Annotated in this window: 111 protein-coding genes, 1 rRNA gene, 2 pseudogenes and 1 other annotated feature (1 of these 115 running past the window's edge); of the genes and pseudogenes, 80 read left to right on the forward strand and 34 right to left on the reverse strand. The window is 36.7% G+C overall.

From position 1 onward, the window contains the following. Nucleotides 1–91, forward strand: a 5S ribosomal RNA gene (rrf, locus tag BM260_RS15195); the annotation flags it as partial. Between the two features lie 60 nt (nt 92–151). Here the strand turns inward: rrf and BM260_RS15200 are convergent. After that, on the reverse strand, nt 152–505 hold the full coding sequence (locus tag BM260_RS15200; protein WP_093538208.1) for a VOC family protein: 354 nt from the start codon (nt 503–505) through the stop codon (nt 152–154). A 173-nt stretch (nt 506–678) separates the two neighbouring features. On the opposite strand from BM260_RS15200, the gene BM260_RS15205 reads away from it, so the two are divergent. The 4 genes from BM260_RS15205 to BM260_RS15220 are packed head-to-tail and all read left to right on the forward strand — an operon-like array spanning nt 679 to nt 3,338. After that, on the forward strand, nt 679–1,053 hold the full coding sequence (locus BM260_RS15205; protein WP_093538209.1) for a GntR family transcriptional regulator: 375 nt from the start codon (nt 679–681) through the stop codon (nt 1,051–1,053). Further along, the gene (locus BM260_RS15210; RefSeq protein WP_093538210.1) at nt 1,050–1,937 is read left to right on the forward strand and encodes an ATP-binding cassette domain-containing protein; all 888 of its coding nucleotides are present in this window, start codon (nt 1,050–1,052) and stop codon (nt 1,935–1,937) included. Before BM260_RS15205 ends, BM260_RS15210 begins: the two co-directional genes overlap by 4 nt. Beyond that, complete coding sequence (locus tag BM260_RS15215; RefSeq protein ID WP_093538211.1) at nt 1,924–2,652, forward strand: hypothetical protein; 729 nt, start codon at nt 1,924–1,926, stop codon at nt 2,650–2,652. Before BM260_RS15210 ends, BM260_RS15215 begins: the two co-directional genes overlap by 14 nt. Next, complete coding sequence (locus tag BM260_RS15220; RefSeq protein WP_093538212.1) at nt 2,649–3,338, forward strand: hypothetical protein; 690 nt, start codon at nt 2,649–2,651, stop codon at nt 3,336–3,338. Before BM260_RS15215 ends, BM260_RS15220 begins: the two co-directional genes overlap by 4 nt. A gap of 31 nt (nt 3,339–3,369) precedes the next feature. Here the strand turns inward: BM260_RS15220 and BM260_RS15225 are convergent, their stop codons facing one another. After that, nucleotides 3,370–4,512: an FAD-dependent monooxygenase gene (locus BM260_RS15225; RefSeq protein ID WP_093538213.1), complete on the reverse strand. Its 1,143-nt coding sequence runs from the start codon at nt 4,510–4,512 to the stop codon at nt 3,370–3,372. A gap of 48 nt (nt 4,513–4,560) precedes the next feature. Between BM260_RS15225 and BM260_RS15230 the strand changes: the two genes are divergently transcribed. Beyond that, nucleotides 4,561–5,055, forward strand: a complete 495-nt coding sequence (locus BM260_RS15230) for a GNAT family N-acetyltransferase (RefSeq protein WP_093538214.1) — start codon at nt 4,561–4,563, stop codon at nt 5,053–5,055. Nucleotides 5,056–5,156: 101 nt separating this feature from the next. Here the strand turns inward: BM260_RS15230 and BM260_RS15235 are convergent, their stop codons facing one another. Further along, nucleotides 5,157–6,158, reverse strand: a complete 1,002-nt coding sequence (locus BM260_RS15235) for a PQQ-dependent sugar dehydrogenase (protein ID WP_093538215.1) — start codon at nt 6,156–6,158, stop codon at nt 5,157–5,159. A 163-nt stretch (nt 6,159–6,321) separates the two neighbouring features. Here BM260_RS15235 and BM260_RS15240 point away from each other — a divergent pair, with 163 nt between their 5' ends. Together BM260_RS15240 and BM260_RS15245 are read left to right on the forward strand one after the other, a co-directional pair. Next, a complete protein-coding gene (locus tag BM260_RS15240) occupies nt 6,322–7,056 on the forward strand; it encodes a sulfite exporter TauE/SafE family protein (RefSeq protein WP_093538216.1) in 735 nt (244 codons plus the stop codon). 12 nt (nt 7,057–7,068) lie between these two features. Next, on the forward strand, nt 7,069–8,031 hold the full coding sequence (locus BM260_RS15245; RefSeq protein ID WP_093538217.1) for a D-2-hydroxyacid dehydrogenase family protein: 963 nt from the start codon (nt 7,069–7,071) through the stop codon (nt 8,029–8,031). Between the two features lie 62 nt (nt 8,032–8,093). Here the strand turns inward: BM260_RS15245 and BM260_RS15250 are convergent, their stop codons facing one another. Next, a complete protein-coding gene (locus tag BM260_RS15250; protein ID WP_093538218.1) occupies nt 8,094–10,247 on the reverse strand; it encodes a M28 family peptidase in 2,154 nt (717 codons plus the stop codon). Between the two features lie 193 nt (nt 10,248–10,440). Between BM260_RS15250 and BM260_RS15255 the strand changes: the two genes are divergently transcribed. From BM260_RS15255 to BM260_RS15265, 3 genes are all read left to right on the forward strand, one after another. Beyond that, entirely contained in the window at nt 10,441–10,896 is a 456-nt protein-coding gene (locus BM260_RS15255) for a helix-turn-helix transcriptional regulator (protein ID WP_093538219.1), read from the forward strand. Nucleotides 10,897–10,912: 16 nt separating this feature from the next. Then, nucleotides 10,913–12,076 (forward strand): PstS family phosphate ABC transporter substrate-binding protein, encoded by a 1,164-nt coding sequence (locus BM260_RS15260; protein ID WP_093538220.1) that lies wholly within the window; start codon nt 10,913–10,915, stop codon nt 12,074–12,076. Nucleotides 12,077–12,359: 283 nt separating this feature from the next. After that, on the forward strand, nt 12,360–13,886 hold the full coding sequence (locus BM260_RS15265) for a sensor domain-containing diguanylate cyclase (protein ID WP_175496316.1): 1,527 nt from the start codon (nt 12,360–12,362) through the stop codon (nt 13,884–13,886). 48 nt (nt 13,887–13,934) lie between these two features. Here the strand turns inward: BM260_RS15265 and BM260_RS15270 are convergent, their stop codons facing one another. After that, a complete protein-coding gene (locus BM260_RS15270) occupies nt 13,935–14,378 on the reverse strand; it encodes a small multi-drug export protein (RefSeq protein WP_093538222.1) in 444 nt (147 codons plus the stop codon). A 327-nt stretch (nt 14,379–14,705) separates the two neighbouring features. Here BM260_RS15270 and BM260_RS15275 point away from each other — a divergent pair, with 327 nt between their 5' ends. The 12 genes from BM260_RS15275 to BM260_RS15330 all read left to right on the forward strand — a co-directional run bounded on the left by BM260_RS15275 (nt 14,706) and on the right by BM260_RS15330 (nt 25,464). Continuing rightward, a complete protein-coding gene (locus tag BM260_RS15275) occupies nt 14,706–14,906 on the forward strand; it encodes a cold-shock protein (RefSeq protein ID WP_090568691.1) in 201 nt (66 codons plus the stop codon). Nucleotides 14,907–15,112: 206 nt separating this feature from the next. Then, nucleotides 15,113–15,712 carry a pyroglutamyl-peptidase I gene (gene pcp / locus BM260_RS15280; RefSeq protein WP_093538223.1) on the forward strand — a complete coding sequence of 200 codons (600 nt, stop codon included), beginning with the start codon at nt 15,113–15,115 and terminating at the stop codon, nt 15,710–15,712. A gap of 95 nt (nt 15,713–15,807) precedes the next feature. Next, on the forward strand, nt 15,808–16,758 hold the full coding sequence (locus tag BM260_RS15285; protein WP_093538224.1) for a hypothetical protein: 951 nt from the start codon (nt 15,808–15,810) through the stop codon (nt 16,756–16,758). A 228-nt stretch (nt 16,759–16,986) separates the two neighbouring features. Beyond that, nucleotides 16,987–17,502, forward strand: a complete 516-nt coding sequence (locus BM260_RS15290; protein ID WP_093538225.1) for a hypothetical protein — start codon at nt 16,987–16,989, stop codon at nt 17,500–17,502. Nucleotides 17,503–17,670: 168 nt separating this feature from the next. Beyond that, nucleotides 17,671–17,871: a cold-shock protein gene (locus BM260_RS15295; RefSeq protein WP_090568691.1), complete on the forward strand. Its 201-nt coding sequence runs from the start codon at nt 17,671–17,673 to the stop codon at nt 17,869–17,871. 269 nt (nt 17,872–18,140) lie between these two features. Continuing rightward, nucleotides 18,141–18,779 (forward strand): PAQR family membrane homeostasis protein TrhA, encoded by a 639-nt coding sequence (gene trhA / locus BM260_RS15300; protein ID WP_093538226.1) that lies wholly within the window; start codon nt 18,141–18,143, stop codon nt 18,777–18,779. Nucleotides 18,780–18,830: 51 nt separating this feature from the next. Further along, complete coding sequence (locus BM260_RS15305; protein ID WP_093538227.1) at nt 18,831–20,210, forward strand: plasmid pRiA4b ORF-3 family protein; 1,380 nt, start codon at nt 18,831–18,833, stop codon at nt 20,208–20,210. Between the two features lie 270 nt (nt 20,211–20,480). Further along, nucleotides 20,481–20,888, forward strand: a complete 408-nt coding sequence (locus BM260_RS15310; RefSeq protein WP_093538228.1) for a DUF2177 family protein — start codon at nt 20,481–20,483, stop codon at nt 20,886–20,888. Further along, entirely contained in the window at nt 20,885–22,672 is a 1,788-nt protein-coding gene (locus BM260_RS15315; protein ID WP_175496317.1) for a DAK2 domain-containing protein, read from the forward strand. Before BM260_RS15310 ends, BM260_RS15315 begins: the two co-directional genes overlap by 4 nt. 15 nt (nt 22,673–22,687) lie before the next feature. After that, nucleotides 22,688–23,464 (forward strand): DUF1295 domain-containing protein, encoded by a 777-nt coding sequence (locus BM260_RS15320; protein WP_093538230.1) that lies wholly within the window; start codon nt 22,688–22,690, stop codon nt 23,462–23,464. A 109-nt stretch (nt 23,465–23,573) separates the two neighbouring features. After that, nucleotides 23,574–24,641, forward strand: a complete 1,068-nt coding sequence (gene rlmN, locus BM260_RS15325) for a 23S rRNA (adenine(2503)-C(2))-methyltransferase RlmN (RefSeq protein WP_093538231.1) — start codon at nt 23,574–23,576, stop codon at nt 24,639–24,641. A gap of 208 nt (nt 24,642–24,849) precedes the next feature. Further along, on the forward strand, nt 24,850–25,464 hold the full coding sequence (locus BM260_RS15330) for an NUDIX hydrolase (RefSeq protein WP_093538232.1): 615 nt from the start codon (nt 24,850–24,852) through the stop codon (nt 25,462–25,464). Nucleotides 25,465–25,559: 95 nt separating this feature from the next. On the opposite strand, the gene BM260_RS15335 is transcribed toward BM260_RS15330, so the two are convergent. From BM260_RS15335 to BM260_RS15345, 3 genes are read right to left on the reverse strand one after another with little or no spacing between them, the layout of a single operon-like run. Continuing rightward, nucleotides 25,560–26,453 carry a glycine betaine ABC transporter substrate-binding protein gene (locus tag BM260_RS15335; RefSeq protein WP_093538233.1) on the reverse strand — a complete coding sequence of 298 codons (894 nt, stop codon included), beginning with the start codon at nt 26,451–26,453 and terminating at the stop codon, nt 25,560–25,562. A gap of 9 nt (nt 26,454–26,462) precedes the next feature. Further along, nucleotides 26,463–27,116, reverse strand: coding sequence for an ABC transporter permease (locus BM260_RS15340; protein WP_093538234.1), 654 nt, complete (start codon nt 27,114–27,116; stop codon nt 26,463–26,465). Beyond that, on the reverse strand, nt 27,109–28,245 hold the full coding sequence (locus BM260_RS15345; protein ID WP_093538235.1) for a betaine/proline/choline family ABC transporter ATP-binding protein: 1,137 nt from the start codon (nt 28,243–28,245) through the stop codon (nt 27,109–27,111). The genes BM260_RS15340 and BM260_RS15345 overlap by 8 nt, the downstream gene beginning before the upstream one ends. A gap of 511 nt (nt 28,246–28,756) precedes the next feature. On the opposite strand from BM260_RS15345, the gene BM260_RS15350 reads away from it, so the two are divergent. Continuing rightward, nucleotides 28,757–28,963: a hypothetical protein gene (locus BM260_RS15350; RefSeq protein WP_093538236.1), complete on the forward strand. Its 207-nt coding sequence runs from the start codon at nt 28,757–28,759 to the stop codon at nt 28,961–28,963. 183 nt (nt 28,964–29,146) lie between these two features. Here the strand turns inward: BM260_RS15350 and BM260_RS15355 are convergent, their stop codons facing one another. After that, complete coding sequence (locus BM260_RS15355; RefSeq protein WP_093538237.1) at nt 29,147–30,115, reverse strand: sugar phosphate isomerase/epimerase family protein; 969 nt, start codon at nt 30,113–30,115, stop codon at nt 29,147–29,149. A 201-nt stretch (nt 30,116–30,316) separates the two neighbouring features. On the opposite strand from BM260_RS15355, the gene BM260_RS15360 reads away from it, so the two are divergent. From BM260_RS15360 to BM260_RS15380, 5 genes are all read left to right on the forward strand, one after another. Beyond that, a complete protein-coding gene (locus tag BM260_RS15360) occupies nt 30,317–31,300 on the forward strand; it encodes a LacI family DNA-binding transcriptional regulator (protein WP_093538238.1) in 984 nt (327 codons plus the stop codon). 119 nt (nt 31,301–31,419) lie between these two features. Further along, nucleotides 31,420–32,391, forward strand: coding sequence for a substrate-binding domain-containing protein (locus tag BM260_RS15365; protein WP_245762753.1), 972 nt, complete (start codon nt 31,420–31,422; stop codon nt 32,389–32,391). A gap of 78 nt (nt 32,392–32,469) precedes the next feature. Further along, entirely contained in the window at nt 32,470–33,984 is a 1,515-nt protein-coding gene (locus BM260_RS15370) for a sugar ABC transporter ATP-binding protein (RefSeq protein WP_093538240.1), read from the forward strand. Continuing rightward, on the forward strand, nt 33,977–34,951 hold the full coding sequence (locus BM260_RS15375; RefSeq protein ID WP_093538241.1) for an ABC transporter permease: 975 nt from the start codon (nt 33,977–33,979) through the stop codon (nt 34,949–34,951). Before BM260_RS15370 ends, BM260_RS15375 begins: the two co-directional genes overlap by 8 nt. Nucleotides 34,952–34,961: 10 nt before the next feature. Beyond that, on the forward strand, nt 34,962–35,996 hold the full coding sequence (locus BM260_RS15380) for a Gfo/Idh/MocA family protein (RefSeq protein ID WP_093538242.1): 1,035 nt from the start codon (nt 34,962–34,964) through the stop codon (nt 35,994–35,996). Nucleotides 35,997–36,179: 183 nt separating this feature from the next. Here BM260_RS15380 and BM260_RS15385 read toward each other — a convergent pair whose 3' ends face one another. After that, nucleotides 36,180–36,623 carry a MarR family winged helix-turn-helix transcriptional regulator gene (locus BM260_RS15385; protein WP_093538243.1) on the reverse strand — a complete coding sequence of 148 codons (444 nt, stop codon included), beginning with the start codon at nt 36,621–36,623 and terminating at the stop codon, nt 36,180–36,182. A gap of 117 nt (nt 36,624–36,740) precedes the next feature. Between BM260_RS15385 and BM260_RS15390 the strand changes: the two genes are divergently transcribed. Together BM260_RS15390 and BM260_RS15395 are read left to right on the forward strand one after the other, a co-directional pair. Beyond that, entirely contained in the window at nt 36,741–37,328 is a 588-nt protein-coding gene (locus tag BM260_RS15390) for an NAD(P)H-dependent oxidoreductase (protein ID WP_093538244.1), read from the forward strand. 507 nt (nt 37,329–37,835) lie between these two features. Continuing rightward, nucleotides 37,836–38,078, forward strand: a complete 243-nt coding sequence (locus BM260_RS15395; RefSeq protein ID WP_093538349.1) for a hypothetical protein — start codon at nt 37,836–37,838, stop codon at nt 38,076–38,078. A 63-nt stretch (nt 38,079–38,141) separates the two neighbouring features. Here BM260_RS15395 and brnQ read toward each other — a convergent pair whose 3' ends face one another. Next, entirely contained in the window at nt 38,142–39,464 is a 1,323-nt protein-coding gene (gene brnQ / locus BM260_RS15400) for a branched-chain amino acid transport system II carrier protein (protein ID WP_093538245.1), read from the reverse strand. 70 nt (nt 39,465–39,534) lie between these two features. Then, nucleotides 39,535–39,787, reverse strand: a binding site (T-box leader). A gap of 425 nt (nt 39,788–40,212) precedes the next feature. Here brnQ and BM260_RS15405 point away from each other — a divergent pair. Then, the gene (locus BM260_RS15405) at nt 40,213–41,628 is read left to right on the forward strand and encodes a tetratricopeptide repeat-containing diguanylate cyclase (RefSeq protein WP_093538246.1); all 1,416 of its coding nucleotides are present in this window, start codon (nt 40,213–40,215) and stop codon (nt 41,626–41,628) included. Between the two features lie 56 nt (nt 41,629–41,684). Here the strand turns inward: BM260_RS15405 and BM260_RS15410 are convergent, their stop codons facing one another. After that, nucleotides 41,685–42,218, reverse strand: coding sequence for a dihydrofolate reductase family protein (locus BM260_RS15410; protein ID WP_093538247.1), 534 nt, complete (start codon nt 42,216–42,218; stop codon nt 41,685–41,687). A 366-nt stretch (nt 42,219–42,584) separates the two neighbouring features. Then, a complete protein-coding gene (locus BM260_RS15415) occupies nt 42,585–43,040 on the reverse strand; it encodes a staygreen family protein (protein ID WP_093538248.1) in 456 nt (151 codons plus the stop codon). Nucleotides 43,041–43,317: 277 nt separating this feature from the next. Between BM260_RS15415 and BM260_RS15420 the strand changes: the two genes are divergently transcribed. The 3 genes from BM260_RS15420 to BM260_RS15430 all read left to right on the forward strand — a co-directional run bounded on the left by BM260_RS15420 (nt 43,318) and on the right by BM260_RS15430 (nt 46,052). Next, nucleotides 43,318–44,475 carry a TerD family protein gene (locus BM260_RS15420; protein WP_093538249.1) on the forward strand — a complete coding sequence of 386 codons (1,158 nt, stop codon included), beginning with the start codon at nt 43,318–43,320 and terminating at the stop codon, nt 44,473–44,475. A gap of 86 nt (nt 44,476–44,561) precedes the next feature. Continuing rightward, nucleotides 44,562–45,215 (forward strand): ankyrin repeat domain-containing protein, encoded by a 654-nt coding sequence (locus BM260_RS15425; protein ID WP_407691720.1) that lies wholly within the window; start codon nt 44,562–44,564, stop codon nt 45,213–45,215. A 105-nt stretch (nt 45,216–45,320) separates the two neighbouring features. After that, nucleotides 45,321–46,052, forward strand: a complete 732-nt coding sequence (locus BM260_RS15430; protein WP_093538251.1) for an MBL fold metallo-hydrolase — start codon at nt 45,321–45,323, stop codon at nt 46,050–46,052. Between the two features lie 860 nt (nt 46,053–46,912). Here the strand turns inward: BM260_RS15430 and BM260_RS18695 are convergent. Further along, the gene (locus BM260_RS18695) at nt 46,913–47,020 is read right to left on the reverse strand and encodes a putative holin-like toxin (RefSeq protein ID WP_245762754.1); all 108 of its coding nucleotides are present in this window, start codon (nt 47,018–47,020) and stop codon (nt 46,913–46,915) included. Nucleotides 47,021–47,325: 305 nt separating this feature from the next. On the opposite strand from BM260_RS18695, the gene splB reads away from it, so the two are divergent. After that, entirely contained in the window at nt 47,326–48,354 is a 1,029-nt protein-coding gene (gene splB, locus BM260_RS15435) for a spore photoproduct lyase (RefSeq protein WP_093538252.1), read from the forward strand. A gap of 261 nt (nt 48,355–48,615) precedes the next feature. On the opposite strand, the gene BM260_RS15440 is transcribed toward splB, so the two are convergent. Then, entirely contained in the window at nt 48,616–49,011 is a 396-nt protein-coding gene (locus BM260_RS15440; protein ID WP_093538253.1) for a pyrimidine dimer DNA glycosylase/endonuclease V, read from the reverse strand. A 189-nt stretch (nt 49,012–49,200) separates the two neighbouring features. On the opposite strand from BM260_RS15440, the gene BM260_RS15445 reads away from it, so the two are divergent. Then, the gene (locus tag BM260_RS15445; RefSeq protein ID WP_093538350.1) at nt 49,201–49,845 is read left to right on the forward strand and encodes a DUF4386 domain-containing protein; all 645 of its coding nucleotides are present in this window, start codon (nt 49,201–49,203) and stop codon (nt 49,843–49,845) included. Nucleotides 49,846–49,852: 7 nt separating this feature from the next. Here the strand turns inward: BM260_RS15445 and BM260_RS15450 are convergent, their stop codons facing one another. Further along, a complete protein-coding gene (locus BM260_RS15450; RefSeq protein ID WP_093538254.1) occupies nt 49,853–50,437 on the reverse strand; it encodes a Crp/Fnr family transcriptional regulator in 585 nt (194 codons plus the stop codon). 154 nt (nt 50,438–50,591) lie between these two features. Here BM260_RS15450 and BM260_RS15455 point away from each other — a divergent pair, with 154 nt between their 5' ends. Next, nucleotides 50,592–51,296 carry a DUF421 domain-containing protein gene (locus tag BM260_RS15455; RefSeq protein ID WP_093538255.1) on the forward strand — a complete coding sequence of 235 codons (705 nt, stop codon included), beginning with the start codon at nt 50,592–50,594 and terminating at the stop codon, nt 51,294–51,296. Nucleotides 51,297–51,381: 85 nt separating this feature from the next. On the opposite strand, the gene BM260_RS15460 is transcribed toward BM260_RS15455, so the two are convergent. Beyond that, complete coding sequence (locus BM260_RS15460; RefSeq protein ID WP_175496319.1) at nt 51,382–52,260, reverse strand: LysR family transcriptional regulator; 879 nt, start codon at nt 52,258–52,260, stop codon at nt 51,382–51,384. 118 nt (nt 52,261–52,378) lie between these two features. Here BM260_RS15460 and hutG point away from each other — a divergent pair, with 118 nt between their 5' ends. Beyond that, nucleotides 52,379–53,308, forward strand: a complete 930-nt coding sequence (hutG, locus tag BM260_RS15465) for a formimidoylglutamase (RefSeq protein ID WP_245762755.1) — start codon at nt 52,379–52,381, stop codon at nt 53,306–53,308. Nucleotides 53,309–53,318: 10 nt separating this feature from the next. Then, on the forward strand, nt 53,319–54,503 hold the full coding sequence (gene gltS / locus BM260_RS15470; RefSeq protein ID WP_093538258.1) for a sodium/glutamate symporter: 1,185 nt from the start codon (nt 53,319–53,321) through the stop codon (nt 54,501–54,503). A 173-nt stretch (nt 54,504–54,676) separates the two neighbouring features. Here the strand turns inward: gltS and BM260_RS15475 are convergent, their stop codons facing one another. The 4 genes from BM260_RS15475 to BM260_RS15490 all read right to left on the reverse strand — a co-directional run bounded on the left by BM260_RS15475 (nt 54,677) and on the right by BM260_RS15490 (nt 58,837). Then, a complete protein-coding gene (locus BM260_RS15475) occupies nt 54,677–55,219 on the reverse strand; it encodes an NADPH-dependent FMN reductase (RefSeq protein ID WP_093538259.1) in 543 nt (180 codons plus the stop codon). A gap of 340 nt (nt 55,220–55,559) precedes the next feature. Further along, the gene (locus BM260_RS15480; protein ID WP_093538260.1) at nt 55,560–55,997 is read right to left on the reverse strand and encodes a GNAT family N-acetyltransferase; all 438 of its coding nucleotides are present in this window, start codon (nt 55,995–55,997) and stop codon (nt 55,560–55,562) included. A 232-nt stretch (nt 55,998–56,229) separates the two neighbouring features. After that, nucleotides 56,230–58,038, reverse strand: coding sequence for a cache domain-containing sensor histidine kinase (locus BM260_RS15485; protein WP_093538261.1), 1,809 nt, complete (start codon nt 58,036–58,038; stop codon nt 56,230–56,232). Nucleotides 58,039–58,042: 4 nt separating this feature from the next. Further along, the gene (locus BM260_RS15490; RefSeq protein WP_175496320.1) at nt 58,043–58,837 is read right to left on the reverse strand and encodes a response regulator transcription factor; all 795 of its coding nucleotides are present in this window, start codon (nt 58,835–58,837) and stop codon (nt 58,043–58,045) included. A gap of 278 nt (nt 58,838–59,115) precedes the next feature. Here BM260_RS15490 and BM260_RS15495 point away from each other — a divergent pair, with 278 nt between their 5' ends. The 9 genes from BM260_RS15495 (at nt 59,116) to BM260_RS18835 (ending at nt 68,219) form a co-directional block, all read left to right on the forward strand. Continuing rightward, complete coding sequence (locus BM260_RS15495; RefSeq protein WP_093538263.1) at nt 59,116–60,486, forward strand: ABC transporter substrate-binding protein; 1,371 nt, start codon at nt 59,116–59,118, stop codon at nt 60,484–60,486. A 277-nt stretch (nt 60,487–60,763) separates the two neighbouring features. Continuing rightward, nucleotides 60,764–61,660, forward strand: a complete 897-nt coding sequence (locus tag BM260_RS15500; protein WP_434092747.1) for a carbohydrate ABC transporter permease — start codon at nt 60,764–60,766, stop codon at nt 61,658–61,660. A 14-nt stretch (nt 61,661–61,674) separates the two neighbouring features. Further along, nucleotides 61,675–62,556 carry a carbohydrate ABC transporter permease gene (locus BM260_RS15505; protein ID WP_245762756.1) on the forward strand — a complete coding sequence of 294 codons (882 nt, stop codon included), beginning with the start codon at nt 61,675–61,677 and terminating at the stop codon, nt 62,554–62,556. 13 nt (nt 62,557–62,569) lie between these two features. Continuing rightward, nucleotides 62,570–63,484, forward strand: coding sequence for a dihydrodipicolinate synthase family protein (locus BM260_RS15510; protein ID WP_407691722.1), 915 nt, complete (start codon nt 62,570–62,572; stop codon nt 63,482–63,484). Nucleotides 63,485–63,502: 18 nt separating this feature from the next. Then, nucleotides 63,503–64,207 carry an N-acetylmannosamine-6-phosphate 2-epimerase gene (locus BM260_RS15515; RefSeq protein ID WP_093538264.1) on the forward strand — a complete coding sequence of 235 codons (705 nt, stop codon included), beginning with the start codon at nt 63,503–63,505 and terminating at the stop codon, nt 64,205–64,207. A 5-nt stretch (nt 64,208–64,212) separates the two neighbouring features. Then, the gene (locus tag BM260_RS15520) at nt 64,213–65,091 is read left to right on the forward strand and encodes an ROK family protein (protein WP_093538265.1); all 879 of its coding nucleotides are present in this window, start codon (nt 64,213–64,215) and stop codon (nt 65,089–65,091) included. Between the two features lie 290 nt (nt 65,092–65,381). Next, complete coding sequence (locus tag BM260_RS15525) at nt 65,382–66,332, forward strand: sensor domain-containing diguanylate cyclase (RefSeq protein WP_093538266.1); 951 nt, start codon at nt 65,382–65,384, stop codon at nt 66,330–66,332. A gap of 332 nt (nt 66,333–66,664) precedes the next feature. After that, on the forward strand, nt 66,665–67,291 hold the full coding sequence (locus BM260_RS18830) for a 3D domain-containing protein (protein ID WP_093538267.1): 627 nt from the start codon (nt 66,665–66,667) through the stop codon (nt 67,289–67,291). Between the two features lie 169 nt (nt 67,292–67,460). Continuing rightward, entirely contained in the window at nt 67,461–68,219 is a 759-nt protein-coding gene (locus BM260_RS18835; RefSeq protein WP_281249763.1) for a 3D domain-containing protein, read from the forward strand. A gap of 55 nt (nt 68,220–68,274) precedes the next feature. On the opposite strand, the gene BM260_RS15540 is transcribed toward BM260_RS18835, so the two are convergent. Together BM260_RS15540 and BM260_RS15545 are read right to left on the reverse strand one after the other, a co-directional pair. Then, a complete protein-coding gene (locus tag BM260_RS15540) occupies nt 68,275–69,303 on the reverse strand; it encodes a FecCD family ABC transporter permease (RefSeq protein WP_407691721.1) in 1,029 nt (342 codons plus the stop codon). Further along, on the reverse strand, nt 69,300–70,334 hold the full coding sequence (locus BM260_RS15545) for a FecCD family ABC transporter permease (RefSeq protein ID WP_407691723.1): 1,035 nt from the start codon (nt 70,332–70,334) through the stop codon (nt 69,300–69,302). The genes BM260_RS15540 and BM260_RS15545 overlap by 4 nt, the downstream gene beginning before the upstream one ends. A 113-nt stretch (nt 70,335–70,447) precedes the next feature. Here BM260_RS15545 and BM260_RS15550 point away from each other — a divergent pair, with 113 nt between their 5' ends. Beyond that, nucleotides 70,448–71,440 carry an ABC transporter substrate-binding protein gene (locus BM260_RS15550; protein ID WP_093538269.1) on the forward strand — a complete coding sequence of 331 codons (993 nt, stop codon included), beginning with the start codon at nt 70,448–70,450 and terminating at the stop codon, nt 71,438–71,440. A 25-nt stretch (nt 71,441–71,465) separates the two neighbouring features. Here the strand turns inward: BM260_RS15550 and BM260_RS15555 are convergent, their stop codons facing one another. Further along, nucleotides 71,466–71,984, reverse strand: a complete 519-nt coding sequence (locus BM260_RS15555; protein WP_093538270.1) for a hypothetical protein — start codon at nt 71,982–71,984, stop codon at nt 71,466–71,468. Between the two features lie 142 nt (nt 71,985–72,126). On the opposite strand from BM260_RS15555, the gene purU reads away from it, so the two are divergent. Then, entirely contained in the window at nt 72,127–73,035 is a 909-nt protein-coding gene (gene purU, locus BM260_RS15560; protein ID WP_245762758.1) for a formyltetrahydrofolate deformylase, read from the forward strand. 54 nt (nt 73,036–73,089) lie between these two features. After that, nucleotides 73,090–73,389, forward strand: a complete 300-nt coding sequence (locus BM260_RS15565; protein ID WP_093538271.1) for a hypothetical protein — start codon at nt 73,090–73,092, stop codon at nt 73,387–73,389. A 146-nt stretch (nt 73,390–73,535) separates the two neighbouring features. Here the strand turns inward: BM260_RS15565 and BM260_RS15570 are convergent, their stop codons facing one another. Further along, nucleotides 73,536–74,582, reverse strand: coding sequence for an acyltransferase family protein (locus tag BM260_RS15570; RefSeq protein WP_093538272.1), 1,047 nt, complete (start codon nt 74,580–74,582; stop codon nt 73,536–73,538). Nucleotides 74,583–74,692: 110 nt separating this feature from the next. Between BM260_RS15570 and BM260_RS15575 the strand changes: the two genes are divergently transcribed. From BM260_RS15575 to tsaD, 6 genes are all read left to right on the forward strand, one after another. After that, entirely contained in the window at nt 74,693–75,304 is a 612-nt protein-coding gene (locus tag BM260_RS15575) for a GDSL-type esterase/lipase family protein (protein WP_093538273.1), read from the forward strand. Nucleotides 75,305–75,365: 61 nt separating this feature from the next. Beyond that, on the forward strand, nt 75,366–75,776 hold the full coding sequence (locus BM260_RS15580; RefSeq protein ID WP_093538274.1) for a YugN family protein: 411 nt from the start codon (nt 75,366–75,368) through the stop codon (nt 75,774–75,776). Between the two features lie 363 nt (nt 75,777–76,139). Next, on the forward strand, nt 76,140–76,592 hold the full coding sequence (tsaE, locus tag BM260_RS15585; protein WP_093538275.1) for a tRNA (adenosine(37)-N6)-threonylcarbamoyltransferase complex ATPase subunit type 1 TsaE: 453 nt from the start codon (nt 76,140–76,142) through the stop codon (nt 76,590–76,592). After that, entirely contained in the window at nt 76,589–77,275 is a 687-nt protein-coding gene (tsaB, locus tag BM260_RS15590; RefSeq protein ID WP_093538276.1) for a tRNA (adenosine(37)-N6)-threonylcarbamoyltransferase complex dimerization subunit type 1 TsaB, read from the forward strand. The genes tsaE and tsaB overlap by 4 nt, the downstream gene beginning before the upstream one ends. Next, a complete protein-coding gene (gene rimI, locus BM260_RS15595; RefSeq protein WP_093538277.1) occupies nt 77,265–77,720 on the forward strand; it encodes a ribosomal protein S18-alanine N-acetyltransferase in 456 nt (151 codons plus the stop codon). Before tsaB ends, rimI begins: the two co-directional genes overlap by 11 nt. Then, complete coding sequence (tsaD, locus tag BM260_RS15600; protein WP_093538278.1) at nt 77,717–78,736, forward strand: tRNA (adenosine(37)-N6)-threonylcarbamoyltransferase complex transferase subunit TsaD; 1,020 nt, start codon at nt 77,717–77,719, stop codon at nt 78,734–78,736. Before rimI ends, tsaD begins: the two co-directional genes overlap by 4 nt. Before the next feature lie 570 nt (nt 78,737–79,306). Here the strand turns inward: tsaD and BM260_RS15605 are convergent. Continuing rightward, nucleotides 79,307–81,238 (reverse strand): ABC-F family ATP-binding cassette domain-containing protein, encoded by a 1,932-nt coding sequence (locus BM260_RS15605; protein ID WP_093538279.1) that lies wholly within the window; start codon nt 81,236–81,238, stop codon nt 79,307–79,309. Between the two features lie 129 nt (nt 81,239–81,367). On the opposite strand from BM260_RS15605, the gene BM260_RS15610 reads away from it, so the two are divergent. Next, nucleotides 81,368–82,009, forward strand: a complete 642-nt coding sequence (locus BM260_RS15610) for a redox-sensing transcriptional repressor Rex (RefSeq protein ID WP_093538280.1) — start codon at nt 81,368–81,370, stop codon at nt 82,007–82,009. A gap of 73 nt (nt 82,010–82,082) precedes the next feature. Here BM260_RS15610 and BM260_RS15615 read toward each other — a convergent pair whose 3' ends face one another. Next, nucleotides 82,083–82,811: a CPBP family intramembrane glutamic endopeptidase gene (locus BM260_RS15615; RefSeq protein WP_093538281.1), complete on the reverse strand. Its 729-nt coding sequence runs from the start codon at nt 82,809–82,811 to the stop codon at nt 82,083–82,085. A 187-nt stretch (nt 82,812–82,998) separates the two neighbouring features. On the opposite strand from BM260_RS15615, the gene groES reads away from it, so the two are divergent. Both groES and groL read left to right on the forward strand, forming a co-directional pair. Beyond that, nucleotides 82,999–83,283 (forward strand): co-chaperone GroES, encoded by a 285-nt coding sequence (groES, locus tag BM260_RS15620; protein WP_093538282.1) that lies wholly within the window; start codon nt 82,999–83,001, stop codon nt 83,281–83,283. Nucleotides 83,284–83,325: 42 nt separating this feature from the next. Further along, nucleotides 83,326–84,957, forward strand: coding sequence for a chaperonin GroEL (gene groL / locus BM260_RS15625; RefSeq protein WP_093538283.1), 1,632 nt, complete (start codon nt 83,326–83,328; stop codon nt 84,955–84,957). Nucleotides 84,958–85,024: 67 nt separating this feature from the next. On the opposite strand, the pseudogene BM260_RS18945 reads toward groL, so the two are convergent. Further along, nucleotides 85,025–85,226: pseudogene (locus BM260_RS18945) on the reverse strand (tyrosine-type recombinase/integrase); the annotation flags it as partial. 474 nt (nt 85,227–85,700) lie between these two features. Between BM260_RS18945 and BM260_RS15635 the strand changes: the two are divergent. The 5 genes from BM260_RS15635 (at nt 85,701) to BM260_RS15655 (ending at nt 93,077) form a co-directional block, all read left to right on the forward strand. After that, nucleotides 85,701–86,876 (forward strand): AAA family ATPase, encoded by a 1,176-nt coding sequence (locus tag BM260_RS15635; RefSeq protein ID WP_093538284.1) that lies wholly within the window; start codon nt 85,701–85,703, stop codon nt 86,874–86,876. 6 nt (nt 86,877–86,882) lie between these two features. Further along, entirely contained in the window at nt 86,883–88,334 is a 1,452-nt protein-coding gene (locus BM260_RS15640) for a vWA domain-containing protein (protein ID WP_093538285.1), read from the forward strand. Nucleotides 88,335–88,644: 310 nt separating this feature from the next. Beyond that, nucleotides 88,645–89,214, forward strand: coding sequence for an SF0329 family protein (locus tag BM260_RS15645; RefSeq protein WP_093538286.1), 570 nt, complete (start codon nt 88,645–88,647; stop codon nt 89,212–89,214). 208 nt (nt 89,215–89,422) lie between these two features. Next, a complete protein-coding gene (locus tag BM260_RS15650) occupies nt 89,423–92,209 on the forward strand; it encodes a CHASE3 domain-containing protein (protein WP_093538287.1) in 2,787 nt (928 codons plus the stop codon). 13 nt (nt 92,210–92,222) lie between these two features. Then, entirely contained in the window at nt 92,223–93,077 is an 855-nt protein-coding gene (locus BM260_RS15655) for a CheR family methyltransferase (protein ID WP_093538288.1), read from the forward strand. A gap of 168 nt (nt 93,078–93,245) precedes the next feature. Here the strand turns inward: BM260_RS15655 and BM260_RS15660 are convergent, their stop codons facing one another. Beyond that, entirely contained in the window at nt 93,246–94,385 is a 1,140-nt protein-coding gene (locus BM260_RS15660) for a SpoIIE family protein phosphatase (protein WP_093538289.1), read from the reverse strand. Nucleotides 94,386–94,562: 177 nt separating this feature from the next. Between BM260_RS15660 and BM260_RS15665 the strand changes: the two are divergent. Beyond that, a pseudogene (locus tag BM260_RS15665) lies at nt 94,563–95,154 on the forward strand (DNA glycosylase). Between the two features lie 94 nt (nt 95,155–95,248). On the opposite strand, the gene BM260_RS15670 reads toward BM260_RS15665, so the two are convergent. Then, nucleotides 95,249–95,767, reverse strand: a complete 519-nt coding sequence (locus tag BM260_RS15670) for a CarD family transcriptional regulator (protein ID WP_093538290.1) — start codon at nt 95,765–95,767, stop codon at nt 95,249–95,251. Between the two features lie 197 nt (nt 95,768–95,964). Between BM260_RS15670 and BM260_RS15675 the strand changes: the two genes are divergently transcribed. Together BM260_RS15675 and rpoN are read left to right on the forward strand one after the other, a co-directional pair. Further along, complete coding sequence (locus BM260_RS15675) at nt 95,965–96,336, forward strand: MarR family winged helix-turn-helix transcriptional regulator (protein ID WP_093538357.1); 372 nt, start codon at nt 95,965–95,967, stop codon at nt 96,334–96,336. 338 nt (nt 96,337–96,674) lie between these two features. After that, the gene (rpoN, locus tag BM260_RS15680) at nt 96,675–98,003 is read left to right on the forward strand and encodes an RNA polymerase factor sigma-54 (RefSeq protein ID WP_093538291.1); all 1,329 of its coding nucleotides are present in this window, start codon (nt 96,675–96,677) and stop codon (nt 98,001–98,003) included. A gap of 29 nt (nt 98,004–98,032) precedes the next feature. Here the strand turns inward: rpoN and BM260_RS15685 are convergent, their stop codons facing one another. From BM260_RS15685 to BM260_RS15700, 4 genes are all read right to left on the reverse strand, one after another. Continuing rightward, complete coding sequence (locus BM260_RS15685) at nt 98,033–99,391, reverse strand: sigma-54 interaction domain-containing protein (protein ID WP_245762759.1); 1,359 nt, start codon at nt 99,389–99,391, stop codon at nt 98,033–98,035. A gap of 261 nt (nt 99,392–99,652) precedes the next feature. Further along, on the reverse strand, nt 99,653–100,135 hold the full coding sequence (locus BM260_RS15690; protein WP_093538292.1) for an acyl-CoA thioesterase: 483 nt from the start codon (nt 100,133–100,135) through the stop codon (nt 99,653–99,655). Further along, nucleotides 100,132–101,052 carry an alpha/beta hydrolase gene (locus tag BM260_RS15695; protein ID WP_093538293.1) on the reverse strand — a complete coding sequence of 307 codons (921 nt, stop codon included), beginning with the start codon at nt 101,050–101,052 and terminating at the stop codon, nt 100,132–100,134. The genes BM260_RS15690 and BM260_RS15695 overlap by 4 nt, the downstream gene beginning before the upstream one ends. A gap of 12 nt (nt 101,053–101,064) precedes the next feature. After that, on the reverse strand, nt 101,065–101,388 hold the full coding sequence (locus BM260_RS15700; RefSeq protein WP_093538294.1) for a muconolactone Delta-isomerase family protein: 324 nt from the start codon (nt 101,386–101,388) through the stop codon (nt 101,065–101,067). 263 nt (nt 101,389–101,651) lie between these two features. On the opposite strand from BM260_RS15700, the gene BM260_RS15705 reads away from it, so the two are divergent. The 11 genes from BM260_RS15705 to BM260_RS15755 all read left to right on the forward strand — a co-directional run. Further along, nucleotides 101,652–102,656: an NAD(P)H-dependent flavin oxidoreductase gene (locus BM260_RS15705; RefSeq protein WP_093538295.1), complete on the forward strand. Its 1,005-nt coding sequence runs from the start codon at nt 101,652–101,654 to the stop codon at nt 102,654–102,656. Beyond that, nucleotides 102,653–104,083, forward strand: coding sequence for a carotenoid oxygenase family protein (locus tag BM260_RS15710; RefSeq protein ID WP_175496321.1), 1,431 nt, complete (start codon nt 102,653–102,655; stop codon nt 104,081–104,083). Before BM260_RS15705 ends, BM260_RS15710 begins: the two co-directional genes overlap by 4 nt. Before the next feature lie 67 nt (nt 104,084–104,150). Beyond that, on the forward strand, nt 104,151–105,887 hold the full coding sequence (locus BM260_RS15715) for a class I adenylate-forming enzyme family protein (protein WP_175496322.1): 1,737 nt from the start codon (nt 104,151–104,153) through the stop codon (nt 105,885–105,887). Further along, nucleotides 105,887–107,101 (forward strand): acetyl-CoA C-acyltransferase, encoded by a 1,215-nt coding sequence (locus BM260_RS15720; RefSeq protein WP_217646106.1) that lies wholly within the window; start codon nt 105,887–105,889, stop codon nt 107,099–107,101. The genes BM260_RS15715 and BM260_RS15720 overlap by 1 nt, the downstream gene beginning before the upstream one ends. A 218-nt stretch (nt 107,102–107,319) precedes the next feature. After that, nucleotides 107,320–108,132, forward strand: a complete 813-nt coding sequence (locus BM260_RS15725; protein WP_093538298.1) for a class I SAM-dependent methyltransferase — start codon at nt 107,320–107,322, stop codon at nt 108,130–108,132. A gap of 176 nt (nt 108,133–108,308) precedes the next feature. After that, nucleotides 108,309–108,668, forward strand: coding sequence for a helix-turn-helix domain-containing protein (locus BM260_RS15730; RefSeq protein WP_093538299.1), 360 nt, complete (start codon nt 108,309–108,311; stop codon nt 108,666–108,668). Between the two features lie 294 nt (nt 108,669–108,962). After that, nucleotides 108,963–110,066: a sugar ABC transporter substrate-binding protein gene (locus tag BM260_RS15735; protein WP_093538300.1), complete on the forward strand. Its 1,104-nt coding sequence runs from the start codon at nt 108,963–108,965 to the stop codon at nt 110,064–110,066. Between the two features lie 234 nt (nt 110,067–110,300). Then, a complete protein-coding gene (locus BM260_RS15740; RefSeq protein ID WP_093538301.1) occupies nt 110,301–111,821 on the forward strand; it encodes a sugar ABC transporter ATP-binding protein in 1,521 nt (506 codons plus the stop codon). A 13-nt stretch (nt 111,822–111,834) separates the two neighbouring features. After that, nucleotides 111,835–113,010: a sugar ABC transporter permease gene (locus BM260_RS15745; protein ID WP_093538302.1), complete on the forward strand. Its 1,176-nt coding sequence runs from the start codon at nt 111,835–111,837 to the stop codon at nt 113,008–113,010. Between the two features lie 238 nt (nt 113,011–113,248). Further along, a complete protein-coding gene (locus tag BM260_RS15750; RefSeq protein WP_093538303.1) occupies nt 113,249–114,229 on the forward strand; it encodes a sugar ABC transporter substrate-binding protein in 981 nt (326 codons plus the stop codon). Next, nucleotides 114,226–115,343: the 5' portion of a sensor histidine kinase gene (locus BM260_RS15755; protein WP_093538304.1), read on the forward strand. The gene runs 346 nt beyond the window's last position; the window shows 1,118 of its 1,464 coding nt (coding positions 1–1,118); it begins with the start codon at nt 114,226–114,228; its stop codon lies off the right edge, out of view. The genes BM260_RS15750 and BM260_RS15755 overlap by 4 nt, the downstream gene beginning before the upstream one ends.

The following is a 115,343-nucleotide window of genomic DNA, read 5'->3' on the forward strand; positions in this document are numbered from 1 at the left end:
CACCCGTTCCCATACCGAACACGGAAGTTAAGCTCTTCAGCGCCGATGGTAGTTGGGGGTTTCCCCCTGTGAGAGTAGGACGTCGCTGGGCACCAAAAAGAAGTCGTTACCGAGTTATATCGGTGACGACTTCTTTTTTGTTTTTGAAAAATTAACGTTCGTTCATTAATGCAAGTGTATTTCCTTCTGTATCTTTAAAGAATGCCATCCAGGTTTCTGTATCCTCTACCTTTGCTACCATATGTGGTTCATCGATGAAAGTAGCTCCCGCCTCCTTCATTCTCAAAACCTCGCTATTTAAATCCTCCACTTGGAAATATAACACTGAGCTGGGGTGATTGAATTCTTCTTTTTCAGCTCGACTTAACAGAAGTCGTGTATCTCCACATTGAAAAAAAGCTAGACCATCCATTTCAAATAACAGAGATAAATTAATAACATCCTTATAAAATGTAACCGCTCTTTCCACATTTTCCACATTTACCGCTACTTGTCCTAATTTCATAAATAATTTCCCTCATTTCTTATATATATCTATTCTCTATTTCATTGCAAATTCCTTTAAAATACTTGCCTATGCATAGGACCCAAATATAACTAGACAATTGACAGTTAATATTATATACTACATTACAACACTAATGCACTGATTTTTAGGAGAGAGGAGATTAACCTCAGGTGATATTAAGTAACGACAGCAGTAAGCCAATATATGTGCAAATTGCAGAATGGTTGGAGAATGAAATTATTGCAGAGCGTTTTACTGCTAACGAAAAAGTATACTCTCAGTATCAGTTGGCAGAGCTTTTCAATATAAATCCAGCTACAGCTGCTAAGGGACTAACGATACTTGTAGAGGAAATGACATTATATAAGAAGAGGGGACTTGGGATGTTCGTAGCACCAGAGGCCAAAATGATGATTCTGGAAAAACGGAGAAATGAAACACTTACGAAAATGGTAACAGACATTGTTTTAGAAGCGAAAAGGTTATCAGTAACAAAAGCGGAATTAATACAACTCATCCATAAATGTGAGGAGGAGATCCAGTGAATGTGATAGATTGTCAAAAGGTAAACAAGGGTTATCGAAGAACTAATGCTTTAGAAGATATTACTTTTCAACTGACAGATCAAAAAATTACAGGACTTATTGGTCGTAATGGTGCGGGGAAGACAACTTTGCTCAAAATATTGGCAGGCTTAACTAAGCATAAATCTGGTGAAGTAAATGTATTTGGAAAAAACCCTTATAATAATTTACTGGTTTCTGCAAACAGTATTTTAGTGGATGATCAAATGACTTTTCCAGACTCACTTACCTTAGAAGAGATATTGCGAAGTGCGCCTGCTTTTTATAAAAAGTGGGATACACAACTTGCAGTTAGGTTATTTCAATACTTTAAACTGGATTCCAAGCAACAGCATTCTAAGTTATCCAAAGGTTCAAGAGCTACGTTTAATATGATTTTCGGATTGTCTACACATTGTGAGTTAACGATGTTTGATGAGCCAACAAACGGAATGGATGAAGCGGTCCGGACAGACTTTTATAGAGCTTTACTAAAGGATTATATTGCACATCCTCGCTCTATTCTAATATCTAGTCACCATTTATCAGAAATAGAGCATTTACTAGAGGATATATTATTGATTCATAAAGGGAAAGTTGTTCTTCATGCAGACTTAGATGAAGTGAAGGAATATGCGGTAGCTATTCAGGGACCAGTTGCAGATGTGGAAAAATGGACAGCAGGGGAAGAAGTTCTTCATTCAAAAAGAGTTGATGAGCAAAAGCAATATGCAGTGTTTAAAAAAAATTCGAAGCTGGAAAGAGCTCGCTTAGAAGGTGCCAACATTCAGATGTTAACTGCCAGTGAGGTATGCATGTACATGACGAGTGAGAGCAAAGGGGGAATCGATGATGTTTTTAAGTAACATTAGCCTAACGAGTGTAGTACTATCTCAGGTAAAGTTTAAGCTAAGTGCTTATAGCGGATTGATCTACTCACTAATTATTTTACAGGTGTTAGGGATACTTTTTGCTACTGGGTGGTCAAGTAGTGGAACTTCCATTAATAATATATCTATTAATTTGAATATATCATCAATCGATTCAGGATTCATTTTTGTCTCATTATTAGCTATTTCAGTTGGTAATCTAATTACAACGAGAGCATACCGCTATGATGACTTTTCGTTTGTAGCTACTCGTCTAAGTAGCAATATAGCTAATTGTATCGTTTTATTGATTTTTAGTTGTTATGCAGGGGTGACTACTTACTTTACAGTTTATCTAATGCGTATCTTTTTAACGTTTAATAGTACTAATGAGTTTGTAGAAGGTCCTACTATTCTAGATGATCCTATGAATTCTTTATTAACTATTCTAGCGATGATTATTTTCTTATGGATGTTCAGCTCGTTAGGATATATAGCTGGCACTCTGTTTCAAAACCATAAGCTACTGTTCTTTGGGGCATTAGTAATTATTATTATGTTGTTGCTGACAGGTACTTGGATAAGGATATCAGAAATCATTTTTGTAGAGAACAGTTCATTGCTAATATTGGTTGCGAAAACTTTTGGTATAGCAATACTGATCTTTGCGACATCCACTGCAATTTCTAACCGTTTGGGGGTTAGAGTATGAGTAATACTTGGATGATATTCTTTATTGGATTAATACCTGTAGTCATTGGAATACTTATAGTTCTTTATATAACGAAGAAAGTAAAATATAAAGGGAGTCTACGTCTAAATAAAATTGTGATAATGATCTACTTCAGTTTATTAATCGGTGTTGGAATTGTATATGAAATAATACCAAAGGAACCGATAGTAGAACAATTATCCGAAGAACAATTACAGCAATTACAAACAGAAAACGAAGTATTTGAAGAAAAGTTACTAAAACAAGAAGAGAACAAATTGAGTCAGAAGTTTCTTAAAGAAGAATGGACTCATGAACTAAGTGGGAATACATTAACTCTTGGATATATAGGAAATGACTCATATTCTACAAAAGTGGTAGTGGAATGGATAGACTCTACTGCTCAAAAGATTGAAGGAAAGGTATACCGGTCTCATATAAATTTATATGGATTAAAAATAGAAGATAAGATTCCCCTTCATGTAGCAGAATGGACGGGGAATGAGTTAGTTATACATGAGCCTGTGGAGCAAGAGTTTACATTCGAACAGTTTTCTAATGAGTTAAACGTATTTCAGCAAACGGATACGATGGAGATTAGGATGGTAAGAGGTTTCACGTATATTCACTTAAAAGTCCCGAAGCATATAGAGATCGTGGATCCATTGGGGCTTCAAATGTATTAACTAAAGATAAAGTGCTTGCTACTCGAGCACTTTATTTTAGTTTTACATCAAATAAGAATTTCAATTGTCTCATTAAAAGTTTAGAAGGGATAAAAGGGAATAAAAAGTCTCGAACACTGGCAATTAGGCGAGATTGGATTTGAGCGATTTCTCCAATTTGACGAGAAAGCCTAATTACTTTGGCAGTTCGTGCAACTCGCTTTTCTTCATAAAATGCTAACACCTTATCCACATGTTCAAATTGTTTGAAGCCGTTACCTAAAACGATGGCATCCTCAATAGCCTGTCCTGCTCCTTGTCCCATATTGGGTGTAGTGGCATGAGCAGCATCTCCAAGAAGAGCTACTCTTCCAAAAACAAATTGCCGCAGTGGTTTAATATCAGATAAGTCATGGTGAAGAATTCTCTCGAGAGATGTAGTTGTAATTATGTTGTGTACAACTTTTGGAAGATGGTCAAATATATCTCCGATTTCCGGAGCAGTGAGCTTTTGAAATTGTGGATTTCTAGCCGTTGTATTAATACAGGCGAACCAATATATCAACCCATTTTTCATCGGGGCCATCCCAAATCTTCCTTGTGTTGCCCAATATTCCGAAGATGTGTATTCATCAACTCTTCCATTGTTCTCTGTTATTCCTCTCCAACATGTGTAGCCGGCGTATCGAGTAACAGAGCCAGGTAGTAGTTGTTGCCGTATAGATGAATGAATACCATCGGCAGCTATGAGTAAATTGGCGGTCACAGTTGTACCGTCTTCGAAATAGACAGTTACTTGATTATCATTTTGCTCGACAGATATGTACTTTTTATTGAAATGAAGTGTATCTGGTTTAAGTGCTTTCAGAAAAATATTATGTAAATCAGCTCGGTGAATGGTAATATTCTCTTGTCCATAAAGCTCTTTTAGTACGGTAAGATCTATCGTATTTAGTGTATTCCCATAGGTATCTAGAAATACCTGTTGATGAAGAGCATGACCATTCGCAAATATCTCTTCCCCAACACCAATTTCCATGAGTGCTTGTAAAGCATTAGAGCCTATTCCAATACCAGCGCCGACAGGTTGAAAAGTTGGACTAGCTTCGTATACCTGAACAGAAAAACCTTGTTTTTGTAAGGTTACGGCAGCACAGAGCCCTCCAATACCCCCGCCTATTATTGCTATTTTCATTTGGTAAAACCTCCTCCTGTGATATTCTAATCTAAAGGGGTGATAATCATGATAAATCTAACTATGTATAATGACAGTTATAGAAAACCATTAGAAAATTATCCGCTATCTGTGGAGCAACTTTCATTTACGGGACATCCATTAGAATTGCTAGAGCGAGCTAATATAAATGCATCGTATACTCCCATTATTATAACGGAAGATGATCAAGTTGCTGGATTTTTCGTACTAGATACCGGTGAGGATAAATTTCATTACACAGATATTGAAGAGAGTATTTTACTAAGGGGATATTCCATTCATCCAGATTATCAGGGGAAGGGAATTGCGCAAGCATCAATGATACTGCTTCAATCTTTTGTGGCGAAGCGTTTTCAACATGTAAACAGAATCGTTCTAGGAGTGAATGAAGCAAACATTGCTGCACAGGCTGTGTATATAAAATCAGGTTTTCTCGATGAGGGCAGACGTTTTAATGGGAGATCTGGTATTCAAATTGCTATGTCAAAAAGGATTTGTTTAGAATCGATCAATGACGTGTGATAATTGATCGATGTAGAAGGAAAATCGATCAATCCCACGTGATCGATCGATGCCTTCCAAACATCGATCGATCACGTGCAAACATCGCTCGATCATACCTGTTATTTTAGTCTATATAGTACATCATCATCTTCACTGGGTGTTCCTCGGCCATCCGTGTTATTGGTGATGAAATAGAGTGATTCCCCATCAGAGAATACGTCTCGTACTCGTCCGAACCCGGTAATCGATTGTTCCACCTCGCCAGTTTCCACATTCAGTATTTTAATAGATTCACCGCGGAGAGTCGCTACATATAATTTTCCTTGGTGAAAGGTAATGCCTGAAGGTGCCCAGGTTTCCTTGCTGCCAGTAGTGATAATAGGTGATTCAAGTCCTTCTTCCGTTTCCTCTCCTTCAATGATTGGATAGCCGTAGTTTTTGCCTTGTTCAACCAAATTGATTTCATCATTTGCTGACTGACCATGTTCCGCTTCATATAGTGTTCCCGCCGCATTCCAAGCGAGACCTTGTGGATTGCGGTGCCCCATAGAGAATATTTCAAAAGCACCATTATCTTTCATACGAAGAATTTTCCCATTTAGTGAAGCTGGATCCTGCGCATTAATTGGGTTTCCAGCGTCTCCGACAGTTACATATAAAGACCCGTCTGGACCAATTTCTAAACGCCCACCGTGATGTATATTGCCGGTCTCAATGCCGTCCAAATGAATGGCAATTTCCTGCCACTGCCCATCTTGGCGTTGAATAGTCACGATTTTGTTAAAGGGTTTTCCATTCATGTCATACGTATAGTAAGCATAAGCTTCACCAGTTTCAGGGAAGTCAGGTTTCAGCGCAAAGCCGAGTAGTCCTGCTTCAGATACAGAGGAAAGACTATCCGAAAGTTGAACGGGCTCATGTACAACATGGTCATTTTGTATACGTGCAATCGTTCCGACCCTTTCTGATATATAAAATGTATTGTCCTGTAAATTGATAGACCAGGGGATATTCAAATTAGTTGCGATCTTTTCTGCAATGGGACCCTGGGTAGGTGATTTTTCAGTTTCCTCTGCGCAACCATATAAAACTAGGGAAATAACTAGAATCCACTTTTTCATCATAATCCCTCCATGTATTACTAGTTCCCTTAAGAGAACAATTAATCCTTCCAAGAATGATAAGTTTTTCCTATGTAAAACCATAATAACTATCGAATTTACTTATGACATTAGTCAATGTATGCTAAATACACAGAAGTGGATTTTGAAAGAAGGCAGTTAAATGGAGTTTTTAATCTTTTTCATCATAGGAATTGTAGGAAATGTAGTGGGCACATTAGTTGGAGGCGGGGGGCTTATAAGTTTACCAATGATGTTATTAATGGGTCTGCCAGTGCATTCAGCCATTGGGGCAAATAAAGTCTCTAATACAGTTAGCTCTCTTTCAAGTTTTCTAGTAATCTTCACTAAAAAAGAGGTAACGGGTAAGGAAGCACTTTCCGTATTGGTATTTTGTTTAGGAGGAGGAATAATAGGAGGGCTGATAGCATCTTTTCTAAGTGGTGAGGTACTGACGATAATTGCTATTATTTTATTGAGTTTTGCCTTTATTACTTCTTTTATGGGAAAAGGGAATTTTGGCGGCACGGAAATCTTTCAACTAAACAAAAAAACAGCTCCAGCTTTGTTGGGAATTGGTATGTACGACGGCATGTTCGGTCCAGGGAGCAGCACATTAGCGCTATATTTATATGCGAGTGAAAAAATTGCCTATATACGTGCAGTAGGACTTGCTCGAATTGGTGTGTTTTCTAGTTGCTTTGGAGCATCCATTACGTATATTTCTACTGGTAAAATAATGTGGCCGGTTACATTTGCCCTAATGCTAGGGGCGATACTTGGAGCGCAGCTTGGACTTCGACTTGCGCGAAAATTAAAGGCAAAGCATGTGAAGCCATTATTACGTGTGGTAACTATATTGCTTTTAGTGCAAATTGTTGTGGACTATTTGAGATAGGGGGAAATTAGTATGAGGATAAGCTGTGCTATTCTAGATGATTATCAGCAAGTTGCGTTAAAAAGTGCAGATTGGTCAAGTATTACAGAGAAGGTCGACGTTGTATCATTTTCTCAGCACTTTAATGATGAAGATGAATTAGTAGATTCCATTCGTGATGCGGAGATAGTAATTATTATGCGTGAGCGTACACCTTTTGGAGCAACACTCTTCAAAAAGTTACCTAAGCTTAAATTACTGATTACTACTGGAATGAGAAATGCATCGATTGACCTTGAGGCTGCTTCTGCGCATGGAGTCGCTGTGTGTGGAACTGCGAGCTCTTCTGAGCCACCAACTGAGTTAACATGGGCTTTAATACTAAACTTGGCACGTCATATTGTAAAAGAAAACGCTGAACTTCGTAGCAATGGATTATGGCAGAGTACAGTTGGGACAGATTTATACGGGAAGCGTTTAGGTCTCCTTGGGCTCGGTAAAATAGGAGGGCGAATGGCAACTATAGCAAAAGCCTTTGGAATGGATGTCATCGCCTGGAGTCAAAACTTAACGAAGGAGCAAACAGATAAGCTAGGTGTTCAATTGGCAAATTCAAAAGAAGAGTTGTTAGAAACAAGTGATTACATTTCTATTCATCTCGTATTAAGCGACAGAACTAGAGGACTTATTAGTAAGAAGGACTTAAAGCTTATGAAAAACTCTGCTTATTTAATCAATACATCTCGAGCAGCTATAATTGACGAGCAAGCACTTATACAAGCGCTCCATGAAAATTGGATTGCCGGAGCAGGATTAGATGTATTCGACCTCGAGCCATTACCTCAAGACCATCCTTTCCGAACAATGCCAAATGTATTAGCTACTCCACATTTAGGATATGTGACAGAGAAAAACTACACTACATACTACGAAGAAGCGGTGGAAGATATACAGGCGTACTTGGATGGGAGAGTGATTCGTTCTTTACTATTATAAATAGAAAAAAGGAAAGGCTATCTAAAGAGTTCACACGAACTCTCCGATAGCCTTTTCTATAATTATTTTAATGCTTCAAGCTGTTTGCCTAGTTCTTGTACAGCTTTTGTTTCTTCATCTGTAGTTGTTTTCAATAATAATTTTTGTCTTTCTAGTACTTCATTCAATGTTGCTAGTTCAGCGGATATGTCGGCATCTTGTTGCTCACTTTTTTCGATCAATGAGTTAATCGGATCGAATAGGTTTTCGTGACCGACTATTCTGCCTTCACCCCACATCAGTTTTTCTTTAGGCGCTTCTAGCACATAGTTTGTAAAGTAATTGAATACCTCTTTATCAAAGTCGTAGGCATACCAATTATTGTCGATAGCCCATAGGTATTCATCCACTGCAGTAGTTATATCGCCTTTCTCTAAAGCTTCGATAGCGAGTATAAGATTAGTAATATTATTTTGTGCATGTTCGTGTGGGAATATTTGTGCATCTTCCCATGTTAAACGAACGAATTGATCTTCAGCGTGTTTGAATGCAGCGAGTAGACCGCTATTCAAATCACGGCTTTCCTCATATAACTTTTGTGTTGCCTCGGTATCTACCTCAGTTAAAGCAGTAAAATAATCATCATTTACTTTAGCGACCTTTGCATTTACTTCTTCTGCAAGTGCAATAGCTTTGTCAATCTCCGCAACTAATTGGTCGGAAGAAACTTCAGCTTGTCCAAAAGTATCTGTGTCAATTACTTTTTTCATTGCCGTCAAACGGGTTGTGAAGTCTAGTGGAACGACTGCTGTTTGATCGTAATGCATGGAAAGTAAACCGTATAGATTTAAATGGAATTTGAATGCTTCTGCGTTATATGTGTCCTCATTATCAAATTGTGAATGATAATGGGTACGCATGAAATCACTGTCTTGGAAATCATTACGAAGGGCTGGAACCCCAGCAATTCCAAATGAAAAATCATCTGACCATGTACGCAGTGGTGAAACGACAGAAATTCCATCCTTATAGACACCATCTACAGTTGGTACATTCTTCGCAAAATCCGTTAAATAACTATTCAATTCATAGACAGAACGAATTTCATCTTGTGTTGTGTGCTCATAGGCTGGAAGCTCAAAGTTCATATTGGCAAAAGCTTTTCCTACCCACTCCGGATGAATATTGAATATTTGGTTGTAAGCCCCGGTTGACCAGTCATAGCGAGAGTTAGAAACTCCCCATTCTTCTGCAGCGAGTGCGTTGAAAATAATTGTTTTTTCTGGTTGATAGCCACTGTCTACTAACCCTTTAGCGACACCCATCATTAACCCGATTGCTGCATGGTCATCTTGGAATCCTGTAAAGTAAGAATCATAGTGAGCAGATAAAATAATATATGATTCCGGGTCTTTACCGATAATTTTCCCGTAATAATTATAAGACTTTCCATCCATTTTGACCGTAGATTTAGCATCGAATTTTACAGTCATCGTAGCATTCTCACTAGATTCTAAAGCCTTCTTCAGCTGATTTGCATCGGTTTGAGACATAGAAAATGCAGGAGCATCATCCGGTCCACAGACATCCTGAGCGTTAAGTGCATCTTCATCCGCTTCCGCATAACCTGCTTCCTGAACTGCAATTACTGCCGCAGCTCCTTTTAAATGTGCTTGGTAGGCAGGATAGTTTATCCACCATTCCTCGCGTTGGTTTATGTCAACTAAAACTAGCTTACCTTCGACATCTAGATTTGCTAAATCATCAGCAGTCCCTTTACCACCGTAGACAATTTCAAGATCCTTTACACCATTCGTATCAAAATTCACTTGGTATGCTCCTAAAACAGCCAAATGCTCTTTGCCATTTTCATCTACGAATGTTAGGTCCGCTTTTTCAAATTCCCATGTGTCTAAGGTGAATTCATCCTTTGTCACTTCAGTAAGTCCAATTTTCTTCATTTCGTCCGCAATTTTTTCTCCAGTTTTCAGCTCTGCCTCTGATCCAGCAGTCCGATAACCAAGTTTTTCATTTGTTTTAAATTCTTCTAAGCTCTTTGTGAATCCAAAGGCATAGTCGACGTCGACAGCTGATAGATAATCTTCATTTACACTGATTAAATCCTTTTCAGGTGTAACCTCTTTTTTTTCTTCTGTCGACTCTTCTTTAGGCGCACAGGCCCCCAATGACATAGCGATTACCAAAGATAATGCTATTCCTCCCGTAAACTTGTTCATTTATCACATTCCTTTACAAATTTTTTAACAACTAGCTTATTAAACGATAAAACTAGCGTAATTACAAGAGTAATTTTCACTTATCACATTCCCTATATTAAAAAGAAAAAACCTAATAACTATTGGCTATTAAGATACATTTAGTGTAAAATTACACTAAATAGAGTGAAAATTCATTTTAGAGGAGCCATATATGGATAAAGAATATGTAACACAGCTTATTTCCTTGCGGATTCGAATGGTTCGACTAGAAAAAGGTTATTCACAAGAAAAAATGGCGAGCATTATAGGTATCTCTAAGAAAACGCTTGTCCAAATAGAGAAAGAGAGAGTACTAGCAGGATGGACTAGTGTAATTGCAGTATGTGCATTGTTTCATGATAGTGAGATATTGCGGTCGGTTTTAGGGGATGATCCATTAGAAGTGATTGAAACCATAGCGCATGACGGCATAAATCGTCCGAAGGATAAATCAATGGGTGGACGTGTATGGTGGAAAGAGATTATTTCAAAGGGAGATTTCCGATTGCAACAAAACGTTATTAGTCAGCATTATCGTATTTTAGATGATAAAAATTATCGATGGTTTAGTTCGTTTGATGAAGAGGAAGCAAAAATTCGCTTAAATGAACTAACTAAAAAAGAATAATAATGGGGGAAATGGGATGAAAGTAGAGTCTAAATTTGCGACAGTATTGGTTTCCATTTTTGCATTAATCGTATTGGTGTTCTTTGAAGGCTTCGGTGCGTTATTTCTACTGCTTATGGGGAAAATCGATTATACTGCATTGCTTATAACTGTTGGATTGGTGCTATATCTACTATTTGTGTTTAATTTACTTCATCTTTTTCAAACAAAAAAGCGGAAAGTTATTTTTGGTTCTATCGCAGGAGCAGCCATATTAGTCAGCGCCATTACTCCTATAAAAGATGCGTATACTCACTTGATACCTACAGTAGATGCAGAGGTGGATATAAGTAAGTACGAACCTTTTTCACAATTTGGTAAGGTTACTAAGTTAGAGGAGAAAGTGACACTTCAGCTAACTGATGATTTACCAATATTAGACGGGGCAACTGCACTTTATCCGTTATATGCGGCCATTGCAGAAGCGACATATCCAGAAAAGGTGTATCCTTCCTACGATAGTGAAGTAATGGTGAGCACTACACAGTATGCCTATGAGAACCTATTTGATGGTACGGTAGATATGATTTTTGCTGCAGCACCATCTACAGCTCAAAAGGAAACTGCAGCGAAAAAAGGACTTGAGCTACAGATGATTCCTATTGGTCGAGAAGCATTTGTCTTTTTTGTCAATCAAAAAAATCCTGTAAATAACCTTACGGTAGAACAAATTACAGATATATATATGGGAAAGGTCACCAACTGGAAACAATTAGGGGGCAACAATGATGAAATCCGGGCTTTTCAACGACCGGAAGACAGTGGCTCTCAATCTGCGCTTCAGTCACTTATGAAGGGAATGCCGCTTATGCAGCCACCTTCAAAGGATATAGTTACAGGAATGGGTGGTATCATAAATGAGGTGTCCCAATATAGAAACTATAAGAATGCAATTGGCTTTACATTTCGATTTTATTCCACCGAAATGGTCGACAATGATGAGATTAAACTACTAGAAGTAGATGGAGTGGCACCGACGAAAGAAAATATACGAGCAAATACTTATCCCATTACATCAGAGTTCTATATTGTTACAGCAGGAACGGAAAATCCAAATGTAAAGCCGCTAATCGAGTGGGTGTTATCGGAGCAGGGGCAAGCACTTGTGGAAAAAGTAGGATATGTTCCATTAAAAGAATAGAAATATTAAGTCGTAGTTTATACACTGCGGCTATTTTTATATGTATATTCAAAACGTACAATGTTATTTCACCTAAACCACGCTTGATAGATTCTTTCATTAAGGTGATTCTATACACCTATTTAAATTAAGGGGAAATTTCACCGATAGAGACTAAAGGGTTATAAATTTAAAGTGCGCGTGATATATAAGTCACCTTAAAATGTGTTTGACGTAGGTTTATTGGGGTATGTATGAGTGTATATAAAGCTTCCTTAATAGAGAGATAATGCGGGGGAAAAACATGAAACTAAAACAAAAAGCTGTTGTTGTAGTAAGTATTACAATGATTCTATTAGTGACACTCTTTTTGTCATTTTTAAGACCAGTACTTTTAAAAGAATCTAATGATTTAGATAGGGATACTGCCATAGGTGAAGTAAAGAGGATAGAGAACAATATCCAATCAACATTACATAATTTAGGGAAAATAAATAGAGATTGGTCCATTTGGGATGATACGTATGATTTTATGGTGGATCAAAATCCTCTATATATCGAACGAAACTTAGAACCTGAGACATTCGCTAACCTGAACATTAACTACATAATCTATATAGATAGTGAAAAAAACCCTAAATTGCAAGTAGGCTATGACTTAGATAACAAAAAAATAGTACCTCTGCAGAATGATTTTTATGAAGAATTTCTACCTGCTATTAAAAGTGTAGAAAATACTAGTGAAGAATTGCTTGTAATGAGCAAGAATGGATTCTCACTGGCATCATTTGAATCCATCTATCAAAGCAATGGAGATGGACCTTCTGTAGGTACTTTAATCATTGGGAAATATCTAGATGAACGTACTATTAACCGAATCGGAAAAGAGTTGTCGTTTGATTTGACGTTTCATGAAGTGCAGGACAATGAAAAAACGCAGGGACGGATTGGTATTGAAGTCACAGGCGCCGATCAAATGCAAGGTTCGATTTTACTAAAAGACTACAAAGAACAGTCATTATTGGGGATAAGCTTTAATATGGATAGAAGCTTCTATATGGAGAAAAAGAATACAGTTAATAACATTGCAGTTTCTTTAGTAATTATAGGAATTATATTTGTTCTTCTTACAATTTTTCTGTTAGATCGTTTTATAATCAGTCGGATCAGCAACCTCTCCAAGCAGCTTCATAATATTCAAGCAGAAGGAAATGTTAACTTGAGGATTCATGTTAAAAAGAATCAGCAAGACGAGATTTCCAAGCTTGAAAATTCTATTAATCAGGTTCTCTCTGCACTTGAAGAGAAGCATGATGAAGTAATTCAGTTAGCATTGTATGACCATTTAACTGGGTTACCTAACCGTTATGCATTTAAGAAAGAGGTAAATAGACGAATGGATGCCTCAACAAATGAGTTAATCATTTTATTTGTTGACCTGGATGGATTTAAACAGGTGAATGATACATACGGTCATGAAATAGGTGATCAACTATTGAGAGAACTTTCGCAAAGAGTACAAATTATTGCAGCAGAAAAGAATGGATTGGTTGCTCGGTATGGTGGGGATGAATTTTTAGTATTATTCGATCAAATGAATGATCAGGAACTTGAAAGAATAGTTCAGCGACTATTAGAGGAAATAGGAAGGGAATACCAGTTTAATGCTATTAGTACACATGTCACTGCAAGCATTGGTATTAGTATATATCCAAGAGACGGTACTACTATAGAACAAGTTTTAAAAAGTGCGGATACAGCAATGTACGAGGCAAAAAATAAAGGGAAAAATCAATATGTATGTTTTCATGAAATAAATAATAATGATTAAATAACGAAAACGGTACAATAATTATATTGTGCCGTTTTCGTTATTTATCTATTCACGTACAAAAAAGTCAAAACCAAGGGACGTCGCAACACCAAATATTATTGCCCAAACCCCAATACTAATGGTCGACCATATCGTAGTTTTAAATTTAGATGCTCCAAGTGTCATGCCTATAAACGCGGCAACATGTGTACCGATTAAAATAGGTCCAAGCATGAGCATTCCAGGTAAACCGTATTTATCCCAAAGTGCTTTTGCGCGTTCACTTCTTTTGGATACTTTTTGTTCTTTTCCTTCATTTCGTTTGGCTAACCATAGTTTAAATTTATCGTAGCCAATAATAAGGGCGAGTACTGTTACCATATTTCCTATAAAACCGACGATAATAACTGCTAAAGGATTTAACCCGGAGATAATCCCCAGAGGAATGACTAGTCCTAATTCAAGCCAAGGTATGGCTGCTCCCAAAAATACTAAGAAATAATTCACGATATATACACTTCCTTCCGTCCCTTAGTTACGATGCTGTATAAGAAAAGTTTCACTTTTATAACAACCTATTTATTCATATTATTAATAGCCTTTGATCAGACTACTAAATAATCCATATTTAGAGGGATTCTATCTTCAAAAAAAAAAATTATCTAACTATTAATCATTTCAGTGGACAAATGCTTAATTATGTTATATAGTTAAGACAATAATTAAATTGCTTAGATAGAAACAATGAATTCACATATTACAAAAAGTAATCGTGAGTCTTCGGTAGCTTTTTGTAATATGTGAATTTTTTTATTCACCATAATGGAGGTTTTTTACATGACACAAGGTACAGTAAAATGGTTTAACGCAGAAAAAGGTTTTGGATTTATCGAGGTTGAAGGTGGAAATGACGTATTCGCTCATTTCTCAGCAATCCAAGGCGACGGATTCAAATCTTTAGACGAAGGTCAAAAAGTTGAATTTGACGTTGAAGATGGTCAACGTGGACCACAAGCAGTAAACATCGTAAAACTTTAATTCTTAGGAATTTTAAGTAAAGGTACTACTGTTAAAAAGAGATACTCTTTCGAGAGTATCTCTTTTTTTGTGTACTTTTTTAATTAAAGGAAAATTGAAAATTCAAATAGCATTATCTTTGGTAAACTATTAATAACTCTAAGTTGAAAGAATGAATTGAAAAGATATTTTAAAAAGTGTCACGATAAGAAATGGAGAGGTGAAGGATGAAAAAACTACTTTTGACTGGATTTGAACCATTTTTAGCATTTAAAGTAAATCCGACCATGAAAATTGTAGAGGAATTAGACAAGTCGATAATAGGAGAGTATGAAGTAACAAGCAGAGTTCTCTCAGTCGACTTTACGAAGGCAGGAGCTCAGTTACTACGTTATATAGAAGAGATAAAACCAGATGCCGTTATATCCTTAGGTTTAGCTGGTGGGCGTTATAAGATTACACCAGAACGCATTGCGATCAATGTGAAAGACGGTGCCGCAGACAACAATGGTCATATACCAGTAGACGAGTCAATACAGCTAGACGGAGATCCGGGTTACTTTTCGACATTACCTATCCGATTAATGGTAGACGAATTAACGAAGCAAGGACTTCCTGCTGCTATTTCGAACACAGCTGGTACATACTTGTGTAATAACGTCATGTACGAGGCGTTACATTATGCTAAATTGAACAATCTAAGCATGCCGTGCGGGTTCATCCATATACCAGCATCTCATGAATTAGCAATTCAGCATGGGAAAATTCCGAGTTGGTCTCATGTAGATTTAAAACGAGGGGTAGAAATTTGTATCGGAGTGCTATAAAAGTGATACCGCCAGCTATTATATTACTGAAAAATATTTTAGACAGTTGAAACGTATATCCTACTAACTCGTATAAGAGGTAGGAGGGGATATACATGTGGGGTAAATTACAAGAACGTCAGGCAGTTTTAAAAACGGAAATTATAAATAGGGATAAGGTAAAAAGAAAGCACCAAACACTAACGGAACATTTAGAGGTCGCATTACATAAAAAGCAAACGTATTGGTCGCGTTTAAAAAAGGAACAGAAAGATGTGGAGAATCTTGATGGGTTTTCAATCTTGCAGGTATTTCGAACATGGACTGGCAAGCAGGACGAGATCCGAGAAAAGGAATTAAGCGAGCTAGCTACTATAGAAGCGAAGTACAGAGAAATAGAAAAGACAGTGACAGATTTAGAACAGGATATAGTAGATATTGAAAGAGAGCTAGATCAATCGCGCTGGAAATCTATTGATATGGAATGGGAAACGTTAATGAAAGAAAAAGAGGGATGGATATACGGGAACAAGCAGTTGGAGGCAGCTCGTCTCGACGAGTTATATGATCAAAAGACATTTCTTACATCAAGTAGCCGTGAAATAACAGAAGCAATATCTGCGGGGCATGAGGCTAAGATTGCCTTGAGAAGAGCCCTAAAGTCACTAGATGGCGCAAAGGATTACTCTACTTGGGACACTTTTTTAGGTGGGGGACTAATTGCAACCTCTTTAAAGCATAGTAAACTGGATGAATCGGAAAATGCTATTCATGCTGCGCAGCGTTCTTTACAAAAGTTTCAAACAGAACTGTTAGATATCCAACAAATAAATGCCGAGAACTTATCTGTTGAAAGAGATGGTTTTGTTACATTCGCAGATTATATATTCGATGATATCTTTTCTGCATGGTCCACTCATTCCAAAATTAATAACTCGATAGATCACATTAATGAGACAATAAGCAGTTTGGAACATACAACTGTTCAACTGGAGGAACAGCTTAAAGGAGATCAAGAAATGTTATATAATATAGGAATAGAAATTGCGAAGATAATTGAACAATAATATAGGTGAACCGAAAAGTACAAGTGCCAATGCCTGTTCGTATTGGCGTTAAGATCTGTTTAATATGACGAAATTGAGCGTTATCTATACTTATTTCTCGGGAAATAATTTGACAATTAACTTGTCTTTTAGACAAATTATTATGTTGGCATTGGCAACAGTATAATTTCATTTAACAGGGGCAAGTATAGATAAAGCGCACGTAAATTGTTCTCAGGAGGAAAACCAATGTATGATCCAACTATTTTTGAAAATCTAAAAGTAGCATTTGAAAATCATGTATACGATTTAGATAATATAGAACGTAAGATAGATATTAAAAACCGAGTCGACCTCATGGATCTTTCCGTCATCGCGAGAGCTTTTAAGATAGAGTTTACTTTAGCTGACCAGCAGGATATAACAGCGGAAATAATCTTAGATGCATCTTTAGAAGATTTGGCAGGAGAAATCCTAGAAATAGGCAATAAAAATCTAGGGTGTACATTAGAGTTGAAGTTTATCAAAAATATACAAAACCCCGATCTACAATGTGAAGAAATTGAACAAGCAATTAATAACATTTGGGAGGACGATATATCGTTGACCCAAACACTTAGCTTTGTATTTGGAACCGAATTATCAAGTTATAAAAACACTATAGAAGTGAAGTTTGATCAGAAGATTAATGAAGATCAAATAAGTGACATTTCTGTGTTCCTGGACCATGTTTTAGAGACGTTAGAAATATTATTTAAAATATAATAATCATTTCACTAGCTTTTTGTTTGGATGTGTTGTATAGTTAGGATAATAATTAAATTGCTTAGATAGAAACAATGAATTCACATATTACTAAAGGTAATCGTGAGTCTTCGGTAGCTTTTCGTAATATGTGAATTTTTTTATTCACCATAAATGGAGGTTTTTTACATGACACAAGGTACAGTAAAATGGTTTAACGCAGAAAAAGGTTTTGGATTTATCGAGGTTGAAGGTGGAAACGACGTATTCGCTCATTTCTCAGCAATCCAAGGCGACGGATTCAAATCTTTAGACGAAGGTCAAAAAGTTGAATTTGACGTTGAAGATGGTCAACGTGGACCACAAGCAGTTAACATTGTAAAACTTTAATTCTTCGGAATTAATTAAACATAGTTAGCGAAAAAGACATCCTTTCTAAGGGTGTCTTTTTTTTGTGCATTTTTTTATTGTTAATGGAAGAAATACCTATCCCAACTAAGCGAGCGTAGTGAACTGAAATCTTATTAATATGGCTAGAATTGTATTGTTTTTACCTTAAGTTTGGCTCATTATTAACATCTAGAACGCATGCTATCAGATTTTTTTAAAGCAAAGTGATAGTATATAAAGAAAGAACTTAGAAATAGGATGTGCAAAATATGAGCAATACACATATATTTTCAAAACGTGAAGAGATAGCTAATGCAATCATTCATGGGATAGGGGCTATTTTTAGTATCGCTGCGCTTGTCATACTAATCGTATCTTCTGCAATGCAGGGAACAGCTTGGCATGTTGTAAGTTTTACGTTGTTTGGTTCATCGATGGTCCTATTATATTTGTCCTCCACACTTGTCCATAGTTTTCCGGCAGGACGTGTAAAAGATTTCTTTGAGATTATGGATCACTCCGCTATCTACTTTTTTATAGCTGGAACGTATACCCCTTTTTTATTTCTTGCTATTAAAGGTGCGTTGGGTTGGACATTGTTCGGTATCGTATGGGGGCTTGCAATTGGGGGCACCGTGTTCAAAGCATTTTTTGTGAAACGTTTTTTACATACTTCGACCTTATTATACGTCGTAATGGGTTGGTTAATGGTATTTGGATGGAAACCCCTTCTGGAGAATGTATCATCACAAGGACTTATACTGCTAGCTATAGGTGGTATCTTATATACAGTAGGAGCAGTTTTCTATGTGTGGCGGGCTTTTACCTATCATCATGCAGTTTGGCATGTATTTGTACTTGCAGCGTCTATTCTCCATTTCTTCGCAGTTATGACGTTGTTGCCGTAAAATAGAAGGAAATTTTATTAATAGTAAAATATGAAAAGAGGTATGCGGTAAATGAAAGCCTATCAGTTAAATTTAATATTTGAAAATATAGAACCGCTTATTTGGAGAAAGGTGATTTTACCCGCAGGTGCAACATTTAACCGTCTGCATGAAACGATTCAATATGTGACAAACTTTCAAAGTGAAATGGAGCCTTACCATTACTTTGCAGTAGAAATAGAGGACTTATTTATAACAAATAATGCTGATATTTTAGAAGAATATAAAGGAAAAAGGTTTCTAAATAAACTAGTAAAACAGTCAAATCGTATTAAAATAGACGATTATTTAGAAAAAAATAAGCAGTTTATTTACAACTATGATTTTGGCGATGATTGGAGAATTCGTGTAGTGTTGGAGGAGATAGTCGAGGATTATTACTTTGGATATCCAACACTTCTTGATGGACAAGGAATGGCTCCGCCAGAGGATGTAGGTGGTCCTCCAGGGTATGAGGAGTTTTTAAAAATATATTCCGATCCGTCCAATGCGGAATACTTATCAATGCATAGCTGGGCAGAGAGTCAAAAGTTTCTACCCTTAGATATTGCTAGCGTGAACGATTCATTGAAATATGTAAAGTATCAAAAGACTGAGTGGGAATATGTCCATCATAAAAATTATTCTATCATATCAGATAAATACCGTGGCTCTGATATTGTAGATATCGACGTAATTCCTAACAAGGATCTCATTGTTCAGTACGCAATAGCTTGTGGGAATTTATATGGAATAATTGAATTTCCAAAGTTCTTAGAGATTTATAATGCCCAAAACAAAACGTCCCTCACTCTTAAGGAACTTTTGGCGATTCTAAAGGATAGCACTTATAGTAAGCTTATAAACAATGGGTTTGTTTATACAAACAATAAAGAATTCATCCACGAGGCACTGGAATATGAGCTTAATCCAGACAATTTTAGATCGGAAGTAAAAGGCAAACCATACTTTATCCCAGAAAAAAAGGAACTACTTCGCTATGTGGATGATTTATATTACGAAAAGACAATACATCAACGTAAATTAGCAACCATGCTAAAAAAAGACTTCATCCCTAATAATACAAAAGTAATAAAAGATGAAATGGATGAATTGGTTGGCGAATTACAAAATGAAGTCAATTTTACAGAAGTGGTCAAGGCATTTCTCGCTCGTTTTGAATTTAGAGATATCAAGCAAGTAAATGAATATATGCAAGTGGTGATGAAAATTGCGAACACAACTCGCCTTTGGGAGAATAGGGGACACACTCCTGATGAACTATCTCAAATAGAATCGCCAAACTTGCAGCCTCCCCCTCCGCTGACGGTAATAGACGGCGGAAAAGTTGGCCGAAATGACCCTTGTTCATGTGGTAGTGGAAAGAAATATAAGAAGTGCTGTGGTAAATAATAAGAAGAGTTGTCGGAAATAAGTTCCGGCAGCTCTTTTTTGGTTTGGCCATTTTTTCTAGCTGGAACGTAAAATGATTCTAGTTTATCCCTCCTCTTGTTTTCACTTGTAAGTGTGTACAACTTGTATAACCTTTGACCGGGTAAATCAATCATTATTGTATTGTTTATCGCATTTAAGGTTATACAAAGTATTGACACAAGAGGAATAGAATGTTATTTTTAATTCAACAGAAGTTCGTAAACTGAAATCTTTAAGGAGGTTAAGAGAATGTATTTAAAAACTTATATAGTAACAATTATTGTGTTTTTCTTAATAGATATCATATGGCTCGGTTTTATTTCTAAAAATTTATATCAAGAAAAGCTTGGACATTTGATGAAAGCGGATGTGAATTGGGTAGCAGCGGGTCTGTTCTATCTATTATTCATAGCCGGTTTAATATTCTTCGTGATCAATCCCGCGCTTGCAAAGGATAGCTGGAAGTACGCGCTTTTAACTGGTGGATTCTTTGGGATGATTGCTTATGCTACATATGATATGACAAATCTTGCAACCTTAAAGGATTGGCCAATTCAAGTAACCATATTAGACATTATTTGGGGAACTGTATTATGTGGTGTCACATCGATGATTACATTCTTCGTCATAAGTTATTTCGGAGGTGCAGAAGGATGACCATACAATATATGAATAGTGAAAAGCTATACTTTGGCTTTTTAGCTGGTGCCCGTGAGGTTATTAAACAAAAGCACGACCTCAACAAAATCAATGTATTTCCAGTAGCTGATGGAGATACTGGAACTAATCTTGCATTTACAATGAATGCCATCATTGAGGAAGCAAAAGTACAAAGCTCGGCTAAAAGAACGATGGAAACCATTGCGGATGCTGCTTTAGTTGGTGCTAGGGGTAATTCTGGTATTATCTTTGCACAATTCATTAATGGTTTATATATGGGGTTAGAAGATAAAGAGGAAATCTCCATTAAAGGATTTTCTCACTCCGTAACTAGTGCAGTATCATACGCACACAAAGCAATTTCCAATCCAGTTGAAGGAACGATGATTACCGTTATGCGTGACTGGGCAAATTCCTTAGATACATTAAAGGATAAAGCAACAGATTTTACAGAAGTATTTACAAAATCAATGATTATCGCTATGCAATCATTGAAGGATACTCCAAATAAACTAAAGATTTTAAAGGACGCTTCCGTCGTCGATTCAGGAGCAAAGGGTTTTATCCATTTCTTAGAAGGATTTGGGCACTTCATTCAAACGGGGAAAAGCAATGAAACATCCGTTGGGAAAGAAGAAAATATCATCCAACTAGAACACACTCATACACACGATAACCAAGATTTAAGTCACAGGTATTGCACGGAAGCACTTGTAAAAGGAGAGAACTTGGATTTAGATCAGATTAGACAGACTCTAAGTGATCTCGGGGATTCGTTAATAGTTGCAGGAAATGAACATAAAATACGCATTCATATTCATACAAATACACCAGCAGATTTGTTTCATAGATTAAAAAACTTTGGACAGATTATTCAACAAAAAGCAGATGATATGCAAAGACAATATGAAGCAGGTCATGCAAGAAAGCATAAAATTGCACTTGTAACAGATTCCATAGCAGATCTACCAAAAGACATTATGGACAAACATCAAATACATATGATTCCATTGAATCTGATTGTGGATGATAGCAATTACTTAGATAAACTAACGATAAGCCCTTCCTATTTATATGAGTTAATGGATAAGGGAGAAAATTATCCAACATCTTCGCAGCCAACCCGTAAAGCGGCGGAGGATTTCTTGAACTTTGTTTCTACAAACTATGATTCTATTGTCGTTGTAACAGTATCGAATCGAATGAGTGGGACATTTGAAACGATTACTAAAGCTGCACAAAAGCTACAGGACGCCGGGAAAAAAATTGCAGTAATCGATTCCAAGTCGAATTCGGCAGCGCAAGGACTAATCGTTTTAAAGGCAGCGGAATCCATTGAAGCAGGTAAGTCTTTTGAAGAGGTAGTGTATCAAACGGAAAAAGCTGTACAAAACACGAAAATTTTTGTGCATGTTAAAACGCTAAAATATATGGCAAGATCTGGTCGCATCAATAAAATAACAGGGATGGCAGGCAAATTATTAAATCTGAAACCAGTTGTTTCGATTGATGAAAATGGAGAGGGCATCATCCTTGGTAAAGCTCTAAGTGATAGTTCTAGTAAAAAGAAAATGCAGGCACTTGTAAGCAATATAGCACAAAGTAAAAATATAACAGGTTACTCTATCGTGCATGCCGATGCTGAACAACAAGCAAGGCAATATGCGAAGGAATTCAGTTTATTAATTGGAAAAGAGCCAACATATATCACTAATATTTCATCTATTGTTGCGATGAATGCAGGGGTTGGCTGCGTAGCAATTGCTTTAACAACAGAGTAAGGGGGGATGAGGAATATGAACATTTATATCGAAATATTACTAGTATTATTGGCATTTTTCTTTGTCGTATTTTTAATTGGGCAAGTTAAAAAGAATAATGGTTTAGTAGATATTGCATGGGGACTAGGCTTTGTTATTGTTGGGGTTTATAGCTTTTTTGTAAGTGAATTTCAATCAGAACGTGCAGCAGTCGTTACAATTTTAGTGGCCTTATGGGGACTTCGTCTAGCGTACTATTTATTTCGTAGAAATTGGAGTAAAGATGAAGATTATAGATACGTGAATATGCGTAAACGTTGGGGTACGACTAAATCGAAGTACGTGAAGATGTTCTTGAATGTATATCTTCTTCAGCTTATCCTACTGTTTATCATTGCACAGCCCATCATAACGGTCAATAAATCCTCGGAAATGGGATTAGGCTGGTTAGATTATATTGGGATAGCAATATGGATTATTGGATACATTTTTGAAGTAGTAGGTGACAGTCAGCTTAAAGCGTTCATAAGCAAACCGGAGAATAAAGGCAGACTGATGAAATACGGATTGTGGAAATACACACGCCACCCGAATTACTTTGGAGAAGCAACGATGTGGTGGGGTATTTTCATTATCTCGCTATCCGTTCCAAATGGTTGGGTAGGTTTTTATAGTCCGCTAATTATTACATTACTATTGCTCTTTGTATCAGGAGTTCCATTACTTGAGAAAAAATACAAAAAACATCCGGAATGGGCGGAGTATGAAAGAACAACTAGTAAATTTATCCCAATGTATTCCAAACAAGTTTAAAGATATTGACGGACTATTCTGGATGTACCTTTCTGTTCTCTGTTTTATACTTCAAATGTTATAATGAAATTTAAATGTTTAGAAGCAGAATTTAGAGAAGAGGATAGTTATGAATAAAACATCTATATATGGATTAACATTAGATCAATTAATAGAGTGGCTTCATGAACGTGGCCACAAAAAGTCTCGAGCGTTACAGGTTTGGAATTGGTTATATAGAAAGCGTGTTACGAATTTTGCAGATATGACAGATATACATGAAGAATGTATTCAATTATTGCAAGAACATTATACGATACAAACCCTTACGGAACATGTAAAGCAAGAAGCAGCCGATGGAACGATGAAGTTTTTGTTTAGGCTGCAAGATGGCAACTTAATCGAAACGGTTATGATGAGACATAAATATGGTATTTCCGTTTGTGTGACGACGCAAGTAGGCTGTAACATCGGCTGTAGCTTCTGTGCGAGTGGCTTACTTGCAAAGAGCCGCGATTTATCAAGCGGAGAAATCGTCGAACAAATTATGAATATTCAACTGCATCTAGACCAACTGGAGCAAAAAGATGAGGTTAGTCACATTGTCGTGATGGGAATTGGAGAGCCGTTTGATAACTTTACAAATCTGTTAGACTTCCTAAACGTCGTGATTGATCATAAAGGATTGGCAATAGCTGCTAGAAAGATAACTGTTTCTACGAGTGGTATTGTCAATAAAATTTATGAATTCACGGATACGAAAATTCCGGTAAATCTAGCTATTTCCTTACATGCACCAAACAATGAGCTACGTACTAGAATTATGAAGATCAACCGTGCCATGCCAATTGAAAAGCTAATGGAATCTCTAAAATACTACTTATCAAAAAACAATCGAAGAATTACGATTGAATACATCCTACTGAAGGACGTAAATGATACGAAGGAAGTAGCTGAGGAGTTAGCCGATTTACTTCATGACATAAAAGATCAGTTATATGTCAACTTGATACCGTATAACCCTGTCGATGAACATAGCCAGTATCAAAGAAGTGAACAAGTATCTGTATTGTCGTTCTATGATACGCTGAAAAAGAGAGGCGTCAATTGCAAAATTCGTCAAGAACATGGAACAGACATCGATGCTGCGTGTGGTCAGTTGAGAAGTAAGCAAATGAAAAAGGAAAAAGTACGGTAATTAGCGTATTAACTTTTGATAGTATTAGCTAGGATATCACTTAATAAGCACTCAGTTGGATTTTCATCAAGCTGAGTGTTTTTTCTATGTTATTTAATTGAAAAAAGGAAAACTACATCTTTATTTGGCGAAAGATGGAATTTATTTTATGGACAGCAATTTTAATGTTACGATAATAGAATAATACTAATGTTGGGGGAGAGATTCTGTGTTTTTGGATAAGCTGAAGAAGGAGCTAAATGATAAGCAACCGCTTTTTATAGGAGAGGAAACGGCACTACGTTATGCTGTTTTAATACCCCTAGTACAAGTGGATGGCGAATGGCATGTGCTATTCGAGGTGCGCTCATTAACGATGAGAAAGCAACCAGGAGACATCAGTTTTCCAGGTGGTCGAATCGATCCAACAGACGCATCTCCAATGGAAGCGGCAATTCGAGAAACCCATGAAGAGTTAGGTGTCGATCCAACATGCATCAAGGTGTTGGGGCAGATGAGTGCATATATTGCCTCTCCATCATTTGTTGTCTACCCATTTGTGGCAACGATCGACCATCACGAAATCGAATCCTTTAACAAAGACGAGGTCGAAGCGGTATTCACGATCCCCGTTAACTGGCTTTTAAATCATGAGCCCTATATGCATACAGTTTCTGTACAGCCAATGCCTCCGATGGATTTCCCATACGACAAGATTTTCAACGGAGACAAATATCAATGGAGACCTCGTGCAATTGAGGAATGGTTTTACGAGTATGGAGAGTATACAATTTGGGGTCTGACAGCTAGGGTATTGAAGCATTTTGTGGAGACGATAAAATAAACAGTTCCCTGTGTAGGACACTATTCTGAAAAGTGTCCTACACAGGGAACATATAAAACACCGATTCCCAAAAGGAATCGGTGTTTTCGACACATCTATTCTTTGCTGATAAATCCAGCTTCTTGAAGGAATTCTTTAGCTACAAGTTCAACCATCTGTCCTTCATTGTCTACTTTAGCATTCATCTCTTGCATTGCTGTTTCATCAATTTTACCTGCTAATTCAAGGAGGGCTTCGCCAATTTTAGGGTACTGTTCCAATACCCCTGTACGAACGAGAGGAAGAGCATGATATGGTGGGAAATAACCTTTGTCATCTTCTAACACACGTAAATTATACATTTGTAGCTGACCATCCGTTGTATAAGAGTTAATAACGTCTACCTCTTTAGCATTGATGGAGCGATACATAATCCCGTGATCCATTCCCTTTACATCCTTGAACTGAAGATCGTATTCTTTTTGAAACCCTGGTAAACCATCAGGACGATCGATAAATTCAAAAACCGCGCCGAGTATAAAATCATCGGAAACTTTTGCGAAGTCACTAAATGTTGTTACTCCCAATGATTCAGCCTCTGCTTCATCAAGGGCTAATGTATACGTATTGTTAAAACCAAAAGATTCAAGAGCAGTAATATCATCAGCTAAAACTAACTCTTTTGTCTTTGCCAACGTTTCATCGGCATTACCGGTAGTTTCTTGATAATAGTTAATAACAATCGTACCAGTATAGTCTGGAATAACATCTATTTTTCCATTTAACATAGCAGTCCAAACGACATTAGATCCACCAAGGTTTTCTTTATAAGTTACATTAATATCTGTTTTTTCTTCGATTAATTGGCCCATAAGATTAGAGAGAATGATACTTTCCGTATTGTTTCTAGACCCTATTATTAAGGCATCCTCTTCTTTGAATATACAGCCTGATAGTGTAGTAACTAAAAGAAGTAGTGCTAAACATTTAATAAAAGTTTTTTTCGTCATATGATCACCTTATTTTAACCCTTCTGGCGTCGTCCAACGTTCTAGATAAGTAAAGAAAATTTCTAAAATTATCGCTAATAACGCCGCTGGAATAGCACCTAGTAAGATTAATCCGTCTATACCACGAGTAATCCCAAGGAAGATGAAATCTCCAAGACCACCAGCACCGATAAACGCTGCAAGTGTAGCAGTTCCGACATTAATAACAGCAGCAGTACGTACACCGGCCATAATCATTGGAATCGCAAGAGGAAGTTCTACTTTTATCAACACTTGAAGACTTGTCATACCCATACCCTTCGCAGCTTCTACTGTTGCTTTATTGACATCTTTAATACCGGTATATGTGTTTCTTATAATTGGAAGAAGAGAATACAGAAATAGAGCAGCAATTGCTGTATTTACACCAATACCGAAAATAGGAATCATAAAACCTAATAGTGCTAAACTCGGGATGGTTTGCATAATTCCCGCACCACCAAGTACTACTGTTGATAGCTTTGGAACACGTGTTATTAAAATTCCTAAACCAATTCCTAGGACAATTGCGATTAGCATAGAGAAGAAAACTAATTGTATATGAACAGAAGTTGCTTCTAGTACCTCTGACCATCGCATTTCTGCTTGTTGCATAAACTGTTCCCATATATTTAAATTATTCATTTATACCCTCCAATTCTGTCCACTGACTGGACAAAGCAGTGAGTAATGTCCCACGAGTCACTATTCCAACTACTTTTTTTGCTTCATTTAAGACAGGTATAACCCCGTATTTAACACTTGGCATCATCATAATTGCATCTTTTGCTGTCGCTGTTATGGTCAAGGTATGTTCAGGTACTATTAGGATTTCTTCAATTGACTGAATCGAATTCATTTTTTTTATTAATTCATAGGCAGAGATGAGCCCAATGAATGAATCATCCAGATCATTTTCAATAATTAAAGAAGTAATTTTTTGTTGACGCATCATTAATAATGCTTTTTCAGGAGAGAGATTAAGTAAAGATGTAACAACTCTTGTTGTCATTACACTGACCACAGGCATCAGTTCCGGGTTTTGTATAATTCTATCCTTACCGATAAATTCCTCGACAAAGTTGGAAGCAGGTTCTTGTAATATTTTCTCTGGAGTATCTATTTGGAGTAGATTTCCGTCTTTCATAATCGCAATACGATCCCCCAGCTTTAAAGCCTCATCCATATCATGTGTCACGAATACAATAGTTTTCTTTAGTTTTCTTTGCAAAGTTATTAATTGGTCTTGTAGCTGATCACGAGTTATAGGATCTAATGCGCCAAACGGCTCATCCATGAGAAGGACACGAGGGTCAGATGCCAGAGCTCTTGCCACACCCACACGCTGTTGTTGTCCTCCCGAAAGTTCTTTGGGATAACGACTACCGTACACTTCAGGGTCAAGGTCAACCATTATGAGTAACTCTTTCACTCGATCTTTAATCTTCTCTTTGTCCCAGCCTTTTAACTCTGGAACAATTGCAATATTTTTTTCGATTGTATAGTGTGGAAAAAGACCAATTTGTTGGATAACATATCCGATATTACGACGTAATTCTGAAGGGTTTAACTTCGTAATGTCCTTTCCATCAATAGATATAGTCCCGTTTGTGTGCGGAATCATTCGATTAATCATCTTCATTGTGGTTGATTTTCCAGAACCACTAGGTCCGATAAGAACTAAAAACTCACCTTCTGGGACTTCAAAACTCACTGAATCCACAGCTTTAAAGCCATCCGTATATACTTTGCTAACATGTTCGAATTTTATCATAAGTACCTCCTTGGTTAATAATTATTTAAATAGAAAATATTTACATTAATTTGGCGCACAAAAAAAGGACTACCTACCATTCCTTTGGGAAAGTGAGGTGTCTCTATGCCATTGCTAAGACATACAGCTAATGTTTCAAAATGTGATTTTATCAAAATGATAACTACCTTTGACGAGAGAAGTAAATAGCAATTGGTGCTGAACTTGTGATCAGCATAGAATGGTTTCACGTAGAGTGTGAATAGAAAAGTGATGGGAGAAAATCGTCTGGTTTTTTAGAATAAAATCATTTATATAAATATTTCCTTTATTAAGGGTAACACTATTTTCCTAGTTTTGCAAAGGTGCTTCCAATTAGTTTCCAATTAAGAGAGCAATTAGTTTTATAGAAAGTTAGATACTGTAGTAGGTAATTCATGTTAAAGTCGTGTATTGCTTGCGATTCTAAGCGTAAGTTCGGTAAGATGAAAATAAGTATAATTTCTATGTTACAGCTAGAGGAGGTTCAACGTTGAAAAGAACTGGTACAGTGCTGATGTTTATAGGAGCAGTGATGCTTGGTATTTTTATGTTTGCAGATTTAACAATGGATTTTGGTCTGTGGATTACAGGCTTCTTAGTTAGCATGGTCGTTGCAATTTCAGGAACAGTAATGTTAATCATATATTTGGCAAGAGGAATTAAAGCAGATAAAGCATCAAAAAACGATTTCGAATAGGAAATCGTTTTTTTATTAGAGAAAATTCCTCCCTAAGTGTGAGAGGAAACTTAAAAAATAATTGTAGTAATATATGAGTTGTTTCTTACACTCACAATTGGCACATAATTATAGTGTTATTAAGGTTGCCAGGTTCTTATTGTATATAGAATTATGTTAGAACCTGGTTCCCGTTTATGACTATTATGTCCACCACATCTGAGTATTAGAATCTTTCACAATAATAGGTTTTAAGTTTTCGACTGCTTTCGTAAATCCTTCTTCGATCGACATTAATCCATCCTCATGTTCGACGCTTACTACATAATCATACCCAAATAATCGTAGAGTACTAATAATGTCTGCCCATGTTTTTTGATCGTGTCCAAAACCAACGGATCTAAAATACCATGCGCGGTCACGCATATTGGAGTAGTCGGTCATATCTGTAAGTCCATTTCGGTTCATGTTTTGCTGATCGAAAATTGTATCCTTTGCATGGAAATGGTGGATAGCATTCTCACGTCCAAGTATTTTAATGGCTTCAATTGGGTCAATCCCTTGCCACCACATATGGCTAGGGTCAAGGTTAGCGCCAATCATGTGCCCGCAAGCTTCTCTTAATCGCAATAATGTAGCAGGAGTATGTACAGAGAAACCACCATGTAGTTCTAAACCGATCTTTACGTTAAGTGATTGTGCTAAATCATTTTTTTCTTTCCAGTATGGTATCAGTTTTTCTTCCCATTGCCATTTTAATACTTCTTGGAAATCGTTTGGCCAAGCAGCTACTGGCCAGTTAGGATAAAGGGCATTTTCATGATCTCCCGGACATCCTGAAAATGTATTAACTACTGGCACACCTAGTTTGGATGCGAGATGCATAGTTTTCAAAAATAATTCATCAGCAGGCTCTGCAATTTGTTTCTGTGGATGTAGTGGGTTTGAATGGCAGCTTAGTGCGCTGATGATTAATCCATGATCACTGATTTTTTGTTTAAAGCTCTGTAATTTCGTATCATCATTTAACAACTCATCCACTTTACAGTGAGCATCACCAGGATATCCCCCAGTACCTAATTCAATTGCTTCTATTCCTTTAGAAGAAACATAGCTTAACATATCTTCAAAACTTTTATCGGAGAAGAGTACCGTAAAAACACCTAATTTCAATGAAACAACCTCCTATATTTATCAGAATATACTGTAATGTAAACCGTTACATTATTAACATATATAAAATGGTCAAGGAAATCAATAGTTTTTTCTAATGAAAAAATAAATATTGACGCATAATTCAGAATATAATAGTATGTAAATGTAAACGATTTCATTTTATTCTATGATGAAATCAGAGAAAGTGAGACTAAGTAGATGACAAACATCCAACAAGTAGCAAAACAAGCAGGGGTATCTGTAGCTACAGTATCCAGGGTACTAAACGGACAAAATACAGTTTCGTCTAAAACACGAATTAAAGTAGAAGAGGCTATAAAAAATTTAAATTATGAACCTAGTATGTTAGGCAGAAACCTAAGAAATTCAGAAAGTAGAATTCTATTAATATTAATTCCGAGTATTTCTAATCCATTCTATTTAGAAATTATTAAGGGAATAGAACAAATTGCACTAAGTCAGAATTACAATATCCTGTTATGTGAAACAGATTCGAATCCGGAAAAAGAAAATATTTATTTTGACCTTGTTAGAAAAAAGATGGCTGATGGAATTATTTCAATGGATCCCGCAGTTAATATCGAAACACTAAAAGAGTTAGCAGAAAAGTATTCCATCATTCAATGTAGTGAGTATAACCTCGATAGTGGGATTCCCTACGTAACAATAGATAATGAAGAAGCATCCTATCGGGCGGTTAAACATTTAATACAAATCGGGCATAAAAAAATTGCCCTAATGAATTCCGACGAGAAATTTTTATATGCGAGACAGAGGGAAATGGGTTACCAACGAGCATTAGAAGAGCACGAGATCCCCTTGAACGATGATTATATTATTTATACAAAGCATCTAGGATTTGAGCATGGACAGCAAGCTGTGAAAAAGATATTAGCAATACAGGATCGCCCGACGGCAATATTTGCGGTATCGGACCTTTTGGCAATCGGAGCACTGAAAGAAATAAATGCATCTGGATTGCATGTACCTAAGGATATAGCGGTAATAGGCTTTGACAAAATCGATTTTTCTAATATGACAAATCCTACACTCACAACGATTGCTCAGCCTATGTATAAGATGGGGACAGTGGCGGCGGAAATGTTAATCGATAAGATCAGAGGGAATGATGTGGATAACGTCATATTGAATTATGAACTAGTTCTTCGAGAGTCTACATGAGAGTTTACAACTAAGATTAGCGCTCTGTTATTAAAAGAAATTAATTAATAATAGAGCGTTGCCCTTAGTTTCACATGTAATCGTTTACAAAAGGGGGACTTTTAAAAAACAAAGGGGGAATGGTGTTGAAGAAGTTTCTAATTCTATGTTTATCTTTAGTAACAGTTTTTAGTTTGGCGGCTTGTAGTGATGATACGAATTCTGCAGATGGAAAAGAAGGCGATACTCTAAAAATCGGTATTTCTTTACCTTCTGCAACTCATGGATGGATGGGAGCACTAATTGATAGTGCTGAGAAGCAAGCAAAGGCACTAAAAGAAAGTGATGGCATTGAATATGTGATGACAAATGCCGCTGATCCAAATAAACAAGCAAATGATGTAGACGATTTAATCGCACAGGGTGTGGATGTTATTGTCATGCTTCCAATTGAGTCTGCAGCACTTTCACCTGTAGGACAAAAGATTAAAGATGCAGGAATTCCTTTAATAATAGTAGACCGTGAGCTTGAAAATGATGCAGCTACAGTTGTTGTAAAAGGGGATAATGAAGGTATCGGCGTTAATGCCGGTAAATATTTTGTAGAAAAGTTAAATGGAAAAGGAAAAGTTGTGGAAATTTCCGGACCCCCAAGTTCAGTTACTGAGCAACGTGGCTCAGGATTTAAAGAGGCGATGGAAAGTGCAGAAGGTATGGAAATAATTGCTTCACAGAGTGGTGACTTTTCTACTGAAAAATCGCTAGAAGTGATGGAAAATATTTTACAAGCACATCCGCAAATAGATGCGGTCTTTACACAGGATGATGGAATGGCACTTGGTGTCATACAAGCTATTAAAGAAGCTAATCGTACAGATATTCAATTTGTAACAGGTGCTGGTGGCGGTAAAGCGGTATTTGAAGATATCAAAGCAGATGGTTTTATGAGTGCTACATTCCTATACTCACCAACGATGGTAGAGGATGCCGTGAAAATCGCGGCCGATATTGCAAAAGGGAATGAACCAAAAGAATCTATGGTCGTAAAAGAAGCTACTCAAGTAACAAAAGAAAACGTCGATGAGTTCTATGATTCGGAATCTAAATTCTAAATGAATATTAGGAAATACAATGGTTGTGAAAACAGTTGTTGTATTTCCTATTTTCCTATAGTAGGAGGGATAAATACCATGACTCAAAATCTTTATATAACTATGGAGAACGTGAAGAAGTCATTTAATGGTGTACCTGTTTTAAAAAACGTGAATCTTCAAATTGAAAAAGGAGAGATTCATGCATTGTTAGGTGAAAATGGTGCCGGGAAATCTACTTTAATGAATATTCTAGGGGGAGTTCATCAGCCGGATAGTGGCTCTATTTACATAAACGAAAAAGAAGTCAAGATGACCAATCCAAGGATATCTCAGGAGCAAGGGATTAGCTTTATCCATCAAGAACTAAACATGGTATCTGATCTCAAAGTTTATGAAAATATGTATTTAGGTTCCGAACTTCGAAACAAAGTAGGATTTTTAAAAGTAGAAGAGATGTGTAGGCAAACACATGAAATATTAGCTAGGCTTGGAGTGGACATAGACCCGAAGGAATACGTAAGAAATTTAGCAACCTCTTATAAACAGTTGATAGAAATATCTAAGGCACTGCTTCATAAATCTACCGTTATTATTATGGATGAACCTACAACCTCATTAGCTGAACATGAAGTGAATCGATTATTTGAGTTAATGAAGAACTTAAAGAAATCAGGAATTTCGATTATTTATATTTCCCACAAACTGAAGGAAATCAAGGAAGTATGTGATCGTTATACCGTATTACGTGACGGGGAAATGATTAAAAGTGGTAATGTCGAACAAGAAGACCTAGATACAATTACTAAGCTAATGGTTGGTAAGTCGATTTCTCAAAATCGTTTTGTACATGAACATTCATTTGGCCCAGTAATGTTAGAGGTGAATAATTTAACAAGTCTAGGATTATTTAAGAACATTCATTTTAAAGTGAAAAAAGGAGAAATAGTAGGGTTTACTGGTTTGGCGGGAGACGGAAGGACAGAGCTTTTTGAAAGTTTATTTGGATATCGTAAAAAATACACTGGTGAAATAAAAATTAATGACCAGCTGATAAAAATAGATCACCCTCGAAAAGCGGTCGAAGCAGGTATAGGTCTGGTTCCAAAGGATCGCAAAGAAAATGCGATTATTAAAGACTTAAGTGTGATTCATAATATGAGTTTATCATCCATTGGAAATTTTGAGAAATCAGGATTTATTCAAGATAATATCGAAAGGGATAAATTTCAATATTATAAAGAGCTGTTGAACATCAAAGTACACAATCCAAGTATCACAATTGATAAGTTAAGTGGTGGTAATCAGCAAAAAGTCATCATCGCCAAATGGCTTGAAGTCGGAGCAGATATTCTAATCTTTGATAACCCTACCCAGGGCATTGACGTTGGAGCGAAGCAGGAGATTTATCAACAAATCGTGGCATTAGCTGAGCAAGGCAAATCGGTGATTATATTGTCCTCAGAGGCACCAGAAGTAATGAGAATTTGTCATACAATTAATGTGATGTACCAAGGAGAAATAACCGCACGATTTAAAGGTGAAGAAGCGACGGAAGAAGAAATTATGCATTATGCAACCGGCTCAAAAAGGGAGGCCGCTAAAATTGGCTAATACAAACGTAAAAGAGTATAACCCGCAAGTTTCAAATGCAAAAAGTCGTCTTACATGGCTGTGGTCCGAATACAGTGTCATAATTGCATTCATTATTATTTTTATCGCATCTTCTATTATGAACCCAAGATTCCTTGATATTAATAACCAACTCAACATACTAATGCAGGTTTCTATTATCGGAATTGTAGCGTTAGGTATGACAGTCGTTATGCTGTCAGGTGGTATCGACTTGTCGGTTGGATCAGTGTTAGCGTTAGTTGGTGTCATGACTGTTTTAGCGTTAAATGCTTCAGGGAGTATATTGATTGGAATTTTTACTGCATTAGTAGTTGGTTCCTTTGCAGGATTCTTGAATGGATTAATGGTTGCAAAAGGAAGGATTGCCTCCTTTATCGCTACATTGGGAATGATGGCAGCAGCGCGCTCCATTGCGTTGTATATTGCAGAGGGTGGAAGCGTTTCAGGAGAAGTGAAGGGGTTTACTGCCATCGCGAATAATGATTTATGGATATTTGATTATCCCGTCATTATTTTCTTCGCTATGACTGCATTGGTTTATATTTTGATGCACAAAACGAGATTTGGAAGATATGTGTATGCACTGGGAAGTAATGAAAAAGCTGCCATGCTTTCCGCAATTCGAGTGGACCGTATTAAAATTGCTGTCTATAGTTTGGCGGGGTTATTAGTAAGTGTTGCGGCAATTATTGAGACATCACGCTTGAATTCTATTTCATCCTCAAGCTCAGGAGTTCAATACGAATTAGATGCGATTGCTGCCGTTATAATAGGTGGTACTAGAATGACAGGTGGTCGTGGTAAGATTATTGGTACACTTTTCGGAGTACTGATTTTAGGTATTCTGAATAATATGATGAATTTAATGAACGTATCTCCGTACCTACAAGGGTTTGTAAAAGGACTAATCATAATTATTGCTGTAGTATTCCAAAAAAGAGAGTAGGAGTAATCATATGGGGATAAAGGTAGGTATTATTGGATGTGGGTCGATTACTAAATTGCGCCATGCACCAGAATATAAAGCAAATCCATTCGTAGACGAAATCGTTTTTTATGATCGAAATCCTGAGCGAGCAGAGGCTTTAGCGGTCATGTTTGATGGGATAATAGAGCAAGATGTAGATAAATTATTAACAGATCCCATGATTCAAGTAATTAGTGATTGTTCTTCGAATGAATCTCATCATATATTTTCAACAAAAGCACTATTAAACGGGAAGCACGTTCTGTGTGAAAAACCAATCTCTCTTACGATTGAACATGCAAAAGAAATACTGGATGCCCAAAAGAAATCCGGGAAAAAGTTTATGGTAGATCACAATCAACGTTTTACTCGTGCGCATCAAAAGGCAAAAGAAATCATACAAAGTAAAGAGCTTGGTAAAGTGCTGACTTTCAGAACGACGTTTGGACACTCAGGACCAGAACAATGGGGTATTAATAAATCTAATTCCACCTGGTTTTTTCAAAAGGAGCGTTCGGGCCTAGGTGTTGCTGGAGATTTAGGAATCCATAAGATAGATTTATTGCATTATTTATTAGATGATGAAATGGAACAGGTAAGTGCCTTCCAGGGAGCACTAGACAAAGTAGATGAAAACAACGAACCAATAGAAGTATGCGATAATATCGTATGTAGTTTAAAAACGAAAAAAGGACGTATAGGTACTGCTGCATTCTCTTGGACGTATTACGGAGAAGAAGATAATAGCACTATTATCTACTGTGAAAAAGGTATTGTGAAAATCTATCATAGTGATCAGCACCAATTAGAAGTAATTACGAAAGATGGAGAGAAGGTACAATACCAACTAGAGAATATCCAAACGAATAACAACCAAACAAACAGTGGGGTAATCGATGCCTTTATCGAAAGCATCCGTATGGATCAGACTCCGCTTGTTACTGGAGAAGATGCACTTCTTGCTCTAAAAGTTATTTTAGGTATTATAGAAGCAGCTGAAACAAATACGGTTGTGATGATATAAAGTACAAGGATGAAATTAAAAATTTTACAATAAACAAAGCCTTTTTCTGACTGAACAGAAAAAGGCTTTTTTAATATCATGACTTTCCTTCGATAGCTTTTCAGATCCACTACCCACTTTTGAAATAGGAATTCATACTAAAGAGGAGGAAGTAAATGCAGCATCTTTACTAAAAAGTGATGTTTAATTCTTGTCCGATGAATAAAATAGTTTTGTCTGCAGAACTTCTAATGCATGTTCAATATCATCTAAATCTTCTATTGAAGCATTTTCTATTCGCTTTAGAAAACGAGATTCTATAGTTGCAAAAGCTTCGTTCATCATGGCTTCTCCATCATTTGAAAGACGAATATATTGTTTTCGTCGATCTTCAGTATCATTTATCTTTTCAATTAAGTTCTTATTACTTAACTTACTGAGCTCACGACTCGTGTTTGGCATAGACATGTTTTGACAATCGTTAATTTCACTGGGAGTCACAGGTTGACTAACTGATATATATTCAAGAATATTATATTGGGTCTGCGAGATTGAATGTGACTTTGCGTTTTTTGTCAATTCCTGTGTAACTCGATGAACAGAAGATGTAAATGATACTAATTTATAAAAAAGAGCATTTTTGTCCATTTTCCTCACCTCTTATAGACAAGGTAACAAAGATATTGTCAAAAAACAATTATCATTTGATAATTAAAATTCCACATGCTATTATTTAGTTATCAAATGATAATAAAGAGGTGCGTTATGAAGTTGCTGCTAATTTACACATATCCAAACCACAATAGCTTAAACTATACTTTTTTACAAAATGTAATTAGGGGAAGTAACGAAAACCCCAAGGTAAAGGACTTACAAGTTTTAGATTTATATGAAGAAAAATTTAATCCACTTCTAGTGTTCAATGAACAAAAGCGAAGACGTGATATGCATACTGATCCTAGTCTTGAAAAATATAGGGAACAATTTATGTGGGCTGACAAGATTGTTTTTATCTATCCGATTTGGTGGGGAAGACCACCCGCAATGCTATTAGGGTATGTAGATCAATTATTTTCTTCTAATTTTGCCTATAAAGATAAGAAGGGACTTTTCCCGGAAGGACTATTGAAAGGGAAGTCCGTGGTATGTGTGTCTACCATGAAGGGGCCAGCTAACTATCCATTTCTTTGGTTAAACAATGCCCACAAAATTCTAATGAAAAGAGCCTTATTTAATTTTGTGGGTATCAAGAAAGTTAAGTTCTTTGAGTTTGGAAATATGGAAAGTCCAAAGGGAAATCAAAAGAAAAAGCTAGAAAAAGTCTATAATTATTTTAAAAAGATAGAGCACTAAGAAACCAAATCCTTTTTTAACCGAGAAAATCTAAAGAATTTAAAGGAGATTAGAACACTCTAATCTCCTTTAACATCTACCATAAACCACATTCCTCACATTTTTCGGAAGCTACACCAATTAAAAACTTCACTTAACATCCGCAATTGTCAGTTACTCTACCATCTTGGGCTAGTGCTGAAACTGGAAAGTTCATTGCTTGCCATGCTGCAATACCCCCGGTCAACTCTTTAACTTGATAATCCTTTTCTAATAAGACCTTCGCTACTTTGGCAGCGGTATTGCACCAGACATCCTAGTAATATTAACGATCAAGTAATTCTTGTTCTGGTATTCTATTCGCATCTCTAATGATCAAGCTTCTTACATGAACAGGACCGTTTTTTACATAGATAAAATTTATCCATTCTAAATTTCACCTCCAGTTTTAGAGAAGTTTAAGTGTGAAAAAACTTAGTTATACTATAGGAAATTATCATGGATTTTTTAGAACAGGAGATAGTAGACGTGAAAGAATTCAAAGTTACGTACTTTTTTGATGAAGATCATTATATTAGAAGGTTCATCTATGCCGAGTCCCAAGAAAAAGTGGAAGAACTAATTCAAAATGAGCGGGATGGATATATTTCATTTACAGATAGCAGAGAGATATATCATGAACTAAATACGAGGAGAGTTCGAGTGACTCAAATAGCAGAATATCACCGAATAGATAAAACGAAAAAAGCATCAGGGATTGATAAAATCTGATGCTTTTACTTTTAAAATAGAATTTTCAACCACTTTTATGATTGACCTTATGATATAGCATCATCACTCTAAAGTATGTTTCTGAAGGATCAATGGCTTTCTTTTCATTACAAATAATCCATAACCAATTGCAGTACCTACAAGTGAAGGAATAATCCACCCGAGACCAAGTTCTGCGAATGGAAGATAGCCCATATAGATATCAAAGATTCCAAATTTTATTCCAAATGCTTTTAATCCATCATATACAGCGATTATTCCAGTTAGCGTGATTGCTCCAATGTAGACATAGGGAGACCCTCCAAATAGCGGGTGAAAAAAAGATAATACGATTAATACGATCGTTAGGGAATATGTAGCTACCAAAAACGGAACACTTACAGATAAAATGGTGTTTAGTCCAAAATTGGCAAAAACAAAACTAATGATCGTAAAGAACAAAGTAATTTTTTTATAGCTAGCTTTCGGCAATAAAGAATGAAAATAATTCCCGCAAGCAGAAACTAAACCTACGCAAGTAGTGAAGCAGGCTAATACAAAAATAACTCCTAATAGCAAATTTCCCCATTGACCAAACAATAAGGAAGAAGCTGACGAAAGGAGCACGCTCCCGTTTTCAAATGCCCCAACCCCAGCCATTTCTACTCCAATGTAACCAAGAGAACAATACACAACAGCAAGTAGGGACCCAGCTAGTAAACCAGCTTTAAGCATTTCTCTTCTCATCATTTTCCCCTCTGAAACACCTTGCTGCTTTAAGGTAGTTAAAATGACAATTCCAAATGCAAGAGCGGCAAGTGCATCCATTGTATTGTAACCTTCCAAAAATCCTTTCAAAAATGGGAACTGTTGATATTCTAGTGTCGAAGGACCTAACGAACTATTTTTTAATTGCATAAATCCTGTTACAACTAATACGACCATACTCAGCAATAAAAGTGGCGTAATAGTTTTCCCCATAAGGTCTACCATTTTGCTTTGGTTTAAACTAACTAAAAATACAAGAAGAAAGAACACAGCTGTAAAACCAAATAAAGCAACGGAAGAATCCGCGATAAACGGTTTAAACCCCATTTCATAAGCAAGTGTTGCATTACGGGGGATACCTAGAAACGGTCCTATCGACAAATAAACAATAACCGTAAATACTAAACCAAAAATAGGATGGACCCGACCAGCTAGCGTACGAGCGCCGCCTTTAACAAAAGAAAGTGCAGTTAACACAAGAAGTGGAAGACCCACTGCAGTTACGATAAATCCAGCAATAGCGAGTGGAAAGTTTGTGCCGGCATTTGCACCTAAAAATGGTGGGAAGATAAGATTACCAGCTCCAAAAAACATCGAAAATAACATTAGACCTACAAATAGTGTTCTAGACTTATTCATTTCATTCACTCCTTCAATATAATGATCCATATTCAGTGAAAAATAGGCACAAAAAAAACTCGCCCCTATAAAAAGGGACGAGATTACTCGCGATACCACCCTAATTCCGGAAATTTGTCTTTCACAAAAATTCCGGCACTCAGTCAACATACTATCATACGTGATCCCAAGGTAACGGAGGATAAACCGGCAAAATTTACAAGAAGTTCAATTTTGCTTCTCAGAGATGATTTCAAAAAAGGACTTAAACATCGACTTTCAGCATACGTCGACTCTCTACAGATTAAGTGACCATTCGTACTTATTCTCTTCAACGAATTTGGATTTGTTTAATAGCTTACCAACAGAAAAATGAATTGTCAATATAGTGGGAAAGTTTTACACCCTCAAGTAACTGTGAAGGGAATATAAGACACAGAAAAAGTCATCGTAGAGCAGACTTATTGAAGTGTCTTAGCATTGTTTATTTTATTTGAGAAAGTTTTATCTATTTGAGTGGTGTGTTTTGAAGACTATCAATCCAGTGGAAAGGTAATATTAAAATTAACAATGATTGGATAATAAATATTTTCACGTTATAATTGGATAGTCAAAAAGTAATTTTGAATAAGTTTAGAGATGAGTTAAAATACCTCTATTTTTAGTTTTTCTTATTTTTTACATACTTGTTTAGTCTTGTTTATTGAACTTGTTAATAATAGAACCTTAAATTTTTCTGATAGAAGTCCGATGAGAATGGAGCAAGATAATGGGGAAAGAATTGTTAAGTAGTTTGCAGACAGAAGTTACCCAGTTACGAGCTGAAGGGAAATACCAAGAAACAATTGAAAAAGCAAACGAGCTGTTGGAGATTGGGACCTTATATAATGATTACAAATCAATGCTTATTGCTCATATCAATCAGGCTGCTTCTTATTATTCCATTGGAGATATTGAGGAAGCTTTTGCAAGTATGGAGCAGTACGAGGAAATTACACAAGTACATGGTGACGATGCGGACTATCTGCAATTATATAATATCTTGTTCTTGTTATATGAATTTAACAAACAGTATGTCCTTGCGAAAGAAACTCTGCAAAAAAGTATGCATCTAGCAGAGCAATTAAAGAAGTATAATATTTTGAGCAATGCCTATAGTAATTATAGTCATGTGTGCATCAAACTAGAGGAGTATGAAGAAGCATTAGACGTGGCAAAAAAAGGGTTAGCTGCTGCAAAGCTACATGAGCCAAACACCCCTGTACTAGAAGTAAGGGTAATGTTTAATATAGCTCATGCCTACATTAACTTAAACCTTTTGGAAGATGCGAACCTAATAATGGTTGAAATGGAACAGAAAAATGTGTTCGATTCATTTGTAAGAGAGCGTGCACAGTTCCAATTATTAAAAGGAGAATGGCTAAGAAAGAAAAAAGCATATAAAGAGGCTTTTCAAGCATATTCTACTGCAAAGGAAATTGTAAATACTTATCAGGATGTCTATTTGTTAAAGACCATTCAAGAAAAACGTTTAAAAACGAGCGAATTAATGGAAGACTTTCATTTATCTTATCAAGTCCAAAAAGAATACATAAACCTTCTAAATATTATTAATGAGCGAGAAATTGCTTATAAGGCTATTAAATTAAATGTAAAACACCAATTATCCAAAATACAGAAAAAAGCAGAATTAGATTATCTAACTGGTTTGTGTAATAGAGGTTATTTGAGTGAACTGGCAACAACTTGGCTCAGGGATGTGAAAGAAATGAAAACGCCAATTAGCTGTATTGCCTTCGATTTGGATGGATTCAAGGCGGTTAACGATGTACATGGACACTTAATGGGTGACAAAGTTATTCGTGAAGTAGGAAAGGTGTGCAAAAGCGCATTAAGCCCTGATTTCGTCATTGGACGTTATGGAGGGGATGAATTTGTGGTACTTGGAAGAAGCTCATTAGATGAAACAGTGAAGCTTGCGAATGTATTGAAAGAAGTTATGTCAGGCATGAGAATAGTTGTAAATGAGCAGTCTATAACAATAGCAGCTAGCTTTGGTGTTTCTTCTACAGAAGATGATTCACTTAATTCCTTTGATGAGCTTTTTCATATGGCTGACATGCGTCTTTATAATGCAAAACAAAATGGCAAGAATCAGGTATACGCAGGTAACATAAAGGTTTGACCAATTAAACAAAGGGACAAGATAGGTGAATGAACTTCACTGTCTTGTCCCCTTTGTTATTTCTTCACTTCATAATGAAGCTCAGCAAATTGGTTAAAACGATTAATACTCTTTAGAGTAAGCTCCGTCTCAAAATCCACTTCTTTAAACAAGGGAATTCCTTTTCCGATTAGCACTGGGGACACTGTAATAATCATTTCATCCACTAATTTATCGTTAATGAATGAGTGGATTAAATCTCCTCCGCCCATTACCCAAATATTTTTTCCTTCTTTATTTTTTAATTGATTCGTAAAGTCGACTACATTTTCACTAAAGAATTTGACGTTCTCATTATCCTTACTAACGGTTCTAGAGAAAACATAGCATTCCTTACCTTCATAAGGGAAGCTTTCTGATTCTTGTTCGAGAAGCCAGTCGTATGTGCGTCTACCCATTATTACAGTATCTACCGTGTCATAGAATTCAGAATATCCATTATCACCTTCACCTTCCACATTAAATAACCACTCTAAAGAGTCATCCTCTGTTGCAATATACCCGTCTAAGCTTGTGGCAATGAACAATACAATTTTTCTTTTTTTAATCATAATAAACTCCTTTAGTTAGATCTCTAGAGAGACCAGGATCAAACAGGTCGAAGATAAGAAAATTCTGGTCATGGCTCTTACCCTGTGTAAGATACAACTCAGAAACAATTCCAAGTAGTGTTGAAGTTGTGTGTTACACAGGGAGCATATTTTAGTCCCATCATACAATACTTTCTGGAAATAATCCTTTTAAACTTGTCGCTTCAAATTTTTCATCCCATAAAAGGGTGATTTTTTATGGAAGAAATAATCGAATCATTAAGTTTTAAAAGAAAAATGTTAGAAGTGAATTTTTTTAGGGAAAAGAAATATTAAGAAGAAAAATAGGAAGGTGAATGTTTCAACCTTTTCCAATTTTATATGAAATTAAGTGGTGAAACTGTTGAAAGTCTGCCAAATCTCTTGTTTAGCAAGTGGAGGATAAGTGGATATAAAGTTCACAATGATTAAGGGATTATTTAGATCTGGGTATAGGTGGAATAAAAACCTGTCACCATATCGAATAGCTGTTAAAGCAAGTGGTAGTTCGCGTCGGAAAACTTCCTCTCGTTTTGTTGCTGTGGTTAAGTCGTACTCTCCTTGATCGATATATAGAAATACATTGAAATATAAACAATTTTCATGTGTTACCCATTCACCTAATACTTCATCTCTCATTTTAGGATTGACTTTATCCCACGCAAACTGGGTTCCAATTGTTAAGAATAGTTCTCCAGTGAAATCAGAATGAGTTAGTGTGTATTTTCTAGAAATAATCGGCTCCGTAGCGGTGACACAATCCCTGTATTCAACAGAAAGTTTTTCTGAATTGAACTTACTCATGCCATTAACCCCAATCGTTTATTTATATGTATATGCTACTTTTTTGTTTGAGATCGGAAACAAGTCATGGATGTTCAGAATCATATAGGAATTTTCATCGCACTAAACAAGGAAGGCTAATGAGTTTTTTATTGTATGATGCAATTATTGTTGGAATATGGGGTATCCTTCTCTGCTTTCTCATTTTTTTTTAAATACGTGTGTAAAAATCTGAAAACAAAGAAAAAACATAGCGTATTTTGTATAATGATAAGTAATAATCTAAAGGGGTGTTTTCATGCAAATACAACGTGGGCAGAAGGTTACATTAGAAAATACAACACAACTAGAATGTTTTGTACGATGGTCCACACCGAAAAAAGATATGGAGCTAGATATTTCTTCCTTTTTATTGCAAGCTGGTGATCGCTGCGAAAAGGATGAACATTTTATCTTTTACGGTCAACCACATAGTCCCGATAAATCAGTTAGCTATGCGAAAGGAACAATATTAGATGGCTCGATTACTATTCAGTTGAATACTGTTCCTGAAACAATTGAAAAAATAGCTATTGCCTTGACTATTCATGAAGGAGACGCGCAAAATTTACGTTTTCAAGAAGTAGAAAAGCTAGAGCTTCTTTTAAGAGATGCTGCTACAGGCAATACTTTATATACTTATTCGTTTGGTGACGACTTGCAGCAGGAGACGGCCATAGTGGTAGGTGAGTTATATAGATATAAGGGGTATTGGAAATTTAGTGTGATTGGTAGTGGATTTAATGGAGGGCTGGAGGCATTATGCTTAAATTATGGTTTAGAGATTGAAAATAGCGAGAGTAGTATACAGAGTGATCCTACTCCACCTCCTATAGAAGCACCTAAAAAAGAAAAGCCAAACTTGGAGAAAATGAATATTAATCTGAAGAAAAAGGAATCCATATCGATAGCTAAGTCCAATAAAATTGTAGCAACTTTGGAGTGGGCGAATCGTAAAAAGGATTTAGATTTATATTGTTTTTATGTATTGAAAAATGGAGATACAGGAAAAGTGTATTACCGTTCAATGGGGAATGCGAACCAAGAGCCTTTTATTACGCTAGATGGTGATAGTAGGGGAGCAGGGAAAGAAACTATTGTCATACACGATCCCTCTAAATTGAAGTATGTATTGTTTGCGGCATATAGTGCAGTTAGCAATGGCATTGGTAGTTTCAAAAGTATGAAGGCGCAAGCTGTCGTTGATAACCAATTGGGTCAACGGATAACTAGCCCGTTATATGAGAAAAATCGTTTAGCTTACTGGGTAGCGATTGCCCATATTGACTTTACAGATGCCGATAATATTAATGTCAGTCACGTAGAGAGGTATTCAAAATCTGGTTCTGAACATTCTCCAGAGCTATATGCGGATGGCTTGTTTGAAATGGATCGTGGAGTAGTTGAGTTTAAATAATTTTTATATGCTGTATCCATTTGTGTGCGGAAGTTAGGATGATGGTGGAAAGTTGTGGGTAGGATATGCAGAGACTGTTCATATTAATGGGGATAACTTTATTCCTCCAAGGCTGTATGGCGATGAATATAGGAGAGGATGAGACGATGAACGAGCAATTATTCAAAGTAGTAGAAGGCAAAGAGATTGATAGAGTTAGAGATTTGCTTGATAAAGGAGTAGATATCAATGCACAGGATATACAGGGGAGAACAGCAATCATGATTGCTACTTACGCAAATGACGTGGCAATGGTCAAGGTATTAATCGCTGAAGGTGCAGATGTAGATATTCAGGATAATATGCTTAATAACCCTTTTCTTTATGCAGGAGCAGAAGGATATATGGAAATCTTAAAGCTAATGATTGCAGCTGGAGCGGATCCAACGATCACTAATCGATATGGCGGAGTTGCACTCATACCTGCCTCAGAACATGGGTATGTAGAGGTAGTGAAAGAGCTTCTGACAAATACAAAGACTGACGTGAATCATGTGAATAATCTAGGGTGGACTGCTTTGCTCGAGGCTATCATTTTAAATGATGGATCTGAAAAACAACAGCAAACGATTCGTTTATTAATCGAGCACGGAGCTGATGTAAATCTTGCAGATAAAGATGGGGTAACTCCGTTGGAACATGCTAGGGAAAAGGGATATAAAGAGATTGAAGAGATTTTGTTGGAAGCAGGGGCAAACTAATAAGCTAGGAATATTTTAAAGAGTATTATATATAATTTGGTACTCCCTAATAGGGCATGATAATATCATGGAATCAGAAAGATTCATAGAAAGAGGCTAAAACCTATGGAATGCAGAGTAGTTGGTATGTGGGGAGGGTTCCCTAAAAAGAATGGCCCTTGCTCAGGATATTTAATCCAGCACGAAGGAATTTCATTACTACTAGACTGTGGAAGTGGTGTCTTATCAGAGTTACAAAATTATATAGATTTAAATGATATAAATCATGTTATTTTAACTCACTACCATTATGATCATTTCAGTGATATTGGATCGTATTTATTCTCTAGGCTGGTAAATACACAGTTAGGTAGAGCTTCGGAAGAATTATGTGTTTATGGACCGGCAGACGATGGGATGCAAAAGCAAGTGGAAGCTGTTGCTTATTCTCGTTTCACTTCATTTAACGAAAAGAGTCAATTAGAAATCGGACCATTCACCTGTACATTTAAGCGAAATATTCATCCAGTAGAAACGTATAGCATAAAAATTGTATGCGACAGCAAAAGTATTGTGTTCACATCTGATACTAGCTTTACGCCAGATTTAATAGATTTTGCTTCTAATAGCGATCTTCTAATTACGGAATGTAGTTTGTATGAAGGAATGGACGGGGAAGGTTCAGGACATATGACTTCCAAGGATGCCGGTATACTAGCGTATCAATCAAAAGCAAAAAGAGTGTTATTAACACATCTTCCACACTACGGTGATTTGAACGACTTAGTAGTTAGTGCGAAAAAACAAGGCAATCCAAATATTGAGTTAGCAGAGTCAGGAATTTTAATAAATTTATAGAATTGGTAGAATGAATGCTCTTTGAAAAGTATTCGTTCTACCAGTTTTTTTAGCCTAAATAGGATTGCTTTTTTTATTTTGTGTCCTCACCATTTTAAGGCACACGATATAAACAGTTAGTAGAGGATATAAGATGATCGTAATTGAAAAGGTTAAGATACTTGTGACGGATAGAAGGGATACTGCGAGCAAGAGTTTATCCTTATTGGTCTTCCACCGTGTTATTCCTTTAATGCCTAGTATCGTCATAGAAAGGCAGATACCCAAAACCGTGGGAAAAAGTACGATGAAAAGTAAGCCCGCATAATGGAAAAATCCCCCTGGAAACAAAAGCGTGAATAGAACACTAGTATTCTCTATTTCTGGTTCTGGAAAAAGTTTGGAGAAGAGCGGTATAACTATTAATATAAAGTTGAATAAAAAGAATGCGAGTAGGGATTGGGATAGCATCATGTTCTCGCTAGTCTTTGCTCTTAATCCGTAGATGGTTATCGCTATAATTATAGTCAACGAGATGAGCAGCATGAGTATTAGGAACACATTCATAGTTTCACCAACTTTCTTATTAATTATCATATCGCAGTTTGTATTATTCTAGCAGATGTTGTCATCTGTCTCATTATCCTAGTGATAGTTAAGGCAATCTGATCCCCGTTGCTGTCTCTGTGTAGTGACAAAGGAGGGACAGGCAATAACTTGCGTATTTGTTGAATACAAAAAAGTTTCTGTATATAATGAACTTAGAATCATAAAATAAGAAAGACTGGATACGCTAATATCCAGTCCTACAACTGCTAACCGCAGAAAGAGCGGTTGGTCCTGGGTCAGAAAATAACCGTCATACCTTTGCTGAGGGACGGTTATTTCTTTTTAGCAAAGAAAATAATCAATGTCACAACGATAGAAAAAGCTGCTAAAATTACAGCACTTAGCTGTATTAACAAACTGATTGCTTCGTATGTGGTCACTGGCATCACCTCCTTGAAAGGAAGTGACCAACCGCCCACTCTGCTATGCAATTGTGCCTTTATTATACCATTGAAACAGAATGAATATTCTATTTTAAAAGAGAAGATAGGTTTTAACTATTCCAGAAAAGAAACGGTTTTGTACTGTTTCTTTTCTGGATTTTCTTTGTTTAGAATCTCATGCTTAGTCTTGAACACTCACCGAAAATTAAGTCCACTTTCATAATTCCTCACTTTTAAGACAAGCTATGAAAAAGAGAAAGGTGATGGAATGGACAAAAATAATGGATTAGGTAGTTCGCAGCATGAATAAACCCTTCGTACCACAGCTTGTTTATTTTGAGCCTAACGCATTGGATTATCCGCTTGGAAAAGAACTAAAGGAAAAGTTCGAGAAAATGGGTATCGAAATCCGCTTTACTACTTCACACAATCAAATTCGAGATTTACCAGGTGAAACAGACGCTCAAAAATATCGCATTGCAAAATCTACCCTAGTTGTAGGTATTCGGAAAACGTTAAAATTTGATACATCTAAGCCTTCTGCTGAATATGCAATCCCACTTGCGACAGGATGTATGGGACATTGTCATTATTGTTATTTACAAACGACGATGGGCAGTAAACCATATATTCGAACTTACGTGAACGTGGAGGAGATTTTCGAAGCGGCAGATCGTTATATTGAAGAACGTGCACCTGAGATTACTCGATTCGAAGCAGCATGTACTTCCGATATTGTGGGGATTGACCATTTGACACATTCATTAAAAAGGGCCATTGAACATATTGGTCAAACAGAACTAGGTAGGCTTCGTTTTGTAACGAAATTCCATTTTGTCGACCATTTATTAGATGCTAAACACAATGGGAATACGCGATTCCGATTTAGTATAAATGCCGACTATGTCATTAAAAATTTCGAGCCCGGCACTTCTCCTTTGGATAAAAGAATCGAGGCTGCAGGGAAAGTAGCAAGAGCAGGATACCCGCTTGGTTTTATCGTTGCTCCCATTTACCTTCATGATGGTTGGGAGGAAGGCTACCTTCACATGTTCGAACGACTAGACGAGGAATTGCCAAAAGATGCAAGAGATGATATTACCTTTGAATTCATCCAACATCGGTTCACAAAGCCCGCAAAAAAAGTAATTGAAAAGAATTATCCAAAGTCAAAGCTCGAGTTAAATGAAGAAGAAAGACGCTACAAATGGGGCAAGTATGGAATTGGGAAATACATTTATCAAAAGGACGAAGAGGAGGATATAAAATCTCATCTTTACGGCTATATGGATAAATACTTTCCGAATGCGAAGTTAGAATATTTTACTTGAGATACTAAAAAAAGCGTAAAGTTCCAGGAGTGAAGGGGCTTTACGCTTTTTAATTGGGTGGTCTTGCGATTAGTGTAGATGAACTTGCGATACCCCGGAAGTATCTTGTGATTCTCAGAGTCGAACTTGCGATTTGAAGGAGTTCATTTGCGATTCATCCAAATACACATTCCGACTTGCGATTTTCCGGAAGTATCTTGTGATTCTCGATATCCACCTTGCGATTCGAAGCATCATAACAATAAACGCACAACGAATACCTCACTCCAACGCTTCATAGATCTCCCTCAAAGCTTCATACCGCTCCTCATCAAAATCCTTCTGTCCACGAATAAATTTTTCTTTAAGGTTGAAATAACATATTTCTAAATACTCCTTGTTATGATGACGAACGAATGGATTCGTCACTTTTTCAAAAGGGCCATCTGCGAAGTATCGTTCCATTTTATCAACAGTGCGAATGTTAATTTCTCGGGCACGCATTTCCTGTAGGACTAGTTCAGTAAAAGAAAATAAATCATCTTTCGGATAGTCATAAATATAATTTATCAAAATATGCCGATCTTCCTTTGCATAAATACTATTTAACTCGCGCCACTGTGCCAGCAGCTGGGACTTCGGCAAAACGCTTAGTAAACTCTGGTGCCATAAACGCAAATAAATCATCTCCAGTTCAATCAGTTATAATAATTTCGCCTTTTTGTTCTTAATAACAGACAATCTTGATTTAAGTCAATGAATCACTTTAACTTTCCTATTACAATTAAGTCAAAATAGTAATAGGGGGTCTTTATTATTAGTACACAAAGGAACGTAAATTTGAGAACAGCTGCTATTATTTCGGGCATGGCACTTATCATTATGGCCATTGTGGCAGGCTTTTCTTACGGTTATGTCCACAATAGTCTTGTCGTGCCTGGCGATGTGAGCACAACCTATCATAATATCGTTTCATCCATAACGCTATTTAAAGTGGAAATAGTGGGGTGGATTATTATCTTAATCTTAGACGTAATAGTCACTTGGTCATTTTATATCTTCCTCAAGCCGATTAATCAGGAGTTAGCATTACTGGCTTCCTGGTTACGTCTCACGTATGCAGTTATATTAGGAATAGGAATATTAAACCTGCTCTTTGTATTACTGCTCTCCAATAATGTACCCGTAACCGATCAACTTCAAGAAAATATTACTTTCTATTTGAAAGCATTTGAAATGATTTGGGCTGTTGGATTAATTGTTTTTGGTTTGCATCTATTCATAGTGGGATGGATTACTTTCCAGACAAATAGTATCCCTAAAATTATTTCTATTTTACTGGTAATAGCAGCAGTAGGATACCTTGGTATTCATGTATGCAAAACTTTACTTATCGATCAAAATATCATTACTACAATAGAATTTATTTTTAATATGCCTATGATAGCAGGGGAATTAGGTTTTGGATTGTGGCTACTATTTAAAGGTGGAAAAGTTATTAAAAAGTTTTGATTTCCTCTTACTTACTATCTATTTCCAAGCGTTTTTTTATTCTACTTAATGACTCTGGAGTTATTCCGAGATAGCTTGCCAGTTGATGTTGCGGTACACGATCAATTAGTTGAGGTCTTTTTATTAGTAATTTTTTAAAACGTTCTTCAGGAGTAGAGGCAATAAATGTAGCAAATTCATCTTGTACATTTGCGAAGTTTTCCTCAATCATCTTTCGTGTCATTACTTCCAACTGTGTATATTTGGTATACATGTTTTGTTCGATAGCTAAATCCCCAACGACGAGGATTGAATCCTCTAAACATAGGAAAGTGTAATCGGATGATTTGTCTAGTTTATGATTATTGAAAACTGCAATCGCCTGTTCTTCTGTGTAGAAATTGGACGTAACTTCTTTTCCATTTTCATCTACAGAATACTGCCTTATACACCCACTTAATACAAAATAACATTTAGTAGGAACATCTCCTTGTCTAAAAAGGATTGTTCCTTTTTTAAGTTCGTCGATCTTTATTTCATTAGCGATGGTCTGTTGCTGTTCTTCAGTAAGAGAAGTGAATTTAGACATGTACTTAAACAATATACTTTTCATTTTGCTCTCCTTTTATCCAAACGCTTTTATCCTATAATACTACAAATCATTTTGAAGGATTATGTTCCTATAAATTTATCCTGTCATCATGACTAATAGAATAACATCCGTGCAAACTAAGTATTAGTAGCTCTTGTAAGAAAGGATGTGTCCTATGGATTTTTTTCAGAGTCAGGAAACACTTACTTCGATTGAGTGGGTATTGCGCGCCATTGTTGCATTTATCTTTTTAGTTATTGTAGCTAAAGTGATGGGTCAACGTGCCATCTCCCAATTAAGACTTTTAGATTTTGTTATGGCTTTGGTCATCGGAAATATTATTGCACACCCATTATCTGATGAGAACCTTGGACTTAAAGGTTCTGTTATTACAACAATTGTATTGGTTTCCCTATATCTTTGTGGTATTTATCTGATCCTTAAATGGCCGTGGTTTAGAAGACTAGTGACACCTCCACCCATTAATCTTGTAAAAGATGGAGAAATCATTTATCAGGGATTAAAAAAAGCAAGAATTTCTATTGATGTGTTATTGGAGGAGCTTAGAGAAGAAAAAGTAGAAGATGTAAAGAAAGTGGCATTAGCTATTTGGGAGGCGGATGGGAAAATTTCCGTATTCTTAGATCCAAAGTATAATCCACTTACACCTGCAAATTATCAGTTAGTAACAGAGCCCTTTGATCTACCAAAGTTAATCATTAAGGATGGAAAATTGGAATTAAAGGAGTTAATGCAAATCAATAGGGACGAACAATGGGTAGCTTCAAACTTAAAAACGCAATACCAGACCGAAATAAAAAATGTTCTGCTCGCTACAATTGATAAGAAAGAAAATTTGAAGGTTTTTCTGTATAAGTAATTGAAGGGATTCTTAGTTTCATTTTATAAAAAAACGCCCAAAGACTTCTCCGGGGCGTTTGTTTATGCTGCAATCGGCAATCTATTTAGTGCATTGACTTTATGAGTTCAAATAGCTTTCGTATACTCTCCGGAAATGTACGGTCTTTCATAGTACTTAAGTATACACTTCGACTTAGGAAATCACTGTGTACTTGGCGTGATATTAAGCTCTCGGATAAATGGTGGTTAACATATTGTTGGGGCAGTAGAGCGATTCCGAGACCTTCTTCTACCAAAACTTTAATCATCTCAAATCTTTCTATTTTATATTGAATATGTGGTGTGATATTTTCTTGTTCAAATGCTTTTAATATTTGTGCACTCGTTTGAAATTCAGGCATCCCTATTATGAGGGATTCTTCCGCAAAGTCTACTAGCGTTATTTTCTCTTTTGTAGCTAAAGGATGATCTTTTTTAGTTAGCACGACGTACGGTTCGGTATACAATAATTCGCTTTTTATTTCCTGATCGACAATATGCTGGTTTGTAATAACACCATGTACATTTAAACCTAATAACGCTTGACGAACCGTTTGATTGTACAAGGTATCGATTAACGTAATTTGGTTTTGTGGATATTGTTTTTGATAGGCAATTATTACTTGTGAAAACCAGTGATTTGCTGACTCAATCATGCCTAATCTAATTTCTAATTGCTCGCCTTTTGCTAACTCCTTTAACTCAGTATCCATTACTTCAAATTGAGCAAGTAAACTTTTTGAACGTTCATAGAATTGCTGACCTAATTCTGTTAGTTGAAATTGTTTGGTTGTGCGCTCTATAAGCGGTGCATTTATTTCTAATTCTAAGGTCTTTATTGCATTGCTTAATGAAGGCTGGGATATATGTAGAGATTTTGCGGCTCTTGAAAAGCTTTGATATTTTACAGTGGCATTGAAGTAATACATCCTCCGTAAATCCATTTCGCACCTCATTTATAGTTTTAAACTATTATAATATAAAAAAATAGTATTTGTTATTATAAATACATATAAATATAATGAAAATATGAATTTTTCAGTTTATAAGGAGACGAGCCTATTGTATAGAAAAACGGATGTGAGTATTTGGCAAGGGCGCATCGATCATGAGGTGGATTCGGCCTACTTTCGTTATCACCAAATTGTTCAAGTCGAACCAACAACTGAGCATGGAAAAATTGGCTTAGTAGGTTTTTCTTGTGATGAAGGTGTCCGGCGTAATAATGGACGTGTTGGTGCAAAAGATGCTCCTCTTGCTCTGCGTAAACAGTTGGCATCGTTACCATGGCGCAATCATGTTCAGACAAATTCTTTAATGGATTTTGGGGATATCGTTTGTGAGGGGCATGAACTAGAGCAGGCGCAACTGGAATTGGGAGATAAAGTTTCTGACATCCTAACAAATGGGAAGGCAATTGTACTTGGAGGTGGGCACGAAACGTTATATGGACAATATTTAGGGGTGCGTAAAGCAGTGGGGGCAGAAGCATCCATAGGCTTGCTTAATATTGATGCTCACTTTGATATGCGTGCTTATGATGACCAAACCTCTTCTGGCACAATGTTTAAGCAAATTTTAGACGAGGATCCAAATGCACATTATTTCGTATGTGGCATCCAACAATATGGGAACACTACGGCATTATTCAATACAGCAGCTCATTATAATGTTCAATATTTTTTAGATGAACAATTGGAATCACCTCAGTTTAACAAAGATTTAACAGATTTTATGGACGCCCATGATGTATTACTCGTTACTCTTTGTATGGATGTTTTAAATGCTGCTGAAGCTCCAGGTGTCAGTGCACCATCTCCATTTGGATTAACCGCTATAAAGGTTCGAGACATTTTGCGTCAGATGGTTTCACATAAAAACACGGTAAGTTTTAGTATTTGTGAAGTGAATCCTTCGCTTGATATAAACAATCAAACAGCAAAATTGGGGGCTTACTTTATAAATGAAGTAATTATGAATAGCTTCGAATAAACAAAGGGGAATGTATATGGCTATAAATCAAATTACAACATTATGTCTCGCAGTAACATTATTTTTAGTAGGCACTTTTTTAGTTAAAAGGGTAGGCTTTTTAAATCGTTTTTGTATTCCAGCACCCGTTGTAGGAGGCTTACTATTCGCAATTCTAGCAACTATCTTGAAGGGTTTAGACCTAATCGAGATTACGTTAGATACATCACTACAATCTATTTTCATGATTACCTTCTTTACAACTATCGGACTTGGTGCGAGTTTCAAACTTGTTAAATTAGGTGGGAAATTATTAGTAATCTATTGGTTAGCTTGTGGATTCTTAGCCTTAATGCAAAATGTGATTGGTGTTTCTTTAGCTAAATTAATGGATCTTCATCCATTGATCGGCGTTATGGCAGGGGCTGTATCTATGGAAGGGGGACATGGTGCGGCTGCGGCTTTTGGCGAAACAATTGAAGGGTTAGGAGTACCATCCGCAGTATCAATAGGGATGGCTGCAGCTACATGTGGACTAGTAGCTGGTGGACTGGTTGGTGGTCCTGTTATCGGCTACTTAATCCGCAAATTTGACTTAAAGCCATCTTCTGAAGAAACAGAAGCATACGTTGAAAAATCACAACATCCGATTACAGACAAATCATTCATGATGCAAGTTTTCTTAATCACTTTCTGTATGGCTGTTGGTACATATGTAGGCGAATGGTTCTCTACTATAACAGGATTTGTTTTACCTGGTTATGTAGGTGCTATGTTCATAGCAGTAATCGTTCGTAATGTGGTGGATCGCATCAAGCCTGAACTAATCAATATGAGAGAAATAAATTTAATCGGTGATATTTCCCTTGGTATTTTCCTATCAATGGCATTGATGAGCATAAAGCTATGGGAAATTGCAGACTTAGCGTTACCGTTATTTATCATCGTTTTAGTACAAGTAATATTCATCGTACTATTCGCTGTGTTCGTCCTTTTCCGTTTGCTTGGAAAAAACTACGATGCAGCAATTATGGTATCGGGTTTCCTTGGACATGGTCTAGGTGCAACGCCTAACGCAATGGCTAATATGTCTGCAGTAGTTTCGAAATTTGGTCCATCACGGAAAGCATTCCTAATCGTACCGATTGTAGGAGCATTCTTAATAGATGTTTTCGGTATGCCAATTATTATAACAACCATCAATCTCTTTAAATAGAATACTGGGCATAGAAAAGCGCAAACCCTTGAATTTCGTCCCTGTGTAAGAAACATTCGCGTTAGTTTGAACAAACGTGAATGTTTGAACTTTCATGTTTGTTGCTACAAAGGGAACCAATCAAAGGCAGGAAAATAGAAAACACCTCTTCGATGAAGAGGTGTTTTTCAGTATTATAAGTAATTTTTCATCCATTCTTGGAAGTTGGCGATTACTGTATCAATAAACTCAACTGTTGCTTGGTCTGTTAATTCACCATTGTCATTGAATTTAGTATGCGCTGCTCCAACGTATACTTCGTTCATCGGTAGTAAAGGTGAATTTAAACCACTTGCGAATAGAATATCACGTAAATGCATTTGTGCTTTTACCGTACCCATAGCACCCATAGAAGCACCCATAATCATAGATGGTTTTCCAGTCATCACTTTATCTACACGACTCATCCAGTCAATAGCGTTTCCTAAAACACCTGGAATCGTAGAGTTATATTCGGGTGTTATCCAAAGAACAGCGTCGGCTGCTTTTACTTTTGCTTTAAAGTCTAATACTTCCTGTGGTGCATCTAACTCGATATCTTGGTTATACATTGGAATCGGTTTTAAATCTAAGATCTCTAGCTCAAACTTCTCCGCATAGCGTGTTTGTAGATGTTTTGCTAGTTTCAAATTGAATGAATCTTCTCGGATACTTCCTACAATTGCTACTAATTTCATGATGTGTTCCCTCCAAAGTTCTAGTTAGTGGAAATTTGTGATTTCCATTATAAGTGTGTGTGACTGCTAGTTGTTAAAAGTTACACAATATAAGTAGCAGACTCTTTATATTGTGTCATTTTTTCAACTTTAGTCCTTTGTTAGTATAGGAGGTTACTAAAAGTAAGTCAAAGAATTTGGCTCGCTGCTATATACAATACGTCTTCGCGACAAATATACTGTTGATCCTTAAAGCTAGTGGTTTATTTAAAATGTACAAAAATGAGCTGGGATATATTCACCATTACTCATTTATTTTAATGTATTTTACTAAAGCTCTCGTTAGTCAAAATTTCCAAGCTTATAATGGTAAACTCATAGAAACTGTTCTTAACTTAAATCCCATGCTTTCATAAAGTTTAATAGCTTGATTTCCTGCAAATGCACTAAGACGAACTTCAGAGTATCCATTTAATCTTAGCTGGTCAATGGCTGTTCTCATTAACAGTTTGGAAACTCCATTCCCTCTAAATTCTTCTTTAACAAATAACTCATAAATAAATCCATTCATCTTATCAGTAAATTGGTCTTTACTTGCCCCTAAAAGAATCCATCCAATTATTTTACCGTTCTCTGTTGCTATTAAATAATAGCCCCCCTTTTCTAATAGTGGTTCCATAAGACTTTTTACTTTTTCAATTGTAGGTTTTACTTCACCCAATGTGCCGTCAAATACGGCTTGTGGAGAAAGTAAAAGAACCTCTTTAAGTTCGCAATCACTAGGTCTTCTTATATCCATTAAAAGAGTCATTCCTTTCAAAGTTCTTTGATATATTCTAACATAATATTCCAGATATCTATTTCTACTAATTCAACTAACCTGTCGCTTTAGTTCAATTTAAACCACAGGAATAACGAAAAAAAGTGATACTGGCTGTGTATTATGTCCAACCAATACCACTATTAATTTACTCGTTAATAATATAGAAAACATTTGTCCAAGCTCTTCCGAAATGTCCTGAGTTTTCTTATTATGAAAATGCTGGAATTCGAACTGTTAAAGTGGTGCCTTCTCCTAAAACACTATCAATAGTGATTCCATATTTGTTGCCGAAATAATATCGGATTTGTTCGTGTACATTTTTAAGTCCGATATGTTCTTCGGTTAACGTGTTAGATGATTCTTCTAGGTAATCTCGCAATTGCTGAACTTGTTCTGGATTAATACCCACTCCGTTATCTTGAATCTTAATAAGTAGGTCTTTGCCTGAAAAGGTAGAAGAAAGTTCTAGCGTGCCTTGTCCAAGCATCGGTTCTAAACCATGAATAATTGCATTCTCCACTAGGGGCTGTAGCGAAAAATGTACGATGTGTATGGAGTTACTATGTGGTGCTAAGTTTTCGATATACTGTATTTTGTCCCCAAATCGCATTTGCTGCACTTGTATATATAAGCGAATATGTGTGAGTTCTTCTTCCAATGTGATAGTTTCTTTTCCACTTTGTATAGTGATGCGGAATAACTGTCCCAGGAGTCCAATCATTTCTGCAATATCTCGTTGTTTGTTGATGACCGCCTTCATTTGAATTGATTCGAGGGCGTTTGCTAAAAAGTGTGGATTGACCTGACTTTTAAGAGCACGATAATGTGCTAGTTGTTGTTGGGCTTTGAGATAAGAAGCTCGTTCAATATAATTCTTTAGGTTAGTAGTCATTTTACTAATCCCTTGATATAAAACCCCGAATTCATCTTGACGTTCACTAGTTAAGTTAACATTGAATTGTCCACTTCCAATTTTTTTTACTTGCTTACTTAAAAAGATAATAGGTTTCGTCACACGTGAATATAAGATCACCATAAACAACATAGCCATAGCTATGGAGAAGAGTGCTAACCATAAAATAACCTGACGAAGGATATCTGCATGCTTCGTCATTTCTTGTTCCTCAATATATTGTATAACTGTCCATCCGGAGTATGGAGAAGTAACATAGTTAAAGAAAGAGTTAACTTCATTTACTTCGGCATAGAAGCTTCCGTTATCTGTTTGATTATCTGATATTGCTTGCTGAACAGGTGTTTTAAATTTTTTGTTAGAGTTAACCTGATTTAAATCAGAAGCATAAATAATCTTGCCAACGTCATCCATAATAACGAAGTTTCGATTGCTATTCTCTGATAGGTTTAAGATATTGCGGAGTGAATCTAAACGGATATCGATTAGTAGAACACCTAAAGGATTCCTAGTACCACTTTTGTTAATGACCCTTGCGATAGAAATAACAGATTCACTAGAGTTAGGGCGATGAAAGGGTTGGTGGGTTCCAAATAATACTCTTTTTCCTTTTTGGGCCACCGTTTGTTTATACCATTCCTCGCTTGAAAGGTTACTAACATCGTAAACAGCTCTTTTAAAGCTCGAGTAAAATACACGATTATCTAAAAAGATTTGTACACTGTCTACATTATCAATGGTCATTTCAATACTGCTGATGAAATGTTCAATGGCATTTTCGTATTCTAGACTTTGAACATAGTCCTTGTCGGAGTCCGTTTTCCCCCAGTTTTCTAATGCATTTTGAAGATTACTATCCATATGAGCTGTTAAAGCTCCAATTTCCACACTCCGCAAATATTGATCGAAATTAAATGATAAATTATTGAGAATCAGGTTCGAACTATTTTGATATTCACTTTTTGCTGATTGTATAGAGAAGATATATATAATAACGGATAAAATTAGCAACGGTATGGTAATTGTTATAATCATTAGACTGAAAATTTGATAGTTAACATGTTTAAACTGACATATTTGAAAGAGTCGTTTTAGTTGTTTCATCACATTATATCCTTAATTGTTTTCGGTATTCCGTAGGTGTCATTTGCGAAATACTTTTAAATAATTTTACGAAGTGTTTATAGCTTTTATAGCCACACATAAGTGACACGTCATTGATGGAGTATTTGGATTCTTTTAGACATTCTAGCGCATAGCGAATTCTGATTTCGCTTACAAAGGTCATATAGTTCATATTGAGTTTTGTTTTAAATAACCGACTTAAATACGATGGATTATAAAAGAAATGATCCGCAACCATATTGAGTGTTAACTCTTGGTTAATATGCTTTTTTATATAGGATTCAATTTTTTTGAACAGTTGAAGATCCTCTTGAGAAAGCGTTTCCATTCTATTCAAAATGAGAGAGGAATCCAGTATATTTTGCGTGCTCTCTATAGTTTCTAGGTATTCTAATTGCTTCTTACGGATTTTTTCTATGCATTCCACAATAACTGAAAAACTCTTGTCATACTGTAATGGTTTGAGTAAATAATCGTGTACCCCGCCGTAGTGAATAGCTTTTTGTGCATATTCAAATTCGCTATGCCCAGTTAAAATAATGAAGATAGCGTCAGGTAACTTTGGTCGTAGATGACCTATCATTTCAAGTCCATCCATTACGGGCATTCGAATATCTGTAATGATTAGGTGAGGTAATTCGATTAAAGCTGTATCTACTCCATCTTTGCCATTCTCTGCTTCCACAATGGTTTCAACCCCTAATTCCTTCCAATCAAAATATTGCTTTAAGCCAGAACGTATGACAGGTTCATCTTCAACTATCATTAATTTGTACATCATATTCCCCCAAAATGATTTAATAGTAGTTGTTGTTATAGAAGACGTTTAGACATTTTTCTATGCCATTTTTTCCTAGTGTACATGATAAAGTAGAATTTCCCAATAGGTAATTATATGAGCATTCAGATAATTTTATATGTTTAGAGTGTATAGGTCAGAATGGGAGTATGAATGTAAAATAAGAGGGATTGTAGATAGAGCTCTATAACCCTATGATAAAAACAGGTAATGAAAGCGCTTACCGATATTTCCAGATTCATAATAGGGGGGATACTATGCAAGGTTCAAAGAGAAGGTTCATTTTGTTTATCGCAATTGCATTTGTTGTATCAATGTTCTTGGCAGCTTGTAGTGAGGATGCCGGTGAAAAAGAAAAAGATGATTCTACAAAAGTTCCAGCTTCTAGTGATGCAAAATCAGTAGAAATAACATGGTGGAATTTTCCTAACTTTCAGGCTTTAGATGGAGAAGTAGGGAAGTATGAAGAAGGAATTATAGCAGCTTTCCAGGAGAAAAATCCGGATATTAAAGTGAATTTAGAAATGCTAACTTTTGAAGGTGGTCCGGAAAAGCTTAACGTGGCTATTGCTACAAATACAGCGCCAGACGTAATTTACGATGCTCCTGGAAGAATTATTGACTGGGGTAAAAAAGATTTACTTGCACCGTTAAATGACATGATGCCAGAAGAGGTAATGAGTGATATTTCTCCAGCTTTGTTAAAGCTATCGATGGTTGGGGAGGAAGTATTCATGTACCCATTCAATACAGGACCATTCATGATGGCAGTAAATAAAACATTGTTTGAGGAAATTGGAGAACTTGATTTATTGCCTTTAGATCGACCAGATCGTACGTGGACTGTCGAAGAATATGAAAAAGCTCTAAATGCAGTGAAAGAAAAAGCGCCAGATATTATTCCTTCTGGGTTTTATGCAAAGAGTGTTGCAGGTGATCAAGGAACACGAGGTTACATTACGAACTTAGGTGGAAGTAGATTTTTAAATGAGGATTATAGCGAAGTAGCGATTAATTCAGCTGCTGGTGTAAAAGGACTTGAGTGGGTTGTGCAAGCTTCTAGAGATGGATTAGTAGCACCGGGTGCAGCTTCACTTGAAGCAGGAGATCATAATGATTTGTTCCTGCAAGGGAAAATGGCATTTGCTATTAACTATTCTGCTGTACTAAAATCACTATTTGCTCCAAATAAAACAGAAGACTTTGAAGATGTATTATTACCTTATCCAACTCCAGATGGTTCAGATCCAAAGCTTGAGCCGTTTCTTGGAGGGTTAGCTGTATTCAACAATGAAGATGACAAAAAGGTAGAGGCTTCTAAGAAATTAATCGACTTTATCGTGAATGATCCAGAATGGGGCGAAAAGAACCTTATTCAAACTGGAGGATTGTCAGCTCGTAACTCCGTAACGGGGATATACGAAGGGTCTGAATATGACTACTCAGAGTTAGCACGTAAATTTATAACAGATCCTCCAACTACTGCAGATGGTTATGCTGAAATCCGTACTTTCTGGTTCCCTGCGCTGCAAGAAGCAATTCTTGAAACGAAAACACCGAAAGAAGCATTAGATGAGTTTGCGGAAAAAGCGAATGCAACGATTGAAAAAGCAAAATCTGCAAAATAGTATTACCGATATTACACAGCAGTATGAATAGATGGAAAAGGAGCAGCATCATTGATGTCTTGCTCCTTTCTAAAAAGAAAAATTAGTCAAAAGGATGCTTGCCATCGCCCGCGGAGGCTAACAGGATGTGGTCACAAAGGCGTTGCCACACGAGGTGGCGCTCTTAGCCTTTGAAATCAGTAGTATTATTCATTTTTTAAAATTCCATGAACTCAGTGTTCATCCTCCATATTTATATACTTATCTAAAAAAAGAATTAGATTGAGGTGGTAGTAAATTGTTAGCAACTATTCGTAAGCCAAACAAACACAAATTGCACGATTGGTTGATGAGTTATTTGTTCTTGTTACCAGCGTTAACATTTTTCCTCATTTTCGTTGTATATCCTATGTTAAGAGGGATATATATGAGTTTCTTCGACTATAGCATTACAAGCTTTGAATTCATTGGATGGGAAAACTATGTAACCTTGTATCATGATGAAACTTTCCATAAGTCACTCATCAATACGATTGTATTAGTAGCTGTTGCAGTCCCTATAGTTATTGGCTTCTCTATTTTCGTCGCAATGGCGATTTACAAGAAAAGTGAGTTTATCCGGTCATTTTGTAGAGGCATCTTCTATCTGCCAGCGGTTACTTCTGTTGTAAGTGTGACCGTCGTATGGGGATGGATCTATCATCCAAACTTTGGACTGCTAAACTATATAACTAATTTTTTCGGAATGGAGCCAATATCCTGGCTTGGAGATCCAAAAACAGCATTAATGGCCATAACAGTCATATTAATCACAACATCTGTCGGTCAGCCGATCATTTTATATGTTGCTTCTTTAGGTAATATTCCTGCCAGTTATATAGAAGCTGCTCAAATTGACCGTGCAAGCCCAGGACAAATTTTCCGCAAAATTATTTGGCCATTACTAATGCCAACAAGCTTGTATGTAATTGTCATTACTACGATAAACTCGTTTCAGTGTTTTGCACTTATACAATTACTTACTTCCGGCGGACCAATTCATAGTACCTCGACGGTCATGTATGGTGTTTACCAACAAGCATTTCTTTTAGGTAACTTTGGTATAGCCTCAGCTATGGGGGTAATTCTAGCCATTATCATTGGCATAATTTCAATCATTCAATTTAAATACTTAGGGAATGACGTGGAGTATTAAAAGGAGGAAACATCTTGAAAGCAATATCTCCGGTAAAAATGAAGAAAGAAAATGATGGGCGTGGACGTCCAAAATGGTTTCGCGACTTAAGCGCATTTAAAATAATATCCACAATTATATTAGTCCTCTCTGGATTATTCTTTTTGTTCCCACTTTACTGGATTGTTACTGGCGCGTTTAAATCTCAAGTTGTAGCAATCACAATTCCACCAGAATGGTTTCCGTTAAATCCTATACTGGATAACTGGGTAATATTATTTAACAATCCAGTTTGGCGTTGGACATTTAATAGTTTCTTCATAGCAAGTGCAGAGATGATTGCCGTATGTTTTGTAAGTGCAACAGCAGGTTTTGTACTAGCAAAAAAGGTATTTCCTGGTCGTAAGCTTATCTTTATCGCACTTATCGCTGCAATGGCACTACCTAAACAGGTTATTTTAGTTCCGCTGTTTACGATGCTGGCAGATTTGGGCTGGGTAGATACATATAAGGGACTGATCATTCCCGCAATTGGCTGGCCATTTGGAGTTTTCTTGATGAAGCAGTTCTCACAAACAATACCAAATGAACTCCTAGAAGCTGCAAAAATAGATGGCTGTGGTGAGATTCGTTCATTTTTCCATATCGTGTTGCCAATGCTTAAACCAGCAATCGGTGCTTTGGCCATTTTCACCTTCATGTTAAGTTGGAATGATTATTTTAGCCAACTTGTTATTACACGTTCCACGGATATGATGACTCTGCCATTAGGTATTGCAACCATGCAGGGTGAATACAAAACAGATTACGGTGTAATGATGGCCGGTGCTGCATTAGCTTCTGTTCCTATGATCATCATCTTCATGCTTTTCCAAAAATCATTCACACAAGGAATTACAATGGGTTCTATCAAGTAAAAAGGTGGGGATTATATTGCTAAACAAATTTAAGGGAATCATACCTGCTTTTTATGCTTGCTATGATGATGCAGGGGAAATATCACAAGAGAGAATAATAAAATTAAGTCAGTATTTATATGGAAAAGGGATCAAGGGTCTCTATGTGGGGGGAAGTTCGGGCGAGTGTATATATCAATCTCTTGCCGAAAGAAAGGCAACACTCAAGTATGTTGCGGAAAGCCTGCAAGGGAAATTGACGCTCATCGCACATGTCGGAGCACCATCTACTAAGGAAAGTGTGGAATTAGCCAAGTATGCGGAGGAATTAGGCTATGACGCGTTATCTGCTATTCCCCCGATCTATTTTCAACTACCTGAAAGTGCGATTGAAAAATACTGGTTGGAAATTATGAATTCAACGGAATTGCCATTTATCATTTACAACATTCCTCAAACGACGGGCTATAACCTTTCTGTTTCGTTACTGAAAAGGCTATTAAAAAATGACAAGCTAATCGGAGTTAAGAATTCTTCTATGCCAGTGATGGATATTGAGCGATTTAAAGCAGCTGCCCATGAGGAATTTATCGTTTTTAATGGACCAGATGAACAATATGTGTCTGGTAGATTAATAGGGGCAGATGGAGGAATTGGAGGAACGTACGGAGTAATGCCAGAGTTATTCTTAAAGGCAGAGGAATTTATTGCAACAGGTAACTTCTCAAATGCTAGAGAAATCCAACATGATATTAACGATATTATTATTGCACTTTGTTCATTGAATGGTTCGATGTATTCCGTTATAAAAGAGATTTTAAAAATAAGAGGCATAAATATTGGAAGTGTCCGGGGTCCATTAGAGGCACTACATGGAGAAGATTTAGGAAAAGCAGAAGGTATTAAAAGGATGATCGATGAGGCAATCGAAAAATATCAAATGGCTTAAGTATGGAGATGAATATAGATGAAACGTAAAGAGGAAATATTAAAATCCATCGAGCGTGAACTCATCGTTTCTTGCCAGGCTTTGCCTGAAGAACCATTGCATAGCCCTTACATTATGGCAAGAATGGCTTATGCTGCGATGTTGGGTGGCGCAAAGGGGATTAGAGCGAATAGCATTGATGATATTAGAGAGATTAAAAAAGCAGTTAACCTGCCGATCATTGGCATTATTAAACAGGTCTATGATGAATCGAATGTTTTCATCACACCTACACGTAAAGAAATAGATTTACTCTACCAGGAAGGCGTCGAAATTATTGCGATTGATGCAACTAATAGGATTAGACCTGATGGTAAAGTAATTAGCGAAGTTTTTCCAGCTATTCGGGAACAATATAGTAACCAATTGTTTATGGCTGATTGTTCCACTTATGATGAAGCAAAACAAGCATATGAATTAGGTTTTGATTGCTTAGGTACTACACTTAGTGGTTATACAACATATACTCAAGGTACTAAATTACCAGATGGGGAGCTGATTGCAAGCCTAGTTAGAGATTTTCCAATTCCAATCATTGCAGAGGGTGGAATTTGGACACCTGAGGAACTAAAGAGAGTATTCGAATTAGGTGCTTATTCAGCGGTAGTGGGAACTGCAATTACGAGACCGATGGATATTACGAAAAGATTTGTAAAAGCCGTAAAGTTCGATCTAGAAGGATGAAGTCGATGAATATATTAGCTATCGATATTGGTGGAACATCTATTAAACTTGGCATCTCTGATGAAAAAGGGAATATAGTAAATTTTCAAGAGTTCGATTCTCAAGCTAAAATGGGAGGGAACCATTTAATAGAAAGAATAATTCAGTTAGTCAAAATGAATTATATAGACTTCCAAGCTATTGGCATTAGTACTGCTGGGCAGGTTAATAGTAAAGAAGGCTCTATCACCTATGCAAATGATAACATTCCTAATTTTACTGGTATGAGGTTAAAGGATATTTTTGAGTTGACTTTTAATGTCCCAGTTGCTGTAGAAAATGATGTGAATGCTGCAGCGTTAGGGGAAAAAAAGTTTGGTGCTGGTAAAAGGTATACTGACTTTTTATGTTTAACCTATGGAACTGGTATAGGTGGTGCTATTGTATATAATTCTAGTATCTATAGAGGATTTAATGGCTCAGCAGCTGAGTTTGGACATATCATTCTATATCCAGGTGGAAGGAAATGTACTTGTGGGTTTTTAGGCTGTTATGAAGTGTATGGTTCCACCACAGCCTTAGTTGAAAAAGCACTTCAAGTCGATCATAAGTATGCGAACGGTCGAGCGATATTTGAAGGGCTTGAAAGGGGTAATGCAGAACTGGAGAAGATTCTGAATGCATGGATAATGGATGTAGCATATGGTTTAGTTTCATTGACCCACATATTTAATCCGCCTGCAATTATATTAGGCGGTGGAGTTATGGAACAGGATAAATTAGTATCATTGGTAAACAGTAAAGTTAAGGAACTAGTAATGGAAAGCTATTCCGACATAGAAATTGTAAAGGCAACACTGGGTAACAAAGCAGGGTTATTAGGTGCAGTTTCCTTGCATTTATGAGTGAATCTTAGTGTAAGTCTTAAGTTCTTTTCAACTGAGAAATAATCGTTCTATCCAATTAGAGGTAGCGGATATTTCTTTTTTTATAAGGATAATAAATTATGTGAGGGTATTTAGACATATATGAGTAAATATATTAGGTTCCAAATCGATATAAAAATAACCTTTCACCCATTGTTTTAAGGGCTTATAAATAGTAGAATTGTCAAAGTAACGGGAAAAAAGACATGTGTTAATTTAACTACTTTATATGCAATTATAACTATGATAGATGTGAAGGGAATTTTTGGATGTGGATATTGAGTGTACTATTAGTAGTACTTATTATTGTAATTCTTCTATTAAACTTTAAACGGTCAAAGTTACAACAAGAGGTAGACTCTGTAATCCCAATGCTAGAAGTCGTAGAAAACTTAAAAGATATTATGTACTATTGCGAGTTAAAGCCAAACTTAAAATATCGTTATTTAAGTCCTGTAGTAGACCAGTTTTTTGGAGAGGGTGCTATGCAGGAACATATAAAAAATCCTAGTATAATCTTTCGTGATCTTGTGCATCCGGATGATCGGCATATTTTAGTGAAGAAAAATAATGGCGAACTGGATTATAGTAAGCCCATCGTAACTCGACTGAAAAATGCGGATGGTAAATACATTTGGTTTGAGGAATATGCTACACCTGTATATGACCAGGAAGGGCTAATTGCTATTCAAGGAGTTTTAAGAGACATAAGTGAAAAAGTGGAACTGCAACAGAAACTAGAATACAAAGTCACCCATGACGCTTTGACGAATGTATATAATCGAGGTTTTTTTGAATCACAGTTAGATTACTTCAACTGGAAAAGAGATGTCCCTGTTGCAGTTCTCATATGTGATGTAGATGAACTAAAACTAGTAAATGATCATTTTGGACACAGAGTAGGGGATTCTTTAATCCGTGAAACAGCCAAATTATTAAATAGTACAGTAATTGAAAATGGGATAGTAGCAAGAATAGGTGGGGATGAATTTGCTGTTATATTCATCAATACTGAATTATTACATATTGAAAAGTATTTAACGGATCTTCGAAAAGAAATTGATCTTTTTAATAGTGTAAGTAGACCTTACCGTGTTAAAATATCGGTTGGTTATGCATATAGTCCATCTTCTTTAGGGAAAATGGATGCACTATTCGTGGAAGCGGACAAAAAGATGTATGAAGAAAAAATAGGCAAAAGAAAACTTGTAGAGTTATAAAAAAAGAAAGTGATCTAAAGCCTTGAAATCATGATAGTTCAATATCCAATCAAATAGAAAGTAAGAAGCTGCCAATCCTCTTTGGTAGCTTCTTTTTTGCGTTACAAATAATGATTCGATGTATGTAAAATACTTATTTCCATATAAAACCTTACATAAAATAATTGTTTTGATGCATATTAAAACAGTCGACAACTTCAGATTTTAAGAGACCTTTATAATGTGCTCTTTGGAAAGCTACCTATTGCACTTATAGACAGAAATGTTTGTATCTCTCTTTTTTAGGGCAATACATAAAAGGGATTATTGAAAAGTACATCGGAGGTATAACATTGAAAAATAGAATTATAATATTTACACTAATATTTATAAGTATAACTTTATCTACAGCAAGTGCTTCAGAACCATTGATAAACCAACTAGATTTACCAAATACAAAGGTAGAGGATACACCTATCGTAGAAGAAAGTCTTCCAGATCCAACTATTCATACAGTTGTAGAAGGAGATAATCTGTATGATATTGCGGAAGCTTATAATGTTCCCATTGACTTACTAATGGAGTGGAATGGATTGTCTGATCATGTGATTTATCCAAAAGACCAGTTAATACTAAGTAAGGATGCGGAGCTAGTGAAGCACCCAAGTACTATTCCGCCAGACGGACCAGGACAAGAGATGATAGTGGAGGCAACAGCCTATACAGCCTATTGCTATGGCTGCATCGGCATAACTGCTTACGGCATCGATCTAAGATCTAATCCAGAAGAGAAAGTGATTGCAGTGGACCCTACAGTTATTCCGCTTGGCACTAAAGTGTGGGTAGAAGGATACGGAGAAGCAATTGCTGGGGATACTGGTGGTGCTATAAAAGGTAATCGAATTGATGTGTTCATTCCTACTTATGATGGAGCAATTGAGTGGGGAAGACAGGAAATAATATTGAAAATCCTGGAGTAATTTAGATGAAAACTATGTGTATATAACACCATTTTTCCAAACAGATTTTATATGTTTGGGAGGATGGTTTCTTTTTATTTTGTTAGAATGTTTGTTTTTGAAAGTTTTTGGGCAATACTTAATCAAATTTAAAAGTGATTGAAAGATTGCTTGTAAGGAGGATAAAGTATTGAAAGCAAAAACGTTGTTAATGATTTTAGTAGCTACTTTTTCGATGAGCTCAGTAACGTACGCTGCTGATCCATTTCTAGTCGCCACTAGTGATGGAGAAGAATTTGATATATACAATTCAGATAGCGTCGCGGATTTTTCTTTTTTTGATGATGCACTAAATATCGAACTAGCTTATGATTTTCTACTGGAACCTAAGACATATACGGTAGAAAAAGGGGATAATCTATTTAGGATTGCTCTAGAGCATAGTATTTCATTGGAATCTCTGATGGAATGGAATAATATCGAAGGGGAACTAATCTTACCTGGCGATGTATTAACTGTAAGCAACACTGGTATCCCTGAAACTATTAAGAAGGTAGCGGCTGCTTCAACAACTGTAGCTAGAAGTTCCCCACCTACTAATACGGTGGAAGAACCAAAAGTAACCGTATCTTCTTCCAAAGAAGAGCCGGAAAGTTATGGAGCAGAGATGACGGTTACCGCCACGGCTTACACAGCGTATTGCGCAGGGTGCTCAGGGACGACCGCATATGGAATCGATTTGCGAGCTAATCCCAATCAAAAAGTAATAGCAGTAGATCCTCGGGTAATCCCATTAGGTACAAGAGTGTGGGTAGAGGGTTATGGAGAAGCAATAGCTGGTGACACAGGGGGAGCTATTAAAGGCAATAAAATTGATGTTTTTATCCCTTCGCATGATAATGCTATCGCTTGGGGAGTCAAAGAAGTAAAACTTAGAGTTATCAATTAAATCCCAAAAACAGATCAGCGACTTATGCTGATCTGTTTTTTTTAGTAATACATATTTAGTTCGTTTTTATAAGTAAGTAGATAAAGTAAGGAGCACCAAGAACGGAGATAACCAATCCGACTGGGAGTTCCATTGGTGCTAATATGACTCGGCCAAGGGTGTCTGCGAGTAATAGTAACAGTGCTCCTAGCAAAGCAGCTAGGGGTAGTGACTTGGCATGAGAAGCACCTACTAAACGGCGTGCCATATGTGGAGCGATTAGACCGAGAAAAGTAATTCCTCCTCCAACTGATACACAAACCGCCGCAATCGCTACGGAAATGAACAGAAGGAAGCGTCTTTCTTTTTCAATATTGGCCCCGACACCTATTGCAATAGAGTCTCCTAACTTTAATACATCTAAGACTCGAGATTTATAAAGAACAATTGGGATCAGGACAACTAACCAAAGTGCAATCATCCAAACAAATGTCCAATTTGTTCCCCAAATACTACCAGAAAGCCAAACGATCGCTTTCATAAAGTCAATCGGCTCCATTTTCATTTGGAAAATAGTTAGACCTGCTCCAAATGCAGCATTAATCCCGATTCCTACAAGTATTAGCCGTATAGGAGTTACACGACCATTTTTCCAGGAAATTATATAGATGAGGAATGCTGCTATAAATCCTCCGATTAGTGCTGCAAATGGCATGATGAAAATAGAAAGCCAACCAGTTATAAAGACAGTTCCTTGAAAAAAGAACATATAAAGCACGATGGTAAAACCTGCACCAGCATTGATGCCTAAAATACCGGGATCAGCTAGTGGGTTTCCAGAAATTCCTTGCAAAATTGCACCAGATATAGAAATTCCTAAACCTACCAGTAAGGCCATGAATATTCGAGGTAAGCGGAATTCAAATATAGTAAGTTCATTTTGAGGAGTACCATTACCAAACAATGTAGCAATAACATCGGCAATCGGTATTTTCATATATCCTGCATTAATACTTATAAGAATAGCCATAATGATTAAAATAAATGTAGTGATCATAAGAAACTTATATTTGGCTTCATTTTTAGCTAAAGTGTTTGGCATCATAATCCTCTCCCCTCTTTACGTGCTAGGTAGAGAAAGAACGGCACACCGATCAAGGCAGTAATTGCACTAACAGGTGTCTCAAAGGGAGGATTTACACTGCGTCCAACGATATCTGCAGTGATCAATAATATACCGCCTAAAATAGCGGAACATGGAATAATCCACCGATAATCTACTCCAACTAGAAATCTAGTGATATGAGGAATTACCAGACCTACAAAACCAATCATCCCAGCAATGGATACTGCAGCTCCCGTTAATAGAAGTACAGCAATTGTTCCTAACAATTGTACATAACCGGTTCGTTGACCGAGTCCTTTTGCGACATCTTCTCCTAAACTTAGCACAGAGATAGAGCGCGACAAGATTAACGCTAATATAAGTCCGACGATGATAAATGGAATAGCAAATAAAATATGTTGCGGCTGAATACTCGATACGCCGCCAGCATACCAGTAGCTGATATCCTTTGATACATTGAATTTAATACCAATAGCTGTGGATAGGGAACTAAGTAGGGAAGTAATGGCTGAGCCGACTAGCGCTAATTTTACCGGAGTAACTCCACCCTTCGCCATAGCAGAGATTCCAAATACTAAAGCTGCACCGAGCCCCGCTCCAACGAATGAGAACATCATTAAGCCCAAGTAACTTATACCTGGTAACGCAGCTAGCGCAATGGCTATTAAAAAAGATGACCCTGAAGTAACCCCCATTATGGATGGGGAAGCCAATGGATTTCTTGTCATCCCTTGCATGATTGCACCAGATACTGCTAAAGCAGCTCCAACAGAAATAGCGGCTATAGCTCGGGGAAGTCGAAGTTCACGAATGATAACATGGGAAGAATTAGTTGGATCAAAGTGAAAAATAGCACTCCATACGTCCTGATAGCTTAAGGTGGAGGATGCCCCAAAATTTATAGATACCACCACACTAAGGGCAAGTAGTATGATGCCAATGATAATGACAGCAGAGCTAGTGAAAGGATTTTTATAATCTAATGTTGTTTTAGTATTCATATGTATCATTATCCCCATTTTAAGAAAAAATAAATATTGACAAATGAAAGAATTTGTATTCTAATTGAAATCGAGAATCATTATCAATGATTCTATTATATCATACCAAAAGGGAGATTAACATGAAAAATATACTAGGTAAAAATAAATGGATACAATTAGTAGGAGCAGGTGCTTTAGCTTTAGCATTAGCGGCTTGTGGTGATGAAGATTCTAAAGAGCAGTCCACAACAGATAAAGCAGAAGAACAAGCAACGGACGCACAGGAAAGCGATACACGTACATTGACAGATGCGATGGGCAATGAAGTAGTAGTGCCTGTTAACCCAGAACGTGTACTAGCTTCATACTTAGAAGATAATTTAGTCGCATTAGGAATAACTCCTGTTGCACAATGGAGTGTAAATGATGGAGCAAGCATACAGGGATATTTACAGGACGATTTAAAAGACGTTCCAATGATTCCTTATGACCTACCATTCGAAGCAGTTCAAGAATACGCACCTGACTTGATCATCATGGATTCAGCAAGTATGGTAGAAGGCGGTAAATACGAGCAATACAGTAAAATTGCTCCAACATACGTAATTGGAACAGAAGTCAACAACGATTGGCGCGACGAACTAAAGCGTGTAGGGGAAGTATTCGGTAAAGAAGCAGAAGCTCAAAAAGCACTGGAAGATTATGATGCAAAAGCGGCAGAAGCAAAAGCAACGATAGAAGCTGAGGTAGGAAATCCTTCAGTAGCTGCTGTATGGCTAGTAGGTGGGAAATTCTTCGTAGTAGGAGAAAACTTATCTAGTGGTGCGGTAATGTATGGTGATTTAGGATTGAAGACACCTGCAGTAGTAAAAGAAATTTCAGCAAGTGCAACTGGTAACTGGAGTGAAATATCTTTAGAAAAACTGGTTGAGTTAGATGCAGAGCATTTATTCTTGATTAATAGTGATACAACAAGTGGTTCTACTGCTTTAAGTGAAGCATTATGGAACAGTGTTCCTGCTGTAAAAGCTGGAAATGTATATGAATTTTCCCCAGACGAAAGTTGGTTATACACTGGAACAATTGCTAATGAACAAATTATCGACAATATTTTAAAAAGCATTGTAAAATAGGCTGCCAAGAGAGGCTATCTCCCTGTTATTGGGAGATAGCCTTTAATTGTTTTAGTTCTTCTGCCAATTTAGATCTACGTAACTTTCTGTGTCGCAGAAAGTCCTTCATCTCATCCACAGATTGATAAGACAAGCGAATATAGTAATAATTTATATACTCTGCTAGCGCAAACAAATATAAAAAGAGGGTCCAATAGTAGGCTTTAGAATGATTTATCGATTCATATATCAATAGAACAAAGCCAGCTCCTATAAGAAAAAGATTCACTCGCTTTAGAATCCGAAAAAATTTCAGATGATAATCGGGCAATATAGTGAAATCCCTATGCTTAGCTTGTCTCCATTTTAAATACCAATAATAACTTCCTTGTAATAATAGAAATTCTAGGAATAGAAATGCATATAAAGGGGGAAAAGAAGTTAAGTATGGATTTGCCCATTCATACATACGTAAAAACAGTAGCCATACACCTCCAAACATGATTGTTGCGGTCAATTCACCTGTAAACAATTTAAATAGTGTTTTTGTCAGTTTCTGATGCATGTACACGCCCTCTTTGCGTAAAATTCTATGTTTAACATCGATTGTACCCCCCTTTAATCATTTAATTTACTAAAGGGTTGAGAAGACAGATAGAATGTAGCATAATAAGAAAATTAATATTTATATAATGGGAGCTGTTTCTATGTCTATTAACATGAAAGTAAAAAGTAACTCACAACATCAAAACAGTCATTTTGAAAATCGTGGACGATTGCTAGTAAAATGCCCTGATAAACCAGGAATCGTGTCAGTGCTATCAGCATTTTTACACACACATAATTCAAATATTATTGAGTCTAGCCAATATTCCAGTGATCCAGTGAACGGTACATTTTTTATACGAATTGCATATCATTGTGAAGGTTTAGTTGGAAAGTGTGCACAAATGGAAAAGGATTTCGAACAAATTGCTGCAGTGCATAATATGGAATATAGTTTTAATTATTTACGTGAGCGTACACGTTCTGCAATTTTTGTTTCTAAGGAACCACACTGTTTAATGGAGCTTTTATGGGAATGGCAAAACGGAGATTTGGATACAGATATAGTTGTAGTCATTAGTAATCATGAAGACGCCCGACCATTTGTCGAGGCTCTAGGCATTCCATATTATTATATACCAGCAAACAAAGAAATTCGAAAACAAGTGGAAGCTGAACAGGTTCGTTTAATGGAGCAGTACAAAATAGATTTACTCATCCTGGCTCGTTATATGCAAATATTAACACCAGAGTTTGTAGAGCATTTTGAAAATCGGATTATTAATATACATCATTCATTTCTACCAGCGTTTATCGGTGCTGGTCCATATGAGCGGGCATACGAACGCGGAGTAAAGCTGATTGGGGCTACTTCTCATTATGTAACAAACAATTTAGATGAAGGTCCAATTATCGAACAAGATGTGGAGCGAGTAGATCATCGGGATGACGTAGTTCAGTTAAAGAAAATTGGTCGTACTATCGAGCGACGAGTATTAACAAAAGCTGTGAAATGGCATTTAGAAAATCGTGTTATCGTAGAAGGCAATAAGACGATCGTTTTCCACTAAGTCAAAAGTTGGTAATGCTCATATAGGTTGAATGCGCTACTCCTTCTGTATATAATGGATATAGAAACAGAGACTATAAAGACTGGATACGCGAATATCCAGTCAGCAATTACAGACCGCGGAAAGAGCGGTTGGTCCAAGGTCGAAAATAACCGTCAAACCTTTAGCTCAGGGGACGGTTATTTCTTTTTTACAAAGAAAATGATAATGGTCACTACTATGGAAAAGGTTGCTATCAGTACAGCACTAAGCTGGATCAACAAACTCATCATCTGGTATGTTGTCATGGCAACACCTCCTAACGGAAAAGTGACCAGCCGCCTACCCTACTATGTAATTGCCAACTTATTATAACACAAAAAAGAACTAATGTTCTATTTTATTGTTGTATCGTTATTCGAATCTCTAATCTAATGATGTCAAAGATGCATGATTTTTCACATAAATTCTCCGACAATAAAAGCCCTACCAGAACAATTATTTCTCAGGTAGGGCTTCTATTAAATTTGAATGGGTTTCTTTGCTCGAATATCTCCTAATAAGAACCTTCCGTATGGAATCATTTTTTGAATAATGATAGATGCTATGATCGGTATGATTAATCCGAGTGTCGTAAAACCAATAATGCCGTATTGGAAATAGTCGTTCAGGATAATATCAGTGAAAATATGCAAATACATAATCGTAATTGAATGTTTTTCAATTTTTGCCAACCAGTCTAACGAAAGTATAGCAGTAATTCTTTGGAACAGACCAAGAATAACGATTATGAACGCAATAGGTATCACTAAGTCTAGTAGTAAATGTTCATAGCGAAGGAATTTCATACTTAAGTGATAATCAATAACCCCAAGTTTATCAGTAACTATCGCAGTTATTGCCACGATTAGAGCTCCGATAAACCACGTTTTAGTAATGTTCATCCAAATAGATTTAGCATAATAGCCAAGAGAAAAATAGACGATTGCCATTAAGACGACATCCAAGTTCCAAAGTATTGGAATTGTTTGTGAAGCTTTATCTGGTGCTCCACTAATATATTGCATTGCAAAAATACTTTCTAAATGTGCGACGATGTAAAATACGATAAGTAATACTATTTGTTTGAATCGATTTAAATACTTTGTCATCAATGTGAACAATAAATATGTAAAGAACAATGTGGTGACGAACCAGAAAACTCCATAAGCACCACGTGCAAAACGACCCGCAATAACTAATTTCCATAAATCTTGTATGTACCAGGATAAGTCGAAGTTACCTCCTGCAAGCTCCATTCCATATCGAACAGTTGTAATGGCTAATAGGAAAAAGAAATAAGGTACCATCAGCTGTAGAAACCTTTTTTTGATAGAGACTTTTGTATCTTGTTCCTCTTTTAATTCTTTGAAAAATAATCCACTTAATAAGAAAAAGGCCGGCATATGAAACCAATATATATATGTGATAAACGGAAAATCCAATTCACCTGGATAATGTCCGATTACAACTAATATCATTAAGAATCCTTTTGTCACATCGACCCATGTTAATCGCTTGTTAGCCATAAAACTTCCTCCAAAACATAATATCTATGTTTGTTTATCCGTTTTTGGGTAATTATAAACGTATAATGTGTTTCAAGTATATTACATATTTTTAAAAGGAGTTTTGTTATATGTTGGAAGTAATTTGTTTTGGTGATAGTATCACTGCCAGAAAAGAAGGGTATCCATCGCCCATATTAACTCATAAAATGTCTTCAAAAATGCCTAATTATAAATTTATCAATGCAGGAGTATCCGGAAATACAACGGAGCAAGCGATGTTTCGTTTTAACAAAGATGTGTTATCTAAGCGTCCAGATGTAGTGACTGTATTATTTGGAGCAAATGATTCGGCAACTGATAAGTTGGTAGATATAGATACGTTTAAGCGTAATATTTCATTGTTTACAAAGCAGATTGGTCCAGAAAAGACTATATTAATAAGCCCAGCTCCCGTTGATGAATCCCTTCAGCGCAACCGAACGAATGAACGTTTAAAACAATATGCTCAGGTCGTTCAAGAGGTGGCAGAAGAAACAAACAGTTATTTTATCGATTTTTTTCAAATTGTATACTCAAAGCCAAACTATAAGGAGTTATTAGTTGGAGAGAAGAATGATGGACTTCATTTTGGGGAAGCTTGCTATGAATTGCTTTCTGATGTAATAGTGGAAAAGATAGAGGACATGGAAATTGAGGATGGTTTCTTCAAAAAGTTAGTAGACCGATTAATGAGAGGCTAGTATTTTTCTAGCGATTGTTGGTAATGATAATAGAAAGATTCGAATGAGGAGTGAATTTTTCATGCTGCAATTACAAACAGAGTTAGAAGGAAAAGAAATCGGTTTTGGTGATTTAAGAAGTAGAATAGATAGCCTCGGGTATACGATAGGTGGAAATTGGGACTACCATAAAGGCAGTTTTGACAATGTATTATGGCGAAATGAAGGCGAAACCATTTACTTGCGACTTCCATTTGAAGTGGTGGAAGGGGAGTTAGATAATTACGACGCACAGATTAAGTTTCAAACTCCTTATGTGATCAAGCATGTTGTTAATATAGGTTTAGATGATGAGGAGAATTCACTGCTCACTTCTACAGGGTTCAATCAATTCCAACCTCCAGTTGATAAGGATGGTCAAATTGAAAACCAAAATAAATGGACAGCAGCTGGAGAACAAGCAGTTGAGAAAATCGTACGGTTAGTTCAATAAGTGAAAGATCATTTTGCACAAGTTGCGAAATGGTCTTTTTTTTAACTGATGAGAAAGTGTATGTAGTGTGAAATCTGGAATTATTGAACCTTTAAGAAAAAATTATACTACTGATTTTCGGATAACCTTCTACAAGTAATTATTCGTCCAGACTTCAGCGTCTAGCCCCTCGAGTCGCTTCAGAATAGCAATAAAGGCAAAGAGCGCCTTTATTGCTATTCTTCCAGCGCTTGTCGGGTCTTACCTAGGCGCTTGCGCTTTTGTTCTTGCTAGAAGCTAACTGAAAGACCCCACACTTACAATATTCGACGTATTTCATTATAATAGAAGCATTAGAGATGTAACTGGAAAGGAAAGCAACCGATGAAATATGAACGAATGATTAATTCGGAGCAAGAAACACAGGCTCTTGCTGAGCAAATGGCAGCTCGCTTACATGCCGGGGATGTCCTGACTCTAGAAGGTGATTTAGGAGCAGGTAAAACGACATTCACTAAAAGTGTGGCAAAAGGTTTGGGTATTAAGCGTAACGTGAACAGTCCCACTTTTACTATATTAAAACAGTATGAGGGTAGGCTCCCGTTAAACCATTTAGATGTTTACCGACTTGCAAATAGTGACGAGGATCTAGGGTGGGACGAGCTGTTTTACGGGGATGCGGTCAGTATTATTGAGTGGGCCCATTTGATAGAAGAAGACCTACCAGCAGAACGATTAGCGATTCAGATACTACGGCTAGATGAGAATGCCAGAAAATTTACGTTTATGCCCCTGGGCGAACGATATGAACAATTATGTGAGGAGCTTTTTGAATGATTTGGTTAGGAATAGATACATCACATACACCGCTAGCGGTAGCTATTGTAAAGGACGAACAAGTACTTGCTTCGATTCAGTCCTCTATGAAAATTACTCACTCGATTGGAACAATGCCAGCGATTGAAGAATTAATGGAAAAAGCAAATATCAAGCCAAATGAAATAGAGGCAATTGCTGTAGCGAAAGGACCCGGTTCTTATACAGGAGTCCGTATTGGAGTTACGATTGGAAAAACGCTCGCATGGACACTAAAGGTGCCGATATATTCAGTATCGAGCTTACATGTACTTGCCGGGAATGCACCCTATTTCCAAGGAGTAGTGTGTTCTATTATGGATGCACGTCGCGGTAATGTCTTTGCTGGAATCTATACAAACGGTGAAGTAGTAAAAGAAGCGCATATGTCTTTAGTAGATCTACTGACCACGTTAGATAATTTAGAACAGCCAGTTTTGTTTGTTGGGATGGATGTTACAATTCACTGGGAACATATAAAGGAAGTACTTGGAGATAAGGTGCAACGTGTTAATGCTGCTTTCGATTTACCAAATGCTGCAGTTTTAATAGAAATGGCAAAAAAAATGGAGCCTGACGAAGTGCATACAGTAGTGCCAGAGTATTTACGTATTACAGAAGCAGAGGCAAACTGGATGAAAGAGCAGAAGAAAAATGGAAACTAATATTACGTATCGCAAAATGACAATAGATGATATAGACCAAGTTCTGTTAATCGAAGAGGAAGCTTTCGATACACCGTGGACAAGAGAAGCCTTTGAGCACGAAATGACGACAAATGAATATTCACACTATCTTGTAGCTGAAACTGAAACGAAAGAGTTAGTTGGATACTGTGGCATGTGGGTAGTGATGGATGAAAGTCATATTACCAATGTGGCGGTATCGGAAAGAATGCGTGGAAACAAAATTGGCGAAGGCTTAATGCGTGAAGCTATCCGTGTTGTAACAGAGCAAAATGTAGTTCTCATGACGTTAGAAGTTAGAGTTTCAAATGATGTAGCGAAGAACTTATATCATAAACTCAATTTTCAAGACGGAGGCATACGGAAAAATTATTATTCAGATACCGGAGAGGATGCACTTGTGATGTGGGTGGAGTTTAAATGATGAAAGACCAATATATCTTAGGGATAGAAACGAGCTGTGATGAGACAGCGGCATCGATAGTAAAAAATGGGCAAGAGATTATTTCCAATGTAGTCGCTTCACAAATTGAAAGTCATAAACGATTCGGTGGGGTAGTGCCCGAAATTGCATCCAGACATCATGTGGAGCAAATTACGATTGTCATTGAAGAAGCATTAAAACAAGCAGGCATGACACCTCAGGATTTAGATGCAGTTGCAGTAACAGAAGGACCTGGGTTAGTAGGGGCTCTTCTAATAGGTATAAATGCAGCGAAAGCATTTGCTTTTGCGAATGGGCTTCCACTTGTCGGAGTTCATCATATCGCAGGACATATTTATGCAAATGCGTTAGTACAGAAGATGGAATTTCCACTTCTTGCATTAGTTGTTTCTGGAGGGCATACAGAGCTTGTATTGATGAAGGACGATGGTCTGTTCGAACTAATCGGTGAGACTAGAGATGACGCTGCAGGTGAAGCGTACGATAAAGTAGCACGTGTACTGAATCTCCCTTACCCAGGAGGCCCACATATCGATAAGCTAGCTAATGAAAGTGACGAAGCACTGCAATTTCCAAGAGCTTGGCTAGAAGAGGGGTCCTATGATTTTAGCTTTAGTGGATTAAAATCAGCAGTTATCAATTATCAGCATAACGCCGAGCAACGAGGGGAAAAAGTAAATCCGAACCATCTGGCGGCGGGCTTCCAGCAAAGTGTAGTGGAAGTATTAACAACAAAAACAATTCGTGCTGCACGAGAATTTAAAGTTAAACAAGTCATAGCGGCAGGTGGAGTTGCTGCCAATAAAGGACTTCGTACATCACTAGAAGAAGCTTTTACTAAAGAAAATATATCTTTTTATGTTCCCCCCATCAAACTGTGTACCGATAATGCTGCGATGATTGCAGCTGCAGGAAATTCGAAATTTTCAGCGGGTCATAGAGGTAATATGTCGATGAATGGTAGGCCTGGACTAGAATTAGATAGTTGGAACTGAAAAAAACAGAAATACTATAATAGCCCTGAAAAGCGTCGGAGATTTGACGGTAAGGCATCTTTTGCCTTTATCCGACATTCTGAAACAACTCAAGGGGCTAGAGCCTAGACAAATAATTGATGCCCTCTTTTCTTCGACAAGAAAAGAGGGTTTTTTAACACGGAATTTAGTAGTTGTCAATAGAGAACATCCGTACTTATGCACAATTTGTGGATAACATGTGTGTAACTTAAGATAAAACTATATATAGTATGATTGTTATGCACAGTGCTGTGGACAACTAAGTTTTTGAATTGTGGACAATGTGGATAAACCTGTTGATAGATTGATATAACTCGTTTTTCTTTGTGAATAAATATGTGGAGAAAAATTATTGCAAAATAGCACTTGACCAACATATATGTACACCATACGACAGACATTCAATGAAAAATTAATATAAAGGAAGGATTAATACTAAAATTGTAGAATTTTAGTAGTCAGGGAGAAAATACCAAGATTAGAAAGCAAAGTGTTGAAAAAGAAAAGGTAGTGAAGCCAAAACAAAATTGGTTACACTACCTTTTTTCTTTAAGTCGCTATTTCTTCCAGTTGTTCCTGTAATTCCAACCACTCATTGGATAAGTTATCTTGTTTTTCCTTCAATTGATCGAGTTCCATTTGTAATTGTTGAACAGCTTCATGGTCTTGGAAAATCTCCGGTTCACATAGCTTTTCTTCGATTATCGTAATTTCCGCGTCCACCGTCGGCATCTGACTTTCTAATTCCTCTAGCTGACGTCGAAGCTGGCGTTCTTTTTTCTTAGCTTCTTTATCTATAGTGGATGTGTTCACTTTGGTAACTACCGTATTTTCCACGACAGCATTTTCTAAAGCAAGCTCTTCCATTTCTTCTTTTTTCTCTAAGTAGTAGTCGTAGTCTCCAAGGAACAGGGTTGCATCATCACTTGCTAACTCAATCACTTTTGTTGCTATTCGGTTAATGAAATAACGGTCATGGGATACGAATATAATCGTCCCTGGGAAATCAAGTAATGCATTTTCGAGAACCTCTTTACTGTCTAAGTCTAGATGGTTAGTAGGCTCATCGAGTACAAGGGTGTTCGCTTTTAAAAGCATGAGCTTGGCAAGTGCAAGTCTAGCTTTTTCACCACCAGACAGTGTAGATACCGTTTTTTGTACATCATCTCCCGTAAATAAGAATCGACCTAATACGTTACGGATATCTCGCTCATTCATCAATGGCCATTCATCCCACAGTTCTAACAAAGCTGTCTTATTGCCAGTCAGTGCTGCTTGTTCTTGGTCATAATAACCAAATTGGACATTTGTTCCATATTGAATTTTGCCTCCAGCAGCTTCCAGTTGTTTCATAATGGTTTTTAGTAAAGTCGATTTTCCAACTCCATTTGGTCCAACAAGTGCAATTCGATCCTGTTTGTACACAGAAAAGGATATGTTAGATGAAACTGTATTGTTTGGATAACCGACTGCAATTTCCTCTAGGCGGAGAACGTCATTCCCACTAGGTCGGTCGATAGTAAATCCGAATGAAGCAGATTTTTCATCGCCATCTGGGGAATCCATCCAGTCTGTTTTTTCAATAACCTTCCGTCTAGATTGGGCCATTTTAGTCGTAGAGGCACGAGCTAGGTTTTTACTAACAAACTCCTCTAGCTTTGCTTTTTCCTCTTGCTGTTTTTCATATTTCTTACTATCTAATTCATAGTTTTTTGCTTTTTGCGTTAAGTAAGAGCTATAGTTTCCAACAAATCTTGCTACATTATGACGAGATACCTCATACACAAAGGTAACTACCTGATCTAAAAAGTAACGATCATGCGATACGATAAGAACAGCACCATTATAATTCTTTAAATAATTTTCTAAAAAGCTTAATGTTTGAATGTCCAAATGATTGGTAGGCTCATCGAGGATGAGTAAGTCTGGCTTACTTAAAAGCATTTTAGCTAATGCTAGTCTCGTTTTTTGACCACCAGATAATGCTTGTACTGGCTTCTCATAATCTTCTGGGAAGAACTGCATGCCATGTAGGATAGATCGAATATCAGATTCGAAGCGATAACCACCAGCTTCATTGAAAGCTAATTGCAATTCATCGTACGTTGCTGCCACTCTTGCATAAGCCTCGGTATCTTCATATACAGAAGGATCAGCCATCTGTGATTCTAAGGAACGAAGCTCTTTTTCTGAGTTAATGAGATGACTAAAAATAGTCTTCATTTCGTCCCAAATAGTCAGCTTAGATTCTAGACCTGCATGTTGCTCTAGATAGCCAAGACGAATATTTTTGGGCATAATGATTTCGCCTGAATCGTATGACATTTCACCAGCAATTATTTTAAGTAAAGTAGATTTTCCAGCACCGTTTCTGCCAACAAGGGCGACCCGGTCTCTGTCCTGAATCTCTAGCTTTACGTTTGTTAATATATCTTCACCGTTAAAGGATTTTGTTATTTGATTGACTTGTAAAACGATCACAGTATTCGCACCTCAATTCTAACTTAAGTGTAATAGATAGGGCTTGTTGTTGCAACGCCATAGCTTTACAATGGTAGAAATGTCTAGTAAGATAAAAACGATTTGTTTGACTAAACTAGGAGGATTTTTATGAAACCAGATATACCAAGAATTCCTCAAGCAACTACAAAAAGACTTCCATTATATTATAGATTTTTACAAAGCTTTGATAATGCTGGACATAAAAGAGTTTCTTCACAGGAATTGAGTGAAGCGATGAAGATTGATTCCGCAACAATTAGAAGAGATTTCTCTCATTTTGGTGCTCTCGGGAAAAAGGGTTACGGCTACGAAGTACCAACGTTACTGGAGTTTTTCCGTAAAACACTAGATCAGGATGAGGCAGCGAATGTCGCACTTATTGGTGTTGGTAGTTTGGGAACTGCTTTCTTGAAGTATAACTTCCAAAAAAATCATAACACTAAGATTGTTGTAGCTTTTGATACAAAGGCACCTGTTGAGGGAACGACTATTAGTGATATACCTGTATATCATTCTAGTGTTATGCTAGAAAAACTAGAGGAATATGGAATTGAGTTAGTTATTTTCACTTTACCGAGTAGATCAGCACAGCAAGTAGCAGACCAACTAGGGACTTCGTCTATTAAAGGGATACTAAACTTTACACCAATTCGTATTCAAACAACGGATGCGATCCGAGTACACACAATTGATTTATCTGTTGAATTGCAAACCTTGATTTATCTCATAAGAAACGAACATACTGAATAACTAAAGAAGCCTTTGACCACAATGCTAATGGGTCAAAGGCTTTTTATTGATGACTAGAAGTTATAGGAGTGTACTATTGAAAGAATATTAACTGCATATTGGAATATTGCTTCAAAAATTGCTGGATTTCATCTCCGTAAAATTGAACGAGTACAACGAATCCATTTAATAGCATATGGGAAATCATAGACGCAATAATCCTTTTCGTCTTGTAATAGATAAAGGAGAATATAAATCCTGATACTGCATATAGTAGTATGTGCGTAAAGTCAAAGTGAATAATTCCAAATACAATCGCACTAACAGAAGCAGCTACAAAGAAATTAGTTTTTGGTAATAATGTTCCGAAGATTATGCGTCTGAATATGAGCTCCTCTAAAATAGGAGCGAAAATAACGATGGAAAAAATAGCTAATGGTACAGCTTGGGCGATTTCGATAAACTGGGTTGTATTCTCTGATCCAGGATCCACACCAAACTTTTGTTCAATGTTAGCTGCATAAGCTTGACCTAAAAGGACTAGGAAAAAACCGATAACTCCCCAACCAACTGTTTGAAGGAGTGGACTAGACTTGCCTTTTAACGGTTTTAAGTAATTATTGTCTTTCTTAATAATGAACAAGGTGATTAATGTGGCGATCCCCATACTAAGAAATACCCACCATCCAGAAGCAATGAGGGCTGCATTTTCTATTTCCATAGTTTCTAATAACTTATAAAGAAGCGGTGCAAACACAGCTCCTGATAACTGCATAATACAATAAACAATTAAAATGTAGATACCGGTTTTTTGTTGTTTCATGAACAGTTTGATTCCTCTCTGTATGTACCTTCTCCTTTTATTGTATAGGAAATAGGAAATAAAAGAAAAAGATACCTTCTCACTTGCAAAATGTTCTGTGATTAATTATTATTATAAGTGTGTTAGCACTCAAAGAGTAAGAGTGCTAATAATATTACATTTTACTATTTTAGGGAGGTAGTTTCACTTGTTAAGACCATTAGGTGATCGTATCATAATCGAATTAATCGAAGCTGAGGAAAAAACAGCATCTGGCATCGTACTTCCAGACTCTGCTAAAGAAAAACCGCAAGAAGGAAAAATTGTTGCTATAGGTACTGGACGAGTACTTGAAAACGGCACTCGCGTTGAACTTGACGTTAAAGAGGGAGACCGTATCATCTTCTCTAAATATTCAGGTACAGAAGTGAAATATGACAACAATGACTTTTTAATATTACGCGAAAGCGATGTACTAGCTGTAATTGGCTAATAATAAAACTTCACAAAATATATTCAGGAGGTAACTATACACATGGCTAAAGAAATTAAATTCAGTGAAGACGCTCGTAGTGCAATGCTACGTGGAGTGGATAAACTTGCAGATGCTGTTAAAGTAACACTTGGACCAAAAGGACGTAACGTTGTTCTAGAGAAAAAATTTGGTTCACCACTTATTACTAATGATGGTGTAACAATTGCAAAAGATATCGAATTGGAAGATGCATTCGAAAACATGGGTGCTAAATTAGTGGCAGAAGTTGCTTCTAAAACAAACGATATCGCTGGTGACGGTACAACAACTGCTACAGTACTTGCACAATCCATGATTCGTGAAGGATTGAAAAACGTAACAGCTGGTGCTAACCCAGTAGGGATCCGTAAAGGTATTGACCTTGCAGTTGCTGCAGCAGTTACAGAACTAAAAGCAATCTCTAAACAAATCGAAGGCAAAGAGTCTATTGCTCAAGTTGCAGCTATATCTTCAGGTGATTCTGAAGTTGGTGAACTAATCGCTGAAGCAATGGAACGCGTTGGTAACGACGGTGTTATTACTATTGAAGAATCTAAAGGGTTTACAACTGAACTTGATGTAGTAGAAGGTATGCAATTCGATCGTGGATATGCATCTCCTTATATGGTGACAGATTCAGATAAAATGGAAGCTATTTTAGATAATCCATATATTTTAATTACTGATAAAAAAATCACAAGCATTCAAGAAATTCTTCCTGTGCTTGAGCAAGTAGTTCAACAAGGCAAGCCACTTTTACTAATCTCTGAGGACGTAGAAGGAGAAGCACTTGCTACTCTAGTGTTAAACAAATTACGTGGAACATTCAATGCTGTAGCTGTTAAAGCTCCAGGATTTGGTGACCGTCGTAAAGCAATGCTAGAAGATATTGCCGTATTAACTGGTGCTGAAGTAATTACAGAAGATTTAGGTTTAGACTTAAAATCTGCTAATATTACACAGTTAGGTCGCGCTTCTAAAGTTGTTGTATCTAAAGACAATACGACAATCGTAGAAGGTAACGGAGATTCTGATCGCATCGCTGGTCGTGTAACACAAATCCGTTCTCAATTAGAAGACACAACATCTGAATTCGACAAAGAAAAACTACAAGAACGCCTTGCTAAATTAGCTGGTGGTGTAGCAGTAGTGAAAGTTGGAGCAGCTACAGAAACAGAACTAAAAGAACGTAAGCTTCGTATTGAGGATGCTTTAAACGCAACTCGCGCAGCTGTAGAAGAAGGTATCGTAGCTGGTGGTGGTACTGCACTAGTAAACGTATACAACAAAGTTGCAGAATTAGCAGAAACTAAAGAAGGCGACGTAGCAACTGGACTGAAAATTGTACTTCGTGCATTAGAAGAACCAGTTCGTCAAATCGCTAACAACGCAGGTCTTGAAGGATCTATCGTTGTAGATCGTTTGAAACGTGAAGAAGTTGGTATCGGCTTTAACGCAGCAACAGGCGAATGGGTGAACATGATCGAAGCTGGTATCGTAGATCCAACTAAAGTTACTCGTTCAGCACTTCAAAATGCTGCATCTGTTGCAGCATTATTCTTAACTACAGAAGCAGTAGTAGCAGATATTCCAGAACCAGCAGGCGGCGGCATGGGTATGCCTGACATGGGTGGAATGGGCGGCATGATGTAATAAGCCACTTCAACCCTTGATATATATGGGTTTGTATGTAAGGTGAAAGTGAAATGCTAACATTTTGCTAACACAGAGTATTATATTCGAGGCTTCTCATTAGTTGTGCAAACTTTTGGGAAGCTTCTTTTTTCATTTCTTTTGTAACGTGGAGATAGACATTCTTGGTGATTTGATCATCTGAAATGGCCAAGTCTATCCATGACTTGTTCGAGTGCGACACCTGCTTCTGCTAATAATGAAGTGTGCGTATGCCTTAATGAATGCGTTGAAATCGATTGGTTTAGTCAACCATTCCACTTATATAGGAACAGAGCCCCATCTGCGCCTCTAAATACTCTAAATAGGAAGGTCTTTCATCAATTCGCTGAATTGTTGAAAGACCTTTTTTCTTACTCTTTTATCCTTATGGCCATAGTTTCTACTCACTTTCTATTCACCTCATCTTTAGTGCTGTTACTAGGAAAAAAACGATAGTTTGGTGTTTATGCACTTTAATTTATATTAAATATTGATGCCTCTCTTTAATTCGCTGAATTTTGGAGAGGTATATTTTGTTCTGTTTTGGAAGGAGAAGAAGCATCTTTCAGTAAAATATAGTTATGGGAAGAGTAAAGTGAGTGAGTTTGAATCAAACTGTATTAAAACCAGTTCTCGCATATATTTTCTTTCGAGTAATGGGAAAGTGAGACTACAAGCAAGGATTTTTTCTATTTATATTACAAAGTAAGGAGTTATATAAAATGATATTTACTAATTGCAATAAGTTAGAGGAAATCAGACAGGCCCTCAATTCAAAGTTTTTTGAACGAGAGAATGAGGTTGAAGGAATTCTAGTTGCATTACTCTCTAGGCAGCATATGCTCATGATTGGTCCTGCAGGAACTGCAAAATCGGCATTGTCGAGTGAATTATCTAAAATTATAGAGGGATCTGCATATTTTCAATGGTTGCTGACAAAGTTCAGTACACCCGAGGAAGTATTTGGCCCATTGTCGTTAAAAGGTTTGGAACAGGGCGTATACCAACGGATTATTACATCTAAAATGCCGGAAGCGAATATAGTTTTCTTAGATGAAATCTTTAAAGCGAACTCTGCTATTCTGAATAGCTTACTTACGCTTATTAATGAAAGACTATTCTATAATAATGGGTCACCAGTTCAAGTTCCCTTGATGTCTGTAATAGGTGCTTCTAATGAATACCCTGAGGAAGAAGAAGGGCTTGATGCGCTATTTGATCGTTTCCTTTTGCGATTCGAGATTGACTTTATCGCAGATGAAACAAATTTTGTCTCGATGTTGAAAGCTGCTGGTCAAACTATACAAATGCCATTCATGACAATGGAAGAATTGCTGCATCTCCAGTTTTTGACCGATAGGGTAGTCATTCCTGACGAGGTATATAAAGCCCTATCGAAAATTCGTGTGGAGTTAAGGGATGAAGGAATTCGCCCATCAGATAGAAGGTTCAAGCAGTCATTGAGTGTTCTACAAGCGAAAGCAATGATTAACCAAAGGCAAGTTGTCCAGATGGATGATATCGCGATTCTTGAAAATGTTCTTTGGGAAAAGGTGGAGCAAAAAGATGCCGTGTCTTACATTATTCGGAACCATGCACATGACGTTATTACGCAAACTCTCTATTCCTTACAAAATGAAGCAAATGAAGTGTTCTACTCCATACTCCAGGATCAGTCACCAGAGACTGGAATGGAAGCGACTCAAAAAATGATGGTCTTAGTGGCTGATTTAAATAAGCTTAAAAATCAAAGTGAAAGTCGAAAGGCTGATATCGATGTCTTACTAAATAAAGTAACCTCGATGCAACATGAAATGTTGAATAGGATTTTAGAACCCTGTTATTTGGATAACCTAGGAGAAAAAAGATGTTCCACGAGTATCTTTTTTAAGATGTGAAAAGGGATGACCTCTGTGAAATCTCCTAAAAGTTACATCGAGAATCTTTCCGTATTGAACACGGACTCATTCGATAAAAGACGCTTCAGAGAAGTATTTGAGATGTCACCCGGTCTTCAAAAGGTTAGAGGTGAAGGTGTATTACCGATGTTCGAACCATTACTAGCTGACATTTGGGCATCATTATATAAGATGAAACCTGAAATTACGGAAAGTGATGTAGATAACATGCTTACGGTCAATAAAACACTCATGGAAAGAATTATGAAGGATGGATATTTTGTAGAATACCGGAACTTCACCCGATTGGATGATTTGTCGTCAGCTATTGCCACTGTGAAAATCGGAGAGAGGACGAACCAATGGCTGGTTGACCAAATACAGGAAGATGAAAAAATTCAGAAACAGATGCAGGAACTTCACATGATTCAAAGGAATTTTTTAAAGCAAAAGCGGCAAGAGTATATAGGAAAAGAACCTTTGGTGTCAGAAGAGAATCTTACAGAAGCGATGACCAAGTTTAATGAGAAATTGCAATGGATGCTTCAAATCAACAGTGACAGCTTTTCCCATGCATTGGTTCACGCTATGCAAGAAACAAAACAAGTGAAAGATAGTCTGAAGTCGTTGCTTGGTGGCTACAGTGCAGGGAATGGTGATGCAGAACTGAAAAAGATTCCTTTGCGTGACCAAATCTCATTAGCTGAAAAAATTGCATCTAATAAAAAGATGAAAGAAATTGCAGATTGGACTGGAAGATTTAAACAGATAGCTCGCAATAAGCAAAAGCCCAATAAAAGTGAATCAATAGAAAGAAGTGGGATTACGTTAGGCAACGATGTGGAAAGATTACTGCCGATAGAATTGGGCTTATATATACACCCAATAACTAAGAACGACTTCCTTCGTCGCTTTGTAGAAGGTCAGACAATGCAATATGAGCAAATAGGGAAAGAAGTATTGGGGAAAGGACCAATCATACTTTGTCTAGATCAATCGGGAAGTATGCAAAGGCTAGACACCCAATCCAAAGGTTTTACATTAGCTCTTATGTCAATTGCAAGAAAGCAAAGAAGGGATTTTTGTTTAATTTTGTTCTCTACCTCCACGCAGATTTTAACATTCGAAAAAGGAAAAATAAAAAGTTCAGATATGATCAATTTAGCCCAAACTTTCTTAGGTGGAGGTACGAACTTTGCGCTTCCGCTTGATGGAGCATTGAATGTAATAAATGAAAGCAAGTTTAAGCAAGCGGATATTGTGTTTGTAACAGACGGAGAAGATAAGGTTTCGGCTTCATTTCTTGAAGCATTTAATAGAAAGAAAAAGGAGAAGAATTTTAAAGTGCTAACCCTTGTAATAGGTTGCAGCATAGATACTGTTGAACAGTTTGCCGATAAGGTTATTAAAGTTAAAGATTTTGATGATGAAGGTAGTTTTACTGCGTTTGAAATATAAAAGAAAGCTTTCCATTTTGGCTCTTCTTTTCATTTGCTTTAATATAATAAAGCTATAACCACTTCACGTAAGTAGAGAGGTGGTTATTTTTTATGCTTTTAAAATACTATTAAATTTAACAAGGATGAATAGTAAGTTTCCTATATAGTAAAAATGAGTAATAACCAAATCAAAAATTTTGGTGAAGCCTGATATCTTTTAAAATTAACTAGCATTTAGTATGTTCGATGTGTTGATTATTGTATGATAATATTAGTACAGCTTAACTAACTCAATTTATTTATACAGTATGAAAATTAAGGAGAATGATATGTCCTGGAGCAAATTAAAACAAAATTTGGAGAGTTTTCTCAGTCCTGCATTACAAGGAAGAGTTGAATACCGTGCAACTAGCTACCGTTATTTACCCGATAAAGCAGGGAGTTGTTATATCGCGGTCGATAAAAAGAATGTCTTCAATATGAGCGATAGAACTACATTAATCAAATGGTATCAGGCAGAGCTAGAAATTAAGAATGACTCTGGTATACAAATTCCTATCAGTAATGAGGAAATCGAAGTATTGAGAAAAGAAACCAAGGGATTAGTTCCAGAGGATCGCCTACTAGTAATAGCAAGGAGCAGAAAGTTATCAGAATTGGCAAAGGAGCTTTTGTCAGCGCAGTCATCATTAAGCAAATCAAACTTTATCGTTGTAGCTAATAAGTTTTTATCCACTCCTCTAGAGGAAAGCCTAGAGAGCAATGATATTCTAATGAATATTCTAGCTTTGGTAGACAGACGGCTTGGAAAAAAACGAATTTTAAATATGGCTGAGAAGATTAAGCTAAAGCATCCAATCGTACAGTATTTTTATGCCATACGACTTAGTAAATTATGATGATAAATGACGATGTGAAAATTTATAATGACATTCAAAAGTTTAGCGACCTTTCATCCAAACATAGCTTTGGAGAGAGGTCTTTCTTCTTTTTTATATTTAAATATTTTAAATAATAGATTGTTTTAAATAGTCTAAGGAACACTGTTATTTTACGGCTAATTGCTATAGTATAAAATAAGAAATCTAAAATAAAGGTAGGATATAAATGGAGAATAAATGGAAGTTTGGTATACGTCCTAAGATTACCATCGGATACATCATTATTATTGTTTGTTTATTTGCTTCCGTGATTATATTAAACAATCAAATTCGTTCACTTCAGCAAGAAAGAAATTTTCTTCTTCAATATAATAATAAAGTAGAAACACTGACAAATAATGTAGAGAAATTTGTGATGGATATGCAGGCAGGTCAGCGTGGGTTTGTCATTACAGGAAATGAAATCTATTTAGAGCCTTACTACAAAGCAGCTGGTGAGTGGCAGATTGAATTCAAGGAACTGTATCAGTTAATGGCGGATAAACCAGATCAGCAACAAAAACTACAGGTGGTAAGAGAAACAACTGACCTGTGGATAGAGGAGGCTGGGGAGAACGCGATTAGACTGAAAAGGGACAATGATGATGCTGCTATTCAACAGTTCTATGCCAATGACCGTGGTCGTGAATACATGCAATCTATAAGAAATCAGTTTAACGACTTCCGTGAATCCGAAAGAGAGATTGCCCAAGTTAGGGCAGAGGAGTTAGATAAGCAAAATAATAATTTGACAGGAGGATTATTCGGTTTGCTTCTAACTGTTTCTATCATTGCAATAGTTATATCAAGCCAGGTTTCGAAATCAATTGTTAGGACTATTAATGATGTGACACAAACCATTAAAAAAATTGCCTCTAACAATGGTGATTTGAAAGAAAGAATACATGTAAATACGAATGATGAAATAAATGAACTTGCAAATGCAACCAATGATCTATTGGATAATTTGGATGGCAGAGAATGGTTGCAAACAAATCTTGCTGAAATTGTGACAAAATATCAAGGTGTTGCTTCTATAGAAGCACTTGCAAAAGTATTTATGTCTGAAATAGCTAAGATGACTAACTCTTCTTCTGGTGCATTTTATGTAAGAGAAATAGAGGATAACCGAAATCATTTCATAAAGAATGCCTCCTTTGCAGATAATAATTTCGAGAAGGATATTGGAAGAGAAAGTTTTCGAATTGGACAGGGGCTAATTGGGCAGTGTGTGCAAGAGAAACAAACCTTCATCTTTAATGAAATACCGGAAGATTATCGCTATATATCTACTGGTTTAGGGGAAGTACCTCCTCGTAGTATATTTATTGTTCCTATATTATTTGAAGGGGACGTCATAGCAGTGATGGAACTTGCTACTATGTCTGAATATAGTAAGCTACAGCAGGACTTAGTAAAACAAATTGTGGAGACCTTTGGATTATCGATTAATAGTGTCATAGGACGCATGGAAATTATTCGACTACTAAACGAATCTAGAGCGATGACAGAAGAATTACAAGTACAGTCTGAGGAATTACAAACTCAATCCGAAGAGCTTCAAATGCAAACGGAAGAATTAACACAAATTAATGAGCAGTTAGAAGAAAAAACAAAGGATGCGGAAACAAAAAACAAAGAGCTAGAGAAAATTAGGAAAGAATTAGAAGAAAAGGCAGAGCAACTTACCCTACATTCAAACTATAAATCAGAGTTTCTGGCGAATATGTCTCATGAACTCCGAACACCTTTGAATAGTATTCTGATATTATCGGAAATGCTAGCAGAAAACGATCAAGGACGTTTAACAGATGAGGATGCAGAGTTTGCAAATGTTATCCATTCTTCAGGAGAAGATTTACTCTCGCTAATAAACGACATCTTAGATCTTTCTAAGGTAGAGGCAGGTAAACTCGAAGTTCTATTTGAAGAAGTCAATTTAAGTGAGTTACCTCAACATATGGAGCATGTATTCTCGCCTATTGCACAGAAGAAAAATTTAGAATTTCATATTTTCAAAGAGGACGATGTAATAGACCTTTTCTTTACAGACGAAAAAAGGTTTCAGCAGATTTTAAAAAATCTTCTATCCAATGCCTTTAAATTCACGGAAGAAGGTTCCGTTGCATTAACGATTAAACAAATTGAGAACCAACTGCAAACAGAGGAAATGAGAGCAATAAGCAAAGATTGGTTGGAAGTAACGATAGCCGACACAGGTATTGGTATTCCTGCAGACAAGCATGAGCTGATTTTTGAGACATTCCAGCAAGCGGATGGTGCAACCGTTCGTAAGTTTGGTGGAACAGGTCTTGGTTTATCTATTTGTAAACAGTTTGCAAGGTTGCTTGGTGGTTGGATTACATTGCAAAGTGAAGAAGGTGTTGGGAGCGTATTTAAACTAGTTGTTCCAAGTCTTCCGAACGGCCTTATTCTAGATAAACATCTAAATATAGATTATTCAGAGGTAGCTGTAACACAGTCATCATACGAACCGTCCACAGCTTTTGTGTCAGATTTGGCTAGGCTTGATGTCCAGAAGCAAACTGTAATTGAAAAAGATGAAGTGTTAGTTTCATTGCATGATCACACGAATGTTTTCCAAAACAAAAATATTTTAATCGTTGATGATGATTACCGTAATATATACGCTCTTAAAACGGCCCTTGAAAAAAGGGGAGTGAATATCCTGGTAGCCAAAGATGGCATTGAATGCTTGGATATATTACAGGACAATACTGAAATTGATATAGTACTAATGGACATTATGATGCCGAATATGGATGGATATGAAGCAATGTATAGAATTAGAAACGATTTACAATTGAAAGAATTACCTGTAATAGCTTTAACAGCGAAGGCAATGAAGAATGATCGAGATAAGTGTTTGGAAGCTGGTGCTTCTGACTATATCAGTAAACCGCTAAATCTAGATCAACTATTCTCTGTTCTTCGAGTATGGTTAGTATCTTAAGGGAGTTTTAAAGATGGACAAGCAAGGTGAAAATATGAAACTTGAGGAAGTATATAAACAACATGAAGACTTGGAGATCGATTTCTTGCTGGAAGCCATCTATCGCTTATCAGGATTCGATTTTCGACAGTACAACCGATCTTCCATTTCTCGTCGTATTCACAATCGCATGAATATAAATGGCATTGAGACAGTTACCGGGTTACTAGAAAAAGTGATACATGAAGAGCACTTTTTAGAAAGCTTGCTAAATGATTTTTCCATCAACGTAACAGAAATGTTTCGTAATCCTAGCTTCTTTAAGACTTTTAGAAAAGAAGTAGTTCCTATTCTTCGCAAGTATCCAGAGATTCGAATTTGGCATGCAGGATGTGCAACGGGTGAAGAGGTATACTCCATGGCAATTTTGTTAGAAGAAGAAGGACTCAAGGACAAAGCAGTTATATATGCGACGGATATGAATGAACAAGTATTGGAAAAGGCAAGAAAAGGGGCCTTTCCTATCCAAAAAATGCAAGCATATACGAAAAACTATATGCTTGCAGGAGGAAATTACGCATTTTCTGAGTACTATAAAGCAGATGATCAATATGCTTATTTTCATCCATCTATACTAGAGAATATTATCTTTGCTCAGCATAATCTAGTGACAGATCAATCATTCAATGAGTTTCATGTTATTATATGCCGAAATGTCCTTATTTACTTTACTGCAGATCTCCAAGAACAGGTACAGCATCTATTCTATGAGAGTTTAAGCCCTCAAGGGTTCCTCGGATTGGGAGACAAAGAAACACTCCGTTTCTCTCAAGTCACGGAGAAGTATCAAGAAATAGCAGGGAATGAACGTATTTATCAAAGGGTTTGATAATGATTACTTTAGGATGTTTTAGGAGGAGTATTTACATTTACTTTTTAAGCTTCTAATCATAGCTGACTATCATATCTCTCCTAAGTTAACCAATAAATTTAAAAAAGCACAAATGTTGTAAAATAACATTTGTGCTTTTTTTTATATAAGAATGTACTTTTTAAATTATTCGTTGCATTTAATCATTAACACACACATATCGTCAGGTTGAGCAGTTTGTTGTTCTTTTGTTAATAGGTTATCAATCAATGACTGTGATTGTTTCCATCTTTTAGAAGCTAACTGTTCAAGTTTTTTTTCAGATTCTATTTCACAAGGATCCATAGCTTCTAGAACTCCGTCTGTATACAATATAATTTGTATATCTTTCTCGTACGTAATAATCTCTTTTTTAACCTCAATCTCATCGAAGAAACCAACTGCGCAGCTCCCTTTATCTAATGGAACCATTTTAGTATCGTCTACAAGTGCGAATCCCGGAGGATGACCAGCATTCACGTATTCAATCGTTTTCTTTTCTGTGTCTACGACCATATAGATAGCTGTAAAATAATAAGGGATTCCAATTTTTTCATTATGTAAAAGAAGCATATAACGATTTAATTCCTTAATAACTAGTTCCGGCTCTACTAATTGCTTAATAGACTCTCTTAGTACGGAGGATATAAACATACATACTAAGGAAGCCGAAATACCATGTCCCATCATGTCCAATAAAACGATCGCATATCGATTGTCACTTATTTTATGCCAATAGTACATATCTCCTGCAAGATTAAAAGAAGGAAGGTATGATACTTCGATTTGTATCTTTTCTTCTTTAAAAGGAGCGGTCAATAAACTTCTTTGGACATGTGTGGCCAAGTCTAGCTCGTATTGAATTTTGTTTTCATGTTGGGTATGCCAGTCAAGTTCTGCCTTTAATCGAAGGGCTACGCGAATACGTGCTAATAGCTCCACTTTGTTTATTGGCTTAGTTATATAATCGCTCCCACCAATATCAAGTGCTTCAGCTAGTTTGTTTTTATCTTCGAGTGCTGTTACAAAGATTATTTGGATATCTTTAAATCTCTCATTTTGTTTAATACGTTTACAAGCCTCAATGCCATCAATTTCGGGCATCATGATGTCTAGTAAAATTAAATCAACCGAATTAAAGGTTGGATTAGGGTGATCAAGTTGTAAATAGTCAAATAACATTTGAGCCGATGTTAGTGAAACTGTATCTTTATAACCAGCGCTATCTAATATTTTTTCTATTACAAATAGATTGACGGTATTGTCATCTACCAGTAAAATCGTCATTGGTTATTTCCCCCTGTAGTTTATAAAGATAGTTTTGTATTTTATCACTTAATAATATGAACTAATACTTTTTATCTCTTTATTATACAAAAGATTATACAGATACGGTATTTAAAAGATTAATGCTTCAATTTAAAATTGAGTTCAATAATTTTGTGTTGAAAGGAGTGTTTTATTATGGGTATTTATCACTATGATGATATAGTTACTGTTCCACAAGAATTTAGCTTCAGTGAAAATATTAGATATATGTTAAGGTCTTCCAACGAGTGCTTGTTCGAAATCAGGGACGATAAAGTCACAAAGCCAATTCACAGATACGGTTCCATTGGTTGAAATTAGCGAGAATGTTGACGGAAATATTGGTATTTGTTTTTTAGGGGACTCCTCAGTAGTGAGCGAAAAGGTGCGTGACGAGGTACATCACTATGTAAGGGAATGGTTTGATTTAGATACTGATTTAAGACCTTTTTATGAAATGGCTAAAAAAGATAACTTACTACATCATCCAGTGAATGAGTTTTATGGGCTTCGTAATATTGGGATTCCAGATTTATTTGAAGCTATAGTATGGGGAATTCTTGGACAACAAATCAATCTTGCATATACATATACATTAAAAAGAAGAATGGTAGAAATATTCGGGGATATTGCTAATTTAACCGGTACAGTAGATAAACCAACAAAAGAAGAAATATCAAAACTAGAAGTCCCATTGAGGGGCTGGGAGTCATATGCAACCTTTTATTTATGGAGATTCTTATATTGAATCGAAGATGTTCTTAAGTTCGTTGATATGAAAAGAACTAAATAAGCCTCCAATCAATTCACTGAATTGGTCGGGGCTTTTTGTATAGAATATATCACACAGTACTGGAAACTTTCATTTTTGAGTGAACACTGTTTGAAATCTCTTCCAATATGGATTCAAAGGAAGTATTTAAAGAATATGCCAGTTCTCTATACAGAATGTTTTGAACGGAAATCAATAGTTTCAAGTCCTGGTCAACTAATTTTTTATTTTCCAACTGGGCATCATACTTTTTTCGTAAAAGTGTATTTACTACTTTTGCGAGCCCTTTTCGATTACCACTTTTAATAATCTCAGAGTAAGTTTTTGTACGTTGTTTACTATCTTCAATCCACTCAATACCCGATGAGCCAAAGGAATTTAATATTGTTTTAGCCTCAGCTTGATCAAGGAGTTCAAGCATAGCTACCGCTTTACTATTGACCGGAGTGCTTATCGATAACTTCAGATTGTCTAATGGGTGTAAAACATAATATTTCTTTGTAATATCGAAATAAGTTTTTTCACAAATATCATCTATCTGACATATGCCATGAGTAGAATAAACAATTAGTTCGCCAACTTTAAACATTTACATGCTCCTCTAAAGAATATTGTCAACTAAGTTAACTAAGCTAATTATAACCCAAATATAAAAATAGTCAACTTAGTTGACGATTTGATAGAGTGCTTGTATATTTGTAAAGGACATTATTGAACGGGGGAAAGTGCTTGAATTTCGAGATAAATGATTTAGATTTATTTGATCTAATAAGTGAGAGGAATCTTATGATTCGAAAGGTAACAGAAGAATTATGGAATAGTAGCAATGATATCTATATATCTAATTCAGAGTGGTTCATCATCGCAAGAATATACAAAAAGAATCCGACCATATCCTCTATTAATAAACAAGTAAATATTACACGCCAGGCAACGCATAAGTTCATAAGAAGCTTAGAATCAAAGGGATTAGTGGAAGTTAATCAAGTAACACACAATAAAAAAGAAAAATGCATTCGGTTAACTACCTTAGGAGAAGCATGCTATGAAAAAAATGAATCCCTTAAGGCTGGATTAGAGAAAAAAATTGCAGATCAAATAGATAGAGAAAAGTTAGATGTATTCAAAGAAATATTGAAACTGGACTGGGGAATTTAATTTGGAACCCATTAAGATCATACAAGTCTAGTTTTAAAAATTGAAGACCACTCTCCATAATTAAATGGGTGAGTGGTCTTTTAACGTTGATGCTTTTTCTTTTTCATAGAATAATATAGGGATAAAAAGGGACCATTGGATGAACAGCTAGCTTTCTTACTTGGGAATTTATCGGTTATCAAAGTAACGGCCTTTTTTTCTAAAAATTATTCTAGAATATATTCAATAATATGGTGGTAGTCATAGTTATTTTATTTTAATTGAATGTAAAAAGTATTCAGAATATGAGTATATTAAAGTATTGTAATTGTATTATAATAATAGGGAGGGGGATTATAATGCATAATTCTTTAGAAGTTTCACAACGTCTTAAAATGACATTAACACCGGACCTAATACAAAATTTTGAAGTTTTGCAGTATTCGGGTGCAGAGTTGGAACGATATATTTTTGAAAAAGCAAACGATAATCCTCTAATACACGTGGAGGATTCGAAATTTCAAAAAAGTTATAAGGATGTTTTAGAACTAGCTTCTTTTTTTTCAAAAGATAGAGGTAGTGTCCGTATGGAAAAATATGATTCACTACAAACAAGGTTAGCGCAAAAGGAAAGTATTGATCCTTATCTATTAGAACAGATACCACTACATCAAAATTTATCTAAAACGGATATTAGCATTCTAAAATATTTAATTTATAGCTTAGATGACCGCTTATTTTTAGATGTAGATTTAGATGAGGTCGCAGAAAGGTTCAAAACAACAAATGACCACGTAGGAGTAATTTTAGAGTTATTGCAAACTTTCGAACCAGTAGGGGTAGGAGCAAGGAGTTTAATCGATTTTTTACTCATTCAAATTGATCGAGATTTAACAGCACCCCCACTTGCTGTAAATTTTGTGAAGTTCGATCTTGAAAATGCTGCTACACTTTCACTGAAACTATTAAGTAAGAAGTATAGTATTTCAATAAAAGAAGCACAGGAAACACTAAACTATATAAAAGGGTTAAATCGAGTGCCATTTTTGGGGTACATGTTTAATCCTGTACAATATATAATGCCTGATGCTGAGGTGATAAAGAGTAAGGAACAATGGATGATTCAATTAAATCAGAAATATTTACCGAGTGTTTCAATAAGTAAAACATACGTAGATTTATTACAATCCGACCCTACATGTAAAGAGTATTATCAAGACTGTTTAAAGGATGCACTATTATTAATTCAAGGAATCGAACAAAGAGACAAGACCCTCTACAGCTTAATTCGAGTAGTACTTGAAGAACAGCAAGGTTTTTTTGAAAAAGGGATGCAAGAAATTAAACCTATGCGTTTAAAGGACGTATCGATAATTCTTGGTGTTCATGAATCTACAATTAGCCGTACGATTAGAGGTAAATATATACGTACCCCACATGGTACTTATGCGTTACAGTCATTATTTACAAAAGGATTATTAAATAGTTCGGGTAAAATGGACTCAGTAAGCTACGTAAAGCGTCGTATTAAAGAGTTGATCAATAGCGAAAAACCAGACAATCGACTGGCAGATCAGGAAATTACAAATATTTTGGGAGCAGAAGGTATTCAAATTTCCCGTCGCACTGTGTCTAAATATCGTGAAGAATTAAATATTCTAAGTTCATCAAGGCGCATCTATTTATAAACCTACTTATACTGTGAAGCTCCGGCATGTTATTCTTGATATTTTTGTAGTTTTTTTACAATAGTAGATTGGCTAATACCAAGTGCCCTTGCAGCTTTCCTAGTCGTTTTGTACATAGCTATTTTTTCAAGAATAATCTTTCTTTCGACATCTTCCAGTATCTTTTTTAATGAATAGCTTTCTGTAAGATCAGGCTGTTCAGAAATGAACGGTAGGTCACTCCAAGTAATTTCATCTTGTTCAGAGGTAACAACAAGACGTTCGATCATGTTTTCTAATTCACGAATATTTCCAGGCCACGGTTGCTTTTGAAGAAGCTCGACAACACCAGGTTGGAAATACTTATCTAAATGGTATTTTTGGTTTGTACGATTTAAAATCATATGTGCAAGTGGTTTAATATCTTCTGTTCGTTCGCGTAAGGGTGGAATTTTAATAGGTACGATATTGAGCCGATAGTAAAGGTCCTCACGGAATTCACCGTTTCGAACACACTCTTCAAGGTTTTTGTTTGTTGCAGATACAATTCGGACGTTGATTTTAATTTCTTTTCTACCACCTACACGCCTAATTTCATGCTCTTGGAGGACGCGTAATAATTTCACCTGTAAATCAAGAGGCATGTCCCCAATTTCATCTAAAAAAACAGTTCCACCATTAGCCTCTTCAAAAAGACCAGGCTTTCCTTGGTCGCTTGCGCCGGTGAAGGCACCTTTTTCATAGCCAAATAATTCGGATTCAAGCAAATGTTGTGGTATGGCAGCACAATTGATTTTGATAAGTGGCTTATTAGCCCTTCGACTTTGTTGGTGAATTAGTTTGACGATAACTTCTTTTCCAACGCCTGATTCTCCTAGAATTAGGATGGAAGAATCTACTTTGGCAATTTTGGTGGCTAATTGGACAATAGATATAGTTTTAGGACTTGAAGCAATAATATCTTTTGAAACAGATGCAGCAGAGAGTACTTTAGGACTTTTTGCTAGCGATGTTTCGATTCTTGTTTGTTTGAGCGCAATTGAGAGCAACAAGTCTATTTTTAAATTGTTTAATTCTGAAATGTCCCGAACGTTTAGGACCACATAACTTAGTTGACCTTCCGTATCGAAAATGGGGTTTCCGGTAAGTAATCTTTCGGTACCTTGTATACTAACAACTTCAGTAATCGTCCGTTTTTCTTTCAGTACAAGCTCAGTCACTGATTTTGAAATAAAGCCTTTTTCAATGGCAGCTTTTGTGTTTTCTCCGATAAAATCTTCTCGTCTAAAAGCTGTAATTCTTTCGGCGGCTTTGTTCATCTCAAGTCCAATGCCATTTTTGTCTAGAATACAAATGCCATCAAAGCTATGTTGGAATGCAAGAAAATACAGGTTGTCGATTATCCTCACCTCATTTTAGAGTAGTCATAAGTAGTGTGATTCTTTTTAGAATCATTACATAGGCTATTATGAAATGTTATAATATTTTGAATTTAAAATCAACTAAAGGTTTATAAAATCAACTAGGATAGTATAGAGTTATTCCTTGGACCCGTAATAGAGCGATGAGAGAACTTCGTTATATTATAGCTTTTCAAACAATTAAAAAGAGCGAAGAAAAACGATATGTTTTTCTTCGCTTTTTTTGATAGTAAGAAACAGAATTGAAACTCAAAATGAGCTGTTGTTAGTCTTTATACGCTGTAAATTACTTTGATCGAAATGTTGAATAGCTTCTTTTACAAAGTCAGGTAACTTAATGGTGTTCTTTGTTTTGGCATCAACTAGCACGAGGGTGGTCCAATTAGATGAAATCAATTCACCAGTAGACTTTCTTTGTATGGCACTTTCTATGGTCAGTGATTTGTTGCCGAAGTAAGATGTTCGTACTAGAACTATCAATTCGTCGCGTGCATAGGCCTCTCGCTGAAAATGGCAATAAATATCGCCAACAACAAACATAATATCATGGTTATAAAAGCCTAAGTGTTCGAGGTAGTCAGCTCGTCCTTGTTCATAATACAGGCTGTAACTCGTATTGTTTACATGGGCGAATAAGTCAGTTTCACAAACACGAACCTTTAACTCGGTTGAAAAGTGGAATTTTGCTAGCCAATCATCAAGTGTCGGTGTGATGTATTCTGGAAGAATCATTGTATTGCTCCTTTGCATAAGTGTTCTATAAACCAGTCGGTAGCAGCTTTTTGTGCCCTATCAAAAGTTTCCCCATTGTATACGTCGAAATGTCCCTTTGGTAATCTCACCAAGCTTTTTGGTTCTTTCGCTTTTGTATTAAAGACATCAATTGCTGCGTCCGGTGGTGTAATACCATCTTCAGTTGCGACAATCATCATGAGAGGGGTTGGTGAAATAAGGTCAATATTTGCCGCTGGAAAATATTCGACATAATGCTCCATCGAGTCGAGTGTAATTAGGTTTATCCAATTGGGGGCGACTTCTTGAGCCATTTGTGTAAACCAAGGGTATGCCTCAGGGTGTGTTTGTGCACTGTATTCGCCATCTGTCCCGACAACTTTAATGTATTCAATAGGTGCACCTGCATAGCGTGCTTGTCGATTGGCAATTAGCTTTTCAATGAATGCTTTCATATTTTCTTTCCCCATTTTTTTCTCGGAACCAATCCAACCACGAATAGTAGGTACTTGAGAAACAATGGCTTTCACTCGACGATCAACTGCCCCAACCTGCAAGACATGACCACCACTATAGGAAGTTCCCCAAATTCCAATTCGATCTGCTTGGACATTTGGATGCATCGACAGCCAGGAAATAGCATTGCGATAATCTTTGATTTGTTCTAGTGGATCCATATGTTGGCGGTCATTGCCCTCACTTTCTCCAAAGTTACGATAATCGATAATGAGGGTAACTAGTCCTGCTTCAGCAAACTTTTCAGCGTATTTTGGTAAATAGGCTTCTTTTACAAGGCTAAATCCATGGGCCATAACAACTCCTGGAAATTGTTTACTTGAAATCTCATATTCCGGAATGTATAAAAGTCCGCTACAATTGACACCTTCACTCCGAAATGAAATCTTTTCAATTCTCATATTAAATCCCCCTCAGTTGTTCTTGTTATGTTTTTTTCCCCATCGATTGATGACATCTTCTGCAAAGTCCAGATACGGTCTAATAGGAGTCATTTCATTAATCGTTAAATAATCAGCTAATGGAAGTTGAGCGGTAAATACACGATCCAACTCGTCGTGTGAATCTGCCTGATAAATTAAGACAACTTCTTTTGAGCCTGCAACTTTGTAGGCGCTTATAATCTTTCCACTTTCCATTGCTTTTTTTGCGATGGTAATTTCATTTTCCCAAAGTGTCCATAATTCTTCATTGCTTAAATTTTGTTGATGAACTGTTGCCCGAATTAAAAAGAGCATATTGTCTACCTCCTTGTAGGTATTTAATGTTACTCAATTTATATCTTGCAAAATTCATGCCAAGTCTTAAGTAAGTCGTTGTATAAGCTTTAAAAGAATTATAAAAAGTATATTTTGATTCATTTTGGAATCAAAATACTTTTTCTGATCAATAAAAGAATCATTATTAAATTTTTTCCCCCAATTTTACTGTCTTTTGTTCTTTGGCATGGTTCTTGCAATATTTAGATTATAGTCATCAACGACTAAAAGGAGGAGATATTTTGAATAGAGAATCGATCTTGAAGCGTATAGGCGAGAAAACAGTATTACCCGTCATTGCTGCACCAATGTTTTTAGTATCGGGTCCCGACTTAGTCATCGCAAGTTGCAAAAATGGAGTGATCAGTTCATTTCCTGCTCCAAATGCTCGAACGATTGAATGTTTGGAAGAATGGATGAAACAGATTTCAGAGTCATTATTAGAAGAATGTATTCAACATCCAAATAGAAAAGTTGCACCGTGGGCAGCTAATATCATTACACATCAATCATATGATCGATTTGAACAAGAGTTGGAGTTAATCCAACGTTATCAACCACCGATTGTTATTACAGCTCTTGGAAGTCCAGCACGTGTAGTGGACGCTGTGCATAGTTACGGAGGGCTCGTTTTTGCAGATGTCAACTCTGTTCATTTTGCCAAGAAAGCAGCTCAAGCTAATATAGATGGCTTAATTCTTGTAAGCTCCGGAGCAGGAGGACATACAGGAACGATGACAGGATTTGCATTTGTTGAGGCAGTTCGCCAATTCTGGGACGGTATTATCATACTAGCGGGTGGAATTTCGAGCGGAAAAGGAATATTGGCTGCACAGGCTTTAGGGGCAGATTTGGTATATATGGGCACATCATTCATTTCGGCAGAAGAAAGTATGGCGCAACAAGCATATAAAGAAATGGTTGTTGAGGCTGAATGCGATGATATTTTAATGACTAATGCATTTACAGGAGTACATGCGAATATGCTTATCCCTAGTATTAAACAGGCAGGACTAATCCCAGATAAATTACAACCAAAAGAAACTATCGATTTTAGTAGTCCACAAGGAGAATCGAAAGCTTGGCGTGATATATGGTCAGCAGGTCATGGTGTCGGAGCCACTCAAATGATTCAACCGGTTGCTTCGATTATCAAGCAATTTCAAAAAGAATATGAGCAAGCGCAGTATGATCTAATTACAACAAATCAATGGAAAGCAGAGATTCAAAAGGAGAGAGTGAAATGACAAAAGTAGAGTTTAACCCGTATTTGTCAGCACCTTTGTATGGACGTCCATCAATCGAAGAATTGTTTGTAGAAGAATTACCAGTTATTGAGGGAGAGATTCCCGTAGATTTTAGTGGTGCTTATATTCGAAACGGTCCAAGTCAAAAGTATGAACCGATGGAAAGGCATCACTGGTTCGACGGGGATGGAATGTTACACGGAATTTACATCAAAGATGGCAAAGTCAGTTATCGTAACCGCTACATTGAAACTAAAGGCTATCAATACGAGGATAAAACAAAAAAATCGGAGTGGGTTGGATTGATGGGGAATGTCCTACAAAACCCAAGCTTTGAAAGATTAAAGAACACCTCTAATACAGATGTTATCTATCATAATAACAATTTGTTAAGTCTTTGGTATATGTCTGGTGAACCATATCGGATCGATGCGAAAACATTAGAAACACTTGGTGTAGAAAATTTCCAAGGTCAGTTATCTACAAGTATCTCAGCACATTCCAAAGTCGATGAAAATACGGGTGAATTAATCTTTTTTGATTATGGAAATAAGTTTCCCTATATGATGTACGGAGTTGTTTCAGCAGATGGTAAATCTGTTCATAGTGTGCCGATTGAGCTGCCTGGACCGCGAAACCCACATGATATGTGGATAACAGAAAACCATTCGATTTTAATGGATTTACCTCTATTCAATGATTTAGAAGCCTTGAAAAAAGGACGTTATAAAGTAAAATTTCACCGCGAGTTACCGAGTCGATTTGGGGTGATTCCGCGTTACGGTTCTTCCGAAGATATTCAGTGGTTTGAAGCAGAACCTTGCTATATTTATCACTCGATCAACGCATGGGAAGAAGGAGACGAGATCGTCCTGATCGGATGCCGTGTGAAAGAGCCTCAGCCACCGAAAAATGCAAGTGCAAGTGAAATTGAACGTATGATGCAATATCTACAGATGAATGCACAATTGCATTATTGGCGCTTAAATAGGATAACAGGTGAAGTGAAAGAAGGAGAACTCTGTGACATGAACACGGAATTTCCAGTGATGAATTTAAATTATCTAGGTCGAAAAAGTCGTTACTCTTACAATGCCCATATCGAATCAGCGCTAACGTTGAAATTCAATGGTTTAGTAAAATATGATACTTGGACTGGTGGATCGACAAGATACATGTTTGGCCCTCATCAGTATGGAACAGAAGCAGCATTTGCACCCAAAAAAAATGCAAGCTGTGAAGACGATGGCTATGTAATTACGTATCTGTATAATGAAGAACTTGATCATTCAGAGCTCATTATTTTAGACGCAAAGCAATTTGATATTGGACCAATTGCACGAATTGCATTACCCCAACCTGTACCCATGGGCTTTCATGCTACCTGGATTTCGGGTGAGAACTTCTATGGAAAAGAAGAAGCTTGAAAAAAGCAATACTCAAGAAATAGTAACAACCTAAATACAACTCATGAAGAAAAGAGGGGAATGTAGAATGATACTTGTAAATGAAAATGTGATTAATGAATATGTGGAAAAAGGCTGGTGGGGAACAGAAACTATTTATAATCTATTTGATCGCCATGTTAAAACACGACCAACCATGGAGGCAATTATTGATCCGCTTAATCGAGAGACAATTTGTGGTGGGCTACCGAGGAGACTAACTTATGAACAACTAAGTAAGGAAGTTGATCAGTTAGCGGCAGTTTTAATTAAGAATGGCATTCAGAAAGATGATATCATTGCCCTTCAATTGCCTAATACTGTAGAGATTGTGATTTCTTATTTAGCCATTTTACGTATCGGTGCAATTGCAACACCATTCCCTGTCCAATATCGAGAGTATGAGTATGAAGGACTGCTCAATTTTGTGGAGGCAAAAGCTGTGTTGACGATGACACATATTTTGAAGTATGAAGCAGCAAGAAACTTCGTTAATGTACGCTCAAAATTACCATCAGTTGAGAAGATTTTCGCATGGGGAAAAGATGTTCCAGAAGGGGTAATTTCATTAGAGCAAGAAGAGTTACTGATGGAAGATATAGAACGCTTTCAACAAAAATTGGCATCTACAGAGTTCACTGCAAATGATATTTTTACAATTTGCTGGACATCTGGTACAGAAGGAAAACCAAAAGGCGTTCCGCGCAGTCATAACGAGTGGATTATTTCTGCATATGCTTCAGTCGATGTCGCAGAATTTACCGAAGTGGATGTCTTGTTAAATACATTTCCAATGGTCAACATGGCTGGAATTGGCGGAATGTTCGTACCTTGGTTAATAGCTGGTAGTAAGTTAATCATGCATCATCCCTTTGATCTTCCTACATTCTTGGCGCAAATTTCCATTGAGCGAGCAAGTTATACATTAGCACCCCCAGCATTGTTAAGTATGATGTTAAACAATGAAGCTATTTTAAAACAAGCAGATTTCTCTACATTACGAGCGATTGGTTCAGGATCAACTCCCTTGTCACCAGTGATGGTAAAAGGATGGAAAGAAAAATATAATATTGATATTATTAACTACTTTGGTTCTAATGAAGGTGCCACCTATATGAGTGGTCCAAAGGATATTCCTGATACAGAACAACGTGCAAATTTCTTTCCACGGTTTGGTGTGGTTGGTTATGAGTGGTCTACACGTATCGCAAATCGCTTCCAAAGTAGAATTGTGAATGTTGAGACAGGTGAAGAGATTATTGAAAGCAATCAGCCTGGTGAAATGCGTGTTAAAGGTGCGAGTATTCTTCCTGGCTATTGGAAGAGGGATGACATTAATAATAGAGTGTTTGATAAGGACGGATTTTTCTGTACCGGAGATATGTTTGAAATTGCTGAAGTAAATGGGGAAGCAAAGTATTATCGTTTCGTTGGACGTTCAAAAGATATTATCATACGGGGTGGAAACAATATTTCACCTGAAGAGGTAGAGTATTTAATGCAAAGCCATCCGAAAATTGCCGAGGTATCTGTTGTAGGAATTCCAGATGAAGTGATGGGGGAACGTGCTTGTGCATGTATTGTCCTAAAAAGACCGGAGGAGACAATTGAATTGGAAGAGGTTGTGGAATTCTTTAAAAAGAGTGGCTTTGCAACTTACAAAATTCCAGAATATATTTCTATTCGAAATGAACTTCCGCGCAATCCTGTTGGAAAAATACTGAAAAATAATTTGCGTGAGCAGGTACAACAGGAAATATCACCAAGGCTAGGGGTAAAACAGTAATGGCAAAGGCAATGGATGCCTATATTTTTGAAGCAATTCGAACACCCAGGGGATCTTCCAGAAAATCTGGCTCCCTTGCGTCCATCCATCCGATGCAACTTGTTGGAAATTTAATGAATACGATGGTAGAACGCCATTTATTCAGTAAAGAGCTTGTGGAAGAAATAATACTTGGCTGTGTGACACAAGTGAAAGATCAAGGTGCAGATATTGCGAAAATTGCAGCATTAAGAGCTAATTGGCCAGATACAACCGGTGGCACAACGGTAAATCGTTTTTGTGCATCAGGGTTAGAGGCTATTTCGTTGGCAGCTATGAAAACGCATTCCGGAATGGAAGATATCCTATTCGCAGGGGGCGTTGAGTCGGTATCACGTGTTCCCATGTTTGCCGATGAAGGGGCATGGTTTTCAGACGATACAACTCGCAAACTGACCAACTTTGTTCATATGGGGATATCAGCAGATATCATGGCCGCATTAGAAGGATTTGAACGGGAGGAACTAGATGCTTATGCAGTTGAATCGCAGCAGAGGGCTGCATATGCTAGGGATCAAGGATACTTTTCTCCATCACTTGTTTCAGTGAAGAATGAAGCGGGGGAAGTAATCCTGCAGCAAGATGAGCTGATAAGGGGAGAGAGTACGGTAGAATCGCTCTCGGAATTAATACCGTCTTTTGCAAAAATAGGTATGGGAGAGGCTGAGTCAAAAGTATATGATACGTTTCCTAAAATTCAAAACGTTCAATATGTCCATCATGTAGGTAACTCTCCATCACTTGCGGACGGTGCATCCTTACTTTTAATTGGTAACCGAATATCCTCGGAAACGCTGGGTATGAATCCTCGTGCAAAAATCATTGCTTGTGCCAATGCATCGGCGAATCCATTTTTATTAACGGGTGGTCAATTGGCTGCGCAAAAAGTATTGGCAAAATCGGGATTACAAATCAAAGATATTGATTTGTTTGAATACAATGAAGCATTCGCTTCAGCCGCTTTAAAATTTATGAAGGATTTTAATCTTTCACGCGACCAATACAATGTAAATGGAGGGGCAATTTCAATGGGGCATGCGCTAGGGGCGACAGGTGGTATGCTTGTAGCGACAGCTTTGGATGAATTAGAACGTCGTGGTCAGAAGCGGGCACTCATTGCAATTAGTGGTGGTGCAGGTGTAGGAACTGCAATTATAATTGAAACAATGATGTGATTTAAGTATAGCAATGCAAAAACCCTAATAATATTTGGGGCAATCCATATTAGGTTAGGAGTCTCTTCTCTATATAAAACGTCATCAAGTAATTTTTGTTTTAAGACCTTTCTTCATTTAACTGGAGAGAGGTCTTTCTTTTATATGTAAGCTTTTAGCAGGAGCTTTCTACGTCTGTGCAGAACTACTTATAAAATGAACAGAAAGTAGGAGGCAATATGAAAAACATTATTATGAAGTATTATAATAGGTTTGATGAATGGGGACGATTGGATAGGGAGCCTATCGAGTTCCAAGTGAATTGGCATTATTTAAAAAAGTATCTTCCTTTAAATGGAGAGATTCTAGATAATGGAGCGGGACCAGGGAAATATTCTATGCGATTAGCAAATGAAGGATACAGAGTTACACTCACCGATTTAACTCCACAGCTTGTGGAAATGGCTAAAGATAAAGCAAATGAGCTTAAGTTAGAACAAAATTTTAATGGATTCCATGTAGCGGATGCAACAGATCTTACTATACTGAAAGATAACCAATTTGATGCCTCATTAATGCTTGGCCCTTTGTATCATTTACAAGAAGAAGCAGAGCGTGTTCAAGCGGTAAATGAGTTATATAGAGTTACGAAAAAGGGTGGAATTGTTTTTGTGGCGTTTATGCCGAGAGTTAGACATATTTTAACGTCTCTCATGTATCCAGAAAATTGGAAGCCGAATAACCAAATGGATAATATAGACCAGTTTTCTCAAAGTGGACGTTTCAACCATAAGGAGGAAGGACGATTTACAGGAGCTTATTACTTTAATATAGAAGAAATAAAACCATTCATGGAGGTAAACGGATTTGAAAGTCTAGATTTAATAGGTTCTAATATAGGTACTCTCTTGAGCGGTGATAATTGGAGCTACTGGAGAGATAAAGGTTCAAGTGAGTTTGAGAAAGTTATTAGATTACTAACCGAGAAAGCTAATGATCCCCATGTTTTAGGAATCTCCTCGCATTTACTTTATATCGGGAAAAAGATTTAGAACATAGAAATATAGATTAAAAATAAGATATTAAAATCTATTTAGTCAGTCTAAATAACTATTCTTCCAGTATAGGTACTTTCTAGTCATTATCAGATAATTTACATAATATTTATGAAGTGGGGTAAATACTAGTAGATTACTTTTTAAATAACGTTTAGAAAGGGGAATATACAATGCAAGTAAAAGGAGAGGTTCTGCGCAAAGTTCGAAAAGAACGGAACATGTCACAAGAGGAACTTGCCCTAGAGTTAAAGGTAACAATCAGCACTGTTTCTAATTGGGAACGTCAGGATGTGCCAGACGGCCGATATATTAGACCAATTGCGGAAGCCTTAGATGTAAGTGTTCATAAGTTAACTGGAGTTCCACCAAATGTTGCATCAGTGGAAGTGAAATCTATAGATACGTACGAGGAAGAAAATATTTTGCTTGAACGTTTGATGGAATCATTTGAACAATATGTACAGGATAAAGAAAAGAGTGTAGGAAATAACAAGCAGGAATTCTGGGAAGATGAATGGAGAAATGGTTAAGAAGACAGGATGCAGGTGTTTTGGAAAAAGCGAATATACCAGAACCTGGTTCATCCGCAAAATAGGTATGAAAGAAGCCGGTAGCATTTGATGCTTAAGGTTTCTTTTTTTATGGAAAAATGTAATAATCGCCAATCGACTCTGAATTCTACCCCGATATCCTACAAGTTATTCTAAAAGCTAAAAAAGTATAGGTAATGATAAAAGAATACAGTTGATAGCGCTTTCATATAAATATTCTGAATTTATAATAAAGAAGTAATCAACTTTTAGAAAAAGGGAGAGGGATAAAGAATGAAGAAGTTCAAGGGGTTAACTTTTTTAGTTATATTAATGGTTTTCACATTAGTGGCCGCAGGGTGTAATAATGGCGGAGGTAATTCGGTAGATGTTGGTATTGTATTACCAACAAAGGATGAGCCACGTTGGGTTCAAGATGAGCAACGCTTCAAAGACGCTTTAGCAGATTCAGATTATTCTACAGAAATTCTATTCAGCCAAGGTTCTTCAGCGAAGGAAAAAGAAAATGTAGAAGCATTATTAAATAAAGGAATTAAAGTATTAATCATCACTCCTCATGATGGTGCAGCAGCGGCTTCAGCAGTAGAGGCAGCGAAAAAAGAGGGTGTAACAGTGATTGCATATGACCGTTTAATCACGGATACGGATGCAGTAGATTACTATGTGACTTTTGATAGCTTAGCAGTTGGTGCAGCACAAGCGCAGTATCTAGTAGACAATGCTGATGGCTCAGATGTTCCACTTTACTTGTATGCAGGGGCAGCGTCTGATAACAATGCATTCTTGTTCTTTGAAGGAGCATGGAAAGTGCTTCAGCCGAAAATTGCTGATGGAACTTTTAAAATTGCCAATTCAAGTGAAGCAGAGGCATTAAAAGACTCAGCAGATCTTTCACGTGATCAGCTAGGTAAAATTATTGGTCAAATCACTACAAACTGGGATCCAAACGATGCAAAAAACAAAGCACAAACTCATTTAACAGCAGCAGCAGATAATCTAAAAGGAAATGTTTCCATACTTGCACCGAATGATGGAACTGCTCGTTCTATCGCAGATGTATTTGCATCTGATAGTGCTATTACTGATTACTTTGTAACTGGCCAAGATGCAGAAAAAGCTTCCATTCAATACATCATTGACGAACAACAATCGATGACTGTTTTCAAAGATGTTCGTACATTAGTAAAAGATGCAATGGGTATGGCAGTAGAAGTTCTAGATGGCAACACACCAAAAACAACAGGTTCTTACGATAATGGATCTGTGGAAGTAAAAGCGAAACAAACGGATGTAATCGTAGTGGACAAAGACAATGTTAAAGCAGAACTTATCGATTCTGAGTATTATGAGTCAAGTGAATTTACAGGTCTAGAGTAAAACAGTTGAAAAGGAGGAATAGTGATAGATTCGTCTATCACTATTTCTCCATTTTTACCCAGCATCGACGGGAGGTAGGCCTCTATCTTCTACACCAAGGTAAAGACTAAGGCGTAAGTGAAAGTGCAAATGGCCGTAAATGTCCGAATGGTTCAATTAACAAATAGTAGATGTTAATGAGTTCCCTACTGTTTGAGGTTTCACTTTTTTTGTTTAAGTAAGGGAGGCAATAATATGAGTGAGTATATTTTAGAGATGAATAATATTTCTAAAGAATTCCCAGGAGTTAAGGCACTTTCAAACGTGAATTTCAAAGTGAAAAAAGGCGAGATTCATTGTTTGGTTGGAGAAAATGGAGCAGGTAAATCGACTCTGATGAAAGTGTTAAGTGGAGTTTACCCATATGGTAATTACACTGGGGACATCGTATATGAGGGAAAAGTTCAACAGTTCAATGAAATTTCGGATAGTGTCAAAGTAGGCATCGGTATTATTTACCAAGAACTAGCTCTATTTCCCGATTTGACTGTCTATGAAAATATATTTGCTGGAAACGAACAAAAAAAAGGTCCTTTTGTAGACTGGAATAAAACAATCGTTCAAGCAACCGAATTATTGCAAAAAGTGAAGTTAAGAGTAACTCCAGAAACACTTATCAAGGAATTAGGTGTCGGCAAGCAGCAGTTGGTGGAAATCGCCAAAGCTCTAAGTAAGGACGTTAACTTGCTTATATTAGATGAACCAACTGCGGCACTTAATGAAGATGATAGTGAAAATTTGTTGGTACTTCTAAAAGAGCTGAAAGAACAAGGGATTAGTTGCATTATGATTTCTCATAAGCTTAAGGAAGTTATAAATATTGCAGATAAAGTAACAGTATTGCGTGATGGACAGACAATTTGCACGCTTGATGCGAGTGAGGGAGAAGTATCTGAAAACGTCATTATAAAAAATATGGTTGGCCGTGATATTGAAGATATTTATCCGAAACGTCCCGATAAGAAAATTGGTGAAACAATTCTTGAATTATCTGATTGGACTGCTTATGATTCACAGCTCGGTCGGAATGTAGTGAAAAACGTAAAGCTTGAGGTAAAAAAAGGCGAAATAATCGGGATTGCAGGTCTCATGGGATCTGGTCGAACAGAGCTTGCCCTCAGCATTTTTGGTAACCCTAAAAACTATAAAATACAGGGTAATATGAAAATGTTTGGAGAAAAAAAGGTATTAAAGCATACAAGTGAGGCGATTAAAGCTGGTATTGCCTATGTAACGGAAGATCGTAAAGGAGACGGCTTATTTCTATTACAGGATATCAAGAGTAATGTTTCTGCAGCGCATCTCAAAGGAATTTCTACAAAGGGAATACTAAATTTAAACGAAGAAGTGAAAGTTGGAACAACGTATAAGGATTCTCTCTATATAAAAGCTAGCTCACTAGAACAGATTGTCGGGAAGCTCAGTGGAGGAAACCAACAAAAAGTATCACTTGGTAAGTGGTTGTTTACAGGACCTAAGATTTTGATATTAGATGAACCGACAAGGGGAATCGATGTCGGGGCGAAGTTTGAAATTTACACAATTATGAATGAACTGATCAATGAAGGAATGAGTATTATAATGATTTCCTCTGAACTGGGCGAAGTACTAGGGATGAGTGATCGAGTTTATGTCATGGCAGAGGGCTCCGTTAAAGGAGAGCTAACTATGGAGGAAGCGACACAAGAAACGATAATGGAACTTGCGACGCAATAAAAGGGGGATAATGATGAACTTTTTTGGAGAAGCAAAAGCACTCGTCAAAGCCAACATTCGGGATTATGGAATGTATATTGCGTTAATATTCATTATGTTAACGTTTACGATTATGACGAACGGACTATTTATGTCCTCAAGAAACATTAGTAATCTATTGGATTCAGCAGGATATATCGCTGTATTGGCAGTAGGGATGACGCTCGTAATTGTCATTCGCCATATAGATTTATCGGTTGGATTTTTAGCAGGATTTTTAGGAGCAATTGCAGCAATATTTTTAACGCAAATGGGCGTGTCGGTTTGGATTACTATTCCAGCAATTTTAATCCTTGGAGCGCTAATTGGATTGGTTAATGGTGTCTTAATCGCTAAAATAGGTATACCAGCCTTTGTAGCAACGCTTGCGGGAATGTTAATTTTCCGAGGTGCATTACTTCAAGTAACAGAAAAAACTGGAACTATTATTATTAAAGATGATCAATTTAATGCGATTGGGAATGGATTTATCCCTTCGATTATGCAAATAAATGGTTTGCATCTATTAACATTATTAGTTGGTTTAGTTGGGATTCTTTTATTTGTCTACAATGAAATTTCTACTCGTCGCAACAAAATGACTTATGGTTTCGAAGTTATGTCTAGTGGGTTATTCAGTGCGAAACTGGTGTTAATATCTGCAATTATTGGATATATTACATGGATTTTAGCAGGATACAATGGTTTATCATGGACAGTAATCATTATGATTATAGTAGTAGTTATCTATCATTTCTTAACGACGAAAACCGTACTTGGTCGCCATATTTACGCAGTCGGAAGTAATCCAGAAGCTGCTCATTTAAGTGGTATCAATGTACAAAAGATTACATATATCGTATTTGGATCGATGGGTATGCTCGCAGCATTATCTGGGATTCTATTTACTTCGAGACTACAATCAGCTACGACTACAGCAGGTACATTATTTGAACTGGATGCAATCGCTGCTGCTTATGTTGGAGGGGTATCTTCTGCTGGTGGTGTTGGTAAAGTAACAGGTGCTGTTATTGGTGCCATTGTAATGGCTTGCTTATCAAGCGGGATGAACTTGCTAGGTGTCGGTATATCTTATCAATACATGATCCGTGGAGGAGTTTTGGCAGGAGCGGTAATTTTCGATGTGATGACACGTAAGCAAAGAGCTTAATGTATAGGTTAATGTGGCACCCTTTCTTTCAAGGGGTGCCTTATATTATATCTAGGAGATTATGGAGTTACTTGCGATCAACTGTTAGTTACTCATGGAAAGGGAAACAATACCTGCTCCAGTCGGTGAAGTATTTGCAAAAGGGATAAAAAGATTGGGAATCATCTGAATATAGGATTGTCAATTTAATTGAAGGTGTTAATATGGAAGAAACTAGCCTATGGAAAGGGGAAGGTGAATGAGAAAAACAATTGTTCTATTATTAGGAGCACTAATTATTATTTTTAGTTATTTAACAATTGTATCTGCAACAAAGGCTTTTCGGTCCTCTAGTGAATTACCTGCTTCCCTTTCCGAGATGGAAGATTCCATTCGCCTTGTATTGATAACACAAGAACTGGACACCCCTTTTTGGAATAAGGTTGGACAAGGAGCAAAACAGCAAGCAAAGTTAGAAAATGTGGAGCTCGAAGTATGGGGAAGCTATGGAAATAACGAAGACGATTTTTTGAAAAAGATGGAGATCGCCATTCACTCCAAAGTAGATGGAATCATTGTTCAAGGCCTGGACACGGATGAATTTAAAGAACTAACCAAAATCAAAGCTGCTTTTTATGGAATACCTGTTATTACAGTAGCTAATGATGTTCCGGTAGAAGAAAGCTTGCGCAAAACATATGTAGGATCCGACCAATTTGGGGCGGGTAAAATGGTTGCTTATGAACTGATTAAAGAAATGGGTACGTCTGGAGAAGTGATAGTTCTTAGAGATGAAGTTCAAGCATATTACCAAAAAGAGCGCTTGGCTGGAATACAAGACGTCCTCGAAAATTATCCGGAGATTGACATAATTATTAGAGGAACAGAAGACACAAACGAACAAGTGATTTCGACAACCCAACAGCTTATGAATGATGCGCCAAGAGCTACTGCGTTTATCGCGATTAATGCAAATTATGCGGGACCTATGATTCAGGAAATAGGAAGACGAACGCAAGTAGAACCGTATCATATTTATACGTTTGATGACGGAGTTGAATCGACTACTCTTTTGGAGCAGGGAAAACTAGATGGAATTTTAGAACAAAAACCAGAACAAATGGGCCAGGAAAGTGTGAAATGGCTCATGGAGTGGATTTCTGGAGAGACAGTTCCTCTAAATTCTGGTGGTTATTTGACGGAAACCAAGATGCTTGTATCAGATGGTGACAAGCCATGACTACTATTCAACGAAAGATTTGGCTACTCGTTTCTGTTATGTTGCTCATCATGGGAATTATTTGGATGACGCTCACTTATTACAATCAGCAAACACAAGAACAAACAAATTCTATTCTACAACGTTATTTACGCCTTAATGAAGTAACAATTGCTAGTCAAAAAATGATAACCGACTTAAATAATTATTTGTTGGATCCTACAGAAATACATAAAGTACAGATAGAAAAGAGTATTAAAACCATTGAGGAAGTTCAACAGGATGTAGTAAAGCTTCGCAATGAAGAAAATGCGTTTTCTGTTACGAATTATATTCATTTAATCGATAGTTTAGTAGAGACGGCCAATCGTTCTATATTATTTTCAGAGGAGCAGGAATTAGAGGGCTCCACTAATGAATTCAATGAGGCAAATCGTATATCAATGTACATATCAGAAATGACATTAACTATTTTAGAGCGGGAGTTAAAAACCTATAATCTATTTTACCGAGAAATCATCGATCAGTCAGAGGAGTTAAAAAAACTAGGAATCTGGATACTCCTTCTAGTAACAGCAGTGTTGCTTCTAGCTACTTATTGGTTCTCGCTCAGTATTACAAAACCTGTACATCAGCTTACGAAAGCTGCAAACGAGTTAGCACATGGTCGTTTCAATCAAAAAATAAAAGTAGAATCTAATGATGAAATTGCATTCCTAGCACAGACATTTGATACAATGCGCATAAATATTAATGACTTGATATTGGAGATTCAGCAAAAGGCGCAGCTTGAACATGAACTTCAGCAAAGTAAGCTACTGTTAAAGGAGAGCCAATTAAAGAGTTTACAAAGCCAGATTAATCCCCATTTTTTGTTCAACACATTAAATACGTTGTCCAAGAAAGCTTACTTAGACGGGGCAGAGGAAACGAGTGATCTGTTAGTAAGTGTAGCTGGGTTACTGCGGTATAATCTGAAGCGAATCGATCGCCCAGTTACATTGTATGAGGAAGTGCTTGTGCTCTATCAATACATGGAAATACAGAGAGCACGCTTTGCTGACCGTCTGCATTTTGAAGCCAATATCGATGAATCCTGCTTACATGTTAATATTCCTGGCCTCACCCTTCAGCC

The organism is Psychrobacillus psychrotolerans, from assembly GCF_900115805.1.
GTDB lineage: Bacteria > Bacillota > Bacilli > Bacillales_A > Planococcaceae > Psychrobacillus > Psychrobacillus psychrotolerans.

Coding starts and splice junctions, on each gene's coding strand:
- BM260_RS15200 (WP_093538208.1), bottom strand. CDS start 505: ATGAAATTAGGACAAGTAGCGGTAAATGTGGAAAATGTGGAAAGAGCG.
- BM260_RS15215 (WP_093538211.1), top strand. CDS start 1,924: ATGTTTTTAAGTAACATTAGCCTAACGAGTGTAGTACTATCTCAGGTA.
- BM260_RS15220 (WP_093538212.1), top strand. CDS start 2,649: ATGAGTAATACTTGGATGATATTCTTTATTGGATTAATACCTGTAGTC.
- BM260_RS15225 (WP_093538213.1), bottom strand. CDS start 4,512: ATGAAAATAGCAATAATAGGCGGGGGTATTGGAGGGCTCTGTGCTGCC.
- BM260_RS15230 (WP_093538214.1), top strand. CDS start 4,561: ATGATAAATCTAACTATGTATAATGACAGTTATAGAAAACCATTAGAA.
- BM260_RS15235 (WP_093538215.1), bottom strand. CDS start 6,158: ATGAAAAAGTGGATTCTAGTTATTTCCCTAGTTTTATATGGTTGCGCA.
- BM260_RS15240 (WP_093538216.1), top strand. CDS start 6,322: ATGGAGTTTTTAATCTTTTTCATCATAGGAATTGTAGGAAATGTAGTG.
- BM260_RS15245 (WP_093538217.1), top strand. CDS start 7,069: ATGAGGATAAGCTGTGCTATTCTAGATGATTATCAGCAAGTTGCGTTA.
- BM260_RS15250 (WP_093538218.1), bottom strand. CDS start 10,247: ATGAACAAGTTTACGGGAGGAATAGCATTATCTTTGGTAATCGCTATG.
- BM260_RS15255 (WP_093538219.1), top strand. CDS start 10,441: ATGGATAAAGAATATGTAACACAGCTTATTTCCTTGCGGATTCGAATG.
- BM260_RS15260 (WP_093538220.1), top strand. CDS start 10,913: ATGAAAGTAGAGTCTAAATTTGCGACAGTATTGGTTTCCATTTTTGCA.
- BM260_RS15265 (WP_175496316.1), top strand. CDS start 12,360: ATGAAACTAAAACAAAAAGCTGTTGTTGTAGTAAGTATTACAATGATT.
- BM260_RS15275 (WP_090568691.1), top strand. CDS start 14,706: ATGACACAAGGTACAGTAAAATGGTTTAACGCAGAAAAAGGTTTTGGA.
- pcp (WP_093538223.1), top strand. CDS start 15,113: ATGAAAAAACTACTTTTGACTGGATTTGAACCATTTTTAGCATTTAAA.
- BM260_RS15285 (WP_093538224.1), top strand. CDS start 15,808: ATGTGGGGTAAATTACAAGAACGTCAGGCAGTTTTAAAAACGGAAATT.
- BM260_RS15290 (WP_093538225.1), top strand. CDS start 16,987: ATGTATGATCCAACTATTTTTGAAAATCTAAAAGTAGCATTTGAAAAT.
- BM260_RS15295 (WP_090568691.1), top strand. CDS start 17,671: ATGACACAAGGTACAGTAAAATGGTTTAACGCAGAAAAAGGTTTTGGA.
- trhA (WP_093538226.1), top strand. CDS start 18,141: ATGAGCAATACACATATATTTTCAAAACGTGAAGAGATAGCTAATGCA.
- BM260_RS15305 (WP_093538227.1), top strand. CDS start 18,831: ATGAAAGCCTATCAGTTAAATTTAATATTTGAAAATATAGAACCGCTT.
- BM260_RS15310 (WP_093538228.1), top strand. CDS start 20,481: ATGTATTTAAAAACTTATATAGTAACAATTATTGTGTTTTTCTTAATA.
- BM260_RS15315 (WP_175496317.1), top strand. CDS start 20,885: ATGACCATACAATATATGAATAGTGAAAAGCTATACTTTGGCTTTTTA.
- BM260_RS15320 (WP_093538230.1), top strand. CDS start 22,688: ATGAACATTTATATCGAAATATTACTAGTATTATTGGCATTTTTCTTT.
- rlmN (WP_093538231.1), top strand. CDS start 23,574: ATGAATAAAACATCTATATATGGATTAACATTAGATCAATTAATAGAG.
- BM260_RS15335 (WP_093538233.1), bottom strand. CDS start 26,453: ATGACGAAAAAAACTTTTATTAAATGTTTAGCACTACTTCTTTTAGTT.
- BM260_RS15340 (WP_093538234.1), bottom strand. CDS start 27,116: ATGAATAATTTAAATATATGGGAACAGTTTATGCAACAAGCAGAAATG.
- BM260_RS15345 (WP_093538235.1), bottom strand. CDS start 28,245: ATGATAAAATTCGAACATGTTAGCAAAGTATATACGGATGGCTTTAAA.
- BM260_RS15360 (WP_093538238.1), top strand. CDS start 30,317: ATGACAAACATCCAACAAGTAGCAAAACAAGCAGGGGTATCTGTAGCT.
- BM260_RS15365 (WP_245762753.1), top strand. CDS start 31,420: ATGGTGTTGAAGAAGTTTCTAATTCTATGTTTATCTTTAGTAACAGTT.
- BM260_RS15370 (WP_093538240.1), top strand. CDS start 32,470: ATGACTCAAAATCTTTATATAACTATGGAGAACGTGAAGAAGTCATTT.
- BM260_RS15380 (WP_093538242.1), top strand. CDS start 34,962: ATGGGGATAAAGGTAGGTATTATTGGATGTGGGTCGATTACTAAATTG.
- BM260_RS15385 (WP_093538243.1), bottom strand. CDS start 36,623: ATGGACAAAAATGCTCTTTTTTATAAATTAGTATCATTTACATCTTCT.
- BM260_RS15390 (WP_093538244.1), top strand. CDS start 36,741: ATGAAGTTGCTGCTAATTTACACATATCCAAACCACAATAGCTTAAAC.
- brnQ (WP_093538245.1), bottom strand. CDS start 39,464: ATGAATAAGTCTAGAACACTATTTGTAGGTCTAATGTTATTTTCGATG.
- BM260_RS15405 (WP_093538246.1), top strand. CDS start 40,213: ATGGGGAAAGAATTGTTAAGTAGTTTGCAGACAGAAGTTACCCAGTTA.
- BM260_RS15410 (WP_093538247.1), bottom strand. CDS start 42,218: ATGATTAAAAAAAGAAAAATTGTATTGTTCATTGCCACAAGCTTAGAC.
- BM260_RS15415 (WP_093538248.1), bottom strand. CDS start 43,040: ATGAGTAAGTTCAATTCAGAAAAACTTTCTGTTGAATACAGGGATTGT.
- BM260_RS15420 (WP_093538249.1), top strand. CDS start 43,318: ATGCAAATACAACGTGGGCAGAAGGTTACATTAGAAAATACAACACAA.
- BM260_RS15425 (WP_407691720.1), top strand. CDS start 44,562: ATGGGGATAACTTTATTCCTCCAAGGCTGTATGGCGATGAATATAGGA.
- BM260_RS15430 (WP_093538251.1), top strand. CDS start 45,321: ATGGAATGCAGAGTAGTTGGTATGTGGGGAGGGTTCCCTAAAAAGAAT.
- splB (WP_093538252.1), top strand. CDS start 47,326: ATGAATAAACCCTTCGTACCACAGCTTGTTTATTTTGAGCCTAACGCA.
- BM260_RS15445 (WP_093538350.1), top strand. CDS start 49,201: ATGGCACTTATCATTATGGCCATTGTGGCAGGCTTTTCTTACGGTTAT.
- BM260_RS15450 (WP_093538254.1), bottom strand. CDS start 50,437: ATGAAAAGTATATTGTTTAAGTACATGTCTAAATTCACTTCTCTTACT.
- BM260_RS15455 (WP_093538255.1), top strand. CDS start 50,592: ATGGATTTTTTTCAGAGTCAGGAAACACTTACTTCGATTGAGTGGGTA.
- BM260_RS15460 (WP_175496319.1), bottom strand. CDS start 52,260: ATGGATTTACGGAGGATGTATTACTTCAATGCCACTGTAAAATATCAA.
- gltS (WP_093538258.1), top strand. CDS start 53,319: ATGTATATGGCTATAAATCAAATTACAACATTATGTCTCGCAGTAACA.
- BM260_RS15475 (WP_093538259.1), bottom strand. CDS start 55,219: ATGAAATTAGTAGCAATTGTAGGAAGTATCCGAGAAGATTCATTCAAT.
- BM260_RS15480 (WP_093538260.1), bottom strand. CDS start 55,997: ATGGATATAAGAAGACCTAGTGATTGCGAACTTAAAGAGGTTCTTTTA.
- BM260_RS15485 (WP_093538261.1), bottom strand. CDS start 58,038: ATGAAACAACTAAAACGACTCTTTCAAATATGTCAGTTTAAACATGTT.
- BM260_RS15490 (WP_175496320.1), bottom strand. CDS start 58,837: ATGTACAAATTAATGATAGTTGAAGATGAACCTGTCATACGTTCTGGC.
- BM260_RS15495 (WP_093538263.1), top strand. CDS start 59,116: ATGCAAGGTTCAAAGAGAAGGTTCATTTTGTTTATCGCAATTGCATTT.
- BM260_RS15515 (WP_093538264.1), top strand. CDS start 63,503: ATGAAACGTAAAGAGGAAATATTAAAATCCATCGAGCGTGAACTCATC.
- BM260_RS15520 (WP_093538265.1), top strand. CDS start 64,213: ATGAATATATTAGCTATCGATATTGGTGGAACATCTATTAAACTTGGC.
- BM260_RS15525 (WP_093538266.1), top strand. CDS start 65,382: ATGTGGATATTGAGTGTACTATTAGTAGTACTTATTATTGTAATTCTT.
- BM260_RS15540 (WP_407691721.1), bottom strand. CDS start 69,303: ATGATGCCAAACACTTTAGCTAAAAATGAAGCCAAATATAAGTTTCTT.
- BM260_RS15545 (WP_407691723.1), bottom strand. CDS start 70,334: ATGATACATATGAATACTAAAACAACATTAGATTATAAAAATCCTTTC.
- BM260_RS15550 (WP_093538269.1), top strand. CDS start 70,448: ATGAAAAATATACTAGGTAAAAATAAATGGATACAATTAGTAGGAGCA.
- BM260_RS15555 (WP_093538270.1), bottom strand. CDS start 71,984: ATGCATCAGAAACTGACAAAAACACTATTTAAATTGTTTACAGGTGAA.
- purU (WP_245762758.1), top strand. CDS start 72,127: ATGTCTATTAACATGAAAGTAAAAAGTAACTCACAACATCAAAACAGT.
- BM260_RS15565 (WP_093538271.1), top strand. CDS start 73,090: ATGGATATAGAAACAGAGACTATAAAGACTGGATACGCGAATATCCAG.
- BM260_RS15570 (WP_093538272.1), bottom strand. CDS start 74,582: ATGGCTAACAAGCGATTAACATGGGTCGATGTGACAAAAGGATTCTTA.
- BM260_RS15575 (WP_093538273.1), top strand. CDS start 74,693: ATGTTGGAAGTAATTTGTTTTGGTGATAGTATCACTGCCAGAAAAGAA.
- BM260_RS15580 (WP_093538274.1), top strand. CDS start 75,366: ATGCTGCAATTACAAACAGAGTTAGAAGGAAAAGAAATCGGTTTTGGT.
- tsaE (WP_093538275.1), top strand. CDS start 76,140: ATGAAATATGAACGAATGATTAATTCGGAGCAAGAAACACAGGCTCTT.
- tsaB (WP_093538276.1), top strand. CDS start 76,589: ATGATTTGGTTAGGAATAGATACATCACATACACCGCTAGCGGTAGCT.
- rimI (WP_093538277.1), top strand. CDS start 77,265: ATGGAAACTAATATTACGTATCGCAAAATGACAATAGATGATATAGAC.
- tsaD (WP_093538278.1), top strand. CDS start 77,717: ATGATGAAAGACCAATATATCTTAGGGATAGAAACGAGCTGTGATGAG.
- BM260_RS15610 (WP_093538280.1), top strand. CDS start 81,368: ATGAAACCAGATATACCAAGAATTCCTCAAGCAACTACAAAAAGACTT.
- BM260_RS15615 (WP_093538281.1), bottom strand. CDS start 82,811: ATGAAACAACAAAAAACCGGTATCTACATTTTAATTGTTTATTGTATT.
- groL (WP_093538283.1), top strand. CDS start 83,326: ATGGCTAAAGAAATTAAATTCAGTGAAGACGCTCGTAGTGCAATGCTA.
- BM260_RS15635 (WP_093538284.1), top strand. CDS start 85,701: ATGATATTTACTAATTGCAATAAGTTAGAGGAAATCAGACAGGCCCTC.
- BM260_RS15640 (WP_093538285.1), top strand. CDS start 86,883: ATGACCTCTGTGAAATCTCCTAAAAGTTACATCGAGAATCTTTCCGTA.
- BM260_RS15645 (WP_093538286.1), top strand. CDS start 88,645: ATGTCCTGGAGCAAATTAAAACAAAATTTGGAGAGTTTTCTCAGTCCT.
- BM260_RS15650 (WP_093538287.1), top strand. CDS start 89,423: ATGGAGAATAAATGGAAGTTTGGTATACGTCCTAAGATTACCATCGGA.
- BM260_RS15655 (WP_093538288.1), top strand. CDS start 92,223: ATGGACAAGCAAGGTGAAAATATGAAACTTGAGGAAGTATATAAACAA.
- BM260_RS15660 (WP_093538289.1), bottom strand. CDS start 94,385: ATGACGATTTTACTGGTAGATGACAATACCGTCAATCTATTTGTAATA.
- BM260_RS15670 (WP_093538290.1), bottom strand. CDS start 95,767: ATGTTTAAAGTTGGCGAACTAATTGTTTATTCTACTCATGGCATATGT.
- BM260_RS15675 (WP_093538357.1), top strand. CDS start 95,965: ATGATTCGAAAGGTAACAGAAGAATTATGGAATAGTAGCAATGATATC.
- rpoN (WP_093538291.1), top strand. CDS start 96,675: ATGCATAATTCTTTAGAAGTTTCACAACGTCTTAAAATGACATTAACA.
- BM260_RS15690 (WP_093538292.1), bottom strand. CDS start 100,135: ATGATTCTTCCAGAATACATCACACCGACACTTGATGATTGGCTAGCA.
- BM260_RS15695 (WP_093538293.1), bottom strand. CDS start 101,052: ATGAGAATTGAAAAGATTTCATTTCGGAGTGAAGGTGTCAATTGTAGC.
- BM260_RS15700 (WP_093538294.1), bottom strand. CDS start 101,388: ATGCTCTTTTTAATTCGGGCAACAGTTCATCAACAAAATTTAAGCAAT.
- BM260_RS15710 (WP_175496321.1), top strand. CDS start 102,653: ATGACAAAAGTAGAGTTTAACCCGTATTTGTCAGCACCTTTGTATGGA.
- BM260_RS15715 (WP_175496322.1), top strand. CDS start 104,151: ATGATACTTGTAAATGAAAATGTGATTAATGAATATGTGGAAAAAGGC.
- BM260_RS15720 (WP_217646106.1), top strand. CDS start 105,887: ATGGCAAAGGCAATGGATGCCTATATTTTTGAAGCAATTCGAACACCC.
- BM260_RS15725 (WP_093538298.1), top strand. CDS start 107,320: ATGAAAAACATTATTATGAAGTATTATAATAGGTTTGATGAATGGGGA.
- BM260_RS15730 (WP_093538299.1), top strand. CDS start 108,309: ATGCAAGTAAAAGGAGAGGTTCTGCGCAAAGTTCGAAAAGAACGGAAC.
- BM260_RS15735 (WP_093538300.1), top strand. CDS start 108,963: ATGAAGAAGTTCAAGGGGTTAACTTTTTTAGTTATATTAATGGTTTTC.
- BM260_RS15740 (WP_093538301.1), top strand. CDS start 110,301: ATGAGTGAGTATATTTTAGAGATGAATAATATTTCTAAAGAATTCCCA.
- BM260_RS15745 (WP_093538302.1), top strand. CDS start 111,835: ATGAACTTTTTTGGAGAAGCAAAAGCACTCGTCAAAGCCAACATTCGG.
- BM260_RS15750 (WP_093538303.1), top strand. CDS start 113,249: ATGAGAAAAACAATTGTTCTATTATTAGGAGCACTAATTATTATTTTT.